The organism is Clostridium sp. AM29-11AC, assembly GCF_003480545.1.
Taxonomy (GTDB): domain Bacteria; phylum Bacillota; class Clostridia; order Lachnospirales; family Lachnospiraceae; genus Otoolea; species Otoolea saccharolyticum_A.
On sequence record NZ_QUJI01000011.1, the window covers coordinates 1 to 110,345 of the forward strand.

General features: G+C 51.4%; 84 protein-coding genes, 3 pseudogenes and 1 riboswitch. Of the genes and pseudogenes, 28 read left to right on the forward strand and 59 right to left on the reverse strand.

Annotated elements, in window-relative coordinates; all coding sequences use genetic code 11:
- Positions 1 to 216: 216 nt before the first annotated feature.
- A complete protein-coding gene (locus DW757_RS09450; RefSeq protein ID WP_008397568.1) occupies positions 217 to 423 on the reverse strand; it encodes a helix-turn-helix transcriptional regulator in 207 nt (68 codons plus the stop codon).
- Between the two features lie 365 nt (positions 424 to 788).
- A complete protein-coding gene (locus DW757_RS09455; protein ID WP_118751618.1) occupies positions 789 to 2,411 on the reverse strand; it encodes a glucan-binding protein in 1,623 nt (540 codons plus the stop codon).
- A gap of 402 nt (positions 2,412 to 2,813) precedes the next feature.
- On the opposite strand from DW757_RS09455, the gene DW757_RS09460 reads away from it, so the two are divergent.
- Together DW757_RS09460 and DW757_RS09465 are read left to right on the forward strand one after the other, a co-directional pair.
- On the forward strand, positions 2,814 to 4,601 hold the full coding sequence (locus DW757_RS09460; RefSeq protein WP_118751577.1) for a phosphotransferase: 1,788 nt from the start codon (positions 2,814 to 2,816) through the stop codon (positions 4,599 to 4,601).
- A gap of 94 nt (positions 4,602 to 4,695) precedes the next feature.
- Positions 4,696 to 6,876, forward strand: a complete 2,181-nt coding sequence (locus tag DW757_RS09465; RefSeq protein ID WP_118751578.1) for a GH25 family lysozyme — start codon at positions 4,696 to 4,698, stop codon at positions 6,874 to 6,876.
- A gap of 128 nt (positions 6,877 to 7,004) precedes the next feature.
- Here DW757_RS09465 and DW757_RS09470 read toward each other — a convergent pair whose 3' ends face one another.
- The 3 genes from DW757_RS09470 to thrC form a co-directional block, all read right to left on the reverse strand.
- On the reverse strand, positions 7,005 to 9,122 hold the full coding sequence (locus tag DW757_RS09470; protein ID WP_008397574.1) for a glutamine synthetase III: 2,118 nt from the start codon (positions 9,120 to 9,122) through the stop codon (positions 7,005 to 7,007).
- A gap of 220 nt (positions 9,123 to 9,342) precedes the next feature.
- Positions 9,343 to 10,206: a class II fructose-1,6-bisphosphate aldolase gene (gene fba / locus DW757_RS09475; protein ID WP_015544925.1), complete on the reverse strand. Its 864-nt coding sequence runs from the start codon at positions 10,204 to 10,206 to the stop codon at positions 9,343 to 9,345.
- Positions 10,207 to 10,515: 309 nt separating this feature from the next.
- Entirely contained in the window at positions 10,516 to 12,024 is a 1,509-nt protein-coding gene (gene thrC / locus DW757_RS09480; RefSeq protein ID WP_118751579.1) for a threonine synthase, read from the reverse strand.
- A gap of 440 nt (positions 12,025 to 12,464) precedes the next feature.
- On the opposite strand from thrC, the gene sfsA reads away from it, so the two are divergent.
- The 3 genes from sfsA (at position 12,465) to DW757_RS17670 (ending at position 14,895) form a co-directional block, all read left to right on the forward strand.
- A complete protein-coding gene (sfsA, locus tag DW757_RS09485; RefSeq protein ID WP_118751580.1) occupies positions 12,465 to 13,184 on the forward strand; it encodes a DNA/RNA nuclease SfsA in 720 nt (239 codons plus the stop codon).
- An 87-nt stretch (positions 13,185 to 13,271) separates the two neighbouring features.
- Positions 13,272 to 13,547 carry a FeoA family protein gene (locus DW757_RS09490; RefSeq protein WP_118751581.1) on the forward strand — a complete coding sequence of 92 codons (276 nt, stop codon included), beginning with the start codon at positions 13,272 to 13,274 and terminating at the stop codon, positions 13,545 to 13,547.
- A complete protein-coding gene (locus DW757_RS17670) occupies positions 13,534 to 14,895 on the forward strand; it encodes a FeoB small GTPase domain-containing protein (RefSeq protein WP_118751582.1) in 1,362 nt (453 codons plus the stop codon). The genes DW757_RS09490 and DW757_RS17670 overlap by 14 nt, the downstream gene beginning before the upstream one ends.
- A 28-nt stretch (positions 14,896 to 14,923) precedes the next feature.
- On the opposite strand, the pseudogene DW757_RS09500 reads toward DW757_RS17670, so the two are convergent.
- A pseudogene (locus tag DW757_RS09500) lies at positions 14,924 to 16,831 on the reverse strand (translation factor GTPase family protein); the annotation flags it as partial.
- A 103-nt stretch (positions 16,832 to 16,934) separates the two neighbouring features.
- A complete protein-coding gene (locus DW757_RS09505; protein ID WP_118751584.1) occupies positions 16,935 to 18,437 on the reverse strand; it encodes a tetratricopeptide repeat protein in 1,503 nt (500 codons plus the stop codon).
- A gap of 347 nt (positions 18,438 to 18,784) precedes the next feature.
- On the opposite strand from DW757_RS09505, the pseudogene DW757_RS09510 reads away from it, so the two are divergent.
- Positions 18,785 to 19,666, forward strand: a pseudogene (locus tag DW757_RS09510) (recombinase family protein); the annotation flags it as partial.
- An 18-nt stretch (positions 19,667 to 19,684) separates the two neighbouring features.
- Positions 19,685 to 20,566: pseudogene (locus tag DW757_RS09515) on the forward strand (nucleoside recognition domain-containing protein); the annotation flags it as partial.
- A 133-nt stretch (positions 20,567 to 20,699) separates the two neighbouring features.
- Here the strand turns inward: DW757_RS09515 and DW757_RS09520 are convergent.
- The 4 genes from DW757_RS09520 to DW757_RS09545 all read right to left on the reverse strand — a co-directional run bounded on the left by DW757_RS09520 (position 20,700) and on the right by DW757_RS09545 (position 25,278).
- Positions 20,700 to 21,635, reverse strand: a complete 936-nt coding sequence (locus DW757_RS09520) for a hypothetical protein (RefSeq protein ID WP_147355639.1) — start codon at positions 21,633 to 21,635, stop codon at positions 20,700 to 20,702.
- A 962-nt stretch (positions 21,636 to 22,597) separates the two neighbouring features.
- Positions 22,598 to 23,026, reverse strand: coding sequence for a protease complex subunit PrcB family protein (locus tag DW757_RS09535; RefSeq protein ID WP_015544922.1), 429 nt, complete (start codon positions 23,024 to 23,026; stop codon positions 22,598 to 22,600).
- Between the two features lie 94 nt (positions 23,027 to 23,120).
- Entirely contained in the window at positions 23,121 to 23,402 is a 282-nt protein-coding gene (gene spoIIID / locus DW757_RS09540; RefSeq protein WP_008397599.1) for a sporulation transcriptional regulator SpoIIID, read from the reverse strand.
- Between the two features lie 76 nt (positions 23,403 to 23,478).
- Complete coding sequence (locus DW757_RS09545) at positions 23,479 to 25,278, reverse strand: sigma-54-dependent transcriptional regulator (RefSeq protein ID WP_015545041.1); 1,800 nt, start codon at positions 25,276 to 25,278, stop codon at positions 23,479 to 23,481.
- A gap of 213 nt (positions 25,279 to 25,491) precedes the next feature.
- Between DW757_RS09545 and DW757_RS09550 the strand changes: the two genes are divergently transcribed.
- From DW757_RS09550 to DW757_RS09585, 8 genes are all read left to right on the forward strand, one after another.
- Positions 25,492 to 26,775, forward strand: a complete 1,284-nt coding sequence (locus tag DW757_RS09550) for a four-carbon acid sugar kinase family protein (protein ID WP_118751588.1) — start codon at positions 25,492 to 25,494, stop codon at positions 26,773 to 26,775.
- Positions 26,776 to 26,804: 29 nt separating this feature from the next.
- Positions 26,805 to 27,965 (forward strand): sialidase family protein, encoded by a 1,161-nt coding sequence (locus DW757_RS09555; RefSeq protein ID WP_118751589.1) that lies wholly within the window; start codon positions 26,805 to 26,807, stop codon positions 27,963 to 27,965.
- Between the two features lie 68 nt (positions 27,966 to 28,033).
- Positions 28,034 to 29,197, forward strand: coding sequence for an iron-containing alcohol dehydrogenase (locus DW757_RS09560; RefSeq protein WP_118751590.1), 1,164 nt, complete (start codon positions 28,034 to 28,036; stop codon positions 29,195 to 29,197).
- Positions 29,198 to 29,319: 122 nt separating this feature from the next.
- Positions 29,320 to 30,228, forward strand: a complete 909-nt coding sequence (dapA, locus tag DW757_RS09565) for a 4-hydroxy-tetrahydrodipicolinate synthase (RefSeq protein WP_015545042.1) — start codon at positions 29,320 to 29,322, stop codon at positions 30,226 to 30,228.
- A 19-nt stretch (positions 30,229 to 30,247) separates the two neighbouring features.
- Positions 30,248 to 31,321 carry a 4-hydroxythreonine-4-phosphate dehydrogenase PdxA gene (pdxA, locus tag DW757_RS09570; protein WP_008397608.1) on the forward strand — a complete coding sequence of 358 codons (1,074 nt, stop codon included), beginning with the start codon at positions 30,248 to 30,250 and terminating at the stop codon, positions 31,319 to 31,321.
- A gap of 431 nt (positions 31,322 to 31,752) precedes the next feature.
- Positions 31,753 to 33,033 carry an SLC13 family permease gene (locus DW757_RS09575; RefSeq protein ID WP_118751591.1) on the forward strand — a complete coding sequence of 427 codons (1,281 nt, stop codon included), beginning with the start codon at positions 31,753 to 31,755 and terminating at the stop codon, positions 33,031 to 33,033.
- A 48-nt stretch (positions 33,034 to 33,081) separates the two neighbouring features.
- Positions 33,082 to 33,429 carry a 2-dehydro-3-deoxy-phosphogluconate aldolase gene (locus DW757_RS09580; protein WP_008397613.1) on the forward strand — a complete coding sequence of 116 codons (348 nt, stop codon included), beginning with the start codon at positions 33,082 to 33,084 and terminating at the stop codon, positions 33,427 to 33,429.
- A gap of 217 nt (positions 33,430 to 33,646) precedes the next feature.
- Entirely contained in the window at positions 33,647 to 34,069 is a 423-nt protein-coding gene (locus DW757_RS09585) for a hemerythrin family protein (RefSeq protein WP_008397614.1), read from the forward strand.
- A 137-nt stretch (positions 34,070 to 34,206) separates the two neighbouring features.
- On the opposite strand, the gene DW757_RS09590 is transcribed toward DW757_RS09585, so the two are convergent.
- Positions 34,207 to 35,631, reverse strand: a complete 1,425-nt coding sequence (locus DW757_RS09590) for an ATP-binding protein (RefSeq protein ID WP_118751592.1) — start codon at positions 35,629 to 35,631, stop codon at positions 34,207 to 34,209.
- Position 35,632: 1 nt separating this feature from the next.
- Positions 35,633 to 36,304: a response regulator transcription factor gene (locus DW757_RS09595; protein ID WP_118751593.1), complete on the reverse strand. Its 672-nt coding sequence runs from the start codon at positions 36,302 to 36,304 to the stop codon at positions 35,633 to 35,635.
- A 228-nt stretch (positions 36,305 to 36,532) separates the two neighbouring features.
- Between DW757_RS09595 and DW757_RS09600 the strand changes: the two genes are divergently transcribed.
- Positions 36,533 to 37,261: a hypothetical protein gene (locus DW757_RS09600; protein ID WP_147355640.1), complete on the forward strand. Its 729-nt coding sequence runs from the start codon at positions 36,533 to 36,535 to the stop codon at positions 37,259 to 37,261.
- Positions 37,262 to 37,268: 7 nt separating this feature from the next.
- On the opposite strand, the gene recN is transcribed toward DW757_RS09600, so the two are convergent.
- From recN to nusB, 9 genes are all read right to left on the reverse strand, one after another.
- Positions 37,269 to 38,957 carry a DNA repair protein RecN gene (gene recN / locus DW757_RS09605; RefSeq protein WP_015573511.1) on the reverse strand — a complete coding sequence of 563 codons (1,689 nt, stop codon included), beginning with the start codon at positions 38,955 to 38,957 and terminating at the stop codon, positions 37,269 to 37,271.
- Between the two features lie 42 nt (positions 38,958 to 38,999).
- Positions 39,000 to 39,452 (reverse strand): arginine repressor, encoded by a 453-nt coding sequence (locus DW757_RS09610; protein ID WP_008397621.1) that lies wholly within the window; start codon positions 39,450 to 39,452, stop codon positions 39,000 to 39,002.
- Between the two features lie 45 nt (positions 39,453 to 39,497).
- Positions 39,498 to 40,364, reverse strand: a complete 867-nt coding sequence (locus DW757_RS09615) for an NAD(+)/NADH kinase (RefSeq protein ID WP_008397623.1) — start codon at positions 40,362 to 40,364, stop codon at positions 39,498 to 39,500.
- 54 nt (positions 40,365 to 40,418) lie between these two features.
- The gene (locus tag DW757_RS09620) at positions 40,419 to 41,228 is read right to left on the reverse strand and encodes a TlyA family RNA methyltransferase (protein WP_118751595.1); all 810 of its coding nucleotides are present in this window, start codon (positions 41,226 to 41,228) and stop codon (positions 40,419 to 40,421) included.
- Positions 41,229 to 41,334: 106 nt separating this feature from the next.
- Complete coding sequence (gene dxs / locus DW757_RS09625) at positions 41,335 to 43,230, reverse strand: 1-deoxy-D-xylulose-5-phosphate synthase (protein ID WP_118751596.1); 1,896 nt, start codon at positions 43,228 to 43,230, stop codon at positions 41,335 to 41,337.
- Between the two features lie 19 nt (positions 43,231 to 43,249).
- Complete coding sequence (locus tag DW757_RS09630) at positions 43,250 to 44,146, reverse strand: polyprenyl synthetase family protein (RefSeq protein WP_021966376.1); 897 nt, start codon at positions 44,144 to 44,146, stop codon at positions 43,250 to 43,252.
- Positions 44,136 to 44,558 (reverse strand): exodeoxyribonuclease VII small subunit, encoded by a 423-nt coding sequence (xseB, locus tag DW757_RS09635; RefSeq protein WP_118751597.1) that lies wholly within the window; start codon positions 44,556 to 44,558, stop codon positions 44,136 to 44,138. The genes DW757_RS09630 and xseB overlap by 11 nt, the downstream gene beginning before the upstream one ends.
- Positions 44,558 to 45,784 carry an exodeoxyribonuclease VII large subunit gene (gene xseA / locus DW757_RS09640; protein WP_118751598.1) on the reverse strand — a complete coding sequence of 409 codons (1,227 nt, stop codon included), beginning with the start codon at positions 45,782 to 45,784 and terminating at the stop codon, positions 44,558 to 44,560. The genes xseB and xseA overlap by 1 nt, the downstream gene beginning before the upstream one ends.
- Positions 45,785 to 45,829: 45 nt before the next feature.
- The gene (gene nusB, locus DW757_RS09645) at positions 45,830 to 46,273 is read right to left on the reverse strand and encodes a transcription antitermination factor NusB (RefSeq protein WP_015573507.1); all 444 of its coding nucleotides are present in this window, start codon (positions 46,271 to 46,273) and stop codon (positions 45,830 to 45,832) included.
- 373 nt (positions 46,274 to 46,646) lie between these two features.
- Here nusB and DW757_RS09650 point away from each other — a divergent pair, with 373 nt between their 5' ends.
- From DW757_RS09650 to DW757_RS09660, 3 genes are all read left to right on the forward strand, one after another.
- Complete coding sequence (locus tag DW757_RS09650) at positions 46,647 to 48,233, forward strand: D-alanyl-D-alanine carboxypeptidase family protein (RefSeq protein ID WP_118751599.1); 1,587 nt, start codon at positions 46,647 to 46,649, stop codon at positions 48,231 to 48,233.
- Positions 48,234 to 48,630: 397 nt separating this feature from the next.
- Positions 48,631 to 48,779, forward strand: a riboswitch (FMN riboswitch).
- A 220-nt stretch (positions 48,780 to 48,999) separates the two neighbouring features.
- Positions 49,000 to 49,704 (forward strand): ECF transporter S component, encoded by a 705-nt coding sequence (locus DW757_RS09655; protein WP_008397635.1) that lies wholly within the window; start codon positions 49,000 to 49,002, stop codon positions 49,702 to 49,704.
- Between the two features lie 73 nt (positions 49,705 to 49,777).
- The gene (locus tag DW757_RS09660; RefSeq protein WP_008397636.1) at positions 49,778 to 50,317 is read left to right on the forward strand and encodes a pyridoxamine 5'-phosphate oxidase family protein; all 540 of its coding nucleotides are present in this window, start codon (positions 49,778 to 49,780) and stop codon (positions 50,315 to 50,317) included.
- Positions 50,318 to 50,478: 161 nt separating this feature from the next.
- Here DW757_RS09660 and DW757_RS17925 read toward each other — a convergent pair whose 3' ends face one another.
- The 10 genes from DW757_RS17925 to DW757_RS09710 all read right to left on the reverse strand — a co-directional run bounded on the left by DW757_RS17925 (position 50,479) and on the right by DW757_RS09710 (position 61,812).
- A complete protein-coding gene (locus DW757_RS17925; protein WP_008397637.1) occupies positions 50,479 to 50,598 on the reverse strand; it encodes an OadG-related small transporter subunit in 120 nt (39 codons plus the stop codon).
- Between the two features lie 12 nt (positions 50,599 to 50,610).
- Positions 50,611 to 51,747: a sodium ion-translocating decarboxylase subunit beta gene (locus DW757_RS09665; protein WP_008397638.1), complete on the reverse strand. Its 1,137-nt coding sequence runs from the start codon at positions 51,745 to 51,747 to the stop codon at positions 50,611 to 50,613.
- A gap of 522 nt (positions 51,748 to 52,269) precedes the next feature.
- Positions 52,270 to 52,653, reverse strand: coding sequence for an Asp23/Gls24 family envelope stress response protein (locus DW757_RS09675; protein WP_044931255.1), 384 nt, complete (start codon positions 52,651 to 52,653; stop codon positions 52,270 to 52,272).
- Between the two features lie 276 nt (positions 52,654 to 52,929).
- Positions 52,930 to 53,739, reverse strand: coding sequence for a SpoIIIAH-like family protein (locus DW757_RS09680; protein ID WP_118751601.1), 810 nt, complete (start codon positions 53,737 to 53,739; stop codon positions 52,930 to 52,932).
- A 13-nt stretch (positions 53,740 to 53,752) separates the two neighbouring features.
- Positions 53,753 to 54,472 (reverse strand): stage III sporulation protein AG, encoded by a 720-nt coding sequence (locus tag DW757_RS09685; protein WP_008397642.1) that lies wholly within the window; start codon positions 54,470 to 54,472, stop codon positions 53,753 to 53,755.
- Positions 54,414 to 55,139: a stage III sporulation protein AF gene (locus DW757_RS09690; RefSeq protein ID WP_118751602.1), complete on the reverse strand. Its 726-nt coding sequence runs from the start codon at positions 55,137 to 55,139 to the stop codon at positions 54,414 to 54,416. The genes DW757_RS09685 and DW757_RS09690 overlap by 59 nt, the downstream gene beginning before the upstream one ends.
- A 56-nt stretch (positions 55,140 to 55,195) precedes the next feature.
- Positions 55,196 to 56,467 carry a stage III sporulation protein AE gene (locus DW757_RS09695; protein ID WP_087382491.1) on the reverse strand — a complete coding sequence of 424 codons (1,272 nt, stop codon included), beginning with the start codon at positions 56,465 to 56,467 and terminating at the stop codon, positions 55,196 to 55,198.
- Positions 56,464 to 56,850 (reverse strand): SpoIIIAC/SpoIIIAD family protein, encoded by a 387-nt coding sequence (locus tag DW757_RS09700; protein ID WP_008397645.1) that lies wholly within the window; start codon positions 56,848 to 56,850, stop codon positions 56,464 to 56,466. The genes DW757_RS09695 and DW757_RS09700 overlap by 4 nt, the downstream gene beginning before the upstream one ends.
- Positions 56,851 to 57,112: 262 nt before the next feature.
- A complete protein-coding gene (hutH, locus tag DW757_RS09705; protein WP_015573500.1) occupies positions 57,113 to 58,645 on the reverse strand; it encodes a histidine ammonia-lyase in 1,533 nt (510 codons plus the stop codon).
- 92 nt (positions 58,646 to 58,737) lie between these two features.
- Positions 58,738 to 61,812, reverse strand: coding sequence for an AAA family ATPase (locus tag DW757_RS09710; RefSeq protein ID WP_118751603.1), 3,075 nt, complete (start codon positions 61,810 to 61,812; stop codon positions 58,738 to 58,740).
- A 264-nt stretch (positions 61,813 to 62,076) separates the two neighbouring features.
- Here DW757_RS09710 and DW757_RS09715 point away from each other — a divergent pair, with 264 nt between their 5' ends.
- Together DW757_RS09715 and hutI are read left to right on the forward strand one after the other, a co-directional pair.
- Entirely contained in the window at positions 62,077 to 64,101 is a 2,025-nt protein-coding gene (locus DW757_RS09715; protein ID WP_087382464.1) for a urocanate hydratase, read from the forward strand.
- Between the two features lie 83 nt (positions 64,102 to 64,184).
- A complete protein-coding gene (gene hutI, locus DW757_RS09720) occupies positions 64,185 to 65,510 on the forward strand; it encodes an imidazolonepropionase (RefSeq protein WP_021966089.1) in 1,326 nt (441 codons plus the stop codon).
- Between the two features lie 161 nt (positions 65,511 to 65,671).
- Here hutI and DW757_RS09725 read toward each other — a convergent pair whose 3' ends face one another.
- Positions 65,672 to 66,733, reverse strand: a complete 1,062-nt coding sequence (locus DW757_RS09725; protein WP_118751604.1) for a nucleoside hydrolase — start codon at positions 66,731 to 66,733, stop codon at positions 65,672 to 65,674.
- A gap of 255 nt (positions 66,734 to 66,988) precedes the next feature.
- Positions 66,989 to 70,381: a DUF5107 domain-containing protein gene (locus DW757_RS09730; RefSeq protein ID WP_347559981.1), complete on the reverse strand. Its 3,393-nt coding sequence runs from the start codon at positions 70,379 to 70,381 to the stop codon at positions 66,989 to 66,991.
- A 285-nt stretch (positions 70,382 to 70,666) separates the two neighbouring features.
- On the opposite strand from DW757_RS09730, the gene DW757_RS09735 reads away from it, so the two are divergent.
- Positions 70,667 to 71,512 carry an AraC family transcriptional regulator gene (locus tag DW757_RS09735; protein WP_118751605.1) on the forward strand — a complete coding sequence of 282 codons (846 nt, stop codon included), beginning with the start codon at positions 70,667 to 70,669 and terminating at the stop codon, positions 71,510 to 71,512.
- Positions 71,513 to 71,634: 122 nt separating this feature from the next.
- On the opposite strand, the gene DW757_RS09740 is transcribed toward DW757_RS09735, so the two are convergent.
- The 3 genes from DW757_RS09740 to DW757_RS09750 form a co-directional block, all read right to left on the reverse strand.
- Entirely contained in the window at positions 71,635 to 72,699 is a 1,065-nt protein-coding gene (locus DW757_RS09740; RefSeq protein ID WP_118751606.1) for an arabinose ABC transporter substrate-binding protein, read from the reverse strand.
- Positions 72,700 to 72,858: 159 nt separating this feature from the next.
- Positions 72,859 to 73,854 (reverse strand): ABC transporter permease, encoded by a 996-nt coding sequence (locus tag DW757_RS09745; protein WP_118751607.1) that lies wholly within the window; start codon positions 73,852 to 73,854, stop codon positions 72,859 to 72,861.
- Positions 73,838 to 75,355, reverse strand: coding sequence for a sugar ABC transporter ATP-binding protein (locus DW757_RS09750; RefSeq protein WP_118751608.1), 1,518 nt, complete (start codon positions 75,353 to 75,355; stop codon positions 73,838 to 73,840). Before DW757_RS09750 ends, DW757_RS09745 begins: the two co-directional genes overlap by 17 nt.
- A 189-nt stretch (positions 75,356 to 75,544) precedes the next feature.
- On the opposite strand from DW757_RS09750, the gene DW757_RS09755 reads away from it, so the two are divergent.
- Complete coding sequence (locus DW757_RS09755) at positions 75,545 to 76,750, forward strand: hypothetical protein (protein ID WP_243033568.1); 1,206 nt, start codon at positions 75,545 to 75,547, stop codon at positions 76,748 to 76,750.
- Positions 76,751 to 76,946: 196 nt separating this feature from the next.
- Here DW757_RS09755 and DW757_RS09760 read toward each other — a convergent pair whose 3' ends face one another.
- From DW757_RS09760 to DW757_RS09790, 7 genes are all read right to left on the reverse strand, one after another.
- Positions 76,947 to 77,741, reverse strand: coding sequence for an HAD family hydrolase (locus tag DW757_RS09760; protein WP_118751610.1), 795 nt, complete (start codon positions 77,739 to 77,741; stop codon positions 76,947 to 76,949).
- Positions 77,742 to 77,755: 14 nt separating this feature from the next.
- Positions 77,756 to 78,352 (reverse strand): xanthine phosphoribosyltransferase, encoded by a 597-nt coding sequence (locus DW757_RS09765; RefSeq protein WP_008397653.1) that lies wholly within the window; start codon positions 78,350 to 78,352, stop codon positions 77,756 to 77,758.
- Positions 78,353 to 78,389: 37 nt separating this feature from the next.
- On the reverse strand, positions 78,390 to 79,460 hold the full coding sequence (tig, locus tag DW757_RS09770) for a trigger factor (RefSeq protein WP_118751611.1): 1,071 nt from the start codon (positions 79,458 to 79,460) through the stop codon (positions 78,390 to 78,392).
- A gap of 206 nt (positions 79,461 to 79,666) precedes the next feature.
- A complete protein-coding gene (locus DW757_RS09775; RefSeq protein ID WP_347559982.1) occupies positions 79,667 to 81,055 on the reverse strand; it encodes an aminopeptidase in 1,389 nt (462 codons plus the stop codon).
- Between the two features lie 40 nt (positions 81,056 to 81,095).
- Complete coding sequence (dtd, locus tag DW757_RS09780) at positions 81,096 to 81,548, reverse strand: D-aminoacyl-tRNA deacylase (RefSeq protein WP_015573493.1); 453 nt, start codon at positions 81,546 to 81,548, stop codon at positions 81,096 to 81,098.
- A 22-nt stretch (positions 81,549 to 81,570) separates the two neighbouring features.
- Entirely contained in the window at positions 81,571 to 82,371 is an 801-nt protein-coding gene (locus DW757_RS09785) for a GTP pyrophosphokinase family protein (protein WP_118751620.1), read from the reverse strand.
- A 148-nt stretch (positions 82,372 to 82,519) separates the two neighbouring features.
- Positions 82,520 to 83,455 carry a S1 RNA-binding domain-containing protein gene (locus tag DW757_RS09790; protein ID WP_015545060.1) on the reverse strand — a complete coding sequence of 312 codons (936 nt, stop codon included), beginning with the start codon at positions 83,453 to 83,455 and terminating at the stop codon, positions 82,520 to 82,522.
- 147 nt (positions 83,456 to 83,602) lie between these two features.
- On the opposite strand from DW757_RS09790, the gene DW757_RS09795 reads away from it, so the two are divergent.
- Complete coding sequence (locus DW757_RS09795; RefSeq protein WP_015573490.1) at positions 83,603 to 84,328, forward strand: phosphatase; 726 nt, start codon at positions 83,603 to 83,605, stop codon at positions 84,326 to 84,328.
- 281 nt (positions 84,329 to 84,609) lie between these two features.
- On the opposite strand, the gene DW757_RS09800 is transcribed toward DW757_RS09795, so the two are convergent.
- The 8 genes from DW757_RS09800 to DW757_RS09835 form a co-directional block, all read right to left on the reverse strand.
- Complete coding sequence (locus tag DW757_RS09800) at positions 84,610 to 85,554, reverse strand: D-2-hydroxyacid dehydrogenase (protein ID WP_015545062.1); 945 nt, start codon at positions 85,552 to 85,554, stop codon at positions 84,610 to 84,612.
- A 215-nt stretch (positions 85,555 to 85,769) separates the two neighbouring features.
- Positions 85,770 to 87,122: an NADP-specific glutamate dehydrogenase gene (gene gdhA, locus DW757_RS09805; protein WP_118751614.1), complete on the reverse strand. Its 1,353-nt coding sequence runs from the start codon at positions 87,120 to 87,122 to the stop codon at positions 85,770 to 85,772.
- Positions 87,123 to 87,643: 521 nt separating this feature from the next.
- On the reverse strand, positions 87,644 to 88,837 hold the full coding sequence (gltS, locus tag DW757_RS09810) for a sodium/glutamate symporter (protein ID WP_008397665.1): 1,194 nt from the start codon (positions 88,835 to 88,837) through the stop codon (positions 87,644 to 87,646).
- 421 nt (positions 88,838 to 89,258) lie between these two features.
- The gene (locus DW757_RS09815) at positions 89,259 to 90,104 is read right to left on the reverse strand and encodes a DNA-binding domain-containing protein (protein ID WP_008397668.1); all 846 of its coding nucleotides are present in this window, start codon (positions 90,102 to 90,104) and stop codon (positions 89,259 to 89,261) included.
- Positions 90,105 to 90,106: 2 nt separating this feature from the next.
- The gene (locus DW757_RS09820) at positions 90,107 to 91,387 is read right to left on the reverse strand and encodes a sensor histidine kinase (protein ID WP_021966084.1); all 1,281 of its coding nucleotides are present in this window, start codon (positions 91,385 to 91,387) and stop codon (positions 90,107 to 90,109) included.
- 74 nt (positions 91,388 to 91,461) lie between these two features.
- Positions 91,462 to 92,697 (reverse strand): NAD(P)H-dependent oxidoreductase, encoded by a 1,236-nt coding sequence (locus tag DW757_RS09825; RefSeq protein WP_021966083.1) that lies wholly within the window; start codon positions 92,695 to 92,697, stop codon positions 91,462 to 91,464.
- A gap of 165 nt (positions 92,698 to 92,862) precedes the next feature.
- Positions 92,863 to 94,140 (reverse strand): lactate dehydrogenase, encoded by a 1,278-nt coding sequence (locus DW757_RS09830; RefSeq protein ID WP_118751615.1) that lies wholly within the window; start codon positions 94,138 to 94,140, stop codon positions 92,863 to 92,865.
- Positions 94,141 to 94,366: 226 nt separating this feature from the next.
- Positions 94,367 to 99,247 carry a cytidyltransferase-related domain protein gene (locus DW757_RS09835; RefSeq protein ID WP_118751616.1) on the reverse strand — a complete coding sequence of 1,627 codons (4,881 nt, stop codon included), beginning with the start codon at positions 99,245 to 99,247 and terminating at the stop codon, positions 94,367 to 94,369.
- Between the two features lie 211 nt (positions 99,248 to 99,458).
- Between DW757_RS09835 and DW757_RS09840 the strand changes: the two genes are divergently transcribed.
- On the forward strand, positions 99,459 to 99,854 hold the full coding sequence (locus DW757_RS09840) for a transcriptional repressor (protein WP_008397675.1): 396 nt from the start codon (positions 99,459 to 99,461) through the stop codon (positions 99,852 to 99,854).
- 362 nt (positions 99,855 to 100,216) lie between these two features.
- Positions 100,217 to 100,759, forward strand: coding sequence for an NADH peroxidase (locus DW757_RS09845; protein WP_008397676.1), 543 nt, complete (start codon positions 100,217 to 100,219; stop codon positions 100,757 to 100,759).
- Between the two features lie 185 nt (positions 100,760 to 100,944).
- Here the strand turns inward: DW757_RS09845 and DW757_RS09850 are convergent, their stop codons facing one another.
- The 4 genes from DW757_RS09850 to dhaK all read right to left on the reverse strand — a co-directional run bounded on the left by DW757_RS09850 (position 100,945) and on the right by dhaK (position 104,003).
- Entirely contained in the window at positions 100,945 to 101,736 is a 792-nt protein-coding gene (locus DW757_RS09850) for a DUF6612 family protein (RefSeq protein ID WP_015573485.1), read from the reverse strand.
- A 62-nt stretch (positions 101,737 to 101,798) separates the two neighbouring features.
- A complete protein-coding gene (gene dhaM, locus DW757_RS09855) occupies positions 101,799 to 102,179 on the reverse strand; it encodes a dihydroxyacetone kinase phosphoryl donor subunit DhaM (protein WP_008397679.1) in 381 nt (126 codons plus the stop codon).
- Positions 102,179 to 102,802 (reverse strand): dihydroxyacetone kinase subunit DhaL, encoded by a 624-nt coding sequence (dhaL, locus tag DW757_RS09860; protein ID WP_008397681.1) that lies wholly within the window; start codon positions 102,800 to 102,802, stop codon positions 102,179 to 102,181. The genes dhaM and dhaL overlap by 1 nt, the downstream gene beginning before the upstream one ends.
- A gap of 211 nt (positions 102,803 to 103,013) precedes the next feature.
- Entirely contained in the window at positions 103,014 to 104,003 is a 990-nt protein-coding gene (gene dhaK / locus DW757_RS09865) for a dihydroxyacetone kinase subunit DhaK (protein WP_015573484.1), read from the reverse strand.
- A 344-nt stretch (positions 104,004 to 104,347) separates the two neighbouring features.
- On the opposite strand from dhaK, the gene DW757_RS09870 reads away from it, so the two are divergent.
- Together DW757_RS09870 and DW757_RS09875 are read left to right on the forward strand one after the other, a co-directional pair.
- Positions 104,348 to 105,022, forward strand: coding sequence for a response regulator transcription factor (locus DW757_RS09870; RefSeq protein WP_008399298.1), 675 nt, complete (start codon positions 104,348 to 104,350; stop codon positions 105,020 to 105,022).
- Positions 105,019 to 106,263: a HAMP domain-containing sensor histidine kinase gene (locus DW757_RS09875; RefSeq protein WP_021965870.1), complete on the forward strand. Its 1,245-nt coding sequence runs from the start codon at positions 105,019 to 105,021 to the stop codon at positions 106,261 to 106,263. The genes DW757_RS09870 and DW757_RS09875 overlap by 4 nt, the downstream gene beginning before the upstream one ends.
- Positions 106,264 to 106,410: 147 nt before the next feature.
- On the opposite strand, the gene trpS is transcribed toward DW757_RS09875, so the two are convergent.
- From trpS to DW757_RS09890, 3 genes are all read right to left on the reverse strand, one after another.
- The gene (gene trpS / locus DW757_RS09880; protein WP_021965869.1) at positions 106,411 to 107,415 is read right to left on the reverse strand and encodes a tryptophan--tRNA ligase; all 1,005 of its coding nucleotides are present in this window, start codon (positions 107,413 to 107,415) and stop codon (positions 106,411 to 106,413) included.
- 151 nt (positions 107,416 to 107,566) lie between these two features.
- A complete protein-coding gene (locus DW757_RS09885) occupies positions 107,567 to 109,450 on the reverse strand; it encodes a hypothetical protein (RefSeq protein WP_243033563.1) in 1,884 nt (627 codons plus the stop codon).
- Between the two features lie 427 nt (positions 109,451 to 109,877).
- On the reverse strand, positions 109,878 to 110,276 hold the full coding sequence (locus DW757_RS09890; RefSeq protein ID WP_243033566.1) for a hypothetical protein: 399 nt from the start codon (positions 110,274 to 110,276) through the stop codon (positions 109,878 to 109,880).
- Positions 110,277 to 110,345 lie beyond the last annotated feature (69 nt).

The following is a 110,345-nucleotide window of genomic DNA, read 5'->3' on the forward strand; positions in this document are numbered from 1 at the left end:
ACAGCTTGCAGAACACACGACTTTCACCCGTTAGAACGTGTGCCCGCCGGGCACACCAAAAATGCCGTCTCCAGTCACTCTGAAGACGGCATTACTGCTTTCCATATTCAGTTTTGTGAGACAGAAAGAGCCAAATAGCCTCCGAAGGGCGATAGATGTTTTAGTTATTTCGGCCAGCCAGCGGTTTTTCTGTCCAGGTCTGCGGGTTATCTCCTGTTACTCTTCATCCGGAATATACTCTACGATATCCTCGATTCTGCAGTTCAAGATTTGGCAGAGGACTTCCAGCGTATGGGTCGACACATACATATTCTTTTTCAGACGTCCAATCTGGCCGGCGCTGAAGCCATAGTATCGAATTAAACGATACTGAGTCATCTGCTTTTCCTTCATGGTCTTCCACAGCTTATCATATGTTATCATCTTTTTCACCCTTTCCCTATCAATTAAATAACGAATCAAACAGGCTGTATATAACCGAAATTTGGATACTATTTTTAATTATGAGAATTTTTGTAAAAAATATACAATATATAAGAAGCTGTTCTGCCAATAAATTGTGCAAATCAACAACAAAAACCGTAAAACTGTTAAGCGCAAAACAAACTCTTGGTGAGAAGTGATTTCGGAGATCTATTTTCAGTGGCATATATGTACAGAGAAGTATAGGACAGCTGGATAAAAACTTCTTCTGATAAAGAGCCAAAAAAGGAGGTTCCCCTCCCGCGGAGTAATCCGCCGGAAGAGAAACCTCCCCAAAGTCAAATAATCTGAACGGAGATTATTGATTATTTGTTGTTAAGACTACGCCATCCTACGATAACCTTTCCGTCAGCTGCTACAGTGTATGTATACTGATCGTCATCATATAACTGGATGAATGGAATAGATACAAGAGAATCCTCGCTTGGATCATATCCCTTAGCCTGCATGATCTCCTTAGCCTGAGCAACTAACTCATCAGCTGTATAGGACTGTCCGCCTGGTACAGAGATGGATTTAACCTTCTTGCCAGTGAATGTTACATTAACATCCTCTGTCTCGATACCCTCGTTCTCGATGTCATACTTCTTGCTGTCGCTCTTTGTAGACTGAACTTTACCCTTGCTATTTACCAGGTAAATGTCGTCGTTTAAGTAGTACAGTCTGTAGTCGTCGTCAGCCTCAAGTCTCTTACCGTTGAAGTACAGGTAGTTGTCCTTCTCGCCTGTGTAACCCTGGCCGTTCTTGCCGTTCTTTGTGTTGAAGTAGAAGTCGTATGTATCGTCATCGCACTCTACGTCAGAAATCTTGCCGTCCTGCATATAGCCATTGTCATCGAAGTAGTAGAAACCGTTGTCATCAGCGATGTACTGAAGACCTGTCTGCATCTGGCCTTTCTCGTTGAATGCGAAGTACTTCTTGCCCTTGGAGCTGTCTACTTTGATCTTAGCTACGTAAACCGGCTCGCCGTCTCCATCGTATGTAGCGAGATCCTTCTTAGCTGCATCAGCATGCTTAGCCTCGCCTTTATCAAAGTAATACCAGTCTGTATCGCTGTCTGTTCCAACGTCCTCGGAACCGTCGATCTCATACCAGCCGTCGCCTCTCCAGCCTTCCTCTACGATATTGTAGTAGTACATATCACTGATGCTTGCAGTTCCTGGTGTTGCGCTTCCATCAAGTACTGCATTGGAAGGTGTTCCTGATACCTTTGTTGGTGTGTTGTTGATCCACTCGTAAAGCATCTGGCCATGCTCGTTGAACATGTAGTAACGGCCGTTTACTTTCTTCTTTCCTGTATCCTTGTACATCTTGCCGTTGGATCCGAACCAGTACCAGCCCTCATCATCACAGTCGTCCTCGTCTGCGCAGGTAAGGATCTGCTCATCGTCGTTATCCTCATCAGCATCGCCTGGCTTCTCCAGCCATAACCACTGATTCTCAGCTCTCCAGCCTTCGTCCTCGCCGCCTAAGTAGTAAACGTCGCCCTTATCCTCATGCCAGCCGTCGAGCATCTGGCCGTCTTCATCAAAGTAGTAGGTCTTGCCGTTGATCTTCTTGGAATCGTCAGTTACCTTCTTACCCTTGCTGTCGAAGTAGTACCAGTGATCGCCATCCTCATCCGGATCAGAGATATCCTCATCTGGAGTTGTCTTGATCCAGGCATTCTTTAACATAGCGCCGTCAGAACCTACATAGTACTCATCGTCTACCCAGGAATCTGTCAGCATGTTTCCATCTTCGTCAAGGTAGAACCACTTGGAGCCATCCTTTCTCCACTCGTCCTCTACCATCTCATCATCGCTGTCATAGTAGTGCCAGATACCATCCTCATCCTTCTCCCAACCTGCGAAAGATGTCATGGAAGCGCCTACAGCGAGTAAAGCTGCTGCAGAAAGAACTGCAACTAATTTAGTCTGCTTTCTCATAATGAATGCACTCTCCTTTTTTCTTCTTGAAATCATTTTTTTCGAAATTCCTAACTGCATTACGTGGCTATTATACTTCGGATAAGGGAAATTATCAATAGTTTTTTAACAAAAAAATAAATTTATTTCCATTCACTTTTTTGTAAATATGTACGATTTCCCTTTCAGAAGTGCCTCACCTCCGATACACTCATATCATAATACACCTTTACCCAAAATACAATAACATTTCTCTGTGCATTTTCTTACAGAATCATTACAGAACAAAAAAATTAATCAAAAATTGTACTAATATCAATACAATCTTAAGATTTGAGCTGTACTTTTGCTGATTTCATGCTATAATGTTCATATTTAATTCTATAAGGCTGTTTTTTGAACAGCAGCCAGAAAGCAGGTATTATGGATCGATATGGATTGATATGCAGAAATATTCTGGAGCATCCCGATATTACACAGAGGGAGCTGGCAAAGAGGCTGGATATTTCTCTCGGAACAGCTAACAGGCTGATAAACGACTGCCTGGAGCAGGGGCTGGCTGTGATAGATTCTGAGGCGAATAAATATACATTAACTGAAAAAGGAATGGCACTGCTGCTTCCTTATAAGGTAGATGGAGCGTTAATTATGGCTGCAGGCTTCGGCTCCCGCTTCGTGCCTCTCACCTTCGAAATGCCCAAGGGACTTCTTGAGGTTTTCGGAGAGCGGATGATCGAACGCCAGATCAAGCAGCTTCACTCTGTCGGAATCACCGATATCACTATTGTGGTGGGATATCTGAAAGAAAAATTCGAATATCTGATTGACAAATATCAGGTAAAGCTCCTCTATAATCCCGAGTATTCTTCTAAGAATAATCTCGCCACCATCTATCACGCCAGAGAAGTTCTTCGCGGGAGAAACATGTATATTCTCTCCTCAGACAACTGGCTCAGGGCCAATATGTTCCACGCCTATGAGTGCGGGGCCTGGTATTCCACTTCCTATATGGAGGGAAACACTTCTGAATGGTGCGTAAAAACCAATAAAAAGGGGCGAATTTCTTCTATTTCTGTAGGAGGACATGATTCCTATGCTCTGTACGGACCGGCTTTCTTCTCCCGGGAGTTTTCGATGGAGTTTCTTCCTATTATAGAAGACTATTATCACCGGCCTGGCACCGAACAGTTTTACTGGGAAAATGCCCTGATGGAACATCTCCAGGAGCTTGCGCTTTTTTCCAACCCGCAGCCGGAGAATCAGGTTTACGAATTTGAGAATCTGGAGGAGCTCCGGCAGTTTGATCCCAAGTACCAGAATCACTCTGATAATGAAGCCCTGGCTCTCGTTTCCAGAGTTTTCGAGATACAGGAGGAGGAAATCACCAATATCCGCTGTCTGAAGGCAGGAATGACAAATAAATCTTTCCTGTTTGAACTTCGGGGAAAGCATTACATCTGCCGTATTCCGGGGCCGGGGACGGAACAGCTCATCAACCGAAGGCAGGAAGAGGCTGTCTACCGTGCTGTCAATCCTCTTCATATGACAGAGGACATTGTCTATTTTGATGGGAAAACCGGATACAAAATCGCCCATTACTATGAGGGGGCGCGCAATGCAGATCCCCACAGTGAGGAGGACATGAGGCTCTTTATGAAGGAGCTTCACAGACTTCATGAATCCGGTCTTTCGGTTCCCCACTCCTTTTCTCTGCGGGAACGGATCGATTTTTATGAGGGTCTGTGCCGCGGACGGGAAAAAATGCTGTTTGAGGATTATTCGGAAGTGCGCGGTCACATGAACCGGCTTCTGGAGCTCCTGGAACTGATGGACAGACCTCAGTGTCTCTCCCATATTGACTGCGTCCCTGACAATTTTCTGATTCTCCCGGACGGCTCCGGTAAAATCATTGACTGGGAATATGCAGGCATGCATGACCCTCTCATCGATATTGCCATGTGCGGTATTTACTCCTATTACAATGAGGAAGAAATGGATCATCTGATTGAGCTCTATCTGAAGCGTTCCCCAGATGAAGAGGAACGCTTTGTCATCTATGCCTGTGCAGCTCTGGGAGGTTTTCTCTGGTGCCTGTGGGCAGTTTTCAAGAGCAGCCTGGGCGAGGAATTCGGCGAGTATACCTTAATCATGTACCGCTATGCAAAGCTCTATTATAAAAAGCTGCAGCAGCTCGGCGCCCTTACTGATTAAACAGTTTCGGCACATCTATGCACACGGTATGTTTTTATGATACAATGGGATAAAATGGATTTTTGATCGACACGATTACACAGGAGGAGTTTTTATGATACAAAGGAAACGTCTGCAAATAGTCGGTCTTGCCTGCCTGCTGGGGGCGCTCTCACTGCACCCGGCCATGAGCGCATTTGCGGCCTGGACAAAGGTGAACGGTATCTATACAGACAGCTCGGGAACTGCGATTGCCGGAGTGGCAGCCAGAGGGATTGATGTGTCTCACTGGCAGCAGAGCATCAACTGGGATGCGGTAGCTGCCGACGACATCCAGTTTGTCATGCTTGGAACCAGATACAATAATGCCGTCGATCCTTTTTTTCAGTCCAACGCATCCAAGGCCGCTGAAGCAGGGCTGAAGGTCGGCGCCTATATTTACTCCTATGCCACAACCACGCAGATGGCTGAACAGGAGGCTGATTTCGTGCTGAATCTGATTAAGGACTATCCTATCTCCTATCCCGTTGTCTTTGATGTGGAGTCCTCGGAGATGAGCGCCCTCTCTCCTTCTGAGCTAAGCGCCGTGATCAATGCTTTCTGCAAAAAGATCAGAGCTGCAGGCTATTATCCCATGGTCTATGCCAACGACTACTGGCTCACCAACAAAATTGATATGAGTTCCGTGAACTACGATGTCTGGGTTGCCCGGTACGATGTGCGCCACTCCTATTCCAACGCTGCCATGTGGCAGGCTACCAACAGCGGAAGCGTTTCCGGAATCTCCGGCAATGTGGACATCAACTTTGCCTACAAAGATTTTTCTTCCCTGATTCCTGCTAACCAGTGGAGAAATATCGGAGGAAACTGGTATTACTATAAAGACTACGAAATGCAGAAGGGCTGGATCAATGACGGAAACGGCTGGTACTACATGGGGGAGGATGGAACTCCCCGAAGAGGCTGGATGCAGCTGGGAGGAAAATATTTCCATCTCGACGAATCCTCCGGCAAAATGACAGTGGGATGGTTTCGCGATTCCTCCAGCTCTAAATGGTATTACCTGAAGGATGACGGAGCTCTGGCCTATGGCTGGCAGCAGGTTGACGGGAAATGGTTCTATCTCGGAACAGACGGAGCCATGATGACCGGATGGCTGAAATCCGGCGATACCTATTATTACATGAAAAGCGACGGTTCCATGGCCACAGGATGGCTGACTATAGACGGCGCCTGGTATTATTTCAATCCGAACGGGGAACTGCTCCGGGGATGGGCCGACATCGGAGGCTCCCGCTATTTTATTGGAACAGATGGAAAGATGACTACCGGATGGAAAGAAATAGACGGGTACTGGTACTACTTCGGCACAGACGGAAAGATGGCTGTAGGGTGGAGACTGGTTGACGGGCGCTACTACTACCTTGACAATGAGGGAAAGATGAAAACCGGATGGCAGCAGATTGACGGAGGCTGGTATTTCTTAAGTCCCGAGGGAAAGCTGCGCGTGGGATGGCAGCAGATTGACGGAAGCTGGTACTACCTGGGCGAAGACGGAAAAATGCGCACCGGATGGCAGCAGGTGAAAGGACTCTGGTATTATCTGGGCCAGGACGGGAAAATGCTGACCGGATGGCAGAAAATCGACAATGAGTACTACTATCTGTATACTGACGGCCGTATGCTCACCGGATGGCTCAATGACAATACTGGAAACCGTTATTATATGAGCACGAGTTCCGGCCGCATGATCCGGGGTTGGCGCCAGATTGATAACAGCTGGTACTATTTCAACAGCAGCGGCCATATGGTAAAGGGATGGCTGAGGGAAAACGGAAAGTATTATTATCTGGATCCCTCCACGGGCGTGATGGCCTCTGACTGCTCCCGGGTGATTGACAACGTCACCTACACCTTTGATCAAAACGGCGTCTGCCAGAATGAGACCAACTCTATGAGCGGCGTGACAGCCGCAGAACCAGGAACAGCATCGTCCGGTTCAGGGATGGGAACTCCCGGCAGCGGAAATTCAGAAGCTGGAAGCGGACCTTCCGGAAGCAGCGGACAGACTTCCCCTGGGAATTCGGAAAGTTCAGGCAGCGCCGGGAATTCCGGCGCTCCGGGCAGTTCCACAGGAGGCAGCGCTCCTGGCAGCTCCGGAACTTCCAATGCTCCGGGCAGTTCCTCCGGCAGCAGTTCCTCCGGTACCGGTACTGCACGTCCAGGTTCAGGAAGCTCTGATTCTGCAGATCACTATACGATCGAACCTGGCCTCACAGGCGGACCGGGAAGGTAATATCTTTGATACTCAAAACCGGACAGGAGGGATTTTAATTGCAGAGAGGGCCGAAGGGCATCAGAAAATGATTCATGATGCCCTTCGGCCCTCTCTGTGCAGTTTCCTCTCTGATTTATGGCCTGAACTTATACCTCAAAGATCAGGTCTCCATAGCTTGGCAGCGGCCAAAGCTCCTTATCTACGATCATTTCCAGCTTGTCGGCAGGGCGGCGCAGCTCCTCCATCGCCGCAGTTACAATGTCGTGATATGCGTAAGCCCTCTCCTTGTTGCCTTCTACCTTTGCAGCCTTTTCTGTTTCCTCTGTCAGCCTGGCAAGGGCAGTTTTCATATCAGACAGCAGATCGGATGCTTCCAGGAGAAGCTCCTTCTGCACACTTGTGTCCGCTTCAGGACAGGCTGTCTGTACAGCAGTCAGGGATTCTGCCAGATTTGCCGTATAGCGGATCACCGCCGGAATAATCTGCTTTCCTGCCATGTCGATCATGGTTTTGGCCTCAATATTCACAGTCTTTGCGTAGGATTCGTATTCAATCTCAGCTCTGGACTCCAGCTCTGCTCTTGTATATACGCCAAAGCTCTCAAACAGGCGGATAGCCTTATCTGTGATCAGCGAATCCACGGAGTCGATTCCGCACTTGAGGTTAGGAAGACCCCGGCGCTCTGCCTCTTCTACCCACTCTTCTGAATAGCCGTTTCCGCTGAAAATGATTCTCTTGTGCTCTGACATGGTGCGTTTGATAAAATCGTGGAGAGCCATGTCAAAATCATCAGCCTTCTCCAGCTCGTCGGCAGCCTCCTTAAAAGCCTCTGCCACAATCGTGTTGAGAACCACATTCGGTGAGGAAACAGAGTCAGAGGATCCCACCATTCGGAACTCAAACTTGTTTCCCGTAAATGCAAACGGGGAGGTTCTGTTTCTGTCTGTCGCATCCTTCACGAAATTAGGCAGCGTGGCAACTCCGGTGCTCAGGCGGTCGCCCTGTTTTGTATGGGTGGCCTCTCCGGTGCTGCAGAGCTGTTCTACCACATCCTCTAACTGCTCTCCGAGGAAAATAGAGATAATCGCTGGCGGAGCTTCTGCCGCCCCCAGACGGTGATCATTTCCAGGCACTGCCGTAGACTCTCTGAGCAGATCTGCATGCACATCCACAGCCTTCATAATACATGCCAGCACAAGCAGAAACTGCATGTTGTCATGAGGCGTATCTCCAGGATTTAACAGATTAATTCCGTCATCTGTGGACAGTGACCAGTTATTGTGCTTTCCTGAACCATTCACCCCTGCAAACGGCTTCTCATGAAGCAGGCAGGTCAGCCCGTGATGGCCGGCAATCCTCTTCAATGCCTCCATCATCATCTGGTTATGGTCAACGGCTACGTTCACCTGTGTGTAGATTGGGGCCAGCTCGTGCTGCGCCGGAGCAGCCTCATTGTGCTGGGTCTTGGCTGTCACGCCGAGCCTCCACATTTCCTCATTGACTTCTTTCATAAAGGCTCCGACTCTGGGGCGGATACTTCCAAAGTAATGATCATCCATCTCCTGTCCCTTTGGCGGCATAGCTCCAAACAGGGTGCGCCCCGCGTAAATCAGATCCTTCCTCTGGAGGTATTTCTCCTTATCCACAAGAAAATACTCCTGCTCCGGACCTACATAGGGGATGACTCGTTTGGAGGTCGTATTTCCAAACAGGCGCAGGACTCTCAGGGACTGCTCGTTGATCGCCTGCATGGAGCGCAGCAGAGGTGTTTTCTTGTCAAGAGCCTCTCCCCGGTAGGAACAGAAGGCTGTGGGTATGTAGAGTGTCACTCCCCAGGTGTCCTCCCTCAGGAATGCGGGAGACGTACAGTCCCAGGTAGTGTAGCCTCTCGCCTCAAAGGTAGAGCGCAGACCGCCGGACGGGAAAGAGGATGCGTCCGGCTCTCCCTTGATCAGCTCTTTTCCTGAAAACTCCATAATAACCCGCCCATCGCTTCCGGGAACAGAGATAAAGGAATCATGTTTCTCAGCTGTAACGCCTGTCAGCGGCTGGAACCAGTGTGAAAAATGGGTAGCTCCCCGCTCAATAGCCCACTCCTTCATGGCATGGGCAACCACATCCGCAATGGATGGATCCAGTTCCGTTCCGTCTTCAATAGTCTTTTTCAGCTTTAAATAGACATTCTTCGGAAGGCGCTCTCTCATCACGGAATCATTGAATACATTCTTTCCGAAAATCTCGGATACATTTGTGATGCTGCTCATCTGAATATTCCTCCAATTTAATATTTGTCAAATCCTCAGGACTGTCCCTTGACAGCCGTCCCGGGGATCACCTTTCTTTTCCCTATGTCAGTTCCCTGTACAAACATTCCCAAAACGGACGCGCCGGCACTTGGAAAGAAAATAAGCCCGCCTGCCCGGAAATTCTGCTCCTTGCGCGCAGAAATCCGGGCAGGCTGGCTTATCTCATCTGAGGGACAGCTTAAGCCTTTCCAACGGAACCAAATAACTCCATCTTCTCTTTTACTGTCGCCTTGATTGCCTCTGTACCAGGAGCGAGGAGCTTGCGCGGATCGAATCCCTTGCCCTCAAGGTCTTTGCCTGCTTCAATATATTTGCGTGTTGCATCAGCGAATGCTAACTGGCACTCTGTATTTACGTTGATCTTTGCAACGCCTAAAGAAATGGCTTTCTTGATCATGTCTGCCGGAATTCCTGTACCGCCGTGAAGAACGAGAGGCATATCGCCTACCTTCTCCTTGATGGACTCGAGAACGTCAAATCTTAATCCCGGCCAGTTTTCCGGATACTTTCCGTGAATGTTTCCGATTCCTGCTGCCAGCATATCGATGCCGAGGTCTGCCACAGCCTTGCACTCGTTCGGATCTGCGCACTCGCCCATACCTACAACGCCGTCTTCCTCGCCGCCGATGGATCCGACCTCTGCCTCAAGAGAAATGCCTTTTTCATGACAGATTTTCACTAATTCCGTTGTCTTCTCCACATTCTCGGCAATCGGATAGTGGGAGCCGTCGAACATGATGGATGAAAATCCTGCCTCGATACACTTCTTAGCGCCCTCGTAGGAGCCGTGATCCAGATGCAGGGCAACCGGAACAGTGATGTTTAACTCCTCTACCATAGCTGCAACCATAGCCGCAACTGTCTTGAAGCCTGTCATGTATTTTCCTGCACCCTCAGATACACCGAGGATAACCGGGGATTTTAACTCTTCTGCTGTCAGAAGAATTGCCTTTGTCCACTCAAGATTGTTAATGTTGAACTGGCCAACTGCGTACTTGCCCTCTCTTGCTTTATTGAGCATTTCTTTCGCTGATACTAACATATCGCTGAACCTCCTTCGCATTTCTCTACTTACCTGCGCTTATTATATACCATTTTTTGTTTTTTGAAAAGCTGTTCCTCATTTTAATATGCGGATTCCCCGGCTCTGTTTTTCCAGATCCGGCCTGGACAGAACAGGTGAAAATTATAGTTTTTGTACACTATTCAGGCTGTATTTCAAAAATTTCTGTATATTCTGTCCAGACAGGTTTCCCTGCCTCTCTGCTGCTTCCCTGTGTGCCCGCTGTAATGTGCAGGACTTCTGCCGAAATACCGTTTAATTCCAGCATTGTGAACAAAATAACAATCCCTATCTCTCCTGCCAGAGAATCTGTCTCACCATATCCTCCATTTCCTCCGGCCTGCACGTGCGATTGTGGCGGATCTCGGCATTTCTTATCTCTTTTACAGCCATGGGAACAGGAATTCCTGATTTTTCCGCCATTTTGTCACACAGCTCAAATTCATCCTCAGGAAGTGCTTCCCTCTCCTCTGTGCAGTCACAGATGGCCTCCATCACGCTTCTGGAAAATTTGTAAGGACTTGCCGTGGAGGCAATGACTGTCTTTGTCTGATCGCCGGTTTCCTCCCTGTATCTTCTGTATACGGAGGAGGCGACACCTGTGTGGGTGTCCATCAGATAGCCGGTATCCCTGAATACCTTGCGGATCTCCCCGGCATTTTCTTCCTGGTCTGCAAAGCCGCCTGTAAAGTCAGCTATTTTTTCTTTCATGGCAGAATCAATCTCGTAAAAACCGTCTTCGGCAAGCTGCCTCATCAGCTCTCCCGTTGCCTTTGCATCGCAGTCGGAGGCCAGGTAGAGGAGACGTTCCAGGTTGCTTGAGATGAGAATGTCCATGGACGGAGAGGTTGTGAGAATAAACTCTCTGCGCCTGTCATAAACACCTGTTTGGAAGAAATCATAAAGCACTTTATTGTCATTGGAGGCGCAGATCAGGCGGCTGACCGGAAGTCCCATTCTCTTGGCAAAATAGGCTGCCAGGATATTTCCGAAGTTTCCGGTGGGAACTGTGATGTTGATTTTCTCTCCCTCCTCAATCTCACCGTTTTCCAGGAGTTTTCCGTACGCATACACATAATACACGATCTGAGGCACAAGACGTCCGATATTGATGGAGTTGGCGGAGGAGAGGACAAAGCCCCTGTCTGCCAGTTCAGCGGCAAACTCCCTGTCTCCAAAAATCTTTTTCACTCCGCTCTGGGCATCGTCAAAGTTTCCGGCGATAGATGCCACTGCCGTATTCTCTCCCCTCTGCGTCACCATCTGAAGCTCCTGCACCCGGCTCACTCCGCCCTTGGGATAGAATACGATAATCTTCGTCCCCGGCACATCCGCAAAGCCGGCCATAGCTGCCTTTCCCGTATCCCCAGAAGTAGCCGTCAGGATTACAATGGTCTTATCTGCCCTGTTTTTTCTGGCTGCCGTCGTCATCAGATGGGGCAGAATCGACAGCGCCATATCCTTAAATGCAATCGTACTTCCGTGAAACAGTTCCAGATAATAGGCGCCGTCTGCCTTTGCAAGCGGAGCAATCTCCTCTGTGTCAAATTTGGAGTCGTAGGCACGGCTGATGCAGTCTCTCAGCTCCTGCTCAGTAAAATCCGTAAAAAAGAGCTTCATCACCTCATATGCCGTTTCCTGATAGCTCATGCCTGACAGTTCCCTGAGAGAACAGTCAAGAGCAGGGATTTTCTCCGGCATAAAAAGTCCTCCGTCATCTGCCAGCCCCTTTAATATCGCCCGGGAAGCTGTCGCATGGTTCTCGCCGCCTCTGGTACTGTTGTAGTAAATTTCCATTCTTCTCATCCTCTTTTCTGCCTAATCCGGCCCCTTTCTTATCTTGGGCCTCTCTGGCTTCTGACTGGTCTTTCGCCATGATCCGGCTTCATTTTTTCTGTGGTTTCCGGAAATATCAAACACATTTCTATACTATGCCTGAATCTTCTCTTTCCCTGAATCAGAATATTTGTATGGTTCAAAATTTTATCATATTTTATCTGGAAGCGCAACTTGAAAAGGGCAGAGCAGCACCCCCCCCCCCAAAAAAAAGCCATCAGCGGCGCGGGCAGACAGCAGACGGGCAGCTTTCACAGTCTGCGGTTGACCTTTTTGCCTTTCTCGTGCAAAATAAATAGCATACTGGAAATAGAATAATTTCGCACAGGCGCTTGAACGGGTACTGTTCTCTGAAACAGACAGGAGACAGCCGCCCGGCGCGCCCTTATAAAGGAGATTTTATGAATTACGACCATATCTTAAGCGCTGTTTTTCTGGAACGTCCAAACCGCTTTACCGCCCTGGTTTCCCTCCCCTCCTCATCCTCCGGCAAAACGGCTGTCTGCCATGTTAAAAACACAGGGCGCTGCCGGGAGCTTCTGATCCCAGGCACCTCTGTCCTGATCGAGCACCACCCTGATGCGCTTCAGAAGGGCAGGAAAACAGAGTACTCACTCATCGGCGTCTATAAAGAGCGCGCCGGCAGGTACGGGGAGACGCTTCTCATCAACATGGACTCACAGGCTCCTAATCAGGCAGCCTTTGAATGGCTGTGCCAGGGCGGCCTGGGCCCCGTTTCCGATGTCAAACGGGAGGTTGGGTTCGGCGGCTCACGGTTTGATCTCTCTTTTCGTAAGGATGGTTCCTTCTGTTTTATGGAAGTCAAGGGAGTGACTCTTGAAACAAACGGAACTGCCAGCTTTCCAGATGCCCCCACAGAGCGCGGGCTGAAGCACCTTCTGGAACTTGAGAAGGCTGTGAAAAGCGGATTTCAGGCCTATGTACTCTTTGTCATCCAGATGAAAGGAATCTGTGCTTTTACGCCCAACCGAGGGACCCATCCCGCTTTTGCCGATGCGCTGAAACGTATCAGCCAGAATGGTGTACAGATTCTGGCAAAGGACTGTCTTGTGACAGAGCACTCCATGAAGATTGATGGGGATGTTCCTGTATTTCTGTAGCAGATTTTCTGCACATAAGTCTGTTCTGTCACTCTTTTTCCAGCTCTGGCATATTCAATAGTAACGTCCTTTTTATGATGTGAGAGTATGCTTAGACCTCTTAGTTTGCTGAAACCAGGCCAGTCAGCTGTCATCCGCTGGCTGTCAGATGATAGATCGATTACCGCTCGTCTTTTAGATCTGGGCTTTACCCCCGGCACTGCTGTTACCTGCACTCTCAGCCGCAGTCATGGGGCTATCTCTGCTTTTCTTGTCCGCAATGCCGTCATTGCGCTGCGGCGGGAGGACTCTCAGCTCATTCTGGCTGAGGAGCCTGACATGCAGGAAGACCTGAAGGAGGTGGACTCGATTGAAAACTATTAAAGCAGCCCTTGTGGGAAATCCGAATGTGGGAAAGAGCACTGTTTTTAACGGCCTTACAGGGCTCAGGCAGCATACGGGAAACTGGATCGGAAAAACAGTAGCCTGTGCCACCGGCGTTTTTTCCCTGGGAGACTCCGTCTGTGAGCTGACGGATCTGCCGGGAATCTACTCCCTTCGCACCCATTCAGAGGAGGAGGAAATTGCCAGAGATTTTATCTGTTCCGGCCAGGCAGACGTGCTGATCGTGATCGGAGACGCCACCTGTCTGGAAAGAAGCCTCCATCTCTTAAAGCAGCTTTCTGAACTCCCCCTGTCTGCCGGCACCGCCTTCCTCTTCTGCATCAACCTCTGCGATGAAGCGGAAAAAAAGGGAATTGTCATTGATTTTTCTCTGCTGGAACGGGAGCTGGGCATTCCGGTTACTCCCTGTACAGCCAGAGACAAAAGACAAATCAATTTTCTGAAAGAAAAAATTTTTGAGGTTTCCTCCGAAACAGAACCCGGGAGTGTCAATTCGGACAGCCTGCCTTCCCATTGTCCATTTCGTGAAGACACAGAAAAGCCTTGCGCTGAGTGCTGCGGCTGTCACGGCTGTATGTTAAGGGGAGTTTCCATGGAATCCGTATCCCCAAATCAGCGCACTGGACAGAATCTCTGTAAAATTAATGACTTCTCTCCTGAAGCTCTGGCTGCGCAGGCTGTACGGTACACAAAACCTGATTACAGAAAGCGCCAGGAAGCCATCGACCGTTTTCTAACGGGCCGTCTAACCGGAAGCCTTGTGATGATTTTGCTTCTGCTCCTCATCTTCTGGATTACCATTACCGGGGCAAACTACCCGTCGTCATTCCTCTGGGAGCAGTTTTACAGGCTCGAGACATGGATGGCCTCTGCCCTGAGCGCTGCCGGAGCTCCAAAGCCGTTTACAGATGCCCTGGTATTCGGAGTGTTCCGGTCGGCGGCATGGATTGTCTCCGTCATGCTTCCTCCCATGGCCATTTTTTTCCCTCTGTTTACCCTTCTTGAGGATTTAGGCTACCTGCCCAGAGCTGCGTTCAATATGGACTGTGCATTTAAAAAATGCCGCGCCTGCGGAAAGCAGTGCCTAACCATGTGTGTAGTCACTGCCCCGGTTCCCCAGTCCTTTGCCGCCCCTTCTCCCGGCCTCCTTCTTATTTTTTCAGACAGTGCATGTATCTTTCCGCCTGATCCCAGGCAACGAGAAATCCGGCCCCATGGGCGCAGAATACTGAAGCTGATGTGTTTTCCTTGTCTGCCCCCTTATCATAAGCAATTTCTTCTATCACTTTCGAGGCGTCATGGCAGGCATCGTACCCGTCGCTTATAAGTGAAATGCTCCCCCCTCCGCGGCTGAAGGCAGCCAGCTCAGCCGGATAATCCGCAAACTCTGACACCGGCCCTCTTCCGGCTATGACTGTCATACTTCCCTGGCTCACCGGCGGTTCAAATGTTCCTGAGCGCTTTTGAATATCCGCCATCACCCGGCCAGTCAGGCTGTTTTCCACTGCAATTTCAAAACGATAAAAGGGCTCCAGCAGGATATTTTCCGCCTTTTCAAGCCCCTGCCTGACAGCCCGGTATACTGCCTCGCGAAAATCGCCTCCCTCGGTATGTTTCTGATGAGCTCTGCCTGCTGTCAGAACAACCGTCACATCCGTCAGAGGAGCGCCTGTGAGGATTCCCCTGTGTACCCGCTCAAACACGTGGGTTCGTATCAGATTCTGATAGTTTTGTGCCAGCTCGTCCAAAGGGCACTCGCTCCGAAACTGAATTCCGCTCCCTCTCTCCCCCGGCTCAAGCCTGAACGCCACCTCCGCATAATGCCTGAGCGGCTCGTAGTGACCGTAGCCCATAACCGGCTTCCCGATCGTTTCCTTATAAATTACCTTGGGCGGAAGAAAGGCGATGTCAATTCCCCACCGCTCTCTGAACATCTGTTTTATAATCTCAAGCTGTATTTCACCCATAACCGACACAGTGAGGGGAGAAAGCGAAAGGCTGAGCTGAGGCTCCTCCGCTTCCAGAAGCCGCATATACCTGATGATTCTCTGCATCAGCTCTGTACGTTCGTCTGTAAGACTCTGAAACTCCTCAGCGGAGGCGGCTGCCTGTGCTTCCTCTGGTATCACCCTGGCTGCCAGAGACGGAACCAGAAAGAAGTCAGCTTTATCCATTTCCCTGCCGCCCGTTCCGATCAGTGAACCGCAGCGGGGGATGGACAAGCCAGTAACTGCACAGAGTGCCCCTGCAGACGCTTCTTTCATGGAGCTGAATTTTTTTCCACAATAGCTCCGTATTTCATGGATTTTTTCCGCCGCTGCCTCTTCCAGGCCTTTTTCAGCTCCGTTTGTCTCCTCCCCGTCTCTTCCAGAGCTGCCGGTATACTCCGCTTGTTGGCAAAAGCGTATCTCATCCCTGACTCTCAGTTTTCCCTGCAGAATTTTTATAAAGGTGAGACGGTTCTGTCTGTCATCATGACGAATCTTATAGACAAGTCCCCGAAAGGGCAGCTCCTCTCTTTCCTTTTCGTCCCCCTCCTCCAGCATGCAGTTAAACAGGCGGAAGAATTCGACTATTCCCTGATCTCTGAGCGCAGACCCGCACATGCAAAGAAACAGCTTTCTTTCCCGGATCAGCGCCTGCGCCCCGCTTTTCAGCTCATCCCCTGTCAGGCTGTCCGAAAGGTACCGCTCCAATAGCCTGTCTTCTCTCTCGCAGATAAATTCTGTCAGCCTGCGGGACGGTTCTGTCTCTCCTTCCTGGAGCGTTCCTGATTCCAGACTCTGGGCCTCCGGCTCTGCCACAAAAACAGCATCTGTGCTCAGCCGCTCCCTCACCTGAAAAAGCAGCTTTTCCCTGTCAGCTCCCTCCAGATCCATCTTGTTGAAAAACAGAAAGGCAGGTACCTTATATTTTTCCAGGATACGCCAGAGTGTCACAGTATGAGCCGTCACTCCGGAACCGGCCGCCACCAGAAGGATGGCTGCATCCAGGGCCATCACAGCCCGCTCCATCTCCGCTGAAAAATCCACATGCCCCGGTGTGTCCATCAGATAATAAGTATTACCTTCAAAGACAAAGGGACTCTGATCCGTAAATATGGTAATACCTCTGGAACGCTCCACCGGATCACTGTCCAAAAGCGTATTTCCCTGATCTACCCTTCCGGGCGTCTTTAAAATTCCCGCATGATACAGAAGCTGTTCTGAAAAAGTTGTTTTTCCTCCGTCCACATGGGCCAGAATACCTATTGTCTTTTTCATCTCCGTCAATTTCCCGCTTTCATCCAGTCTTCTTTTCCGTTTATCTGTCTGCTGGCCGGTGTTCCAGACTTGCCGCACCGTTTAGAGACTCCCATTCCTTCTGTCAGTTGACATACTTCCACTTTCCAAAAATGTTGCGCTTAAAGTGTGTAAGCCTCCTTCTGGCGCTGTCATTTCCCAAAAGAGCTGCCTGTCTGTAGTAATCGACCGCCTGCTCCAGATCCCGCTCAATCTGTGTTCCTTTTTCATATAAGCTGCCCAACTCATAGTAGGCATCCGCGTTTTTCTCAGTCTCTGCAGCCTTCCTGTACAGCTCTGCAGCCCGCTTCTCATCTTTTTCACATCCATAGCCATTCCGGCACAGATAGGCAAGCTGGCACAGTTCCCTAAGCGTCCCCTTTTCCCAGGAGCTGTTTAGCAGTTCATAGGCCCTGGCATAGTTCTGGGGAAGCTCCTCTCCCTCAAAGTAGAGATGCCCGAGAATCTGAATACACTCATCATTTCCCATGGATGCGCCCTGCTCGAAATACGCCGCCGCTTTTTCTGCACCGGAGCCTGGAATCAGGCCCTCATGGTAAAGATGAGCCAGCAGACAGCAGGCCTGTCCATCCTCTTCCCCCTGGGCATACTCAGCTAAAAGCCTTTCGGCCTTCTGGAAATCCTGGTACTCTCCCGGCATACAGTACAGTCTTCCCAGATCAAGGCCAACCTGATGATCTCCGGCGGCATAGGCCCTGCTGTACCAGTAGCAGGCTCTCTCATAATTTTCATACTCTCCTTCTGAGTAGATCTGCCCCAGCCTGACAAAGCTTTCCCTGTTATCGTGCCTGGCGGCTTCCTCAAAGAAGGCAATCGCCTGCTCGGTATCCTGTTCGGTTCCCGCCCCGTTCAGACACATCTCCCCCAGATAGAAGGGGGCCTCCTCATCTCCCTGGCGGGCGGCTGCATACAAATAGGCAAACGCGGCCTCATAATCCTGCTGTTCCAGGGTAAACAGCCCCATCTTCAGCAGCCCCCAGGCGCTCCCGGCTGCTGCGGCTTTCTCTGCCCAATAGAGTCCCGCCGACACATCCTTGCGGGTATAGGTCCCGGAAAAGCAACATTTTCCTGCTCTCTCCATGGCATTTACAATTCCGCCTTCTCCCGCCTTTTCATACCATTTGAAACAGTTTCCGGCAGCCCGCTCGCTCTTGGGAAGAATGTCATAAAAATCGTCATAGTAAAATCCATCTGCCAGCTGATAAGCGGCATAGGGCTCCCCTCCTGCAGCCGCTTCCATCACAATCTGAAGGCTTTCTGCCAGAGAATACCGGGCCTGCGCCTGCAGCCGCTCATCGTACTGCCCCGCCCGCAGCGCTCCCAGCACACAGCGGGCGCTTCCGGCTTCCGCACCGGCCAGATAACACTCATATGCTTTTTTATCATTAAAGCCTACCGCCGCATCTCCCCAGCTGTAGCAGTGTCCCAGAAAGAAGAGAGCATCCGCATCCCCGTCCTCTGCTGCTCTCTCTAAATATTCAAGTCCCTGCGCAAACAGCTCCTCGTTGCACTGCTTCCAGATTAAATCTGCTCCCTGGCTGCACAGCTCTGACATTAATACCGCCATATTTCACTTTCCTCATTTTCTCAAATCATTTCTATGGCTATCATACTATTTTTAAAGATCCAGCACAACCGTTTTATGGAAATTTATGATTTGGCAGTTTCTTCCCCTGCTTTTCATACAGGGCTCCAGCTGCCGGCAGATTCATAACTTCTCCTGTTCTCACAGACATCCGGGAAAGGAGACTGGCTGTTTTTCATATATTTTATAGAACGCATAGCGGCTGCCTCTTAAACAGCCGCCGCCAAACGAGGTGAGCACAGTTGCAGTATGAGCACGACACGTACGACAGGCATTTGAAAAGAGGAAACGCCGCAGGCAGGCATCCTCAGAACCGTGAAGGCAGTCATTTGCGGGGAGCTATCTATCTGCGGCTCTCAAAAGACGATGACGGACGAAAGGAAAGTTCCAGTATCGGAAGCCAGCGCAGGCTTCTGCTGCGGTATGCACAGGAGAAGGGCTTTCCCATCGTCCGCGAGTATTCGGACGACGGATGGTCTGGAACCACCTTTGACCGGCCTGCATTTCAGGAAATGATCCGGGATATTAAGCGGGGAGAGATTAATCTTGTGATGACAAAGGATCTGTCCCGGCTCGGCAGAGATTATATTTTGTCCGGGCAGTACACAGAACTTTTTTTCCCCTCGATGAATGTCCGCTTTATTGCAGTCAACGACGGCTATGATTCAGCTGTTTCCGACATGGATCTCATTCCCTTCAGAAATATTATCAACGAAATGTATGCCAGAGATATTTCCAGAAAGATCCGCTCTTCCCTGCGGACGAGGATGGAGGACGGAAGCTATATAGGAAATTTTGCGCCTTACGGCTATATCAAGCAGCCCGGCCCTCCTGTGCAGCTGATTCCCGATCCGGAGACCGCCTCCATCGTTAAAGAAATATTCTCCATGGGAGCTGAGGGCAGAACACCTGCTGAGATCGCAGACAGTTTAAATCAGAGAAAAATCCCCTCCCCCGCTGTCTACCGCTGCCTGAAGCATCCATGGCTCTGTGAAAACAATTACACAGTTAAACGTATCTGGACAGCGAACTCCGTCTTAAAAATGCTCCACAATCCCGTTTACCTGGGCCGTATGATTCAGGGAAAAAGCCGCAAACTCTCCTTCAAAAGCAGGCTGACGGTGGCAAACCCTGCGGAGCTGTGGGTGGATGCCGGAAGAACCCACGAGCCTCTTGTGAGCGAAGCTGTGTTTGAAGCATGTAAAGAGGAAATTCAAAAGCGGCGCTGCCGGCGATGACTACGCATGGCTATGGGCTTTGGCTGCAATGCAGCCGGAGTTGTGGGATGCCGGATTATCGACTCTCCCAGAGAGCGCCTGATCGCCATTCTCACAAACTCCCTGGTTCCCTGCAACGGGAGATTTCCTACGCTCATTATGCTGATCTCCCTGTTTTTTATGGGAGGATTCGGACTGTTTAAAGAAGCGGGAAGCGGCTCGCCCTTCCTCTGCTCTCTCATAACGGCCGCCTTCCTGACCGGATTGATTCTGCTGGGAATTGCCGCAACTTTACTGTCCTCCTTTCTTCTGTCCAAGACGCTGCTTCGCGGGATTCCTTCTGCTTTCACCCTGGAGCTTCCGCCCTACAGAAAGCCGCAGATCGGCAAGGTACTGATCCGCTCTGTCTTTGACCGGACTATCTTCGTTCTGGGGCGCGCTCTCATGGCGGCCGCACCTGCAGGGCTTGTTATCTGGCTGTTAGCCAATATTAACGTCGGAAATCTGAGCCTGCTCTCCCGGCTCTCCGGCCTTCTTGAACCACTTGGACAGTTTCTGGGTATGGACGGCGTGATCCTGACCGGATTTATACTGGGCTTTCCCGCCAACGAGATTGTAATTCCCATTATCCTGATGGCCTATCTGCAGACCGGCCAGCTGGTTGAAATGTCCGATCAGGCTCAGCTTTTTTCTCTTCTGTCTGCCCACGGGTGGACTGTGAAAACTGCCCTCTGTATGGCAGTTTTCTCCCTCTTTCACTGGCCCTGCTCAACTACCTGCCTGACCATCAGGAAGGAAACAGGAAGCTGGCTGTGGACGGCCGTTGCCTTTCTGCTCCCAACCCTTATCGGGTCCCTTCTGTGCGTCCTGCTTAATACCATGCTCCCTGGCTGACCACAATGGCAGATGCTGAAACTGAGTCAGAGAGACGCCGGCCATGCTGCTCCCTGGCTGGCGTCCTGAGAGCAGCGGGAAGCCAGCTCCCACGCTCAATTAACTCTCATTTCACAATAGTCAGTACAGCTAACTAATGGGAGTCAAAAAACTGTTCCAGAATCCTCCTCCCTGTCCGCCAGACAAAACGCAGAATCACCAGAAAAATAAGGATGGTGCCGATGCCCACTGTAACTGCTACTGTGACTGTGACCACCTTCACAAGCTTTTCTTTCAATGAATCATCCAAAGAATCCCTATCCGGCTCCCTCTGCCCTTCCATACTCTCTGCTTTCTCCTCTCCGCCAGCCGTCTCGGGGACCATTTTCCGCTCCAGAACATAAACCGCTTTTGTTCTGTAGGAAGGCGGCGGCTCCATGTCAGTCATTCCCCCGTACACAGCACGGCAGTCCCGCACCAGCCGTTCTCCGGATGCCCTGGCCTTTCTGCACAGAATCCCGGTCTCATCCTCATACGGCTCCCCGGCCCACTGATACTCCAGGATCCGGTATCTCTCTCCTGACAGACCCAAAAGGCCAAGAATTTCTTCCTCAAATTGCCCGAGAGCCGGCTTTTCTGCTCTGTGATCTGCGTAAATTTCAGTCTCTCCAAGCTCATACACATCTGACTCACAGCTGTGGAAGGTAAGGATACATTCAAAATCCGGCTCCCACCTCTCATTATAAAATTCAGTGCGCAGGAGGGGCATTTTTACTTTTTCCGTGAGCCCCTCCACCGTTATCTCAGCCTCGTCCGGGATTTCTGCCTCCGCGCCAACCAACTCATATACAACGGAGGCTTCCCTATACTGCCTGTCCTTGTCTTTTTCCTCCTTCACCGTCTCCCACGAAGAGAGTCTGTATGTCTTTCCTCCCCTCTCTATCAGCTGCTGAGGTTCCTGAAGTTTTTCCCTGGAATTTTCCGGCGCAGAATACTCTAAAATCTCTTCCGGAAACGGCCCCTCCTGCGGTGTTACGCCCTCTTCTTTTTCCTTCTCAGCCTCCTTTCTGTACGTTCCCTCTCCCGGCATATCTTGTCCCGGTAAATCTCTTCCAGATATTTCCTCCTGATGCATCCTTCTGTCCGGCATTTCCGCATCGGATATTTCTTTCTCAAACAGCTCTCTCCCGGGTATCTCTCCCCGGCGGTCTTCCTGATAAATTTCTGCATCCAGTGTCTCAGCGCGGACGCAGACAGGACAGAACGATGCTAAAAGTATACCAGAAGCGAGGAATGACAAAGGGAGTCTGCTCCGAACACCCCGTCGGCTCCCTTTCCTCTGCGCTCCTCTGCCCTGACTGTCTCTTATTTCTCTCTCTGTTTTTCTCTGCCTGCCTCTGTCCACAGCTATTCCTCCTGAAAATATGCTGGTTTTATCTCTGCCTGTAAGGAGAAAAGATTTACGGTCTCATTCCGCATGGCTCCTCTTCTTTTCCGCTTACTCTATTTTTCCATACCTGGAAATACAGGCTGCCCTCTGCCTTCTGTCTGATTTTGGCTGTCTGGTTTTCTCTGTCTGATTTTCGCTGTTTGCTTTTCGCTGTCTGGTTTTCTCTGTTTGCTTTTCGCTGCCTGCTTTTCACAATTTGTATTTCTCTGTCCCGTTTATGGGTACCCTATTCTTTTTGTATCTTACTTCTCTCTATATTTTTCTCCTTATACCTTATCCTCTTTACATCTCATTCTTTTCGTAATTTTTACTCTCTGGGACACGGCAGGATGGCTGCCACAGCTGTTTTTGGATGCGTCTGCCAGAATTGGACTGCTCCCTGCCCTGAGAGCAGGGGGATTTGGAAGATAGCCTCAGTGTAACAATTCTTTCTGTAAAGTCAAGTACCATTTTCTTGATTTTCATTGTGATCTTTCACAAATTTCTATATCATTTTTTGTCTGATTTTCAGACATCTAAAAATTTATGTTATGCTGCTGCAGGAAAGCGACGGCTCTTTGCAGCAGCCATGTCCTTCGCTTATCTTCTCATACATAATAAAACTACTGGAAAACCACCGGTTCCTCCATAAACGGAGTTTTTATCACAATATAGGGGAAAGAGGGTGAATTTCCTGCCTGTTCCGTGCTCTCAGGCCCCTGCAGCTCCGTTTTGATGACAATAGAGTTTTCAGTCAGGTAGAATTCCGGAACCGTGATGCTGTATCCGCCGGTAGGCTGCTCTCCATACCCCACTGCTATGTAAAGATCCGCACCGTCTGTATAGGTCAATTTGAATTCCTCATTCTTTTTCTGTCCAATCATATCGGCCAGCTCCTGCGGAATTTCATTCTGTCCTATCACGGTAAACTCCAAATCTCTTACCTTGGCCGCCTCCTCTTTTCCGGTACAGCCGCCCAGCAGGCATGCTGCGAGAATCAGGACGCCGGCCGCGAGAATGGCGGCACCTCTGGTTCTAAGAATATGTTTCATGAAAAAAGCTCCCTGTCGATTGATTATTACCATTCTATTAGGGAGCTTTTCTCTTTATTCAATGAATTTATTCAACTGTTGCCAGACGCCTGAGCTACATAAGTTTCTCATCTGTGCTGCAGGCCTGAAGCTGATGCTGGTACTTCTCCTTCGTGGCAAGTCCGCCGCGGATATGGCGTTCTGCCTTATTAATGTCCAAAACCACTCTGGCCTGGGCGGCCAAGGACGGATTAATGCCTTCCAGGCGGTCTGTTACGTCCTTATGTACCGTCGACTTACTGATCCCAAACTTCTTCGCCGTCTGTCGCACTGTCGCATTATGGTCTATGATGTAATTGGCAATGGTTACGGCCCGTTCCTCAATATATTCCTTCATAGGGCTACCCCTGAGAACGTTTTTTACATCATATTAAAGTTTTCAGGCTTTTATACCTCATTTTGCGTCCGCGGTTTTATTCCTGCGAAAGATCACCATTCTTGCTCAGATAGCGCCAGAGGGTTGTCCGGCTGATGCCCAGCTGGCGGGCAGCGGCTGCGCGGTTTCCGTTGTTGGCCGTCACGGCCTGCTCCACCACCTCCCTGATGATTTCCTCAAGGGTTCTCCCGGTGCTCACAAGGGAAGACGCCTGAACCAGCCCCCGCCGTACAGAGCGCTCCTTGGCCAGAAGCTCTGCCACCATACTGCTGCGGATATAGGTGGAGGTTGTCATCATCGCAAGTGATTCCAAAATGTGCTTAAACTGTGTGTAATTGTTTGGCCAGTCATACTGGCGCAGCATCTCTATGGCCTTTGGCTCAAAGCCAGAGATCTGTTTTCCCAGCTCCATCTTCATACTCGCCAGATACAGACTTGCCAGGGAGGGAATCTCATCGGAACGGCTTCTGAGAGAGGGCAGGTTCAGTGTCTGGCAGCCCAGCCTGGCCATGAAGCGTCGGGCCATCTCAGGAACCGGCTCGCTGTCCCGGCAGTCAAAGGAAAAGAGAAGCCTCACGCGCCTGGCAAGCCCTGTTTCCTGTATGGCTGCCAAGAGCTCTGATGCCCTCTGTTCCGGAATTGCCTCAAAATTTTGAAAATAGATCGTATTGCCGGTAGCATTTAACGGCGAATTATAGTGGCCCAGGAGAAAGTCCCAGCTCTTGTCGTTCATCTGCTCACAGTTTACCGCCACAAAGGGTTTATTCACCTGCGGGCTGTGTAGATAGAGAAACCATGCAATCTGCTCCTTTCCGGTGCCGGACTCTCCGCGGATCATGACAGGGTGATGTACAGCGGCAAGTGCCCGGATCTCCGCGTCCTGAGTGCCCATAGCTCCGCTGATGCTGTAAAAGCTGTTTGTAAACAGATATTCACACTCCCCCTTATTCATGGTACGGATTCCCGTCCAATGGGAGTGAAGCGGAATGCGTGAGGGCACGCAGTAAAACAGGCAGTATCTCTCCGTATTCATCAAGAGGGTCTGAGCTGTGATGCTGTAGAGCTGGCTGCGATCCGTATAATAAAATTTCATAGAACCGTTCCCGGGCACCTCCCCGAGATGGGAGCGCAGAGCCTCTGCCAGCCCGTCTGGCGGCTCTGTAGGGCTGCTGTAAAAGACGGCGCCGTCGGCATCGAGGACAACTGCCCGCCCGTTCTGTCCCTGGGTAATGCTTCGCAGAAACGTATTCTCCTGGCGGATCCTTCCAAACCAGAGGCTGATATTGATGGCCTGGTCAATGGCCGCATGCAGGCTCTCCACGCCTGAGGTGATCAGAAATGCGTCCAGCTCCATTTTTCTTGCGATAGTATGGGTCACCATGTCGCAGACTACCATGCGGTAGCCGTCTTTTTTCAGCCGCTCCAGCGTTTCCGTAGCCTCATCTGCCCCGTGTACGGTCAGTATATCAAGCTGGTAGCCCAGCAGATCGCACAATGTATGGGCCGGCTCCGTAATGCTGGGAAAACCGACGATGGCATAGCGGTTAGAATAATTCTCAGCCAGCTTCATGGTGCTCAGCACATCATATACGGAAAGCTGAATCTCCACTACCGGCAGATCTGTCACCTGGCGGATCAGCTCTGCCGTGCCGCCGCGGGAAATAATACAGTCATAGGAATTCGGGGACATACTCTGTACAATGGCAACTCCCACGTCCAGATCCCCGGTAAAAACGTCAAGCTGTACATTCGGATACGCGGCAGCTGCCCGATCCATGGCAGTATGCATCCCCTCGTAGGGGGCAATCCCTAAAATTCGGGTACGTGTTTCAACCATTGCAAATCCCTCCGTTTATTTTTGATACTATTATAGCAGAAACCCACAAAAAAATCACGCAATATAAGTTTCATTACGAAACATTTTACAAATGTAATTCTAAAAAAAATTTAATATGTTTAAAAATGTAACGCTTTTGTTACTTTTTTTCGATGCGAAGTTTCCTCAAATACGGCATAATAGTAGCATAATCTAAAAAGAGAGGGCAAACACATGATCCTTCTTTTCATTATTGCAGACGACTTCACCGGCGCTCTCGATACCGGCGTCCAGTTCGCCGCCCGAGGCATTCCCACGCAGGTAACGGTTGACCCTGAGGTGGATTTCGCTGCCCACGATACCGCTGTGCTGGTAGTCGACACAGAGACCCGCCATCTTCCGGCGTCTGAGGCCTATGAAAAAGTCTTTCACCTGAGCAGGAGGGCTCTGGCTTACGGTATCAGAAACATTTACAAAAAGACAGACTCGGCGCTGCGCGGGAATATCGGTGCGGAGCTTACGGCTCTCCTTCAGGCATCCGGGAGGAAGAATCTTCCATTTCTGCCTGCCTTCCCGCAGGCGGGGCGGATAACCAGACAGGGCTTTCACTACATAGACGGCATCCCGGTAACGGAAAGTCCCTTTGGGCTCGATCCCTTTGAGCCTGTGAGACATGCCTATGTGACGGAGCTGATTGCAGAGCAGTGCGGTACTCCGGCAAAGAGCTGTCCGGCTCCCACGCCGGACAGCTCCCTTCCCGATGAGCCGGGCATCCTTGTCTTTGACGCTGAGAGCACAGATGACCTGCTGTCAACCGGCCGGAGGCTTTCAGAAGCCGGCATGCTTTCCATATCTGCCGGCTGCGCAGGCTTCGGCGCCATTCTTCCGGACCTTCTGGATATTTTTGAAGGAAAGCCCCGGCCCCTTCCAAGCCTGGATCCCAGATTTCTGGTGGTGTGCGGCAGCGTCAATCCCATCACCCTCGCTCAGCTTGATCGGGCGGAGCGCGCAGGCTTTGCACGGATACGCCTGACTCCCAGGCAGAAGCTGGAGCCGGGCTACTGGTCCGGCAGCCATGGACAGAAAGAGCTCTTGCAGATAGAAGAAATTCTGGCTCAAAACCCACGCTGCATCATTGAAACCAATGATCCGGGAGGCAATCAGCCCACTGCCGATTATGCGGCAAAACTTTGCATTGACCGGGAAACCCTTCGCGTGCGTATTGCCGGAAGCCTCGGATATCTGGTAGGAGAGCTGTTCACCAGTCCTTTTCTGGGCACTCTTCTGCTGACCGGCGGAGACACACTTTTACAGTGCATGAACTGTGTAGGCGTCACGGAGCTGGAGCCCCTCTGCGAGCTGGAGCAGGGCGTGGTGCTGGCCCGCTTTTCCTGCAATGGATGCACGCGCCATGTCATCACAAAATCCGGCGGCTTCGGCAAAGAAGACCTGCTGACCGAACTGGCCTCGCGCATTGCCTCCGGTTCCGGCGGGCAAAATGAAACATCGAAACCATAAAAATTGCAAATACAATGGAGGTACACGATATGACATATCCAAAGCTCCCGGGACTTACCTGGGATGGAACCGTTTATGAAAATGAAGAGATGGGCACCATCGAGGCCCTGATTCCAAGCGGCGGCTACCCGACTGCTCACGCGCCGGCCATGGTGGAACTGCCAAACGGCGACCTGCTGTGCTGCTGGTTTGCCGGAACCTACGAGGGAAGCGCTGACGTTCACATTGTATGTTCCCGCCTTCTCAAGGACGGACAGGCATGGCTTCCGCCTGTGGATATCTCCAGCGACCCGACCCGCAGCGAACAGAATCCCTCCCTGTTCTACGGCCCTGACAGCGCAGTGTGGGCCATGTACACAGCCCAGCTGGACCGCCAGGAGGGCAAGGATAATATGCAGTTTACCTCTGTTGTGCGCTGTCAGAAGAGCACAGACGGAGGCCTCACCTGGGGACCGTATGAAACCATATTCCCGGAGGAGGGAACCTTCTGCCGCCAGCCCATTCAGATCCTCTCCAACGGACGCTGGATTTTCTCCAACTGGATCTGCACCGATTCTGCAGACGGTCTGTCCGGCGATCCGACAGCCTTCCGCATCTCCGATGATCAGGGAAAAACGTGGAAAAAGGTTATGATGCCGGAGAGCAACGGCCACGTACATGCCAATGTGGTGGAGCTGGAGCCAGGTCACCTGGCTGCCTTCATGAGAAACCGCGAGGCCTACCGCATTCACCGCAGCGAGTCCTTCGACTGGGGCGAAACCTGGAGTAAGCCTGAGCCGACTCCCCTTCCGAACAATAACTCCAGCATCAGCGCAGTCAAGCTGCAGAGCGGCCGCATCGCCATCGCCTACAATCCTACCTGCACGCCGGATCCACAGCCTGGAAAGGCAGCATGGCCGGGACTTCGCTGCCCGGTGGCAGTGGCCCTGTCTGAGGACGGCGGTCTGACCTTCCCCATCATCCGCTGGATGGAGCGCGGCGAGGGATTCATCGGCGATGAAAACAAGACCAACAACAAGCAGTACGAATACCCCTATATCATGCAGGGAAAAGACGGCATGATTCATCTGGCCTATGCCGCCCGCACCCGCCAGGGAGTCAAGTACGTGCGCTTCACCGAGCAGGATATTCTCGGCGAAAAGCGGGAGCGCGTGGGACTCTACAATCCGACTGCTGCTCAGAGCCGCTAAGCCGGTTCTTCAAGGGCAGAACAGATAAAGATAAAACAGAAGCAAACAGAACAAGGAGGTTATCAACCATGCTTACCACCTACAATCTTAAAATGCCCCATGCCGTATACGGCGGGGAAAACGCTATGGACAACATTACCGCCATCCTCAAATTAAACGGGGTAAAGCGCGTGGCAATGTTCACTGACAAGGGAATAGAGGCAGCCGGTCTGTTCTCTCTGCCGGAGGAGGCAGTGAAGGCAGCAGGAGCTGACTACTATGTATTAGATGAGCTGCCGGCAGAGCCTAGCTACATGGCTGTTCAGAAGCTGGTAGACGAGTTCAAGGCAAGCGGCGCTGACATGATCGTTGCCTGCGGCGGCGGAAGCGTTATGGACGCTGCAAAGCTGGCCAGCATTCTGGTTACCGATGAGTACGGTGTTAAGGAGCTCTTGGACGATCCCGGCCGCGCGAAAAAATGCGTTCCGATCATCCTGATCCCAACCACTGCCGGCACAGGCGCAGAGGTTACCCCGAACGCCATTGTGGCGGTTCCCGAGAAGGAGTTAAAGGTGGGAATCGTCAATGAGAACATGATCGCCGACTATGTGATCCTCGATGCGCGCATGATCAAGAATCTGCCGCGCAAGATCGCCGCTGCCACAGGAGTGGACGCTCTGGCCCACTGCATTGAGTGCTTCACCAGCAACAAGGCCAACCCCTTCAGCGATCTCTATGCCCTGGAGGGACTGGACCTGATCCTCAACAACATCGAGAAGGCCTGCGACGATCCGGAGGCCATGACAGAGAAAAACCGCATGCAGATTGCAGCCTACTACGGCGGTCTGGCTATCACAGCCAGCGGCACCACAGCCGTACACGCTTTAAGCTACCCGCTGGGCGGCAAATACCATATTGCCCACGGCGTTTCAAACGCCATTCTGCTGGCACCGGTTATGCGCTTTAATGAGCCGGCCTGCCGTGAGCGCTTCGCCATCGCCTACGACCGCTGCTGCCACGACCAGGTAAAGACCTGCAAAACCGCCGCTGAGAAGTCTGCATGGATCATCAGCCGGCTGGAGGAGATTGTAAAACATCTCGACATCCCCACAAGCCTCAAGGAATTCGGCGTGCCGGAGAGTGATCTGGACAGCCTTGTAGAGGCAGGCATGCAGGTACAGCGCCTGTTAGTCAATAATCCGCGCACCGTAACGCCTGAGGACGCCCGGGCCCTTTATATGGAAATTTTATAGAGGAACCATGTTTCCCGGCAGCAGGGGCCAAAGAGCTTTTCCCTGCCGCCGTCCGGAACTGTTTTGCCTCTGCAGAATCAGTCATACAGACTATAAGAATAAATGAACAGGAGGATTTTTTTATGAAAGCAGTTGAAATCAAAGGTATCATCCCGCCAATTCTCACACCTATGAACGACGATGAGAGCATCAACGTAGCTGAGCTTCGCAACCAGGTAGACCGCATGATCGAGGGCGGCGTTCACGCTCTCTTCCCATTCGGAACAAACGGCGAGGGCTACATCCTGAATGCCAAGGAAAAGCAGCTGGTACTGGAAACTGTAATCGAGCAGTGCAACGGCCGTGTTCCGGTATACGCAGGCACAGGCTGCATCTCCACAAAGGAAACCATCGAGCAGAGCAGGATGGCACAGGCTGCCGGCGCAGACGTGCTCTCCATCATCACTCCCAGCTTTGCAGCTGCCAGCCAGGATGAGCTCTACGAGCACTACAGGGCTGTGGCCAAGGCCGTTGACATGCCCATCGTTCTCTACAACATTCCGGCCCGCACAGGAAACGCCTTGGCTCCCGCCACAGTAGGCCGCCTGGCACAGATCGAGAATATCGTGGGAGCAAAGGATTCCAGCGGAAACTTCACAAACATCCTGGGCTACATTGACGCAGGAAAGAAGAAAACAAACGGCAAGTTCTGCACCCTGTCCGGCAACGACCAGTTAATTATCTGGACCCTGCTTGCAGGCGGCACAGGCGGAATCGCAGGCTGCGCAAATGTTTACCCGCACACCATGGCATCCATCTACAACCTCTTCATGGAGGGCAAAATTGAGGAGGCCAAGGCTGCCAACGAGAGCATCCAGAGCTTCCGCGCCTGCTTCAAATACGGCAACCCGAACACCATTGTCAAGACTGCCACACGCCTGTTAGGCTACAACGTAGGACCGTGCCGCGCGCCGTTCAACCAGGTTCCTGAGGAGGGCATCAAGGCACTGAAGAAAGTTCTGGCAGAAAACGAAGCCAAGGGCATGCACTAACCTGGGAGGAGGTACGACCATGAACGAAAAGCCGATTGTCGGTATTACCATGGGTGATCCTGCAGGCAATGGCCCGGAGATCACCGTCAAAGCGCTGGCTCACGCCGATGTCTATGACCGCTGCCGCCCCATCGTGGTCGGCGATGCCAAGATGATCGAACAGGCGGCCCGTTTCGTTGGCCGTCCCGACATCAATATTCACCGCTGTGAAAAGGTAAGCGACGCCTTATTTGAGTCCGGCACCATTGACGTGCTGCACCTGGAATTAATCCAGGATGTGAGCGCATTCCCCATCGGTCAGGTGAGCATCGAGGGAGGAAACGCTGCCTTCCAGTGCGTCAGAAAGGTCATCGAGCTGGCTCTGGCAGGAGAGGTGGACGCAACCTGCACGAACGCTCTGAACAAGGAAGCCATGAATAAGGCTCTGGAGTTCTATCACGGCGAGAAATCTGACGGATACACACATTTTGACGGCCACACAGAGATCTATGCAGCCTACACCAATACAAAGAAATACACGATGATGCTGGCCCACCACGACCTGCGGGTGGTGCACGTTTCCACCCACGTCTCCCTGCGGGAAGCCTGCGACCGGGTAAAGAAGGACCGCGTTCTGGAGGTAATCGAGATTGCAGATAAGGCCTGCAGGGATATGGGAATCGAAAACCCGAAGGTTGCCGTTGCCGGCCTGAATCCCCACTGCGGTGAGAACGGCCTGTTCGGCACGGAAGAGAGGGAAGAGATAAGCCCCGCCATCGAGGCGGCTAAGGCTGAGGGAATCAACGCCATGGGCCCCATCCCTCCGGACAGTGTATTTTCAGAGGCTCTCGGCGGCTGGTACGACATCGTCGTATGCATGTACCACGATCAGGGACATATCCCTCTGAAAACCGTAGGCTTTGTCTATGACCGTGAGCTGAAATCCTGGAAAGCCGTGGAAGGCGTCAATATTACCCTGGGTCTTCCGATCATCCGCACCAGTGTGGATCACGGCACAGGCTTCGCCCTGGCAGGAAAGGGAACCAGCAACGAGCTCAGCCTTGTGAACGCCATCGACTATGCCATCCGCATGGCAAAGGGACGCCGGGCGTAGACCGGGGCATATCTTTAGGAGCCGGCTTTTATTTGGCAGTCATTGTCCAAATAGGAGCCGGCTCCTTTCAAATGGCGAAACCGGAAACCAGTGCAGCTCTCCCATTTCACACCCACTGATAAAAACAGCAATTTTTTTGCTTCCTTTTTCAATTTTTCGTGCAATCTGTCTTTTTCCAGTCCGTTCGAATGTTCTAATATGAAACTTTTCATTGACTTTTAATTTATATCGTTTCATTTTTTAACGTTTTTTACGTTGAGTTTATATATTTTTTATATTTGTTTCTAAATGCAACACATTAATCTGTTTATTTTCTTGTCATAAATTCGGGCATCTTATATAATGAGCATCAGATAAAGCCATACAGAATTGTGCAAATTGCAGCTACATACCTGTATGAATACAGCAAAAACACAAGGAGGGAATTTCACATGACCACCCAGATGATTATTGCTTTAGCAATCACAGCGTTCATGGTCGTCCTGATCATGATGGACAAGCTGCCTTTCGGCGCGCCGCCGCTGCTCGCCTGTCTTTTGCTTGTCATCTTCGGCATCGCCGACATTAAGGCTGCTTTCGGCGGATTTTCCAACGCTACTATCGTAATGCTTGCCGAGTTCATGGCAATCATTGCAGCGCTTCAGAAAACCAGCTTCATCGCTGCCTTTAAGAGAACCATGTTCAACATAGCCAACAAGGGAGGACTCAAAGCCTACCTGCTCATGACTCTCATTGTTATGCTGGGCTGCAGCCTGTTCGGTACAGGTTCTACAGCATACTATGTTATGGTTATCGGACTTCTGTCCACGCTTCCTTACAGCAAAAAGCTGCCCCCGTCCAAGGTCGTTATGACTGCCGGATTCGCAGCCAACCACCCGTTAATCCCATTCAATACTGCATTGCAGTACGGTATTGTTATCGCTGTTTTAAACAGTGCAGGCGTAATGGCACAGGTTTCTGTTGCAAAGTTTGCAGTCGTAAACTTTTTCCTGTCCGTTGGTTTCCTGTTAAACTGCGTCATCCAGTACAAGTTTCTGCCGGATCATCCCATCTCCGCAGCTTCTGAGGACGCAGCCAAGGTTCAGGAGGCCGCAGCTGTCTCTCTTCCCAAGTGGAAAGAGAATGTTACCTATATCGTATTCGTAGTAGCCGTAATCGGCATGCTCCTCCAGAGCACGATCGGTGACGCCGGCTATGCCATTGCCGGTCTTTCTGTCGCCGTCATCCTGGTTACAGGCGTAATGGATTTCAAAGAGATCCGCGATGCGATCAGCGCTCCGATTATCCTTATGTCAGCCGGCGTTATCGGTGTTGCCGACGCTCTCGGAAGCACAGGACTGACCGATCTGGTTGGTTCCACTGTTGCAAATATGCTCGGAACAAACGTAAATCCATTTGTCATGATTTTTGTATTCTGTATCCTGACCAGCGTTCTGGCAACTCTGACAGGCTCTACAATCGGTACCGTTTATGTATTTGCTCCTCTGGCAATTGCCACCTGTACAAGCCTGGGATTGGATCCGACGGCCGCTGCATGTGCCATCGTTATCTCCGGTTGGTGCGGACACTTCCTCCCCATCGACGGTATGCCGGCCATGGTTATGGGCGTCGGAAATTACAGCAGCAAGGAGTTCTGTAAGTTTACAATTCCCCAGTACTTTATCCGACTGCTGTTCCTGACAGCCGGTGCCCTGATTGTATTCCCAATGTAACTGCAGAAATGCTGAAAACAGAGTGTTCAAGAAAAGAGGTACGTGATTATGAAAAATAAATTTGAACTGGAGCATATCGGCATCAACACCGCGAATCCTGAGGAGGCTGAAAAGCTGGCGCAGCTTCTGAGCCTGATGTTTAACTTAGAGCCCCGCCACGGACAGAAATCAGAATTCGGCGGCCCATACTTCGAGTGCATGAAATCTCCCTTCCTCGGCACAAACGGTCATATTGCCATGCGCACACCGGATCTGACAGCTGCCGTGGAGGAGTTAAAAGAGAAGGGCTTTTCCTTCCGGATGGATACCGCTGCCTACAATGAAGACGGAACGATCAAGAATGTCTATCTGGACGGAGAGTTCGGCGGATTTGCTATCCATATTATGCAGAAATAAGCTGCCTTTGATGTCTGAAAACTGACAGGAGCGGCCAAATGGGATCTGACTCATTTGGCCGCTCTTTTTCTGTTTCAGTCTTTTTTTCTTTCCGCAATCATGGTATACTTAGTTAAGAAAATCCCTTTCAGGGTTTTCACCTGCGGCAGAGAATACCGGGCAGCAGTTCATGACTGTTCAGATATACCGCCGCAAGAAAAAATAAGGAGGAACTTATATGTACGCAGAATTCACAGACGACCTGATTACAAAAAACGAGATGATCGATTCCCAGCACAGGGAGCTGATTTCCAAAATCAACGACCTGCTTATCAGCTGTGAAAATAAAAGCGACAAGGAAGGCGCAGTGAAAATGCTCGGCTATCTGTCCGACTACACAGACTTCCACTTCGGCGCTGAGGAAAAGCTGCAGCTTTCCATCGGCTATCCTGGCTATGAGGAGCACAAGGCCAAGCACGCAGAGCTGAAAAAGTCTGTCCAGGAATTAAAGGACATGCTGGCAGCTTCCAACGGCCCTACAGCCGAGTTTGAGGAGAAGGTAAAGACCGAGGTTCTCGAATGGCTGCTCTACCACATCAAGGGCTTTGACCGCTCTGTGGCAGAGTACAAGTTTATGCGCGATAACCCTGATATGCTGTAGCCCCTGAAACGGCTTGACCTCTTCCACCAGATACAGGTTTTCTGCAATATCATAAAAGGCTGCTGACTGAAGCTTAAATATGCTTCCTGCAGCAGCCTTTGTATTTTCCTGTTTTTTGAATTTTTCTGTTCTTTGTTTTACTCTCCCCTGTCTGCTCCGTCCGACTGCCTGCCGCCGTCCGGAAGCTCCACCGTAAATGCACTTCCGACTCCGTACACGCTCTCCGCTCTGACGCTGCCTCCGTGGATACCCGCGATCCATTTAACCATGGAGAGCCCAAGCCCTGTCCCCTCTGTGCTTCTTGAAGCATCTGCTCTGTAAAAACGGTTGAAAATCTTTTCCAAATCCTCTTTCTTAATTCCGATGCCTGTATCCTGTACCGTCAGAAAAACGCTTCCATTCTTCCGCTCAGTGACCACGCGGACACGTCCTCCCTCTCTGTTGTACCGGATGGCATTTGTCACAAGATTTGTAACCATTCGGATCAGAAGCGTCTCATCTCCCACCACCTGAGCCTCCCCTGTCTCCCAGGTAAGTGAAACATGATTTTCTCCAGCCGATGCCTCCAGATCCTCACAGATAAAGCTGCAGAGTGTGCCAAAGTCCACCGGCTCCCTTTTGGGAATAAACTTTCCGTTCTCCGCCCGGCTTAAGAGCAGAAGCTGAGAGACGATAGCATTCATCCGCTCAGACTGGGTGAGAATTGCATGGAAGGCCTCTTCTTTGTCTCCTTCCTCTGCCTGCCCTGACAGGGCGAACTCGCACTGAGATCGAATCACCGCGATCGGCGTCCTGAGCTCATGGGACACGTCAGATGAGAACTGGCGCTCCGCCTCGAAGGATGCCTGCAGTCTGGCCAGCATTCCGTTCATAGTGCCTCCCAGGCGATCCAGCTCATCTCCGGAACCGTCTGTCTCAATTCTCTGGCTCAGATCGCTCCCAGAGCCGATGGCCTCCGCCGTCTCTGCAATCTGACGGACTGGGAGGAAGGCTCCCTTCGTAATTCTGTAGCCTCCAAGGGCTGCCACGGCCACAAAGCCAGGCAGCATTCCGAAAAACAGGAGAGGCAGATTTCCCAAAGCCTGTCCAAACTCTGTCATGGAGATCATTCCCCGTACCCAGAATCCATTTCCTGCCTTCTCCGAATATACATCGTAGAGCATCCAACGCTCTCCTCTTTTGCTGGCTGTCTTGATGGTCTGATCTTCCAGAAGAGAGTCCACCTGAAGCCCCAGGTTCACATTAGGCGCCAGAAGCCTGCCCTCTGTATCATAGATAAAAACAGAGACTCCGTTCTTATAAAAGTCCATCTCTTCTGTCTGCAGCTTTCCATACCGGAAGCTGGCCTGCTGCACGCTGTCTGTCACTGTGTCCATCAGCTGCTGCTTCATCTGGCTTCCGGACATCCTGCGTGAGGAAGAAAACATAAAAACAGCCGCCATGGCCAAGAGCAGAACCATGAAGAAGGTATACCACAGCGTCACTCTGGCCTTGATAGACAGATGCCTGCCTGCCGCAGCCAGTTTTGTCCTGGTCTTTCTGGTCCTTTTTCCCACTGCCATGTCACTCCTCCCTCAGTGTATAGCCGGCTCCCCGCACTGTGTGGATCAGCTTCTTCTCAAAGGGATCGTCAATCTTTTTTCTGAGATAACGGATATAGACATCCACAATGTTGCTTCCCCCCTCAAAGCCAAAATCCCAGACCTGGTTTTCCAGCTGTGTGCGTGAGAGTATGGCTCCCTTATGGCGGATCAGGGATTCCAGCAGGGCAAATTCCCGGGAAGAAAGGCTGATCTCCACCCCTCCCCTCGTCACTTTCCTGGTGGAAAACTCCACTGTCAGATCTGCCACAGAGGCCGTATCCGTCTTATTGTCAGAATTTCTTCTAAGCAGAGCGCGGATGCGGGCAGTCAGCTCCGCAAATTCGAAGGGCTTCGTCAGGTAGTCATCTGCCCCGGCGTCCAGCCCTCCCACCCGGTCAGCGACGGCGTCCCTGGCTGTCAGAAGCATGACAGGCGCCGTATTTCCCCGGCTTCTGAGTGTTCGAAGCACGGTCAGCCCGTCGATTCCAGGCATCATAATATCCAGAATCACCACGTCGTAGTCTGTGCTGTCCAGGTAATCGAGAGCCTCCTTGCCGTCCCTGCATCCGTCTACGCCAAACCCTTCCGCCTTAAGCCGCTTTACCGTCACTTCCCTGAGGGCCGGCTCATCCTCTGCAAATAAAATTCTCATGCTGAAACCTCCTTGCTGTTCTCTTTTTTATCCAGAAATTTCTTTTATTTTTTGTATTTTAATTTACTTTTAATCTTACACTAGTACCATAGACTTATCAACCAGAACAGCCGTACCGGCATGCTGGGGCAGCTTCCTTCCTCCCTGACAGGAGAATGGGAAACGCACGGAACATTTTGTAAGATACTTTTTATCTGGAAAGGAATGGAAATTATGAGAAAATCGTTTATGAGAAACTTAGGTTTGACAGGTCTTACTGCCGCCCTTCTTCTGACCGGGTGTGCAGGCACCTCCTCCGGAAATAAAACCCAGGAAATTACCGACACCACCATCACCGCTTCTGAAGCTCAGTCTCAGGAGGGTTCCCAGAGCGCTCTTAATACCTCGGATGACGCCTCAGGCACAGACGGGGCACTCTCCTCTGACACTTCCTCAGAGGGACAGAATGCAGCCGCTTCACAGGCAGCCAGCCAGACTTCCCTCTCCGATATCGTGACAGGAGATCAGGCAAAGGACGAAGAGACCTACTATCAGGTCAAGGCTGAAAAAGATGCTGTAGAAATCGACATTGAAAATCTGGAGGCCTCCTTCCGCATCGGAACTATCTCTCAGGAGGATTTTACCAGCCAGAAAGCTGATCTGAAAACCCAGGAGGACTATCTGGATGCCCAGGAGGAGATCCTTGAGGACAGCCTGGATCTCGCCTACCGCAAGAGCAACCCTGCTCTCCCGGAGGGAACCGCCGAGGAGCTCTTCTCCCAGAAACAGAATCTGGAGGCCAAAGGCGATGAGCTGGAGCGTTCCGAGGATGAGCTGGAATTAAGCTACCGTTCCGGCGACATCACCCGCGAGGACTTTATCTCTAAGCAGACTGAGCTGATCCGCCAGAAGGAAGAACTGGATCGGGAGGAAGAGCTGGTGGAAAGAGCCCTGGAGAAAATGGGCTATGACGACTAAATCGCCGTCATTTCCCGGCTTTTTCGGAAGCTCTCCTCCCCTTTTTCTCACCTGCAAGCGCCCGCATCTCGCGGGCGTTTTGTCTTACCGCCTCTGTAATCTCAGCTCCCCCTAAAAGCCTTGCCAGCTCGTCGATGCTCTGCTCCTCTGAAAGGCGCTGTATCTGCGTGGCTGTACGGCCGTCCCTTGCTGTCTTTCTTATCTCATAGTGGCTGTCCGCCATGGCTGCAATCTGGGGCAGATGGGTAATGCAGATCACCTGATGACTCTCTGCAATCAGGCTCAGCTTCTCCGACACCATCTGAGCCGTACGGCCGCTGATTCCGGTGTCTATCTCATCAAAGATCAGCGTCGGGATATCGTCCGTCTCCGCCAGAACCGCCTTGAGAGCCAGCATAATTCTGGACAGCTCACCTCCGGAGGCCACCATTCCAAGGGGTCTGGCCGGCTCGCCCGGATTGGTCGAGATGAGAAACTCCGCCTCATCAAATCCGCCGGCAGTGTAGTGAGGAAGCCGCCGGAATTCCATGGTAAAGTCCACATTCATAAAGTTCAGATCGGAAAGCCCCTCCCTCATGCGCTCTGTAAGCTTCACAGCCGTCTGGCGGCGGATTTCTGAAAGCTCCCCGCACAGTTCTTCCAGCCGCGCTGTAAGCTCTGACAGGCGCTTTTCCGTCTCCATCCTGAGCAGATCAAAGTTTTCCAGCTCTTCCAGCTTTTCCTGCTTTTTCTCAAGGCTTTCAAGTACCTTTTCAATGGTATTGCCGTACTTGTTTTCCAGGCTTCTGATCAGGTCCAGCCTTTCCTCGGTCTGCCTGAATGCCTCCTCGTCAAAGGTCATGCTGTCCATGTAGGAGGAAATCTCACGGTTCAGATCACTCATAAGAGAGTCTACATCATAGAGCTGATCCCTGATTTCTGACAGCCCTTCATCGAACTGAGAGGCCGTTTCCACCGCTTTCAGGGCTCTCGCTATCTGATCTCCGCTTACTGCCCGATAAGCCTCGGAAAGGCTCTCGGCGATTCTCCGGCTGTTGGAAAAGCGGCGGTACCGGCTTTCCAGCTCCTCCTCCTCCCCGGCCCTCAGCCCGGCATTCTCAATCTCCTCGATCTCAAAGCGCAGAAAATCTGCTTCCCTGAGAAGCTGTTCCTTCCCGCTCTGGTAATATTCCATCTTCTTTTTCACAGCCACATATTCCTGATAGGCCTCTGCCGTCTTTTTCTTTAAGGGCTCAATCCGGGATTTTCCATATTCATCGAGAATTTCGAGATGTTTAGAATGGTATAAAAGCGACTGGTGCTCATGCTGCCCGTGGATGTCTATGAGAATCCCTGTAATCTCACGGAGCCTTGCCGCTGTCACCGTCTCGTCGTTGATCCGGCTGATGCTTCTGGCCGGCATGATCTTTTTAGATATGATTAAATTTCCGTCTGTATCCGGGAAGACCTCTTTCTTTCTCAGCTCCTCCCTCTTTTTTTCATCCGTTACAGAGAAAACCAGCTCCACGTAGGCGTAGTCGCAGCCCTGGCGGATCAGCTCCTTTGACGCCTTACCGCCCAGGGCCACATTGACAGAGCCAATGATGACCGATTTTCCCGCTCCTGTCTCTCCTGTCAGGATGTTGAGCCCCTCCTCGAACTCTACCTCCGCAGAGTCAATCAAAGCCAGGTTTCTGACGCTCAGATGAAACAACATGGTACCACCTCTTTCCTGCATCCTGCTCACTGCCCGGGATGCCTATCCGTTAATCATTTTTTTCAGCTTGTCCATCAGAAGAATGGTGTCATCTGCGCTTCTGACTGCGCACATAATCGTATCGTCCCCTGCAATACACCCTACAATCTCACTGAAATGGATGGCATCCAGAGCCGCCGCCACTGCCATGGCCATCCCCGACACGGTTTTAATCACCAGAATGTTCTGGGCCATATCCATGGAGAGGAAGCCGTCATGAAGGATTCTGATGTACTTGTCGTTAAAGGTGCTCTGCTGGGGATGAAAGACAGCGTACTTCTGGCGCCCGTTCTCCCCCTGGATCTTTGAGAGCTTCAGTTCCCTGATATCTCTCGATACAGTAGCCTGAGTGACATTGTACCCCTCCTTATTCAGGTACTCAGCCAGCTCCTCCTGTGTCTCAATGTCATATTTTCCAATCAGCTCTACAATTTTGCTGTGACGTTCCAGTTTCATGAGTCTTCCCCTCTCTCCTGTGTCTGTTTTTCTGTCTGTTTGTCTTTATATCTGCCTCATCCTGTCTCTGAGATTTTCCAGGAAGGACACCTTTTTAAGCCTGATGAGCATTGTGACTGTCTCCGATTTCTCAATTCTTACCCGGTCCCCCGTCTTTAAGCGCACCTGGGTGTCCCCGTCAAAGCTCAGGAATTTTCCCGGCTCCTCCCTTCCGGTAATCTCCAGCTCGATGACCCGGTCCGGAGCCAGAACCACACTTCTGGAATTCAGCGTGTGGGGACAGATGGGGGTCAGCAGGATCATCTCCGAATCAGGGACGGCTATGGGGCCTCCTGCCGAAAGGTTGTAGGCCGTGGAGCCCGTAGGCGTGGCTGCTATGAGCCCGTCCGCCGAGTAATCCGTCAGAAATTCCCCGTCGATATAGAGGTTGAACCGAAGCATGCCAAGTCCGAACCTGGACAGGACAATGTCATTGAGGGCAATGTCCTTTGCCGCCGTACTTCCACCGGAGCTTACCGTCCCCTTCAGCATGATTCTCTTCTCCAGACCGTAGTGATCCGCGATCAGCTCGTCTAAAGCCGGAAAAATGTCCTTCTCACGCCCAATCTGGGCCAGATAGCCCAGCGTCCCCATATTGACGCCGAGAAGGGGAATATTGCTGCCTGCCAGATCCCTGGCCGCCTGGATCAGCGTCCCGTCTCCCCCCAGGCAGATGACGCACTCTGTCCTTGCAGGCACAGTGCTGCTGTCTGTATAGCGGAACGCATGGCGGCAGGAGGTTCTTTTTTCCGTGTCGCTGGCATCCCACACCACGCACTCGCAGTCCCTGTCCCTCAGGTATCTGCTGATCAGCTCTGCCCCATACTCCGCCTTTTTCTTAGAATGGTTTACAATCATATAGAAATACTTCATCTCATCAGCTCCGATTTGCCGCTTCCTGCTCTGCTGTTTTTGTCTGTCTGACGCCTACTTGTCCAGCTCCCCGTGGGCCGCCTCCACGACAGCGGACGGATTTACCGGCACATTCTCAAAATGCTCTCCGGCCCTGTGATTCTGAAGGTGAAGGAGATACTCGATATTGCCCTCCGGCCCCTTGATGGGCGAGTATTCGAGATTCATCACCTCAAAGCCGATGCTCACAGCAAAGGAAATCACCATCTCAATCACTTCCAGATGGGTGCTCTTTTCTCTGACCACGCCCTTCTTTCCCACCTTCTCACGGCCTGCCTCGAACTGAGGCTTAATCAGGCATACGATCTGCCCGTTTTCCGTCAGAAGCTCCTTGACCGGCCCCAGAACCTTCGTCAGAGAAATAAAGGAGACATCGATGGAGGCAAACTCCACCGGCTCCTCAATGTCCTCCGGCGTCACGTAGCGGATATTCGTCTTTTCCATGCACACGACTCTCGGGTCGTTTCTCAGCTTCCAGGCCAGCTGCCCATGTCCCACGTCCACTGCGTAAACTTTCACGGCTCCGTTCTGAAGCATACAGTCCGTAAAGCCTCCCGTGGAAGCGCCCACATCCATACAGACTTTGCCGGACAGCTCCACACCGAAATGCGTCATGGCCTTCTCTAACTTCAGCCCCCCGCGGCTGACATACCTGAGAGTCGCTCCCCTCACCTCCAGCTTCGCCGTTTCCTCAAAGGTGGTTCCGGCCTTGTCCTCCTTCTGCCCGTCCACATAGACGATGCCGGACATAATAATGGCCTTCGCCTTCTCCCTCGACTCTGCCAGCCCGTTTTTCACCAGCAGGACGTCCAGACGTTCCTTCATCTCTTACCTCCATCTAATCGCTTTTGCGCAGGCCAGGACTTTTCGCGCCCTGCGCCGCGCAGGTTTCTGCCTCAAACGCCATCTTCCCGGACCTGGCAGCTTCGTCTCATTCAGAGCAGCTGCCGGCCTGCGGCTCCCTGTCTTTAAGAAAGCGCTCCGTTATTTTTTTCAGGACGGAATCACTGTCAATTCCCAGATCGCTTCGCAGAAGAGAAACATTTCCATGCTCCACATAGGCGTCCGGCAGAGCAATGTTTAATACCTCTATCTCTTTATAGCGCTTCTGCACGTAATCGGTAATCTGCTCACCGTAGCCGCCTCTCAGCACATTCTCCTCCAGGGTGACAATGACCCTGTGGTTTTCTGCCAGATAGTCCACAATATCTGTGTCCACAGGCTTCACAAACCGGCCGTTTATCAGGGAGCAGGAAACACCCATTTTTTTCAGCTTGAGCCTCACATGCTCTGCCGTGCTCACCATGCTCCCCACTGCCAGAAGGGCAAACTCTGATTCCTCATAGATCATCTCGCTCTTTCCGTACTCCACAGGAGCCAAAAATTCCTTGAGCCCCCGGTAGGCCTGTCCTCTCGGATACCGGATTGCCAGAGGTCCCTCATACTCCACGCCGAACCGGAGCATCTCCCTGAGTTCCCACAGATTCTTCGGGGCCATCACGCTCATATTCGGTATGGAGGAGAGGAAGGACAGGTCAAAAATTCCCTGATGGGTTTCCCCGTCGCTTCCCACCAGGCCCGCCCGATCCACGCAGAACAGCACCGGCAGGTTCTGGATACAGACATCGTGGAGAATCTGATCATAGGCTCTCTGCAGAAAGGACGAATAGACTGCCACAACCGGCTTGAGCCCCGCCGCAGCCATTCCCGCGGCTGAGGTGACGGCGTGCTCCTCCGCAATGCCTACGTCAAAGAAGCGATCCGGATAGAGCTTTTCAAACCTGGAAAGCCCCGTGCCTCCAGGCATGGCCGCCGTGACGGCAGCCACCCGGCTGTCCTCTGCCGCTATCTGGCAGATGGTCTTTGAAAATACGTCCGTGTAGGTGGGATAGATCTTGGTGGCCAGCGGCTTTCCTGTATCCGGGTTAAAGGGCTCCACACCGTGAAAGGCAGAAGGATTTTTCTCTGCCGGCTGGTAACCCTTCCCCTTTTTCGTCAGCACATGGATCAGGACGGCGCGGTCCATTTTTTTGGCCTCCCGGAAGATCTTGACAAGCTGCCTCACATCATGGCCGTCTACCGGGCCGATATAGGTAACTCCCATATTTTCGAACCACATGCCGGGAATGAAGAGCTGCTTGATTCCATTTTTTGTCCTGGTGAGCGTCTGAACCATCCCGTTTCCCACCATCGGAATGCTTCTCAGGGCTGCCACCACTGATTTTTTCAGCTCATTATAGCCCTCATCGGCTCTGAGATTGCTCAGATACCGGGAGATTCCTCCTACATTTTTCGAGATGGACATGTTATTGTCGTTCAGCACAATAATAAAGTTTTTTTTGATCTGAGCCGCATTATTCAGAGCCTCGTAGGCCATGCCGCCGGTCAGGGCTCCGTCCCCGATCACGGAGATGACGGAATAGTTCTCCCCCCTCACATCTCTTCCCAGAGCCATCCCAAGGCCCGCCGAGATGGAAGTGGAACTGTGGCCTGTATCGAAGGCGTCAAAAGGACTCTCCTTGCGCTTCGGAAAGCCGCTCAGGCCGCCGTACTGGCGCAGGCCGTCAAAGTTGTCCTTTCTGCCGCTCAGAATCTTGTGGGTGTAAGACTGATGCCCTACATCCCAGATCACCTTGTCCCTGGGCAGATCAAAGGCCAGAAAAAGGGCCATAGTCAGCTCCACCACGCCGAGATTTGAGGCCAGGTGACCGCCTGTATGGCTGATTTTTTCGATCAGGAACCGGCGTATCTCCTCTGCCAGCGCCTTAAGCTCTGTTTCATTAAGTGTTTTAATGTCATCAGGCCCGTTAATTCTCTCCAAAATCACAGCTGCACCCTCTTTCCTGTTATTTTTCTCTGTAAATCAGAAGGCGGATCAGGCCTTCCAGGAATTCGTTTTTCCCCGGAAGGGAGTGAAGCAGGCGGACAGCCTCATCGGACAGCCTCTCTGACTTGGCCCTGGCATTTTCAAGGCCCTCGAGGGTCACATAGGTTGTCTTATGATTCTTCTCGTCGCTTCCCACCGGCTTTCCGATCACTTCCTCATTTCCCGTCACGTCCAGAATATCGTCCTGGATCTGGAAGGCCATGCCCACATTGGCAGCAATCTTTTCCACCGTGTCAAGCTCCTCTTTTGACGCACCGGCAAGCACTGCGCCGATCATCATGGACGCCTCCAGGAGCGCTCCTGTTTTCAGCCTGTAGATAAAGTCCAGCTTCTCCCTGGGAACCGGTTTGTTGGTCAGCTCCACATCCACCGTCTGGCCGCCGATCATTCCGTAAATTCCTGTCTTTTCAGACAAAATGTGGATGCAGCGCCCGATTCTCCCTGCCATGACAGCGTCCGCTCCTGAAAGAAAGGCTCTGCTGGCAGTTTCCACCGCATAGATCAGAAGGGCGTCGCCGGCAAGAACTGCCATGTCGTATCCGTATGCCACCCAGGTGGTTTTCTTGCCCCTGCGGTACTCGTCATTGTCCATACAGGGCAGATCATCGTGGATCAGGGACGAGGTGTGAATCATCTCGATGGCTGCCATAAAGGGCTCCACCTCTTTTCCCTGCCCTCCGAAAAGCCGGTAGACCTCCCTCATCAGCAGAGGGCGCAGCCGCTTCCCGCCTGCCCTCACGCTGTAATTCATGGCCTCGAAAATCGTTTTCTGATGTCCCGTTTCCTGGGGAAGATAGGAGAAAACAATCTCCTCTGTCTCCCTTGTATACTGTAAAAGCTGTTCCTTAAGCTCCATATTCTCCTCCCGTATCATTGACCGCCACAATCTGCTTTTCCACCCGGTCAATTTTTCCTGCGCAGGCCTTCACAAGCTTCATTCCCTCCTCGTAGTACCGGAAGGAATCCTCCAGAGAGCTGCTGCCGTCCTCCAGCTTCCTGATCATGAGATCCAGCTCCTCAAACATCTCCTCAATGGAGCGGGGATCCTCAGACGCTCCGCCGGCGCCTGGGGCTTTTTCCTGTCCCCGGGTATCTTCCTGCCCGTCGCTTCCGCGCTTTCCCGTCCTCTTCCTGGCCGCCGTCTTTTTCTTCACCGGTACAGACTGTCCCTCTTCTTCCATGCCTTCCTGCATGCCGGCCTTCTCCTGGGACTTATCAAAAATCCTGCTGTACTCGCTGTCCTGCGCTCTTTCTTCTCTGTCTTCCATTAACTCTCCTCCTGGACTTCCAGTCTCTCATAAAGCTCTGTCTGCTCCGCTCTGGCCTCAATCTGCCCGTCCGCCAGACGGATGCTCAGGCGGTCGCCGGGCCTTACAGAGGCGGCATGGTCCACCCTGCGCCCCTCCTCATCGGTGATAAAGCCAAAGCCACGGCTCAGTTTCTCCAGGGGAGACTGTCCGTGGAGTCTTCCGCTCATGAGAGCCAGCCTGTGCCTGCAGTCTGACAGCCGCCTTTCCATCAGACGCTTCAGTTCATCCTCCGCCGACACAAGGCGCTGCCGTTTTTCATTGATCTGGCGCTGAGGATCGTGGAGACGAAGCTTCAGGCGGTACTGCTCCGTCTGATAGCGCACGCCGTCTATCTTCCTTTTAAGCCCTCTGGCAAGAAGCTCCTTGGCTCCCCGAAGCTGCGCCTCAAACTGGCCAAAGTCAAACACTGCCAGCTCAGCCGCTGCCGAGGGAGTGGGCGCCCTCAAATCGGCCACGCAATCAGCTATGGTCACATCCGTCTCGTGTCCCACAGCAGAAATCACAGGGGTACTGCAGCGGAAGATAGCCCGCGCCACAATCTCCTCATTAAAGGCCCACAGATCCTCGATGGAGCCGCCTCCGCGGCCTGCAATGATCACGTCAAGCCCCATCCTGTCAAGGACCTCAATTCCCCTTGCAATGCTCTCTGCCGCTCCCTCTCCCTGCACCCTGGCCGGGTACAGCACAAGCTGCACATAGGGGTTTCTCCTTGAGGAGATGTTGATAATATCCCGGATGGCCGCCCCGGTGCTGGCTGTCACCACCCCAACCGTCCTGGCAAATTTCGGGATCGGCCTCTTGTACTCGGGGGCGAACATCCCCATCTCCTCCAGCTCATTTCTGAGCTTTTCAAACCGCCGGAACAGATCCCCTGCCCCGTCCAGGGCAATCTGGGATGCATAGAGCTGATATCGGCCGTCTCTCTCATAGACTTCCACGCTTCCCTTCACCACCACCTGCTGCCCGTCCCTCAGCTCAAAGTCCAGTCCGCCTCTGCGGCTCGCAAACATGACGGCCTGGATTGCCGCCAGCCCGTCTTTCAGCGTAAAATAGATATGGCCCGAGGTGTGGTACTTGCAGTTAGACACCTCTCCCTTAATGGAAATGCGGCTCAGGGCAAAGTCCTGAGCAAACATGTTTTTAATGTAGGCGTTTACCTGGGAAACTGAATAGACACCTGCCACCTGCGCTCCCTCCGTCGTTTCAAAAGCTCTCTGCCCAGCTGCCGCCTATACCAGCTTTGCCAGAATTCCGTTTACAAAGGCCGGAGACTCGTCGCCGCCGAACTTCTTTGCCAGCTCTACGGCCTCGTTAATGGCCACCTTGTCCGGCACCTCCTCGTCATAACGGATCTCAAACAGGGCCAGACGCAGAATCGTAAGCTCTACCTTTCCCATGCGCCTGGTAGTCCAGCCCTTGGCCGTCTCATTGATCGCGGTATCCAGCTCTGTAAGCTTTTCCAGAACCTTTTCTACCTTGTTTTTCACATAGCCGCTGTCGTAAACGTCCAGCTCCGGGCAGTGAATCAGTTCATAGACGCCGTCAGAGGTGTAATCGTCCTCTCTTGGCTCTGTAAAATACTGCTCTATCTGCTCCTTTGTCTCCCCCTCCGGGTAAAAATCAGCGCAGAACAGCAGCTTAAAGCAGTGCTCACGCAGTTCTCTTCTGGTCATAAAATGTATCCTCCTGATTTCTTCTGTCTTGGTCAGCCATTCACAGTCGACTATTACTCTAATTTATCATTATAACTGAATGAGAGAAATTCTACAATACTTACATGAAACATTAAACAAAACAATGCATAAAACATTCCTGTTCCATCCCCTGAATTGCTGTTCCTAAAACTTTTCTTCTTTCGGTTTACAGGTGAAAAGTTTCACGTTATACTTAATAAGATAGAAATAGGATAGAAATTTTGCCTGTAAGCACATGTCTGACTCGGCGGCAGCGCCGTACTCAGCCGGCAGGCAAAATATTTGCATTACTTTTTGTATTACATGATGATCATATTTGAAATTATATTTCATACAACGGAGGAATTTGAAAATGAATTTAAGACGGATCCTCAGGCCGGGCCTGGCCCTGCTGCTCTCTCTGCAGCTTATGCTGTCATCTTCCCTCACAGCTCTGGCCGCTCCTGAATGGCCAAGCGATACAGGAATTATGGCTGACATCGGAATTGTGATTGACGCTGATTCCGGGGCAGTGCTGTTTGGTCAGGGCATCCATAACCAGTCGCCGCCGGCCAGTATCACAAAGCTTCTGACAGCACTGGTAGTGGTAGAAAACAGCAGTCTTGACGATATGGTCACCTTCTCCCATGACGCCGTGTACAATGTGGAGTCGGGAAGCGGAAACAAGAAAAATATCGAGGAGGGCGATGTCCTGTCCGTGCGCGACTGTCTCTATCTGCTGCTTCTGCAGTCCAGCAACCAGGCAGCCAACGCTCTGGCCGAACATGTGGCTGGAAGCCGAGATGCCTTTGTGGAGATGATGAATGAAAAGGTCAGTGAACTGGGCTGCGTGGACGACACCCACTTTGCAAATCCTTCCGGCCTTAACGATGACACCCAGCACGTTTCTGCCTATGACATGGCACTGATCGCAAAGGCAGCCTTTGACAACCAGCAGGTTTATGAAATTGCCAGCACAAAGTCCTACAAGCTGCCTGCTACCATCAACAACCCAAACGGCGTCACCTGCACCAATGAGCACCGGCTGATCCTCACGGAGGACGAGACAAGCGAGCTTTACTATCCGGCCGCCAAGGCGGGAAAGACGGGCTACACCTCCCTGGCCGGGAACACCCTTGTCACCTGTGCAGAAGAGGACGGCAGATGTCTGATCTCTGTCATCCTGAAGGGCCAGCCGTCCCCCAACTATTTCCTGGACGGAAAGAACCTGCTCCAGTTCGGATTTGAACGGTTTCAGAACCTTTCCGTGCCGGACAATGAAACCCGGTATGTCACAGGGGAGGAGTCCGTGGCTGTAAACGGAACCGAATACAGCCCGTCTGATCTGGAAATCGAGGCAGGAACTGTCATCACTATCCCAAAGGACGCTTCCTTCCAGGATGCCGCCCTGGAGCTTGTGACTGTTCTTCCTGACAGCCATCCCGACCGCGCTGTCGCCCTTCTCCAGTACACCTACAACGACCGAAAAATCGGACAGGCCTACCTGCTTTTAAAAGAAAGTGCAGTGCCTGCTTCCAGTGAGAGCACAGGAACCGGCGAAGCAGAATCCTCTTCCCCTGATTCCGGCGGCTCTGAGGCTCCCGGCGAATCCGGCGCGGGCTTCTCTCTCCCCGCCCCAACCCTTCCGGCTGTCGCAGTTTCTCTTCTCGTTCTGGCAGCGGCTCTGATCGGAGCCTACACTGTATACTCGAGAAAGAAAGAGGCCGAGGACTTGAGACGCCGCCGTGAACGCCGTATGCAGAGGCTCCGGGAGGAAAACTACACGGAGGAAGAGTTCTTCCAGCTGCTCAATGAGAGAAAGCGCCTGGCCTCCGAACACGGGCAGAGCCTTTCATCTGCCGGCCGTTCCGGCCGCAGGAAGAAAAAAGCTTCCTCTGAGAAACACATCGAAGATGGCAGCAAAGACTTTGACTCTGAGGAAGAGCAGGGACCTTTATAAGAGGTGTGCCTTCCTCTGCCTCAGAGATTCCCTGTCAGTGAGGATGCCTTCTTCTGCAGAAGGCATCCTCTTTTGTCTCTCCGTTCCCACGTTCCGAAAGTTCTGCAGCTCCGACTCTTCCCTTCCTGTTTCCTGCATCCGCCTCCCCCAGCCGCTGAGCAGCCGTTTCAATGAATTTCTGTACAGGGAAATAGTTATAAAATTAGTAACAGTTCAGCCATATATCTTCTTGCCCGCTTAAAGCGGACAAGAAGCGTCTGGCGTCGGAATCTTCGCATGGCTGAACTGTAACTAAAATATTTGAAATTTTGAAATTTTCTCTTTACATTTTCCCTTTCAGGGTATATACTTCACATTATAGATGACGTCGAAAGACACATTGATACAATTCCATATCTGAAGTCTTTGTGGCAGGGTGGAAGTCCCTACCGATGGTTACAGTCCATGACCTGACGGCGTAAAGCGCGTAAAACGCGTATAAGGCCTGATGCTGATCTGGTGAAATTCCAGAACCGACGGTTACAGTCCGGATGAGAAAAGACGTTTTCTGTAACTCTACCTGAAGACCGTTGTGTTTTCAGGCTTTTTTGCTGTATGGCGGCTTTTTCAGGCTGCACGGCAAAAGCCTGCGGGCAGAAGCACAGAAGGATGCCCGGTAAGGCGAAACAGACCGTGATAAACCCCTGCAGAACACAGGACTGTCACGGCAGCGCACAGGGCGGACTTTTCCCTCTGTGTTATCATCAAATTTCAGGAGGACAGAAAAATGAACCAGAAACTGAACACAAAACAGCTGACACTCTGCGGACTTATGGGGGGACTCTCGGCAGCCCTGATGTTTTTTCGATTTCCCCTGCCGTTTATGCCGCCGTTCATGGACTTTGACTTTTCCGGCCTGGTGGAGATCATCGGCGGATTTACCATGGGGCCCTTCGCCGCTCTGGCAATTATTACCCTGAAAATTATCCTGAAAATACTCTGGCAGGGCAGCTCCTCTGCCTGGACCGGAGAACTTCAAAACTTTATGTTAAGCTGCGCTTACGTGCTTCCGGCTGTCTTCATCTACAGCACCCGCAAGACAAAGCTGAGGGCAGTCATCGGCATGTCTGCCGGCACCGTCATCTGTGCGGTGACTGCCGTATTTACAAATCTCTATATCATTATCCCCTTTTATACCTCCTTTATGGGGATTGGGATGGATGATATTCTGTCCATGTGCCGGGCAGTCAACCCTCTTCTCTCCACAGAATTATCTCTGGCTCTCCTGGGGATCATCCCCTTCAACCTCATAAAAAACGGAGTGCTGTCCGTTCTGGCCTTTGCCGTCTACAAGAAGATAAGCCGCCATATCAAACAGTTTGTCTCCTGCCAGGGCGGGCAGAGCCAGCCCTCCCGACAGCCGGCAGCTGTCAGGATCAAAAATTCGGATGAAGGCAGCCAGAAGGGCAGCACGGAACATCCGAACAGCTAGGACTCAGACAGCCTGAGTCAGGTCTCTTTGAAACAGCGCAGATGACAGACTTAACAGGAAAGGAAACCGAATTATGAAATTCAGCAGAGAAAAAAATCTCACCTTTGAGCAGGCCACGGCCCTGATGTTTGAACAGCTGGGTCAGTGGAAAATCATGGCTCTGGCCTCCAGCGTAAACGACTATGTGATGGTGCGCAATGTGAGCTGCCTTTTTTACGACAAAAAAATCTACTTTAAGACGGACAAAAATTTCCGGAAGACGAAACAGCTTTTTGAAAATCCCCGGGTGGCCATGTGCTGGAGCGGCGTCCAGGTGGAGGGGACTGCCAGAAACCTGGGACTTGTGACACAGGAGCCAGGAAGGCGTTTTGAGAAAGGCTATAGGAAATATCTCTGGAAAAGCTATAACGCCTACAGCCATGAGGATACTGAAATTCTGATTGAGGTGACGCCGAAATTCGTGGAAATCTGGGATACCAGCGGCGAGGATGAGTACGCCTATCAGATTTTTATTGATTTTGAGAAGCAGAGTGTGTCAGTAAAGCCCTATGATGTAGAAAGGCAGGAGCCTGGAAAGACAGGAGCTCCGAAGGGCAGGAACTCCGAAGGATAGAAACTCCGAAGAACAGGAACTCCAAAGCACAGAAGCAGAAGGAAGAACGGCAGAAAATGAAGAAAGGGGAGCTTTAGTCCGCCTGAGCAGAACTAGAGCTCCCCTTTTTAGCCTTAAGGCATAACGCCCTGGGCCTTTTTCACTGTTGTCAGTGTTTTCAGTTATTTTTTATTCATCTTTCCCATCAGCATTACAACCAGGGTAATCAGGATAACGACTACGAAAATACCGCTCATTCCCTGCGCCATAATTTCCAGGGCGATTATAAGATTGTCCATCATAATTTTTTCCTCCTACAGGAACTGTGTCACCAGCTTGATAACAAGGCCGCCTGCGATTACGGATGCGATCTGGCCGGATACGTTAGCACCTACAGCATGCATCAGGATGATGTTGCCCTTCTCTTCCTCCTGAGCCATCTTCTGAACAACTCGGGAAGACATTGGGAACGCGGAAATTCCGGCACCGCCGATCATCGGGTTAATCTTCTCCTTGCGGAACAGGTTGATAATCTTCGCAAAGACAACACCGCCGATTGTATCGAATATGAATGCCACAAGACCGATGCACATGATCAGAACTGTGTCAATACGGACGAAAGCATCAGCTCTCATGCTGAAAGAGATTGTGATACCTAACAGCAGTGTAATCAGGTTTGCAAGCTCATTCTGTGCTGTGTCGGACATGGACTGCAGCACACCGCACTCGCGGATCAGGTTTCCGAACATCAGGAAGCCTACCAGGGCAACAGATGCCGGAGAAATCAGACCTACGATAATTGTAACGATAATCGGGAAGGCAATCTTTGTAGTTTTAGAAACTGCCTTCGGGCTGTATGTCATATGGATGCGGCGCTCCTTCTTGGTCGTCACAAGGCGGATAGCAAATGGCTGGATAATCGGAACCAGAGCCATATAGGAATAAGCCGCTACCGCAATCGCTCCCACATAGTCAGAATGAAGCACCTGAGATACGAGAATGGATGTAGGACCGTCGGCTGCACCGATGATACCGATGGATGCCGCATCCTTCAGGTCGAATCCCAGCAGAGTTGCTACAATAATAGCAAAGAAAATACCGAACTGTGCCGCTGCACCGAACAGGAACATGATCGGCTGTGAAAGCAGAGGCCCAAAGTCAATCATGGCGCCAATACCGATGAATAAGAGGATTGGAAGCGCCTCAGAAGCCTCAATTGTAGTTTCAAAGAGCCACTGAATAATACCTGGCGTTTCACCCACGCCTTCCATAACCTGGTTGATTACGCCTGATAATGGCAGGTTTACCAAGATTGCTCCAAACCCCATAGGCAGAAGCAGAGCCGGCTCATACCCCTTCTTGATTGCGAGCCAGATAAGGAGAACTCCTACAACATACATGACCAGCTGCTGTGGTGTGATAGCCATGATGCCTTCCAGTAAAAAGTCCATTTCTTTCCCTCCTAATTTCTTTTCTCTTCCCTTGTTTTTCGTTTTGGGAGTTTATGCCTCTTTTAAGTTTCGCCTGCTCTCAGCATTTTATGCTTTCCAGAACAGAAAAGCCCGGCTTTTCCGCTGGCCTTTCACTTTATGCCTGTCCTGGAGCGGTCCGGCATTCCCTCACCGCAGAATTCCCTCCTATGACGTCCCGTCTCTGTCTTGCAGCGGTATCGGACAGCCGTCAGAAATTCAGGCAACCTGCAGCATATAGGGCAGCGAAGGCAGTGGTTATCATGGCACAAAAAAAGACTTTCAGCATATAAGCATATGCTAAAAGTCTTGTTCTTCTGTATCGTATCTTCCATACAAAAGACATGCAACCACGGGTTCCTCGCCCGGCGTATGTTGACTGCATGTTGGCAACTACTCCCTTTTAACGTGAAAAATCTTAACACAGATTTCCACTTGAGTCAAGAAAGAAAGTGTTTGTTGTCGAATTCTTAACATTTTCTTACCATATTTGTCCTGCCGTCTCTATTTCAGTCCGCTCATACTGACGCCGGCAATTTTGATATTTACCTCCAGAACAGTCAGCCCCGTCATGGTTTCAATGGCCGTCCTGACCCTCTCCTGAACCTTCTCACTTACATCAGGAATGCTGTAGCCATATTTCATGTTCAGTGAAAGCTCCACCGAGACATGGTCGTCGTCTACACTTATCTTCACGCCTCTGTTCAGATTTTTCATGCCGAGCTTGCCCACCAGTTCATTGGTAATATTTCCGGCCATGGAATCTACGCCTTCCACCTCCGTGGCAGCCAGACCTGCAATCATGGCGACTACCTCATCCGCAATCTTTACTTCTCCCAGCTTTTCCTTCCGGCTCAGCTCCTGTGTGTCCTTCTTCTCAGTTTCCATCTGCATTCCCGCTACCTCCTGTCCTGTTTTTACGGCGCTGCCGCCTCTCTCCTGGGAGAGCACTTCAAAGTTTCCATATCATAGGCTCAGCCAGAAATCAGGGGCTTTCCCTTTTTGAAATATATTCCGGCATTTCTGTATTTCCGGCAGCAGCAGCCATAGCTTCATTATAGCAGATAGGCAGAGGTTTGCAAGAATAAACCTCTGGGCAGGAGCCCTAAAAAGCTGTGTGGACCGGTCTCTTCAGCCGGCCTCTGGGGTCAGTTGAAACACTCTCTATTCCTGAAGCTGCATGAGGGTGATTACGATGTTGTCAGCCGTCACCTCTGTCTTCCTCTTTACAATATCCTCAATCTGCGCCCGCTCTGGATCCGTCAGGGTTGTGGCATTGATGACCACATCTACTTTTCCGTCTGTGATGCTTACCACCGGATCGGCAAATCCCTTTGCCATGAGGAGGGTTTCCGCCGCATTTTCCTTTTCCGCGATGGCAGTCATGTCGATCATATCCTGTACCGCCGTTTCCTTGGACACGCTGTCAATATTCTCGTTGTTGATAATCTCCATCAGAGTTTCCTTGTTCTTTGCCCGGATCTGCTCTCTGTTTAACTGTACATTCGCTATGTAGTCGGTAACACTTGTTCCTCCTGTGAGGACAGCTTCCCCGGGATTATCGATGCCGGAATCGGAATCTGCTTCTGATGAGCCGGCTTCCATCCCCGTCTCTCCTGCATCTGCCGCTCCTGACCCAGCAGCTTCTGCGTCCTGGCCCTCTGCCTGGGCGCCGGCTGCTTCTGCATTTTCAGCATCGGCTGCCTCTGCATCCGGTTCATTGTCAAGGCTTGCAATTTCCTGATACTCCTTCGCCTCACCGCTGTCCACATTCACGCTGTCCTGCTGTCCGCTCTGAGCCGCCTTGTTTTCCGCCAGAATGTCCTCATCTGAGATTTCCATAACCCCCGCTTCATAGACAGATCCCCCCACCTCCTCCTGCCCTGAATAATTCAGGTATCCGGCAGCAGCTATCATGATGGCCAGCGTGGTGATAATAATCTGGTTGCGTCTAAAAATTCGTTTCATTTTCATAATCTTCGCTCCTTTAATCCACCCTCTTTAATACTTTTATTTTATGTGCCGGTATATTAAATAATGCTTCCATGGCTTCTGAAATTTCAGCTCTGACTGCGGCATTTCCTCCCCCCTGGGCGCTCACCACAATCCCTTCTATCTCCGGCCGGAGCTCTTTCTCGATCACAGGGACTTTTTCTGAGCCGTTTTCTGAAAAAACGGACGTCCCCGATACCTCCTCGCTCATGGCTTTTCTCTTTCCCCCTGCGCTGTCCTCCTCCTCTGTAGATGTGCGGCTTTTCGTCTGGTCTACATGAAGAACCTTTTCCTCCGAGGATTTCAATACAATCATCACGTCCACTTCCCCCACTCCCTCTGTATTTTTAAGGATCTCTTTCACCCGTTCCTCCATCTGCTTTTCATAGGCAAGCTGGCTGTCAATGAAATCATCCCCGGTCTGGGCAGTCAGAGAGCCGGAACCTTTTTTTCCGGAATTTTCTCTTCCCGTAAACAGCCCCTCGACGGCATCCTCCCCTTCTCCTGACGCAGCCCCTGTTCCCGCTTCTTCTGTTCCCGCTGCCGCTGCTTCGGCAGTCTGGGCCGCGCTCTGCTTTCTCCCCGCAGGAATGGCGAGCAGCAGCAGGAGAATTCCGCATACCAGAAGTACTGCCCACTTCTCAGGGCCCAGCTTGTCACGGTTCGTCCCGCCCTTTCCCCATCTGAACTTTGATATGGCTTTCTTCCAGTCCATAGAACTCTGCAATCTCCTTTCTTATTTTTATGGCCTCCCTGCTGCCTGCAATGCCCGGAGCCGATACCTGGCTGGCAGATTCCCCTGGCTTTCCCTCTCTCTGGGCACTGTCCAGGTTCTCCTGACCGCCCCTGCCGGAATCCTCCCAGTTCCAGGCGCTCTCATCCTCTCCCAGAGTAACCCGGAAGGGCTCTGCTTCCTGTCCAAAACCTTCAGATTCACTTCCCGGCGCTGCCTTCATCTCTTCTATCCAGACCTCCACTGTCTCCACCGTTCCGAAATCGCTGCTCTCCCTGTCCCGGCTGATCCTCACCTGAGCCCTCACCCCCCGGCATCCGGCATCAGAAAGACGCCGCTCCAGGTCCTCTGCCGCCGCCGCCTCATACTGTCCAATCAGCTGTTCCAGACGTTTTCTGTCCATCTCCTCAATCTGCCCCCTGTATTCCCCGGCTTCGCTCTGAAAGGAGATAGACTCAAAATAGTAGGCCAGCCGCTCATCCAGGTTCAGACTCCCGGTCAGGGGGCTGAGCACTAAAAGGATTAAAACCATTCCTGTGAACAGCCTGAAATATCTGTCATAGGCCTTTCCCGGCAGCAGATTTGTCACAAAGGTCATGAAAATCAGATAAAAGACAATATTTCTCACCCATGTGTCGAGCGCTTCCATCCACACTCCTCCCTTCCTGGCCCTCCGGCCCTTCGCTCTTTGCTGCCCTTCACAGCTTATCCGGCATAGTAGGCCGTATTGGATGTCATGCAGATGACTCCAATGGAGATAATAAAGAGAAAGGCAGATGTAAGCACCAGCCTTATCAGAATCTGATGAGCCTTTCCCATATCGGAAATGCACGCTGCAATCCTTTTATCGCAGACTGGCTCTGTCACTGCGGCCAGTCCGTGGTAAAGGGCCATAAGAATCAGCAGTTTTAAAAGAGGAACAGCCGTAAGCAGGATGAGGACCACCGCTGCCGCTGCACCCACCGTATTTTTTATGAGAATCCCCGACCCCAGCACCATCTGCGATATGGCAGAGGCCCCCTGCCCAATGCCCGGAATCACGGAAATCAGCCTCTGGATAGAAACATTCTTGATGGCATCTGCATAGGGCAGCACCATCCCCTGCAGCAGCTGAAATCCCAGGACAATTCCGGTGACCGTCTTAAGGCTCCACTCAATAATATTTTTTATAAGAACTGTCATTCTGGAAAACAGTTCCTCCTTCGTCAGATGGCCCGCTAAAACGAGGAGAATGTAAACCTTGGTCAGAGGCAGAAGGAAGGTGGAGAGAAGCCATTCCACCGCTGTGATGGAAAGGAGCATCCATTCACAGCCGGCAGCGGCGCTCAGCCCTCCTCCGGTAAAGGACACTGCCATAAAGTAGGCGGGCGCCAGGGTCTTCATAAAGCCCAGAACTGTGGAGATGGCCTCCCCTGCTATGGAAAGGCTCCCGTAAAAACTGGCTGCCAGCAGGGAAAACAGCAGAAGGAAGGTGACATAAAAGGCGGTCTCCGAAATCTGCCCTCCGGAAAAAATATCCGAAAAGCAGGAGAATACCGCCCCCGCCATGCTGATTAGAAGCACCTGGGTCATCAGCCTTGTCCCGGAAGACAGCTCCGAAAAGAGAGCCGCCTTAAGCCCTGAAAGTGCCTGGGAAAATGCCCCGGCAAAATCCCCCTTCAGAAGCGTTAGCAGAAGCTCCTCAAAGGAAAATCCGGACTCCCCCCACTGACTCTGTTCCAGAAACCTCTCCACCTGCGAAAAATCCAGCTCCGACAGCCCGTCCAATACTTCCTCCTGAACGGACGGCCCTCCCTCTCCCTGGCTGCTCCCTGAGTCGGCCTCTGTCTCCTCTGCCGCCGCGGACCCCTGTGCCCCATAGGCGGGAGAGACTCCATGGACAAAGAGCAGCATAACGGAACCTGCGGCAGCGGCGAGAAAAAACGCTGTTCTCTTCAGAAAAGGCCTGACCTTCACCGCTTTCACCTCCCTCCTCATTCCAGAAAATGCTCCAGTGTCTCAAACAGAGCCAGAATCACCGGGGTGCTTACCGCCAGAATCGACAGCTTTCCGAACATCTCTATCTGTGTCCCTATGGAGGAATAGCCTGCATCCCGGCAGATCCCCGATGCCAGCTCAGCAATATAGGTGATCCCGATCATTTTGAGGAGGGCTGTCATATAGACGCTGTCTATCTGGATATAGTCCTGAAGTTTTCTGACTGCCTCAAGGATTGCCCTGAGTTTTCCCGTGCTGTAAAAGAAGATCACCAGGCCCCCTGCCATGATAATGTAGATGCCGAATTCTGCGCCTTTGCTTTTAAACTGAACTGCTGTCAGAACCGCGATGATTCCCACTGCCGCAGCTGTCTCTATTCCCACTCCATCCCCTCCCTTCCCGATGCTTGTACAGTATATTCCGGGGAGCGGCAGGTGAGAACCTGTGAAAAGAATCTGAGCGTTCTGTCATGCTCTCCAAACGGATTTTTCTGCAGACAAAAATATCACAGGCAGTTCCTCCGATTCTTTCCATCGGACCAAACTGCCTGTGATACCTTTCTTATTTGTATTCTTATTTCTATTCTTATTTTATTCTGCCACACCCTGCTGCTCTCTGCAGGGCCGGCAGATAAACCGCCTTTTTTTATACCTCAATCTCTTTCCCGATGGCCGCCTCAACTGCCCTGATCAGGCTTCCGTTCCTGATAATCTCCTCACAGTAGTTAATATCGCCGTAAAGCTCCCGGTCTTCCTCCAGTCTGGCCACCTCTTTGCGCACCAGGTCATAGGCTGCCTGGGTTCCTTTTCCAAGCCCCTTATTGCCCCTCATATCGATTCCCTGGCAGGCTACCATCAGCTCCATAGCGAGGACTCTGCGCACATTGGCACCGATCTCCCCTGCCTTTCTGGCAGCGATGGTTCCCATGCTCACGTGATCCTCCTGCCCTGCTGAGGACGGGATGCTGTCCACGCTGGCCGGATGGGCCAGAACCTTGTTCTCTGACACCAGCGCCGCCGCCGAGTACTGCACAATCATAAATCCGGAGCAGACGCCTCCGTTTGGCGTCAGGAAGGCCGGAAGGCCGCTGTAGGCCGGATTCACCAGACGCTCGATTCTCCGCTCAGACACATCGGCCAGCTCTGACTCGGCGATTCCCAGAAAGTCGAAGCTCAAAGCCATGGGCTGTCCGTGGAAGTTGCCGCCGGAAATCCCCGCATGGTCGTCCTGAAAGATGAGCGGGTTGTCTGTCACCGAGTTAATCTCAATATCCACCTTGTCTCTCACATAGTTTACCGCATCCTTGCTGGCGCCGTGAATCTGCGGACAGCAGCGCAGGGAATAGGCATCCTGCACGCGGATCTGCCCCTGTCTTGTGGTATTTTTGCTTCCCTCCAAAAGAGTGAGAAGATTTCTCGCCGTAGCCATCTGACCTTTGTGAGGGCGGACCTTGTGAACTCTCGGATCCAGCGCGTCCACCACCCCATTCTGAGCCTCAAAGCTGAGAGCTGCCGCGATGTCCGCCACCTTCAACAGGCAAATGGCATCGTAGAGAGCCAGGGAACCTGCGCTCGTCATGGCCTGCGTCCCGTTGTTGAGGGCAAGCCCCTCCTTGGCGGAAAGCTCAATCACCGGGATGCCTGCCCGATCCATGGCCTCCTTTCCGGGAAGCACCTCTCCCTGGTACTCTGCCAGCCCCAGACCGATCATTGGCAGCACCATGTGAGAGAGGGGTGCCAGATCGCCGGAAGCGCCCAGAGAGCCCTTCTCAGGGATCACCGGAGTCACACCCTTATTCAGCATGTCCACCATAGTCTGAAGCGTTTCCAGGCGGATGCCGGAAAATCCCTTGGAAAGGTTGTTGATGCGAAGCAGCATGATCCCTCTCGCAATATCCCTGGAAAACGGCTCTCCTGCGCCGACTGCGTGGGTGATAATCAGATTTTTCTGCAGCTCCTTGCACTGATCCTGTGAAATTACCACGTCGCTGAATTTTCCAAATCCTGTGGTGATCCCGTAGACCACCTTCTCCTCGGCAATCAAATCGTCCACAATCTTTCTGGACGCTCTCACATTCTCCTTGGCCTCATCGGAAAGCTCTACCAGAGCCTCCTGACGGCAGACTGCCACTATCTCCTCAACTGTCAAATCCTCTCCTGTAATCAGAACTTTACTCATAATACAAGCCCACTCCTTTTATGTATTTCCCTATTTCTGTTATGATTATAATAAACGAAACGTCCAAAAACCGTCTATGTAAGGGACCCCCCTTACAGTGCAGTCTTTTTTCCTTCCTTTCCCTCGGTCTTTTTCTCTTCCTCCTTCAGGCGCAGTCCGACGGTTTCCAGAATTTTCCGGGTCTGAGGGTTTCTGATTTTGTCGGAGAGCTCCCGCCCTGTCCGGTAATGTTCCTTTGCCCTCTCAGGATCTCCCTGTTCCAGAAACAGGAGCGCCAGGCAGGCCTCTACCCGTTCAAGCCCCCAGATACAGCCATTCTTTCTCAGATAGCTGGCGGCCATTTTCAGGTATTGTTCCGCCCCTTCCTTATCTCCTGACTGGTAAAGGGCCTGGCCCGTATTTGCGTAGAACTGTCCCAGCCCGATGATCACAGGCTCCTTTTCTACCAGGCCTATGGCTTCTTTGTAGAAGGAGACCGCCCTATCCGGCTGCCCTCTCAGGCGGTACACGTCTCCAATGTAATTCAGGCAGGCGGCCTGACCGGCTCCGTACTCATTCCCGAGTCCCTCAAACACTGCGCCGGCCAGGCGAAGCGCCCGCTCCGCTCTCCCGTACTGACCTGTGTGAAGATTATACCAGCCCCTCAGACGGAGAAAGGTTCCGAATTCCTCCAGGCATTCTCTCCTCCTCTTCTCCTCTGTCCCTGTGCCTTTGGCCCATCCCGGCATCCCGCCCTTTCCAGGAGAAATATCCTCCGGACTCTGTCCGGTGTCTGAAGGGCCCTGCTCAATCCACTGCTCTGCCGAAAGCCTCTCCTCACGGTCCAGTCCCTCTGCTGCCAGAGAAAGGCCAATCTCTGTATAGGTTTCCACCCGCTCCAGATCCTCCACCTGGATTCCGTAAAATATCTGCTGCTTGTAGCAGGACAGAAGCATCCTCTGATCCGAAAGCTCCCTGGACAGGCGGATCCCCTCCTCAATATGGGATAACCCCTGGCTGTAGTTTCCATGGGCAATGTCATACCGCCCCCTGATATAGTTCATTTCCAGCTTCATCCGCCGGATCTCCTCCGTATTTCCCTCAAGCCCCACAAGCTCCCCGGCCAGACGGATCATCTCGTCAGCCGGCGGCGTCACCCGGAGGCTTTCATCCAGATCAGAGAGTGACCAGTGAAGCACCGGAAAATTTTCGTTGATCAGAGTGTAATATTCCTTCAGCCACTCGATCCTGTACTGGCAGGCCTTGATCTGGTTGTGGCAGTGCTCATAGTGGTAGATAACAAGGGGAAGGAGGGCTGCCCGCCTGTTCTGAGCCGCAGCCTCCTCATAGCAGGCTGCCAGCATCTGGTGGTACAGCATGCGCTTTCCATTGCTCTGGCGCTCACAGACGTACTCCTGAAACACCCGGTGCACAAACTGATAGTGGACATTCCATCCCACCAGTACCTCCCGGATCAGGAACCTCTCCTGAAGGCTTTCCAGAACCCGAAGGAGGGACAGCCTGTCTGTATCCGGCAAAAGCAGCTCCAGCTCCTCCACTCCCGCCTTCTCCGGAAACACAGACATGGCTCCCAGCACGTCCCTCTCCCGGGCCGAAAGTCCGGAAAGCCGGGCCTGAATCACATAATTGGTTCTTCTGGATTTTTCCAGGGTATAGCCCTTTTCCCGAATCAGGTTCAGAAGCTCCTTCAGGAAAAAGGCGTTTCCGTCTGTGGCCCGGTAGATTTCCGCCTTTTTTTCCTCCTCGCCGGAAAGTTCGGGAAGGTATTTTCGGATCAGCTCGTCGGTCTCCTCCCTGGTGAACGGGCTGAGCCTTAGGATCTCCACGCCGTCCCGCAGAAGAACCGGCTCCAGAGCCCCCATTGCCCTGGCCTCCTCCTCCCTGCTCATGCTGCACAGAAGAAGCAGCTTCTCTCTTCCCAGAAGGTGCAGCAGACGGTTGAGAAGCTGGCAGCTCATAGAATCCATCCACTGAATATCATCGAAAACCAGAAGGATTCTGCTCTTTTCTGTCAGAAATTCCAGAAGGTCAAGGGCCAGCTTCTCGACCATAGGGTACGTCATCCTCGACACTTCCTCACCGCCGGAGCCGTTCAGGAAGCAGGAGAGGTTCTTTTTAAGCTCCTCCCGCCGGCTCTCCCCTCCGGCTTTTCCCTCTTCCTTTGCCTCCCCGTCCTTTGCCACCAGCTGGTACAGCTCCTGGAATATATCGTTCCATGGGCTCAGATAAAATTCCTCCCCCTGCTTATAGCAGGAGGATTTCAGAACAAGCATTCCGTTTCCTGCCGCCAGGCGGGCTCCCTGCTCCAGAAAGGCTGTTTTCCCTGAGCCGTTTTCGCCGCTCACTGCCATGCAGCCCACAGACTTCGCCGATTCTGTTTCCACGCCCTCTTCAGCCAGGAAACAATTCACCCTGTACAGCTCCCGCTTCCTTCCCACAAAGGGAAGCTCTGCCATGGCCCCCTCACAGCTCACAGCCTCCTTCATGGTGTAAATGCGGTGAAACAGCTCTGTCAGCCTTCTCGACGGCTTCTCGTCCAGCTCCTCCAAAAGCAGTTTCTGAAGATCACTGTAGAGGCGGATTGCCATAGTATAGCTTCCATTCTGAGCGTACAGATTCATCAGTTCAAAGTAGAGCTCCTCATTATAGGGATCCCCTGACAGGAGAATATTTCCGTATTTCTGAAGCATGGCAGCATCATTCCTGCCGGCTGCCTCCTTAAGTCTCTCCCTTGCAAGCTGAGCCTGCTTCTCCGAGAGCCGCCGCCGCACCTCCTGGGTCCACTCCTCAAACTCATAACAGTTTTTAATATAGAAATGTTCCAGAAACCCGGCGCCCCACAGGCCCTCTCCGTTTTCGGAAGCTTCATCCCAGTCCGTTTTCAGGGGGAACTCCGGGTTCAGGGCAATTTCCGTATGGCCCCAGGTGAAAAGTACCTCCTTTCCCAGGATCCGCTTCACCTGATAGACTGCATCCCTCAGTTTTTTCTTTCCCGTTGTCTCGTCCTCATCCCCCCACAGAAGGCAGATCACTTCCTCCCTGCTCACCTTCTTCTTCACACACAGATAATAGAAAAAAGCCTCCGCCTTTTTATAGGGAAAGCTGATCTTTTCTCCTCCGGCCCAAATCTCCGGATTCCCCAACAGATGTACTGAAATTTCCTTCATTTTCCTCTCCCGGCTGCCCTCTGCAGGGGCCCCTGCCCTTCTCTCCAGGCTCCTTCTCCCCTGTCCATACTATTTACTAAGTATAACCCACCTGCTTCTGCTATGTCAACGAGACTGAGCCCTGGCGTCATTCCCGTTTTCTTTCTCATTCACCTTGTGGTGCAGCAGAAAAAATTTCTGATCGGATTTTCCACTTCGACGTTTTTTTGACCATCTGAGGCTATAATAAAATCAGAATATTATTTTCAAGGAAGGGATGAGGATATGAACAACAAAGAGATCGGTGCAGCCATGACAGTCAAACTGGATCCAGTCCTCCCGGAATATCCGGTTTTCAAGGAGGGAATCCGCCGCGCCCCCATGCGGGAGCTTACTTTAAATGAACGTGAAATCAAACTGGCCGTGAAAAATGCCCTGCGCTATGTGCCGGAGGAGCTCCACGAGGCCCTCGCTCCGGAATTTATGGAAGAGCTTCTGACCAGAGGCCGCATCTACGGCTACCGCTTTATGCCCAAGGAGAGAATCTACGGAAAGCCCATTGACGAGTACAGGGGAAACTGCGTACAGGGCAAAGCCTTTCAGGTAATGATTGACAACAACCTGGATCACGAGGTTGCCCTCTATCCTTATGAGCTGGTCACATACGGTGAAACGGGACAGGTATGCCAGAACTGGATGCAGTACCAGCTGATCAAAAAATATCTGGAGCTGCTCACCGACGAGCAGACTCTGGTGGTCATGTCCGGCCATCCCCTGGGCCTTTTTAAATCCCACAAATCCAGCCCCAGAGTCATTATCACCAACGGCCTCATGGTCGGTGAGGGCGACAACCCGGAGGCCTGGGCCAAGGCCACAGCCATGGGCTGCTCCTCCTACGGCCAGATGACAGCCGGAGGCTGGATGTACATCGGCCCCCAGGGCATCGTACACGGAACCTTTAATACGATTTTAAATGCAGGGCGCAAGTTCCTGGGCGTCCCCCACGACGGAGATCTGGCGGGCCATCTGTTTGTCACAAGCGGCCTGGGCGGCATGAGCGGCGCTCAGCCAAAGGCCATTGAGATCGCCAGAGGCGTAGGAATCATCGCCGAGGTAGACTACTCACGGATCGAGACAAGGCACAGCCAGGGCTGGGTGAGCCTGATTACGGACAGCGCCGAGGAGGCCTACCGGCTGGCCGCCGACTATATGGCAAGGAAGGAGACCATCTCCATCGCCTACCACGGAAATATTGTGGATCTTCTCCAGTATGCCGTGGATCACAATATTAAAATCGAGCTGCTCTCCGACCAGACCAGCTGCCATGTGCCCTACGACGGCGGCTACTGCCCCCAGGGACTGAGCTTCGAGGAGAGAACCGAGATGCTGGCCCACGACAAGGAGCATTTCGCTGAGCTTGTCAATGCCTCCCTGGTTAAGCATTTTCATCTGATCAAAATTCTGGTAGAGCGGGGCGCCTACTTCTTCGACTACGGCAATTCCTTCATGAAAGCCGTATTCGACGCCGGCGCAAAGGATATAGCCAAAAACGGCACAGACACCAGCGAGGGCTTTATCTTCCCGTCCTATGTGGAGGACATTATGGGACCGGAGCTGTTTGACTACGGGTACGGCCCGTTCCGCTGGTGCTGTCTGTCCGGCAGGCATGAGGATCTGGTAAAGACAGACCACGCAGCTATGGAAATCATCAACCCCAACAGAAGGCCTCAGGACAAGGATAACTGGATCTGGATACGGGATGCCGAGAAAAACAGGCTGGTTGTGGGAACCCAGTGCCGCATCCTCTACCAGGATGCCTTCGGCAGAAGAGATATTGCCCTCAAATTCAACGAGATGGTCAGAAACGGGGAAATCGGCCCTGTCATGCTGGGCCGTGACCACCACGACACCGGAGGAACAGACTCCCCCTACCGTGAGACTTCAAACATTTATGACGGCTCCAACTTAACGGCTGACATGGCAGTTCAGTGCTATGCGGGAAACGCAGCCAGAGGCATGAGCCTGGTGGCTCTCCACAACGGAGGCGGAACGGGAATCGGAAAGGCTATAAACGGCGGCTTCGGCCTGGTTCTCGACGGCACACCGGAAACGGATGCCATTATCCGGGAGGCGATCCCGTGGGATACCATGGTGGGCGTTTCCAGGAGAAGCTGGGCGAGAAATGAGCACTCCATCGAGACCGTTGCAGAATACAACACCCTGAGAAAGGGAAGCGACGTGATCACCATGCCTTACATCGCCGACGACGGGCTGATCGAGAGGGCTTATGAGAACGCGGTAAAGAAATAGCGGTATGGCTTTTAAGCGGTGCAGAGTCCATGCGCCGCTTGAAAGCTGCTTCAGACAGTACAGACAGGATGGGATAGAAAGATATGAACAGACTTTACATTCGCCGCGCCTCAGAGCTGGCCTCCTGCAGCGGCAGGACTCAAAAGCGCGGAAAGGAAATGGCCGACATCGGCCTGATTCACGACGGGGCAGTTCTCGTGGAGGACGGCCGGATCACCGCTGTGGGAGAGACAGGGCAGTTAGACCGGATGCTGGGACTTTCCGAGGAGGAGAGCCATGCCCTTGACCGGAAGGAGACAGAAGAGACAGCCTGGGGGGGCCGCCCTCTTTCCGTTATCAATGCCTTCCGGAAAACTCTCCTCCCCGGCTTTGTGGACTCCCACACCCACTTTATTTTCGGCGGATACCGTGCCGATGAATTTTCCTGGCGCTTAAAGGGCGACAGCTACATGTCGATCATGGAGCGGGGAGGCGGCATCAACGCCACCATCGAGCCTACCAGGACTGCCTCCGAGGAGGAGCTCATCACTGCCGGCATGGATCGGCTGAACCGGATGGCAGAATTCGGCGTCACCACCGTTGAGGGCAAGAGCGGCTATGGAATGGATTTCGACACAGAGCTCAAGCAGCTTCGTGTCATGGGGGAACTGGACAGGCGCCATCCGGTGGACATTGTATCCACCTTTTTGGGTCCTCACAGTGTGCTTCCCGAATATAAGGGAAAGGAGAGGGAATTTCTCGACCGGATGCTTCAGGATGTCATGCCTGCTGTGCGCAGGGAAAATCTGGCAGAATTTGCAGATATTTTCTGCGAGAAGGGCGTGTTCTCCCTGGAGGATTCCGAGTATTATCTGACCCGGGCAAAAGACATGGGCTTTAAACTTAAGATCCACGCCGATGAGATGTACCCCCTGGGCGGGGCGGAGCTGGCCGCGCGGGTGGGAGCCGTTTCTGCGGATCATCTCCTCAAGGCATCCGATGCGGGCATCCGCCAGATGGCAGAGCGCGGCGTCATCAGCACCCTTCTGCCTGCCACTGCATTCTGCCTGAAGGAGGAGTACGCCCCGGCACGAAAAATGATCGACAGCGGCTGCGCAGTGGCTCTGGCCTCTGACCTGAACCCTGGAAGCTGCTTTACCAACTCCATTCCCCTTCTGATCGCCCTCGGCTGCATCTATATGGATATGTCCATCGAGGAAGTGATCACCGCCCTCACCATCAACGGCGCGGCGGCTCTGGGACGGGCGGAAACCATCGGTAGTATTGAGGCGGGAAAGCAGGCCGACCTGCTGATTATGAAATACCCCTCCATCACCTATCTGCCTTACCACACCGCCATCAATCAGGTGGAAACCGTAATAAAAAAGGGCAGAATCATTCTCTCGAAAAACTGGCTGAAGAACTTGTAAACGAACTGGCTGAAAAACGATAACGAACCGGAAGAAAAACAGCAAAGAACCAGAATCGAAAGAAAACAGGAAGAGAGCAGGGGGCAGACTGCACACAAAGCAGGCTGCCCCCTTTGCAGATCCTTCCTGCCACAGATACGCTTTCAGAAGTCTGCGGCCTTCTAATCACACTTAGGGAAGGCTCCCAGACACACCTCAGCAAATTCGTTCAGGAACTGCTCCTCATCCACATCTACGCACACGCGGGCTGTTTTTACCCTGTCCCGCAGACGTTTCAGGTCGCCGATTGTCCGCCCCCTCGACGGCCCTTCTGTCTCCACAGTCAGATTCATCTCCAGAATATGGAAGAGCTGGCTTCTGAACACAGCGGCAACTGCCATGGGGTCGTGAATGGCCCCCTCCTTTTTTCCATTCGAAGGCGCCTCATTGGTGCAGTAGTAGCTCAGCATATCGGCAAAGACCTTTCCGCAGGCACCTCCCTCCTCTCTCCACCTGCCTGTCTTCTCCTCCATCTGGTCTGCCCTTCTGTTTGTCTTAAGAGTCACGTCAAGCCCTGTCATCGTAAAGGAAAGCCCGCTCTCAAACAGGAATTTTGCCGCCTCCGGGTCTGCCAGGATATTGGCCTCGGCAAAGGGATTCACATTTCCCGGAACCGTCAGGGCTCCCCCCATGACGGCGATGGTCCCCGTCCTGAGAGCTGCCTCTCTGTGGGCCTGTATCCACTCGGCCATGTTGGTCATGGATGCTGTGGCGATCACCGTCAGCCTCTCCCCGTAAAGCTCCGCCATCTCCGTGAGAAAGCGGACCGCTTCGGATTCCCCGCAGCCTGCTTCATAGTCTAACGCTCTTTTATAATCTGAAGCTCCTTTATCCCCTTTCTCTTTCACATTTTCATCTTTATCCACCGTTTTCTCCTGGGGCATGGGGATATCCACATTTCCAAGGCCGTTTTCCCCGTGGACAATCCTGCAGATAGGCCGCTGTACGAACTCCTCGCCGCTTCCGAACAGCCGGTTATTCCCCCCGAATACGGGAATATCCCTGCGCCCCAGAAAATCAAGGACAGCGCGGCTGTTTTTCACCGCTGTCTCCACCTCCACATTTCCAAAGGTGCAGGTCACTCCAACCAGCCTGCACACTCCCCTGGCCTCAAGTCCCAGAGCGTAGAGGATGGCAAGGGCGTCATCCACTCCTGTGTCTGTATCAAGAATCAGGTATCTCATGTATGTTCCTCCCAGTCTGTTCTGCTGTCTGACGAAATGCGCTAAAATCCCGCGGGTCTTCGTCTGTTTCCGTCTTTGTCTCAAAGGCCCTGTGCCGTTTCCGGACTCTGAACCTGTTTTATGGTCCTATTTTACTATGCCTTCTTCCTCGAAACAACTGTCGTTTCAGGTCCTCGCCCTGATTCTCTGACGCCAAAGAGGCCGGGTACCCTCATGGGATACCCGGCCCCTGTCAGCCTGTTTCAGCCGCTTATCTTATGATTGAAGTCCGTTTAATAAAAGACGGCAGTTTAAGTGGAAGCCGTCCAGAGAGAGGGCCTTCTCAAAGCACTCCCTGGCCTTTTGGCTGTTTCCAAGTCCCAGATTTCCAAGTCCGATCAGGAAATAGCAGTGAGCCTTGTTTCTCCTGGTCCAGTCCTCATTAAAGATCAGGAAATCCGGAAGGGATACTGCAAAATATCCCACCTTCACCTCGTCTCTCATATGCTGCTCGCCGTAGTCAATCAGGCGGTATAACCGCGCATTTCCTGCTGCTTTCTTTCCCAGCTTGTAGAGGGCAAGTCCCTGATAGAGGATCATATCCGCCGGCTGATCATTATAGTACATCATTCCCGCCGGTTCATCTGTTCCTGTGACTGCCTTCTCAAAGCACTCTGTGGCCTTTTCCTTCTCCCCCATCGCTTCATAGGAAAGTCCCAGATAGTACCAGATATGGTTGTCCTTCGTTCCCTCCAGCTTTCCTTCTCCCAGGTTTTCCGGATATACCATAGCCTTTTTCAGGTAATCTGCAGCCTCCTCAGGCTGATTCTTTCTGAGGGCCTCCTTGCCCAGCTCCAGAAGGGCTGTGGCGTACTGGGTCGTGGCCTTGCCTTCGCCGCCCTCCCACGGGTGGAGATGTCTTTCCAGAAGAAGCTGGTATGCCTCCTGATGGCATCCGGTAAAGTTTTTAAGGGTCACATATTCAATGTACAGGTCATCCCTCTGCATAAAGGTGCTGCGGTACTTCTCATATTCTGCCAGACGCTCCTGGGCTGTCCAGCCCAGCTTCTTGTGAAGCTGATCAAGCTCCAGGAATACTCTGGAATCGCTGGTATCAAGCTCGAATGCCTTCTCCAGGGCCTCTCTGGCCTTCTCCTTCTCTCCCATCTTATTGTAGTAGACGAAGGAAAGGTTTCTCCACACAGTGGGGAATGAGCTGTCTGCCTCTGCCGACCGCTCGAAGCAGGCTCTGGCAGCCTCATACTGCTTTTTGTCATACCACAGGCAGCCCAGATAGTAGGGAGCCTTCGCACAGCCATTATCCAGTTCCTGAGCCTTTATAAGAACCGGGATATCCTCCAGCTTATTCGGGAAACAGCAGTAGGGATCCGCTTTTTCTGCCTCCCTGACCGCTTTCCTGGCCTCCTCTGTCTCTCCCATTCGATCCAGGTAGCTGGCCTCATAGTATTTCAGCATCGGCTTTGACTCCCGGCATCTCCTCAGCACGAAAACTGCCTCCTCCAGAAATCCACCTTCTGCATAGTCCCTTGCAGTCTGGAGATAATTTTCGTGGAATCCTCTCATCAGCTGCTCCGTCTGGCTCAGAAGCAGCTCTGAAGCTTTGCTCTCTTCTTCCTGTTCTGCCTCCCCTCCACACTTTTCCAGGGAGATAAAGTATCCCTCGAACCGGGACACATAGTCAAAGGGATCGATCGAGAGGTTCTCCTCCACCTGCTTTTCAGCTGCCGAAAGCTGTCCCAGCTTTCTGAGGACGGCTGCCTTCAGCCCTCTGGCCTTTACATTATGCCAGTTCTTTACAAGGCCCTTGTCCACAAATTCCAGGGCCTGGGCATAGTCGCCCCGGCCCGCTGCGATAGCTGCCAGGAAGTAGAAGCTCATCTCCTGCTGCTCATTGGACCAGGTTGCCTTGTAGAATGCGTCAAAGGCCTCTTCCTTTCTGTCCTGGTAGAAGAGGGAAAGTCCCAGCTTATAGTAGGCCTCGCTCTCGTAAGGATTCGGATTCTTCCAGGTCATCCTCTTTAAGGCTTTTCTGAAATACTTCTCGCTCTCCTCAAAGCAGCCTCTTGAAAGGAGAAGGGAGCCGTAGGCAGTGTTCAGGCGGATATCGCCGGGATCTCTCTTAAGTCCCTCCAGATAGTAGGGATCCGGCAGATAGGTGGCATGGCGGTACTGCTCAATGTGAAGTCCTGTCAGGTAGAGCTCCTCGCAGGTCTGGATCTCCTCCGGATCCTTTGCGGCCTCAGCAGGCTTTGGAAGCTCCGGGATCTCCTCTGCAAGAGGCGTATAGGAAAGAAGCAGGCGTCCTCTTCCCTCCGGCTCCCCGCTGTGCAGCTCCAGAGTAAAGTCCGTATCTTCTCCCATTCCGGCCTCTACTGTATTTCTGTAAATATCCACCGGAGAAATCCGGGCCGTCTCCTCAAAGATAATCTCTCCCTTCCTGCGAAGCACCACATGGGCATGCTCTCTCAGGGAGGTGGCATAGATGCAGATGTGAGCCGTCTTTCCTGAGCCCTCTCTTACATTTCCTGCCTCAGCGCCTGCCTCGCAGGAAAGCTCCAGGTTCATGGCAGCGTCAACGGAAGCGTTCTTTACTGCTCCCACTGCCTTGTAGGGCATGAAATACTGTTTAAAGGTCTTTTCCTCAAAAGGCTTCAGCCAGGTAAAATCCGGCTGGTTGTCTGTGAACACACCTGTCATCAGCTCCACATAAGGGCCGTCCTCGTCTGTCAGATTTCGATCCCAGGCCTTTCCAAAGTCTCCGCAGCCCCAGGTCCACTGTTTCTTTCCCGGAGAGATATGGTGATCGGCCACATGAAGGATTCCCGCTTCTACGCCGTAGTCATATCCCCCCACAAAGTCAAAGTCTGACTTTTCTGCCATATAGGAGGTGGGAACCGGAATATTTTTATATCTGGAAATATCCACGCCCTCGCTGTAATCCTGCTTATAGTATACGCCTGTGGCAATAGGGAAACGGGAAACGTCTCTCTTGCCGTGATCCATGACAGCGTGAACGTCCGGCGGGAAAATCGACTGGGTGTTGTCATTCACCGGGACAGCCGGATTTGCCCACCATAAGAAGGTCTGGGGCATCGGCGTCCGGTTGTAAAGCTGACCCCGGATTTCTATGTAGGCCCTGTCCGGATAAAGCGTAAAGGATGCGATTCCCTTTGTCCCATACATCTGATCCACGTCATTGACCATGACGGTTTTGCTTCCGTCCTCATTTTCGCTAAGCAGGTAGTCTACGGGAAGGAAGGTTGTGGGCCTGTGGTGCTGGGGCCAGTTAAACTCAATTCCTCCTGAAATCCATGGACCGGTAAGTCCTACCAGAGCCGGCTTGATTACGTGATTGTAGTAGACAAAGTCATATCCGTTCGTCTTGTCGTAGGCTCTCTGGATACGGCCTCCCAGCTCCGGCAGAATCATAACTTTCAGATACTGATTTTCCAGAAAGACTGCCTTATATTCTTTATCCTTCTTTTCATCGTAAATTTTTTCCACTACAGGATAAGGATAAACCTTTCCTGAACTTCCCTGATAAACACGTTTTTCCGAAAAAATCGGATTTTTATTGGGAGCTCCGATTCCGTAGGTAGGAATGACTACTGTCTCCTCCCAGACTCTTACCGCTTCCATCTTCTCCATCTTGAATCCCTCCTTATTGCCTGATGCCGGTTCCCAGCCCTCCCCATTTCCTGAGATTCCTTCCCTGGACTGTCCGGCCTGTTTCTTTCCTCTATTTTAGCTGTTCTCCCCCTGTTTATCATTGCTTTCCTTTGCTCTGTTATTTATAAATCTTGCTGTAATATTTTTCAGAAAGGCTTATCAGTATTTTTAATTAAATCCCTGATATTTATTGACTTTATTTATAATTATCACTATAATTTTTTTCATGTGCAATTTAAGTTTTTTGTGGAGGAGGACTGTTACATGAAGCCATTTGACAACGGGTGCCTGCCCGAATCCAATGTCTATTTCTACACTGCCACCGGCCAGGCCAGAGAGGCATTCTTCTATCCTCTCTGTGCAGGCCATTATTACTGCACGCCCGGATACTATGTCTCCCGCACCAATTACGACAGCTATCTGCTCATCTATGTGAAAAAGGGCTCTGGCTGCCTGGAGGCAGACGGCGCATCCTTCCCCTTCCATGACGGCCAGGCTGTGCTGGTAGACTGCTATAAGCCCCATGTCTACTATGCCACAGGAGACCTTGAGATTTTCTGGGTGCATTTCGATGGGGCTACCAGCAGGCAGTATATTTCCCTGATCCACCAGAGCCTCGGCCATGTGGCAGATGTAAAAAATCTGCTGTCCTTTGAAAAGCTCCTGGACAAGCTGATCTCCATGCTGTCCTCCTCCAACGTAAACGAGGCCCTGTGCTCCAAATATCTGGTTCAGCTTCTCACAGAAATCCTGGTTTCCCAGGATTTTACCTGCGGCGACCGGTACTCAGGCATCATCGAGGACACCATCTCCTATATCAGCAACAATATTACCGGACAGCTGAGCCTGGAGGAGCTGGCAGGCCGCGTGGGGCTGAGCCCCTACTACTTCACCCGCCTGTTTAAGCAGGAAACCGGGTACACTCCCCATGAGTACGTCATCCACGCCCGCATTAATATCGCCAAATTTTACCTCAAAAGCAGCAGCTTCCCCATCAAGGAGATCTGCTACAACAGCGGCTTTTCCAGCGAGAGCAGCTTCTGCTCCACCTTTAAGCGAATCTGCAAAGTGACCCCCACCAGATACCGGTACAACCAGAATGAAAAATAATGCTGAACCTATCTATCCATCAAATAAAACAGGAGAAGAGCCTTGGTATCCGCCGCTCTTCTCCTGTTCTTATCTGATATCTGCCGTCACATTATGTCAACAAAGATATTTTTCTCTGTTTCCTAGTTTGCGGCCTCTCCCATTACTTCCTTGTAGTTGTCCGGTGTGCAGACAGTTGCCGGAACGGCTGTTTCCATCTCCATCTCTGTTCCGTTCTTTACATAGTCGTACAGAAGCTCTACAGAGGTTCCGCCGATAGCTGTCTCAGAGAAGTAGCAGGAAGCCTTCATGCATACGTCCTTGCCTGCATTCCACTCGTCCTTGGCCAGGTATGCGCCAAGACCGATTACGCAGGAATCCTTGTCCAGTCCGGCTGTCTCAAGAGCACGTACGGCTCCCATAGCGCTCTCCTCGTTTGCGGACATTACAAGCCATTTCTTAATCTGCGGATTTGCTGTGATAACGGCTGTAGCTGCCTGATTTCCCTTATCAGTCGTACCGTCATTGTCAGCGTAGAATACGCGGCTCTCATCAAAGCCTGTCACCTCAAAGAACTTGTCCTTCTCGCCCTCAGTTCTCGGAACGCAGCTGGAAACTGTATCCATGGTTAAGAACATTACTCCGCACTCCTCATCGTCGATCAGGTTGTTTTCCTTAGCGTAATTTCCCATCCACTCGCCGTTGGCAGCACCGATATTGTATCCATCGATGCCTACCCATGGAGCAATCTTCTCGCCGTTTACTTCCAGGGCATCGTCGGCTGCCACTACAGGAATTCCGGCCTCGCTGCACTTGTCCACTACAGCCTGGGACATAGTCTGGTCCGGAACGCAGATGACAATTCCGTCTGCTCCCTCTGCAATAGCTGTATCCACATATTTTAAACATGTCTCCGGATTCATCTGTGCATCGCAGTACACGAACTGTCCGCCTAATTCCTCAACTTTTGCCTTCGCTGCATTTCCCTCATTGATGAACCAGGACTGATCGCCTGCCTTGTAGATTCCGTATACCAGGAAATCGTTGTCTGCTGCTGCCTCTTTTCCCTCCTCAGAAGCTGCCTCTGCTGCTCCTGACTCCTCTGCTGCCTTTGTTGTCTCTGCCGGAGCAGATGTCTCTCCGCCTGAGCATGCTGTCAGGGAAAGTCCCATGCATACCGCCAGTGTCGCTGCCAATACTTTTTTCATTTCTACTTCCTCCTTCTCTCTTTCCGGTCCTCCAGCAAAAGAGGACCGGACTCTTTGATTTCTTTTATTTTACATCTCCCCTGTCAGGGAGCGTAAATTTCCTTTGACGATGCTGTCTGCATCCCGTTCTGAGTCGTCTCTTCTCCTTCGAGCCCAAACCTATAAATTCTTCATGCTGTCTGCCAGGAGCTTCTTCTCTCTGTTTCTCTTTCTGATAAAGTCAATGGTCAGGGCGATTAAGAGCAGGGAGCCTCTTGCCACGTACTGCCAGAAGGTGGGCACGCCTACCATGGTAAGACCTGTATTAAAGGCCTGAAGCAGAATCACACCGAGGAGAGTTCCTCCCATGTTTCCCACGCCTCCGGAGAAGCTGACACCGCCCAGGATAACGGCTGTGATGGCGTCAAACTCCAGGTTGATGCAGGCTGCCGGCTGTCCCGAATTCATACGGGCTGCCAGGATAATACCGCCTACTGCACAGAGACATGCCATCATCAGATAGCTGATAAAAATAATCTTTCTCGGCTTAAGACCTGCCAGTCTTGCAGCATCCCTGTTTCCGCCAATGGCATAGATGCTTCGTCCGAAGGTGGTCTTGGCAAGAATGAAGCCGAAGATAATAAAAGCCAGCACCAGGATAATAACGGTCAGCGGGATTCCCTGGCTTCCTCCGATTCTCATTTTTCCGAGCTCAATAAAGGCCGGATCGGAAACAGCTACAGGCTTTCCGTCACAGAGTATGTAGGCAAAGCCTCTGAAAATTGCCTGCGTTACCAGTGTGGCGATGAACGGCTCCAGCTTGATGTAGCTGACCATCCATGCGTTGAACAGACCTGCCGACATGGCCACTATCAGGGTAAGTACCACAGCTGCCGGGAACGGAAGCATCATTTTCGATACCAGAAGCGCTGCCAGAACGCCGGAAAAGGCTGCCACGGAACCAGGAGACAAATCGTTCAGTCCCGCAATAATCAGATACGTTTCTCCGATGGCTACCAGGCCTACAAGACTTGCAGCCACCAGAATATTAATCATGTTTGCGTAGCTTAAAAAGTTTGGATTTAAGGATGTGAAAATTACAACTACCAGTACCAGGGCACACAGCAGAACGAGAATACTTCCGTTAATCCTAAGCCCCTTATTCTTCTTTTCCATCTGTTTTTCCTCCTATCATCGCAAGGCTCAGAAGATTCTCCTCTGTCGCGTCCTCCCGCCTGATCTCGCCTGAGATCTTTCTTCCCTTCATTACGATAATCCGGTCAGAAAGTCCCATTACCTCCGGAAGCTCAGAGGAGATCAGGATCACGCCCAGCCCCTGTTTCGCAAACTCACAGATCATATTATAGAACTCTGATTTTGCTCCGATGTCGATTCCCTTCGTAGGCTCGTCCAGAATCAGAACCTTGGGATTTGTAGCCATCCAGCGGGCTACGATGGCCTTCTGCTGGTTTCCTCCTGACAGCTCTACAATCTTTTTCTCCGCGTTGGGCGTCTTGATCTTGAAATCAGCAATTCCCTTCTGCTCCATCTCCTGCTCTTTTTTGCGGTTCAGGATGCCGAATCTGGAGGCGTTGTGCTTCAGAGAGCCGATGGTAATATTTTCCCCAACTCCCAGGTTGGCCAGGATTCCCTGGGTCTTTCTGTCCTCCGGAACCAGGACGATTCCGTTTTCCATGGCATCGCTGGGGGAATGATTCACTATCTTTTTCCCTTCCAGGAAAATCTCCCCGCCGGTCATCCGGTCGGCTCCAATGATTCCCCGCATCGTCTCCGTACGGCCTGCCCCTACAAGTCCGGAAAATCCGAGAACCTCGCCTTTGTGAAGGGTAAAGGAAACTCCTTTCACGTAGTCTGTCTTTAAGTCCTTTACCTCCAGCAGTACGTCCCCTATCTCCTTATTTCTGTCCAGGCTGTTGTATACGTCTCCTAGGTTGCGGCCTACCATCTTCCGGATCAGCTCCTCCTCGGTAATCTCATGGGTTCCGTAGGTTCCCATGTAGCGCCCGTCCTTAAAAATCGCAATTTTGTCTGTGATTTCCTGAATCTCCTTCATTCGGTGGGACACGTAGATAATCATTTTTCCTTCTGATTTCAGCTTTCTGATAATCCGGAACAAGCTCTCGATCTCCGAATCACTCAGACTCGCCGTGGGCTCGTCAAAGGCAATCAGCTTCAGATTCTCACGGCTGTAGGCCTTCATGATCTCCACCATCTGCTGATAGGCAATGCTCAAATCCTTTACCATATCCGTGGGCTTCATATTGAGTCCGAAATCGTCGATGATTTCCTGGGTGCGCCGGTATGCCTCCTTCATGTTTATGTAACCAAACCGGCCCGCCGGAAGCCTTCCCAGAAAAATATTTTCAGCCACCGACAGATCCATCAGAATCTGTCTTTCCTGGTAAATTACACTGATTCCTGCTTCAATCGCCTCGCTGGGCTGCGAAAAATGCTTTTCCTCTCCATTGATCAGATATTTTCCTGACGTGGCCTGGTAATCGCCGTTCAGAATTTTTAAGAGCGTGGACTTGCCAGCCCCGTTCTCACCCATAAAGGCCAGCACCTCGCCGCTCTCAACCTTAAAGCAGATATCCTCAAGCGCCTTAACTCCCGGAAAGTATTTCGTGATACTTACAAATTCTACTGAATCTCTCATAAATACCCTCCTCTTTTTTCGTCAACTTTCATGAACCCATTATACAAAAACAGGTATACATTTTCATTCTCATAAATTGCTGATTAGTTGTTAAAAATTGCTGTATTCCATAATTATATTGTGAAATACGGGATTTTATTATACATTATAGATACTTCTTTTAGATGGGAGATGAACAAATTGATAAATATGTATCAATCAGACAAGGCAAAAGACAAAAAACCTGTATATTTTCAACAACCAGCGACAATTTTCCCTCACCTGTACACACTTGAAAACAGCAAGGTAAAGGCTGTATTCACAGATGCCGGAGCTGCTGTCTGCGGTATTTATATAAACAAAACCGGTGAATCATTTCAAAATATTGCCCTGGGATTTCTGTCTGCAGGCGACTATCCGGGCAATCCGCTTCACGCCGGGGCAGTTCTCGGACCGGCTGCCGGAAGGATTCAGGAAGGCCGTCTTCCCATCCGGGGCACCTGCTTCAGCCTGACCAGAAACGACGGAGGGCGGCACCACCTCCACGGAGGAGAGCACGGCCTGTCCCGGCTGCTGTGGAATACAGAAGCCTGTCAGAAAACGACGGACGGAGGAATCCTTGTTTTCTCTGTATCTCTTCCCGATCAGACAGACGGCTATCCCGGCAGCCGCCAGTTCCGGGCAGTCTACACCCTGAGAGGGAAAATCCTCTCTCTCTGCCTCACCGCCGTCTCTGACAGAGATACGTTTTTTAACCTGTCCGGCCATACTTACTTTAATCTGAACTGGGCCTGCAGTAAGAAGGCCTCTGACGGCTCCCCGGGCGCCGGCGCCTCTTCCCTTGCCGGCCGTCTCTGTCCCGGCGGACTCCTTCAGCGTCTGACCATTCCGGCTTCCCGGGTGGCCTTCAACACAAAGGAGCATATTCCGGAATCCATACACTGTGTGGACCAGACTGCCTTCGACTTCAGACAGCCTGCGCTGGTGGCCGATATGCTGAAACGCCACTGCGGCGATCCTCAGCTTCAGTGGGCAAAGGGATATAACCACGCCTTCATTCTGGACAGGCCCTCGCCGCTCCCCTCCTGCGGCTGCCGCGAACTTTCCCAGGCAGCGATTCTGGAATCAGAGGACGGCAGCATCCGGCTGCGCCTTCTGACTGACGCCCCCTGCCTTGTGGTGTACACCGGAGGCTTTATAGACAGCTCCTTCCCTCTTTCCCATGCCTGCAAAGGCACAGGAGAAGACAGCGCTACCTGCGGCTTACAGCTGCCGGACCGCACCTTCCCCGGATGCGCCATCGCCCTGGAGGCCCAGGATATCCCGGATGCCCCAAACCAGAACTTTTTCCCTGTGCGGTTCACGGAGAAAGGGGAGATTTTCTCCAGGCTGATTGAATACCGCCTGGAATTCTGAGCCGTCCCCCGTCTTCCCTCCTCTTTGCATCTTCCTTCTCTGTGGTGTGCAGAGGCAGAAATACCCCCGCCAGCAGAAAAAGAGCCTGGCAGAAGCTGCTCAGGCTCTTCTTTCTCACTTATCTGTTTTATCTGTTTTCCAGGCACATATTTCCATTTCCGTCATTTCCTGTTCTGTCATACTTCTGCCTGAACTGCTAAATCAGTCCCAGAGTTTCCATGGCGTAGGCAATTCCGTCCTCCTCCACGGTCTTTGTGACAAAGGCCGCATAGGGCTCCAGCCCTCTGTCATGCTTTCCCATCAGAACCTTGTTGAGGGCATACTGGAACATGGGCAGGTCATTCATGCTGTCGCCGAATACCCAGGCATCCTCCCTCTCAAGGCCGAAGCGCTTTAAGATCATCTCGATGGCCGTGGCCTTGGAATGGCCCTTTGGAACAATCTCAAAAAAGTCATCTCCCCGGTCAATGATCTCCATATCCCGGCCGATCTCCTTTTTCAGCTCGTCCATCCGGCTGTTCTCGTCTGTCATGAGACAGAATTTCGAAAAGTCATAGCAGGTATCATCCCAGGTATAGTCGGAAATAATCCCCATAGCCATGAACCCTTTCCTGCAGTCCTCCACTTTCTTCATGGGGGAAGGCGCCTTCTGCATGTAGCAGGCCTCCACCCCCTCGAGAACTCCGTCAAGGCCGCACCGGATCACGGCGGCCTTGATCTCCTCGCCTCTCTCCTTCGGGATCCTTCTGTCATAGAGCACGGAACCCTCGGCCACAATGTAGGTTCCGCAGCCGCAGAGCCAGCCGTCCACATCCACAAGCGTTCTTATCTGCTCCGTCTCACACCAGGTTCTCCCGGTGTTCACAAAGACCAGATGGCCCCTGCTTCTAGCTTTCTCAAGCGCTCTGGACGCGCTCTCAGGCACGTTCCTGTCCGTCTCACTGAACAGGGTTCCGTCAATGTCAAAAAAGAGTGCTTTTCTGTTTCCCATTCTCTGTGTTTCCTCTATTCTGCGTTTTTCTTCTCGCCCCGGAACACAATTTCACCCGTCTTTTCATCCATGCTGTCCACAATGGCCAGCGATTCCAGACGAATCCCCTTCTTCCTGATAATATCTCCTCCGCACTGGAAGCCCTTTTCGATCACAATTCCGGCTCCCACCAGCTCTGCCCCTGAGTTCTGGATAAGGGTGGTCAGCCCGTCAAGGGCCTTGCCCTTTGCCAGAAAGTCGTCGATGACAAGCACCTTATCTCCCTTTCCCAGAAACTCCTTGGACACGATAATGTCGTACACGGTTCCGTGGGTAAAGGACTCCACTTTCGTCGTATAGACGTCCCCGGCAATATTCTTCGTCTTTGTCTTCTTGGCAAAAACCACCGGCACATTGAAATACTGTGCCACAATGCAGGCAATTCCTATACCGGAGGCCTCAATGGTCAGGATTTTGTTCACCTCCACATCGGCAAAGCGGCGCTTGAACTCCTTTCCGATCTCCTTAAACAGCTCAATATCCATCTGATGATTCAGGAAGCGGTCCACCTTCAGAACATTTCCTGCTCTCACCACTCCATCCCTGCGGATTCTATCGTATAAAATCTGCATTTCCTAAATCCTCCCGTCGTCTTTGGTAATTTCTCTCCTACTCTGCTACGTCGATTCCGTCCACTGTTGTGATGTCCGCATTGTCCACAATCACCTGCAGCGCCTTCTCAGAGAGAATGGCCCTGTCCACATTTTCTGCTCCGGCCTGCTCGATCATATCGTCAACGCTCTCGTATACGTCCTTGTACTCCTCAGCGAGGGCCTGGCGGTCTGCATCCTCGACCTTCAATCCCTCCTTCTTTGCCACCTCGTCGAGAACCATATTCTGCTTTACTGTAAGCTCTGCAATATTTCTCACCTCTGTGCGGAAGGTATCCTCGTCCATCCCCATGACAGAGGCATAATCTGCAAGCTCCAGTCCGTAGAGGGAAGCCATGGTAGTATAGTAGTTGATCTGCTGATCATAGATCTCGTCTACATCCTCTGTGGCGCATGTGATCTCGGAGTCCTCCACAATCGCAGAGAGCAGCTCCGCATTTCTCTGCTGGTCGCTCTGCTGCTGCTTGCTGTCCAGCATCTGCTGTCTCAAATCCTCTTTATACGCATCCACAGTGCCGAGATCCGGGAAATTTTCCGCCACAAACGCTTCCGTCAGCTCCGGCGTATGCTTCTCAGCCACCTCATTTACCGTAACCTCAAACACAACATCCTGGCCTGCCAGCTCCTCTGACTGGTAGTTCTCCGGGAAGGTCAGGTTCAGATTCCTCTGCTCCCCTGCCGCTGCCCCAATGAGCCCGTCCTCAAAGCCGTCGATAAAGCTGCCGGAGCCCAGCACCAGGTTATATCCTTCTGCCGTGCCGCCCTCAAAGGCCACGCCGTCCTTCAGCCCCTTATAGTCAATATTTACCCTGTCCCCTTCTTCTGCTGCCCGATCTACGGCATCCCAGGTGGCATATCCGCCCAGAACCGTCTCAATTCTCGCATCCAGCTCCTCGTCGGAAACAGACGGTTTCACAACTGTCACCGACACATTCTTGTACTCTCCCAGCACGATGCCGGCTTTCGCGTCTGACTTTGTAGCGGTTTTTGCTTCATCCTTTGCCCCGCAGCCGGTCATAATCATCACTGCTGCCATTCCTGCGAGTCCTGCTGTTAATAATTTTCTCATTTACTGTCCCTCTTACTCTTTTATTCTGCCTTCACCGGAAGGTATAAAAAATATAATATCACAAAAGCCTCTGAATAAAAAGAGTTTTGAGGAAAAAAGATACGGTCCCGCCGCCCGTTAAAGCATACGTCAGAAAGGGCCGGTGCGCTGCACACGGCTCTTTCTGACGTATGGCTTTCGCACCGGCCCTTTCTGCCGCGCTCTCTTTATTTGTAGAAGGCCTTGAATGCCTTATACGTGTTGTAAATATCCAGCTTTGAAGCCAGCTCAAACGGAGAATGCATAGCCAGGATCGGCACGCCCAGATCCACGACGTCCACATTCATCTTAGCCACATAGCAGGCAACGGTTCCGCCGCCTCCCACGTCCACGGCTCCCAGCTCTCCTGTCTGCCAGTAAACGCCCTCTGCGTCCATGATCTCCACGATTTTAGCCATGGTCTCAGCGCTGGCATCATTGCTTCCAGATTTTCCTCTGGCCCCCGTGTACTTGGTCAGCACACAGCCCTTGTTGATGTAGCAGGAATTTCTCTCCTCATACACACTCGCAAAGGTCGGATCATAGGCAGCGTTCACATCGGAGGACAGGCAGATGGAATTTCTGAGGACAGTCTTTACATTCACTCCCTCAGCCTCTGCCAGATACTCGATATAGTGAAGGCTGAAGTCAGAGTCAAGACCTGTATTTCCCACAGAACCGATCTCTTCCTTGTCTGCCAGCACCGTCACCGTCGTGTAGGTCGGAAGCTTTGTGGCAATCTCTGCTGTCAAGGCCGTGTAGCCGCATACCTTGTCATCCTGTCCGTAGGCGCCCACCAGGCTTCTGTCAAGTCCCACATCCACTGCCTTGACTGCCGGAACAAGCTCGATTTCCGCGCGGATAAAATCCTTCTCTGTCATACCGTACCTGTCATTCAGAAGCTTTAAGACAAGCAGCTTCACCGGCTCTTTGATCTCCTCATCCGCATAGGGCACAGAACCGATAATCACATTCAGCTCCTCTCCCTTGATTCCGTCCTTTAATTTTCTCTCATTCTGCTCGGCAGCCAGATGAGGCAGAAGATCCGTCACACAGAATACGGGATCTCCCTCCTCCTCGCCGATGCAGATATTGACTGCCTCTCCGTCCTTTTTGATCACCACGCCGTGCATGGAAAGGGGAATGGTAGCCCACTGATACTTGCGGATTCCGCCGTAATAGTGTGTCTTTAAATAGGCAATATCTGTCTTCTCAAACAGCGGATTCGGCTTTAAGTCAAGCCTTGGGGAGTCGATATGGGCAATATTCAGTCTGATTCCTTCCTCCAGGGATTTCTCGCCGAAGGTCGTCATGATCAGAGCCTTCTTTCTGTTTACCAGGTAAACCTTATCCCCTGCCTGATATTTTTTTCCGATTTCATAGGGTGTGTAGCCGTTCTCAGTGAGGATTTTCACAGCCTCTGTCACAAACTCCCTCTCTGTCTTCGCCTTATTTAAAAATGCCTTGTAGCCCTCGCAGTATTCTGCTGCCTCCTCTGTCTGAGCCGGCGCCTCCTTTGCAATATGCGGAAACTCCCAGGTCAGGCTCTTCTGTAATTCTTTTGCTGTATCTGCCATCTGTCTTTTCTCCTTTTTCTTTTTCTTCATGCATGGTTTTTTATCTGCAAATCTCCTCGCTGTCCAGAACCAGGGTAAAGGGTCCGTCATTTAAAAGCTCCACCTTCATGTCGGCTCCAAATTCACCGTGCTCTACCTTGTCCACATAGGTCCTGCAGCGCTCTACCACATACTCATACAGGCGGTTTGCAAGCTCCGGCGCCCCGGCCTTGATGAAGCTTGGCCGGTTGCCCTTTCTGCAGTCTGCGTAGAGAGTAAACTGGCTCACCACCAGAAGCTCTCCCCCCACATCTGCCAGAGAAAGGTTCGTCTTTCCCTGATCATCCTGAAAGATCCGGAGCTTGCAAAGCTTATCCACCATTTTGTCGGCAATCTCTTCCGTGTCTGTGTCTGAAACGCCAAGGAGCACCAGAAATCCCTGCCCAATGGCTCCGATCACCTTTTCGTCTACTGTCACGCTGGCATGTGACACTCTCTGAAGTACAATTTTCATGTCTGTCCTCTCTGTCCGTCTGTTAAATTCTGCTGTCCGAAGCCCAGTTTTCTCTGTCCCCGGCCTTTCTCTCCTCTTCTTCTCTCTCCCAGACCTCTTTTCCCGCTTCTCTCTCCCGGTTCCCGGCCTCCCGGGCTGCCATCTCCTCCCGGATCCTGCGCTCCTCGGCCTCCGCCTCTTTTCGCCTTTCCTCGGCGCTGTGCTGCATGATCGCCTCGTTGAGAGAAAACATCTTTGCATCCAGCATATCTACCATATCTGCGCAGTCTTTCAGCTCCTTTTCCAAAAAGTCCGGAGCATTTCCCTCAAACTTATAGTAAATCTTATGTTCCAGGCTGGCCCAGAAGTCCATGGCCACCGTGCGGATCTGGATCTCCACCTTCGTGTCCACCGGCCCCTCGCTCAGGTAAATGGGAATTGTGACCACCATGTGATAGCTCTTATAACCGTTTGGTTTCGGGTTTTTAATATAGTCCTTCACATACAGGACCGTCACATCGGACTGCTTCGCGATCATGTCCGCAATCAGATATATATCCGAGGTGAAGGAACAGATAATCCGGATCCCGGCAATGTCGCTGAGATAGTCGATCATGTTGGCGATCGTCACCTCCCGCCCGTCATGCTTCAGCTTCTTGACTATGCTCTCCGGTGTCTTCAGCCTCGATTTAATATGCTCGATAGGAGTGTAGGAATATATATGGATGAACTCATTGTTCAGAATTTCTATCTTTGTATTGATCTCCTTCAGCGCGGAGTTATACAAAAACATAACGGCCTTCCACTGATCCATCTGGTCAAATGTCTTGGGAATATTGGTCATGAACGGCCCCCCTTTCACTGAAGTTTCACATTCTTCTCTCCATTTCCCGGTTTCATTCCGCCTTCCGCCCGCAGCCGGGGTTCCACAGAGTTTCCCCTGTGTCTCAGCCTCCTCCCCCGGTAAGGGCATGGAGGCAAGGTGATACCCCCTATAATTTCAGTCCCTTTAACAGAGCGCCGAGGCCGGTAGTCGCCTGGCCGTTCTCATGGTAGTCAAATACCTCCTCTGTTTCCTCAGGCTCTGCATCCTTCATGCTCAGGCTGATTTTACCATCCTTGATGCCGATGATCTTCACCTTCACGGTCTGTCCCTCTTTTAAGACCACGCCGGGGTGCTTGATCCTCTGACTGCTGATGCGGGAAATGTGTACGAGACCGGAAAGTCCGTTTTCAAGAGTCACGAAGGCACCGTAATCCTTCAGCGTATCCACGGTTCCCTCCATGACGGCTCCAACCTCGCATTTTTCAATTTTCTTTCTCTTCTCTGCCCTCTCTTTCTCCCTGGCAACCTCACGGCCGGAGAGAACCAGCTTCTTTCTGTCCTTCTCCACGGTGATGACAGTGACCTCCACTGTCTTTCCTACCCACTCATCCAGGTTCTCCACATAGGAAGCGGCCAGCTTGGATGCCGGTATAAAGCCTCTTACACCCTCCAGGTAAGCGGTAACTCCTCCGTTTACCACCTCTGCCACCTTGACAGGGACAACGGTGCGCTCTTCCAGCATCCGCTCAAACTTCTCCCAGACCAGGGTGTCATTTGCGCTCTTTCTGGAGAGCAGAATATTTCCCTCTCCGTCATCTGTCTTAATCACTGTACCGGAAATTTCATCCCCCACATGGATTTCTTCCTGCATATTGTAGTCAGGATCGTCCGTAATATCCTCCCGGCGGATAATCCCCTCCGCATAATACTTGAGATCTACGATCACCTGGCTGTCCGTCACACCGATCACGGTTCCCGTCAGAATATCGCCCTCCTTTACTTTCTTGAAGGACGCCTCCAGTTCTTTCTCATAATCAGCCATTGTCTCTGCATTCTCCATATTTTCATTTAATTTTTCTTCTGTCAATCTTTCTTCTGACATAAACTTCTCCTCCTGAACAAAAATTCTATACTATATTTAACCATATCCTATCTGATATTTCTATAGTTTTCTTCTGAAAAATATGTTATTCTTTTTTCATCGGACGGTACTTTGATCCCTTCAATGAAAATTTCAGGAGGCAAATCCATGAAAATGAAAAACCTTTGCGATCTCCACACACATACGACTGCCAGCGGCCACGCCTACAACACCCTCTACGAAATGGCCCGGGCCGGAGCAGAGGCAGGCCTGTCCATTTTCGGCTCCTCTGACCACGCGCCGGCCATGCCCGGCACCTGCAGCGAAATGTACTTCTGCAACTTTTCCGTTATCCCCAGAGAGCTGTTCGGCGTCCGCCTGCTCATGGGCTGTGAGCTGAACATCATCGACTTCCAGGGCACGGTGGATCTGGCTCCCTGGCTTTTAGAGCGCCTGGACTACGGCATTGCCAGCATCCACGATCTCTGCTTTCCCATCGGAACCAGAGAGGAGAACACCGCCGCTGCCATCGGGGCCATGAAAAATCCTTTCGTGCAGATCATCGGCCACCCTGACAGCGCCTCCATCCCCCTTGACTACGAGGCTGTCGTCCGCGCAGCCAAAGAAAACCACGTTCTCCTTGAAGTCAACAACAGCTCCTTAAAGCCAGGCTCGCCGCGTCCGGGGGCCCGGGAAAACTACCTCACCATGCTGGAGCTCTGCCGCCGCTGCGGCACACCCGTTATCGTAAACAGCGATGCCCACTGCGCCGCTGACGCCGGCAATCAGCGCTTTGCCTTTGAGCTGCTTCAGGAAACAGACTTTCCTCCGGAGCTTGTAGCAAATTATTCGAGAAAGCTGCTTCAGGATTACCTGGAGAGAGCTGAACTGTAGCGGGACTCTCCCGCCAGGCAGGATCCTCACTTTGAGGCAGAGTCTGCTGGCAGAGTCTCTTGCTTCAGGGCAGATTCCATTAAATTCCATCTGATTTCTTCTGAAAAAGAGCAGTTCCCCGGAATATTCCGGAGTACTGCTCTTTCCTGTTTTATCTGATAGAATTTTATTGGCTGTCTTTTATGCGACAGCTTCTCTTATCCGCCGGTTCTGCTTCCTGCTCCAGGCAGGCAGCCGCGGACTTGCGGGAGGAGAGTTTTCTCTCCCTGCCCCGGTACCTTCTACAGTCCCAGTGCCTCTTTTACCTTAGCAATGATGTGGATTCCGATGTCCTTGGAAGCGTCCACAGACTGTGCTCCGATGTGTGGGGAAACGATGAAATTGTCGCACTCAAACAGCGGGCTTGCGAATGTATCATTTCCTGTCAGTCCGCTTCCTGCCAGCTCGTTCTCCATAACGTCTGTAGCATAGCCGCCGATCTTGCCGGCCTTTAATGCCTCATACATATCCTTCTCGTTTACGATTCCGCCGCGGCTCATGTTCAGAACTACTGCGTCATCCTTCATCTCAGCGATGGATTTTGCATTGAACAGATCCTTTGTCTCTGGTGTCAGCGGAACATGGATGGAAACGAAGTCGGAAACCTTTAACAGCTCGTCGATTCCCATTCCTGTTGCGTGCTCCTTCTCGAAGTCCTCTGGCTTTAAGAATGGATCGTAAGCAACTACAGTCATGCCGAAGGCACGTCCCAGCTCGCCGACACGGCGTCCGATACGGCCGAAGCCCATAACGCCCAGAGTCTTTCCGCGAAGCTCGCGGCCTACGAATTTGTACTTATCCCACTCGTGCTTTACCTTAACATCGTAATTTGCTGTCATGGTTCCGCGGGAGATGTCCAGCATCTTGGAGATGGTAAGCTCTGCAACTGCATTGGCATTTAAGCCAGGTGCGTTGAAGATCTGGATTCCCTTCTCCTTTGCGTACTCCATATCGATGTGGTTTAATCCAACGGAGCAAACGCCGATGATCTTTAAGTTCTTGGCAGCGTCCAGGATATCCTTGTCGATCTTCGGATCCACGCGCATGATCAGCACGTCCACATCACCGATCTCAGCCAGAACCTGCTCCTTGGAGGATGGCAGATGCTCTGCTGTCTTAACTTCCATGAATTTTCCAAGCTCTTCTGCAATGCCTGCGTATACCTTGTCAATAATAAGACACTTCATTGTAAATCTAGCTCCTTTCAAATTCTCCTATCAGCAAGGGGCCGCTGCCTTAAGCCGCATGCCTGATGTCAGGCATCACCCACTTAATGCAGCAGCCCCCTTACCTAGATAACCGCTTTATGTAATTATCTCTGTATCTCACAGCCTGTCCGGCTGTCACGCCTTCATACCCAAGCTGATAAGGCTTCGGCAGTCCGGCCTTCACTCACTACTGATTACCAGCAGATACCCTGTGCCATCATAGCGTCAGCTACCTTCTGGAAACCAACGATGTTAGCACCTGCTACCAGGTTGTAGCCTAAGCCGTACTTCTCAGCTGCTGCTGCGGAGCCGTCATGGATACCTGTCATGATCTGATGTAACTTTGTATCAACTTCCTCTGCTGTCCAGGAGTATCTCTCGCTGTTCTGGCTCATCTCAAGACCGGATACAAGAACACCACCTGCGTTTACAGCCTTGGAAGGAGCTACTACCATGTTCGGCTGCTCCATTAAGAACTTAAGAGCCTCGTTTGTAGTTGGCATGTTAGCAACCTCAATGTAGTACTTGATGTTGTTAGCAACGATTCTCTTAGCCTGCTCAAGGTCAACGTCGTTCTGTGTAGCACATGGCATAACGATATCAACCTTCTGGCCCCATGGCTTCTCGCCTGGGAAGAACTGTACGCCGAACTTGTCTGCGTAATCCTGAACTTTGTTGCGTCCGGATGCTCTCATCTCAAGCATGTAGTTGATCTTCTCCTCTGTTACAACACCGTCTGGATCGTAGATGTATCCGTCTGGTCCGGAAAGTGTAACAGCCTTAGCGCCTAACTCAGCTAACTTCTTAGCAGCGCCCCAAGCTACGTTACCGAAGCCTGCCAGAGCAACTGTCTTGCCTTCCAGAGTATCATTCTCATGCTTCATAACTGCCTCTACATAGTAAACAGCGCCGTAGCCTGTAGCCTCTGGACGAATTAAGGAACCACCGAAGGACATTCCCTTACCTGTGATTGTGCCGTTCTCGAAAGCTCCTCTGATCTTTCTGTACTGTCCGTACATATAGCCGATCTCGCGAGCACCTACACCAAGGTCACCAGCTGGGATATCTACGTCTGGTCCGATGTGACGGTATAACTCTGTCATGAAGGACTGGCAGAATCTCATAACCTCTGCGTCGCTCTTGCCGTTCGGATCGAAGTCGGAACCACCCTTAGCACCGCCCATAGGAAGTGTTGTTAAGCTGTTCTTGAATGTCTGCTCGAATCCTAAGAACTTCATGATGGAAAGGTTTACAGAAGGAGCGAAACGTAAGCCGCCCTTGTACGGTCCAATAGCTCCGTTGAACTGTACACGGTATCCACGGTTTACATGTACCTGGCCGTTGTCATCTACCCACGGAACGCGGAACTCGATTGTTCTCTCCGGCTCAACCATTCTCTCAAGAAGAGCAGCCTTCTCATACTCTGGATGAGCATCTACAACTGGTCCTAAGGAAGATAATACTTCCTCAGCTGTCTGAAGGAACTCTGGCTCGTTTGCATTCTTCTCTTTGAGTTCAGCAAGAACTCTGTCAACATACTGGCTCATTTCTTGATACCTCCTGCTTTCGCATAAATATTGTGAGTGATTTCACTCAACTGCAGCTGCATTTGCATGCCTATATTTTACCAAAAAGTAATAAAAAAATCTACAGTTTTTTGTGAAATTCTTACGTTCTGGTTAAATTATACCCTATCTTGTCCTTATAATCAAATTAATATCACATTATAGCTGTTATTATGGTTTGTTTATATTGTCCAACTGTCTGCTGTCATGCATTTTTGCCGCTTCCGGACGGCTTCCCCATCCCGGCTTCCGTCCCCGGCTGTATCCGGCTTTCAGAGCCAGTCTGAGCGGTCTGAGAATGAATATATATGAAAAAGATATAATTGAATGAGATATAATATTAAAGATTAGAATCAGAATAAAAATCGCCGCAGCCCTCAGCCTTCCTCACCAAAGGTATCCCCTGCTCCTCTGCAGGAAACACCCTTATGGGGAAGGCCGGTCTGCGGCGTTTCAATTCTGTTTCCGGACTGTCAGACTGCGCCCGAGTGCGCTCAGCCTGATTAACCTAAGAAGTTGATAAAGCCTGTCAGGATCGAAGCATTGAAGAAGTCAATAAACAGAGATCCTACTAACGGCACTACCATGAATGCTGTAGGAGCCGGTCCGTACTGTCCAACTACTGCCTGCATGTTTGCCATAGCATTCGGTGTTGCGCCCATACCGAAACCGCAGAAACCTGTTGTCATAACGGCTGCATCGTATGTACGTCCTAATACATTGAATACCACAAAGTATGCGTATACGAACATGAGAACCGTCTGTGCTGCCAGCATAACTACTAACGGAAGAGCCAGCTCTGCAAGCTGCCATAACTTCATGTCGATCATAGCGAGTCCGAGGAATACGGATAAGCAGAAACCGCCTACTACGCCGATCTCCTCCATCGGAAGCTCCTTGCTCATACCATCAGCCACATTACGGATAACGGCACCTACTAACATGGCCCCGATATAGAATGGGAAGGTCATAAGCTTTCCAAGGAACATGGAAACAATTGTACCAAAACCGATTGCGATAATCAGACAGAGAACTGCATCAAGGAATCTCTTGGAATCGATCTTTCCAGCCTCTTCAGAATCATCTGAACCTGCTGCCGCTGCATCAGAATCTACTGAATGCAGTTTGAACTTCTTGATCTTTGCAGTTGCGATAGGTCCGCCGATAGCGCATCCTGCTACCAGACCGAAGGTTGCGGAAGCGATAGCAACTACGTTTGCGTTTGCAACGCCCAGACCCTCGAGAAGAGGTCCGAAGGAACCTGCTGTTCCGTGTCCGCCGACCATAGGAATGGAACCTGTTGCAAGTCCCAGTCTCGGGTCAAGTCCGAAGGCTACTGCAAGTCCTGCTCCCAGACAGTTCTGAAGAACTACCATTACAATGGCAAGAACCAGGAAGATAATTGTCTGGATTCCACCCTTTTTCAGCATTCTGAAAGATGCGGTAAATCCAACGCTACAGAAGAAGCCTACCATGAAAACATCCTTTAATGTCATGTCTGCGGCAATCTCCACAATTCCTGCACTTCTCACGATTAAATGAAGAATTGCGTAAACAAAGCCTCCTACTACAGGCGCCGGAATACAATACCGATCCAGAATCGGAATCTTCTTTACCAGGAAACGTCCTAATAACAGCACAAGAGCTGCTACAGCGGTTGCCTGGTACATGTCAAGACTTAATACTGGTGCTGTCATACATATACCTCCAATTTTTTATGATGAAGGAATTATAAGATCTCCCTTACAAAAAACTACAAAATAATTCAAGAAAATGTTAAAAACTCGATAAGATTTTTTTAGAAACTTTATAATATCTTTATTTTTATGCCAAAAAATCGGCTAAAATCCGTCAATATTGCCATATATCCCGGATTTACTATGGCAACTCCGTTTAAAAACATCTGTTAAACGGGCTGACGCATCGAATTTCAAATACTACAAAAAAATACAGGCACTTTTCATCCATTTTTTGGCATGTTTTCTGCTGTAAAGTTCTAATAGATCCAGAACCCACTTATCCGATGTTTTTCCGGGTTTCCCCCTTTCTGCCTGGCATCTGCCAAAAACAGAAGAGAGCATTCCAAACGGACAAAAAGCGAAGGGAGAGCTCATTCTGTCAGCTCTCCCTGTCAGCAGTCAGCATCAGACTGTCAATAAATTTTTTAATACTGACCTTTCCGCCATATTTTCGTTTTCCGCGGATGCAGTCCATCTCAGCCCGTATTTCCTCAAAGGGAAACAGGGTTCCTGAGTATGCGGTGAAGGTGTCATTCATGAAATCCTCAATCCCCATATGTGCCAGGTTTGCCATCCCCACTGCAATTGCCCGCCTTACCCTCTGTTCCATGTTTTTAGGCGCATTGCTCAGCAGTTCGCAGAGCTGTCCGATGCTCACCTGAGAGATGGGCTTTTTGTTGGCGTGAAGATACTGGCAGATTTTGATTATATCATCACATCCTTTTTCCCCCGACATGCCGATGCGGTTTAAGATCAGCTGCAGCTTCTTCACATAGGCGTCATTCTTCTGCTTCTCCTTGGGCATCTCATTCATCTCGGCCATAAACATCTTCCTGATATTGGAAAGAGTTCTCTCATTCTGAATCTGGCGCTCTACATTCTCAATCACTGACTTTACTTCTATAATATTAATTGGCTTGCTGATAAAAAAATCGATTCCCGCGCTGTAGGCCTTTCCAATCAGATCCTTTGCAGACACCTGGGAGATCATAATACATCTCGCTGTGCTTCCGGCTGCCTTAAGCTCTCTGACAAACTGGATTCCGTCTTTCTCAGGCATGAGAAAATCCACTAAAACCACATCCGGATTCAGCCTGGCCACCTCTGCCGGATCTGCAGGACGTCCTCCGGAATTTCCGCATACCGTCCCCAGCCCATTGCTCTCTATAATATCTTCCAGGACGTTGATCACTGAAATGTCATCTTCTACTATGTAAATTTCCATATTTATGACTCCTCCAATATCTCTGCAGGGATTCCTACCAGAAACCTCGTTCCCTGGCCCGGGTTGGAAACCACCTCTATCGTTCCTTTAAATTGTTCTTCCACCGTATTTTTGACACCCCAGAGTCCCACGCCACGGTAGATATTGCCTGTCTTGTAATCGAACTTTGTTGAATATCCCATCTGAAAAATATTCGGCAGGTGGCGGGCTGAGATGCCCGGCCCGTCGTCCGCTACCTCGAACAGATACCTGTCGCCTGACTTTCTTTCCAGAATTTTCACTTCTCCCGACCTGCTTCCGCTCTCGATGGCCTCAATCGCATTGTTGACCAGATTTTTAAGAACTGCCATGAGAGCATAATGTTCCCGCGTGATAAAGTTATCGCGGCAGTCGAAAATCAGGCGGATATTCAGCCTCTTATCCCTGATGGCGTGATAGGTAGAGGCCTCCAGAATCTGGAGCAAATCGTGAAAACTCATCTTTTCTTCGTCGTACTCGTCCCCGATCTCCTGCTCGATTCCCTGTATAATGCGGAAGTAATCCTTTTTGATCTCATGTACATCTCTGGCAATCGCCAGCGACATCTGTTTCATCTCCTCGGGAAGTCCCTGTTCTGACAGCTTTTCATACAGGCGGTACGCATTGGCCATCACAGACTCTATCTCCTCTGAATTTTTTCTCATGAAATAGATCTCATTTTTCAGTCCTGTTGTCATGAGAAACAGTCTCTGATAGCGCTGCTCGTGCTCTGTCCGCTTAAGCAGAGCCCGGTACTGCTGTTCTCCCAGAAGTATCAGCCCAGCGATTACCGTCCTGATAAACGCGATTGCAGCCAGGTATTTGATAATATCTGCATTCAGCCTTCCAAACTGCAGAAACTCCTGTACTTCAGCCTCTATTATATTGGCGCCCAAGTCAGCCAGAAAGATTGCGGTAACCACCTTTTTCAATGTGGCAATCCGCCGGTTTCCGAGGGCCAGCTTAAAGATAATCCCGTAGCTTATATAGAACAGGGCATTGGGAAGGAGCAGGAGCACGGTCTCTCCTGCCAGGTTGCCATACCACATCTGAATCAGAAAGCGGACAGCAAAGATGATGGCTGAGGTGACAAAACAGGTTGTCAGCGTGTGAAGCTCCATGCCCACTGTCATCAGAAGAACAGGAAGCAGAATGACAGAAGTGGAGATACGGAAATAGTCGAGAAACACATCCCAGTACAGCTGGGACGTAAGTGCGATCACTGCGCCGATAATCAGCGTTTTCTTCCATTGTCTTGCGGTCATATACCAGGCTCCCTGAATTTGATAAATAAATGTCATTCCTTAGTATACTTCTTTTTTGCACATCTGTAAAGTTATTAACTTTGCCATCTGCTCTTTTCAGACAGCAGGCTGTCCCGTATCACCTGTGCAAATTTCTTCATCCGCTCCTCTATGCCCGGCAGAGCCATAGCTTCCCCCGCCTGGTTCGCCGTTTCCATCATGGCAAAATGACCGGGAAGATAAAAGGTTTTGTTCATGTTGAGGGCAGCTATCATCTGTTCTGCAATGAGATCACTTCCCGAATATCCCGAGACCACGATTCCAAACAGCTGTTTGTCATAAAATCTGGTTGTGCGAAACAGAGCAGTCAGGCGGTTAATAAAGGCGGTCAGATTAGCGGAAAGGGCATCATTGTAATTGGGGGCAAGAAGCAAAATGGCGTCAGCCTCCCTGACGGCCGGATAGACATCCTCCACCATGACTCCTCCATAGAAGCAGCTTCCCTGCTCCCCAAAGTGCAGGCACATTTTGTAGGGGCAGCCGGAACAGTCTGAGAGCGTTCCGTTCCTGAGCCCAAGCTCCCTGACGGAAATGCCTGGAAGCTGGCTCTTCACGCCGTTCCACACCGCATAGGTGTTGGAGTTTTTGTGGCTGGATGCATGGAGTACAAGAAGCCTGGGCCGGCCGGGCTCTCCCTCCTCCTTCCGGCTGCGCCCACGTTTGTTCTCTGCGCTGTCCATAAGCTGCTCTGCAAGGATTCTCACACTTTTTACATAGGCGTCGTCCAGATTGGTTCCCATGTTGGAGGCGACAATGGAAAAGTTAGACAGGGTCCTCGTACCCTCCACCAGAGGACGCCCTACGAAGGCGCAGCCGGAACAGTTGGCCGTAAACACCAGCTCCCTGGCTGCCGATTTCGTGTACAGATCGCTGTCTGCATCTGCCACCACGCCCCCAACCCAGCCGTCAAGACCGGCTGGATGGAGGCGCAGCCAGCCCAGCAGCCGGATGTATTCCAGATTAATCCCATCCCGGCCCAGATCCAGGGCAAAGAGCACAAGCCCAGGGCCTGAGCGCAGAATCTGCGTCTCTTCCAGTTCAGAAACCTGTGTGACTTCCCTGTATGCAATTCCCTCAAGGGCCGTTTCAAGCACCCCTGTCAATCTTCTGTTTTCCTCTCTCCCCGGCTCACAGGGCCGGATGACAAGAATCTGCCGAACACCCTCTGCGCCCTCCCGGCTCTTTCGTTCCCCTATTTTCTTTTCTTCTGCCGTTATCTTTTCCTCTGCCGTTTTTTCGTCTTCTTCTGCTCTGCCCAAAACCTGCTTCACAGCCTGCGCCTTCCTTTCTGCTCTCTACAGCGTGAATCTGCAGCCATATTCGTCTGGCTCACAGCCCGCGTAAATCAAGACACCGGGAGCATGCCCGGTGTCCGTTCATCGTATTATTTTTCTGTCTCACCCTTCTGTATTGCGTTTTTCCTTTTTCCTGTTTTCCTATATGACTGCTTTCAGATTATTCTGCGCAGTTACAATTCTTTCATACAGGGCATCCGGCAGAGGCAGGATTTCCGTTTCCAGTCCGTGGGCTGTATAGCGGTTTTTAACCCCCATAAAGATTCCTCCCAGGAACACCGAGCCGCAGTGCCACTCTCCCCGCAGGGTCAGAATCAGAGAGATGGCGCCGGAAGAATAGGCCGGAGCCACAAACGGCTTGTACCCGATGGCGCGCATATGGAGATTCGCCGTCACTGTCAGGTTTGTCAGCTCCTTTGACAGCTCGTCATTATAGTTTTCGATAGAATCGGCTACCACCAGATCCTGTCCGTGGGGACCGAAGCTGCGGCCTTCTGTGAGAAACTGTTTGAACCGCTCATCTCTCTTTGCATAGTAGGCGGCTCTCGCGTTCATGACGCCGAGCCCAAAGCCCTGAATCTGTTCCGGACGCAGCCCCTTCTGGTCAAAATTCCCGTTTTCATCGGTGTTGCTTGCCAGATAAGCCGCCTTCGCCAGCGGATCCACCGGGTCGGACACAACGGCAAACAGCCCCTTAAACTGCTCCTTCCTGGCCTGGCGGGCATACTGGGAGACAATCTTTGAGTTGTTCTCAAACTGGTACATTCTCACGTCTTTAACACCGGAGCCTACCGGCGGTATTCCCTTGGAGGCCACAAATACGAACACATCGCACTTAAACAGATCCTCCTGCTTTACGATATCCACCTCCGGCAGCGCATCATAGTCCCACGGATAGGCTATCTGGTTTTCCTCAAACTCCCAGCGGGCTGTCACCTGATCGGAAATGTCGCAGATGCCGATGGAGCTTATCACGTCCCCTCCCAGCAGGTGGAGTCCCGTAAGCAGCGTACTCCCCACGTCTCCGATAGCCAGCACATGCACTCTCTTCTTGCCCGCTTTCGGCTTTTCTGCCAGGATCTCCTCAAATGCAGGGTGCTGCAGATTGACAGCTCTCATCTTTCCGGCCTGGATGAAGGAGTCCATAATCTCGTCGCACATCCCGTCTCCCAGAGCATTTTTATTGAGCCAGGACACATCCTCCCTCTCCTGATAGATAAGAGCCGGATCTGTCACCTTGAAAGAAGCCCTGCAGTTTTTCGGAGAGCGTTCAAACAGGAATACAAGCTCTTCCTCCTGTACAGCCTTCTCCCTGGCTGCCTTCCCGTCTGTTCCCCTTCCATAAAGCTCCTCCCTGGGAAAGTCAAGCTCCCCGTTCAGACTGCAGCAGAGTGTTCCATTGACGCGATAGTAATACATACCTTTTCCTCCTCTTTTTCTTCCTGACGATTTTTCCTGTCTGACAACTCTCTTCTATTCTGATAATCTCTCTTGTCTCCTGTTGCTTCCAGCCGACGCCACTTATGCCGTTTTCGCTGCTGCCTGTCCGGCTGTATGATCTGCGGTCTCTTCTATCTGTATATTTCTGTATATTGCTGCATATTTGTGTACACTCCTGTCTCTTTCGCCCAAGGTCTGACATGCCCTAAAGCTTTTTCAGCTTGCTGATCCGGTAAAGCATTTCCAGGTCATTGTCCAGGTAAACAGACGCTGCCAGGTTTGGATCATAATTTACGCATTCGCCCTTGTCAGGACACAGCGGCAGGATTACCGCCTCGGAAAGCCTGGAAAGCGTCAGATTTCTTCCAAATAAAGTCCTGTACTCGGATTCCAGAGCCAAAAGGATGTCCCTGGAGTTTCTGATGCAGCAGGCAGAGAATTCAAAAAGCGACTCCTCGCTGCATCCCTTTAACGGAGGCACCATGTAGGGCAGCACAATGTTCACCGACGGCATCAGGCCTGCCACCTTCATTGTATCGCGCCGCACCGTATCGCCTCCGATGAACGGATAGAGAGTGGACTCCACAAACCAGAATTTCAAATTCGGTATAAAATAAATGCTGTCCGCCTCAAAGCCCTTTGTAGCAATGGCGTCCCGTCCGTAGCCGGAGATCATGCCGAGAAGCACCTTCTTTACCTCTACCCCTTCTTCTTTGAGAAGAGGCTCCAGGGCCTCAAATCTGCCGCCTTTGTGAAGCAGGTCGTCTACGAGAATGACCGGCCGATTAAAGGATTTAATGGCCCTCACCTGGCTTCTGAGCGGTGAATAGTAGGGGAAGGCCTCGATGGAGTAGCTGTCCAGATCCGGCTCGTAAACCTTGTCGGTGTGGATCGTCTTTGTCACCGTATTCGGCACTACCTTTCCCCTCAGAATCTTTCCAAAGGGCGCGCACATACACTTTCCCAGCACCCGCGGCTCTGTGGGCTCTCCCGGCACCTCATTAATCTGAGTAATTTTATCCACCAGACGGTGGTAAATCACACTGGCAGACAGGGAGAGAACCAGCTCGCCGGGATAAAACTTTGTCATGGCCTCCTGAAGCTCTCTGTGGGCCTTATAGATGGCATTTAAGATCCGGGGATTGCTGGAAAACGGTTCCTTCACAGTAGTTTCCAGGTTCTGAACCAGTACAAGGGGGGCATGCATATCTACGATCCAGAGCCTCCTGTCCCCCTCGAAGCCATCGGCCTTTACAAAGCCCTGGCGGGTCACAGCGCCGAGAGCTGCCTGACTCGGCTCTGATGCCGGCAGGAACATAGCATAGCTGCACCTCTTTTCCAGAGAGTGGGCCAGGGCTTCCGTCAGAAGAAGCTGCTCCGGATCATGGATGGAGCTGTCAGGCTCCGCATAAATCCCGGTGATCAGGAGTATGCTTCCCAGGGTATGGTTTCTGACCATATCGGCCATTTTCACGCTTCCCAGCACGCGGAGCAGTTCCTCCGGCACTACATAGCGCATTTTCAGAAGGCCCACCAGGCGGTTGTCCTCCACCGTATTTCTGAGGAGGAGAAAGCTGCCGTCCTCTTCCTTCAGCCTGTCGAAAACCGTTCTCCTGTCCTGCTCTTCTGTCAGAATACGCTCCCATACCGCATCCTCGTCCTCCGGCTGAAGCTCCTTCGTCTCCTCAAACCCGATGGCTCTGGCCCTCAGGATCGGCTTATACTCCGGTTCTCTCAGATAAAGGCTGTTGAAATAAATATACTCCTGCACAACCGGATCGATAAGGTTTGAAATATCCCGGTTCAGATCGATGTTCTCCCTGATTCTGGTGGAACTGATGTCTTCCAGATATTCCGGAAGCTCCAGCTCGATCAGTTCCCCTGTGATCAGGTCCATCATCTCTCTGTTGAATTTGTTGTCGATTCTCCTGTCGCCCACCCGGCGGAAGGCAATATGGTTCATGGAGTGGATGGAATCCTTCTCCGGCGGCTTCCGGTAAGAGGAGGCGTTGGCGATCACATCGCTTCCCACCACCACATAGACCTTGCGCCCTGCAAATACCTCCTTCAGCCTTCTCAGGTCAGAGGGGTTTGCAATATTCACCGGAATGTCATCGGGGAACAGGTTGACATGGAACTCGTCAGCCACAGACATATTGACAATCTGACGGCGGATCAGGTGGGGCTGCGTCTTTTTGGACCAGGAGAACTCGTCTACAGCCAGATAGACCTCATAACCCAGATCCCGGATCTCCCTCACAATTCCCTTGTGGGAGAGGGTGAACGGGTCAAAGGTTCCCGGGAAAAAGGCTACCTTTTCTCTCTCCTCAATCTGCATCTCGCCGATTGTCAGGCGGTAGGCCGTGATGAACCGGCAGATGTTGGAGAGCGCTGATGCCCTGTAGAAGGCGGTCAGCTCCCCGCCCCGGTTTTCATTGATAAGGAAGAGCAGTTTTTTGTGGCTGAGGGCAAAAATCTTCATTTTTTCATGGTCGCTCAGCCTTTTGGAGCCAAAAATATACTGTCCCGTCACAAGGAGAGCCTCCTGGCGCACCGTCTCCCTGTGGTTGGCAAGTCCGCCAAGCACCATTCCCAGCAGCCGTCCCAGACGGCTTTCCCTCTCTTTTTCTTCCTCCTCAAACCGCTCCTGATAGCAGGGATAATACTCTGTCAGCACGCCTACCGTGTCGAGAGCCACGGAAACCACACGGTCATTGGCATTTGCCATCAGGCCGCGGAGGTAGCTTAACACCTCCTCCAGCTGCTCAGGCGGAAGCCAGAGAGAGAGCTGGCCCAGATATTCGGGGATATATTTGGAAAACTCATACTCTCCCACCTCCAGGCCCTTCAGGAGCTCTACGGCAATCTCGTTTCTCTGATCCGGTGTCAGAAGAGGCGCAAGCCGCAGCAGGGCTCTTCCCGCATCATGGCGAACCACCACGAACTCGCTGACCTTAATCAGGTTGGACAGATGAGCTGCAATGTGCAGAATGTGCTCGGATTTCCCGTGGTCCACCTGATCTGCCAGCAGCTTGATATTCACAGCCTTTAACACCCACGGCGTAGCCATCTTCAGGTTGTCCAGGAAAATATCGGAGACTACATCCCTCCCGTAGATCACCGCCTCCTGGCGTGACGTATCCCGTCCCAGATTGGAGAGCACCCGGTACTGCAGGAAAATCCGGCTGATGTTGTCTCCGGAGGAAAGGTCGCACTCCCCGGAAAATACACGCTCAGCTTCCTCCTCCACAATCTGCCCGATTTCCTGACAGCAGGGGGCATCGGGGATCTCTGCAGTAATCAGCTTAAAGGCTCTCCAGGCCGCAATGACAAGTCCCTCAAAGCTGTTCTCCCTGGGAACCGCATAGTAACATGCAAAGCCTGCCAGCCGTTCCATATCCTCCGGGCTTAACAGGTGAAAGGGCATGTTGTGAAGGGCGTCAAGAAGCACAAAGGCCTCCCCGCTCTCCCTCTCCTCAGGGTTTTTATACCACCTGAGAAATGCGCTCAAAAATCCTCCTATATCAGAGGCCGTGGCATGCTCTGTCATAGAGGACAGAACCTCCTTCAGATTATAGCCAATCCTGCGCTTGTGCTGAACGGTCAGCTTGTGATCCGGACAGATAATCATGGACAGATAGGTGTTCCACAGCTCCATTGCCTTCTGATCCGCTATGTCCGGCATATTTGCCGGGCGTTCCTTGCGGTATCCTGCATTGAACTGGGCAATCACATTTCCCATAAGCCGGGCTGCCTGAGTGCGGATATCTCCCTCCTTGTGCATGAGAAGCTCATAGAGGAAGCTTAAGGTCTGCTCCTTCTGAATGTCATTTGTGTAGGGGAAATATTCCTCGAAGATATTCAGGTAGGCCCGCACATTCTTCCAGCTCTTCTCGCTTCTGGCTGCCTCCAGAAGGTTTCCGAACTGCCGCTCTGCCCCCATCCGGTGCATGACGTCAATGTTGTGCTCCACGCCCATGAATACCAGGGAATCGACGATCTGCTCTGTATTCCTCAGGGAAATATCCGGCATGGGAGGGGTCTTCTCCGGCTTTCCGTCCAGGTTCACATCCACTCCCAGCGATCTCATGTAATCCTCAAAGTCGTGAAGTCTCGCATAGACGAAACGGTAGCGGTTTAATTTCTTCTCATCCACATTGTCCAGCTTTGAGAGGATAATCTCGAAGGCCTCATCAAGGCTTGAAATATAGGTAATCTCCCGCCCGTCCTCGCCCCGGCTCTGCTTTACGCGGAAATCAGAATAGATCAGCACCAGGGATTCCACAGAAAGATTTTCCGGCTCCAGATCCCAGGTAGAGTGGTTGGCGGCAATGTGGCCGATGTACTCCATATGGTGATTGTTGAACCACTGGTTCGTATAATAATAGTGAAGATACGGCACCCGCTCATTGGGCTTGCAGCCAAATTTTCCCAGATCATGGCCTGCCGCCGCGCCGCTTGTGAGGGTCAGGTCGATGGGAACGCCTGCAGCGTAAAGCCCTCTGGCCATGGTCATGGCCACATGGTGGACACCTGCGATGTGCTCAAGGGTGCGAAATGGGGTAACCTCTGCATTGAGCCTCATCATCTCATACACGTATTCCCTGCTAAACGCTTCCCTGAATTTCTTATATTCTCTGCTGGACTCGTATTTTTCCGCCTCCTCCGGGGGGAGAAAATCAAAGTCCACCATCGGCTCAAAGGGGAGAGCCTCCCGCTCCTTATCAAAAATAAACTGAAGCACAGCCAGATAGAACAGGGCCCCCGCAGAGTAATTTTCCGCTTTCTCTGTAAACTCCTCATCGGGATACAGGATATGGCACACATACTGATAGGTAAACTTCATCCACCCTTCTCTCGGCTCCCGGCCAATCAGGCTCATGGGTTCCCGGCAGATCTCGTAGATCTCCTGACACTGAATTCTTCTTTTAATAGGAAAAATGCGGCCAAACTGCCCTTCCCAGTATTCCCTGTTCATCAGCATCTGAACGCTCTCCCTGCTGAGGTTTGACGCTGCCAGAAATTCCCGCGCACACAGCTTCAAAGTCAGCTCTTCAATCATCTGACGCACCTGTTTTTTACTCATCCCGTACCTCCCGTAAATATCATATGGTCTATTATACCACTAACGTGTTTTATGTCCAACTAATCACAAGAAAAAACAACCTGAAAAACACGTAAAAAAATAATTGACAAATGCTTTTTTATGGTGCAAAATGAAATAGTAACTATTATCACTATCTTTTGTAACTGGAGCTGCGCCAGATCAGCGATGAGCTTGAAGGAAGGAGCTGCTTATGAAAACTCTTAAGTATAGCCGCCAGCGGGAATCCATCAAGGCCTGTCTTATGGGCCGCAGGGATCATCCTACAGCCGATGCCCTGTACACCAGCATCCGTGAACAGTTTCCAAATATCAGTCTCGGAACTGTCTACCGCAATCTGAACCTTCTAGTGGAGCTGGGCGAGATCCGCAAGTTCTCCTGTGGAGACGGAACAGACCACTTTGATTATGATACCTCGCCCCACTATCACTATGTCTGCAGGAAATGCGGACGGATACTGGATCTTCCCATGGCCGCAGAGCCTGCCCTGGAAGACAAGGCCAGAGCCTGCCTTGACGGTACAGTAGAAGAGCACACGGTCTTCTTTTACGGGACCTGCGGAGAGTGTCTGAGAAACGACACCCATTGACACAGGATTCCGCCCTTTGTAAACTGCGCCCCGGCCGCCGGGAAAGGAAAGATTACTGACAGAATTTTGCCTGGGCGTCTGTTTTGCAGGGAGTGGGGTCCTGTTTTTTATTCCTCAGATTTTTATTTTTCAGCGCCTGCTGTGTTCTTTCTCTGACGCCCTGGCAGCGGGACAAATATCTGAGCAATACCTAAAATTTATATAAACTTTAAAACAAGTGTTGACAAAATCTCTTTCTTGTGATAACTTAATATCAGTAATCATTACTGTTTTATTTGGCGGACGCACAGTCCGGCATGCAGAAACAGCTTGATGAGAGAACCCAATAAACATTTTTATATATGAAAAGGAGAGTATAATCTATGAAAAAATTTGTCTGTACAGTATGCGGCTATGTTCACGAGGGAGATGCAGCTCCGGAGAAGTGTCCGGTTTGCGGCGCTCCGGCTTCCAAATTCCAGGAGCAGGCTGCTGACATGGCATGGGCTGCTGAGCATGTAGTAGGCGTTGCCCAGGGCGCAAGTGAGGACATCATGGAGGACTTAAGAGCTAACTACGAGGGCGAGTGCAAGGAAGTCGGCATGTACCTGGCTATGGCAAGAGTTGCTCACAGAGAGGGCTATCCGGAGATCGGTTTATACTGGGAGAAGGCTGCCTACGAGGAGGCAGAGCACGCTGCAAAGTTTGCTGAGCTTCTTGGTGAGGTATTAACAGACAGCACAAAGAAGAACCTTGAGATGAGAGTTGAGGCTGAGAACGGCGCTACAGCAGGAAAGTTTGACCTGGCAAAGCGTGCAAAGGCTGCAAATCTTGACGCAATCCATGACACAGTTCATGAGATGGCACGCGACGAGGCAAGACACGGCAAGGCATTCAAGGGACTGCTTGAGAGATACTTTGGCTAATAAAAACTGCCTCATACCGTCAGGAAAGACGGCAGACAGATATCATGGTTTATGACAGTGCGCTGCCTGCGCGCTGATAAAAATAAAGCCGGACGGGGAATCATTCTTTCTCCTGTTCGGCTTTATTTTTATCTCTCTTTCCTTCCCGTGCCTGTAAAACAGAAAGGACCTGCCTGAGCCGCTGACTACTGCCCCGCGCCCATCAGAGCCGGATCGATCTCCGTATATCCCTCCGTGTCAGGTATGGTCACCTCTACCGCCTGTCCCGGATTGTTGTATGAGCCTGTCATTCCGATCGTCATGTTCATGGTACTGCCTGCAGCCTCCATGGTGATGGCCATGTCCATCTTCATATCTGTGTAATATCCGTCCTTATTGATCGTATACTCACCGGACGCAGAGTCTATGGTCATATTTACATCACCCAGCGCGCCCATGTCTCCCAGAGAGCCCATCACTTCGTCCAGGTAACCGCTCATCTTTTCCGGATCTGCGGTAAATGTGAGAATCCTGTTATCGCCATCCTCTTTCAGCTCAATGGATTCCATGCTGTCAGAGGTCATCTCTGCAGTTCCCACACTGTCCTCAATGGTCTTTATCATCTCTTCCACATCCATAGGATATTTGAGCTTCTGCCCGGCTGCATCCATATAGTAGTAGCCGTCTGTATAGAAGGCTGTGGTTTCAATGCTCTGACCCTGAAGCGTCGTGGAAGCAGTAGTCAGGTACTTTAAGTGCTCCTTATCCGACTGATCTGCCTTAATATTGGTAGCTACTTCCACCTCCATGTTTTCCTCTCCCATAGTAAGGCCAATTTTCATATCTGCATCCACATCCACACTCTCAAGAGCTGCATTTTTGGCAACTGCCGCATCATAAACTTCTTTTGGGTCCTGCTTTCCCGCACAGCCTGTAACGGCCGCCGCAAGCATGGCCCCAGCCATAACTGCCGCTGCCATCTGTCTTATCTTTTTCATCATTCCCCTCCTCATACCAGCAGACTTCTGCCTTCCTAAGCCAGTGTACACTCTGGGCGCCATCAAAATTTCGGGGTGGAACCCACAGCTTTCAGCGCCTCCGTGATCTCCTCCAGCTTCATGCCGCTGACAGCGTCGATGGTTGCAACCACCGCACCTTCCACCAGGGGACAGTCTGCCATCTTAACCTTCTCCGGATCAAACATTTCGATGACCATCTCTGTCGTCATGACGGCGCTTCCCATATCCATAAGGATGATTACCCCATCCTCCGAGTAAACGCTCTCAACAGCCTTCTGGATCTTCTCAAAACTGGTTCCGAAACTGCCGTCCTCCATGCCTCCTGCTGCCGCAATTTTAGCGTCCGCTGCCATCAGCCCGGTAAACTCCACCACGCTGTCGGCCAGGTTCCTGCTGTGTGAAACAATGACAATTCCTACCATTACAAAGCCTCCTCCACGGTTTCCATCATAAAGGTAAAGGACGTAGCACCCGGATCCTGGTGGCCGATGCTTCTCTCGCCTACATAGCTGGCTCTTCCCTTGGTGGCGATGATCGTCTTTGTGTATTCTACTCCGTCTTCTGCCGCCCTTGTCCCTGCCTTCCATGCGCTCTGCGCATCCTTCGTTTCCCCGTAGGTCTGCCGGATAGCCTCAAGAGCCGGAATCATGGCATCCAGCATGGTCTTTTCACCCTTATCTGATTTTCCCCTCTGCTTAACGCCCTCCACAGCCGCCTCAAAGGCTGCGATAAACTCGTCAAAGCTCATCTCCTTTTTTCCGTTTAAAACCATGCCCATTTTCATGAAGGCTGTTCCATAGAGGGGGCCTGCAGAGCCTCCCACCGTAGATACGAGAGTCATCCCCGCTGTCTTGAAAATGGTTCCCAGATCGCTGTCTGCCATGGTTTCCAGCTTTTTCTTCACCTCTGTGAATCCTCTGGCCATGTTGATCCCGTGATCGCAGTCTCCGATGGGCTTGTCGAGCTCTGTCAGAAACTCTTTTTCCTCTATAATTTTATCCCCGATTTTTTCGAGCAGTTCTATTACCTTTTTGCTGTCTGTCATTTTGTTTTCAACTCCTGTCTTTCTGTTTTCAGGGATGCCGGAATGTGCGCTCCTGTCCCTGTTTTTTGCACTGACCCTGGTGGGTTTTGGGGCGTGATAGTTTCTTCTCTGCCTTATTTATTATTTATTGCTGAAAAGCAGGAGAAGCCTTCTGCCGCTTCTCCTGCCCTGCCATCCTCGCTCTATCTGCCTTAGTCCCGACAGACTGCCCTTATGCCTTGAAAGCCGGCGTGTCTGCCTTGGCGTCCAGCAGTTCCTTTAACTCGTCATCCAGCCTTAACAGGGAAATGGAAAAGCCCTCCATCTCGATGGATGTCATATACTCGCCTACCAGTGTCTTATACACCTTAATACCTTTTTCTGCCAGAACGTCTGAGAGATGGTTATTTACAATGAACAGCTCCATCAGCGGGGTTGCTCCTGCGCCGTTAATCATCACAGCTACCTCTTTCCCGCTGTAGTCCAGATCTGCCAGAATCTTGTCGAGAAGCAGATCCACGATCTCATCTGCCTTCTTCAATGGCTCTCTGTGGGTTCCCGGCTCACCGTGGATGCCGATTCCCACCTCCATCTCGTCATCTCTCAGTTCGAAGCCCGGCTGGCCTGCTGCCGGAACCGTGCAGGGACGGATTGCCATGCCCATGGTTCTCACATTGTCGATCACCTTCTGAGCCACTGCCTGCACTTCCTCAAGGGAAGCCCCAGTCTCAGCCTTGGCACCTGCGATCTTATGCACAAACACAGTGCCGGCCACGCCTCTTCGTCCCACTGTATAGAGGCTGTCCTTTACTGCCACGTCATCATTTACAACAACCTGGGCTACCTTGATTCCCTCCATCTGAGCCATCTCTCCGGCCATCTCGAAATTCATCACATCTCCGGTGTAATTCTTGATTACCATAAGCACGCCCTTGTCCGTAGCGACAGCCTTGATTCCCTCAAAAATCTGGTCTGGCGTCGGTGAAGTGAAAACAGCGCCGGAGACAGCCGCATCCAGCATTCCCTCTCCCACATATCCGCCGTGAGCCGGCTCATGGCCGCTGCCGCCGCCGCTGATCAGGGCTACCTTGCCCTCCTTCTTGTGAGCGCGCACCACCACATTGCCGCAGTCCAGCTTTCTCACGTACTGCGGGTAAGCCTTAGCCATGCCAAGGACCATCTCATTCTCCACCTGCTCCACACTGTTGATAATTTTCTTCATAGCCATTTCCTCCAATCTTCTGAAGAATTTTTATAAGGCAGCCTTTATGCCCGGAGTCCCCCGCTCTCTCGCTTTCGCTCGGGACTATCCCTTTCCCCGGACTATGCTACTGTCTATTATAGAAAAGCACCGAGATCTGTTCAATAGTCAATTTGCCTGATATGTAAAATTTTCTCAGTTATTTCACAAAATATATTGTTTCATTCTGGATTTTTTACAAGTTTAACGAAAGAATCGCGCTCCGGTAAGACGATTTTAATTCTATTTAAAGTACAAGGCCTATGATATAATTATTTTACAATAAATGTTTAACTTCAGAACTGCTTTTTCAAAGGAGGGACATCATGAGACTGCTTCTGGCGGAAGATGAGGCTGCGCTTTCAAAAGCGCTCACAGCCATATTGGAACGGAATAATTATTCGGTGGACTCTGTCTGTGACGGCCAGGCTGCGCTGGAATATCTGGAATCAGATAATTACGACGGGGTCATCCTCGATATTATGATGCCTAAAATAGACGGAATCACCGTGCTCAGGAAGCTGCGCCAAAAGGGAAGCCTGGTCCCGGTGCTGCTGCTGACTGCCAAATCAGAGGTCGATGACAAGGTGCTGGGACTGGATGCCGGAGCCAATGACTACCTGACAAAGCCGTTCCACTCAAGGGAACTGCTGGCCCGGATCCGTGCCATGACGCGGACGCAGACAGCACATCCCGATTCACAGCTTCAAATGGGAAATGTAGTGTTAAACAGGGCAAGCTTCGAACTTTCCACACCGAGCGGCAGCTATCGGCTGGCCAATAAAGAATTTCAGATGATGGAAATGCTGATGAGCAATCCCAAATGCCTGATCTCTTCTGAGCGGTTTATGGAGAAAATCTGGGGCTATGACAGCGAGGCTGAAATCAATGTGGTATGGGTATATATCTCCTACCTGCGCAAAAAACTGGCTGCTCTCCACGCCACTATCCACATTAAGGCTTCCAGAAATGCCGGGTATTCACTGGAGGAAACCGTATGATAGGGAAACTGCGCATAAAACTGATTATCGCCTCCATGTGTTCCCTGCTGATTGTCCTGGCCGTGATCCTGAGCGTTTCAGGCATCCTGAGTTACAGGAAGCTGACCTCTGATGCCGACAGTCTGCTGGCAATCCTGGCTGAAAACGGCGGCAATTTTCCGAAGCGGGAACATCCCGCAGAAGAGCCCCCTCCCCCGTCCGACAGGTACAGAGGAGATCGCCGTTTTTCTCCTGAGCTGCCCTATGAGCTGAGGTTTTTCTCAGTCTCCCTGGCGCAGGACGGCACCGTCCTCTCTGTAAACACGGGAAAAATAGCGGCCGTGGACTCCACAGACGCCGTGAATTTCGCGCAGTCTGTCATGGATTCCGGCAGATCCCGGGGCTTTGTAAACGACTACCGGTATACCGTCAGCAGCTCCGAATCAGGGACACATATCATCTTTTTGGACAGGGGACGTGAGCTGGATTCCTTCCGCACCTTTATCTTAACCAGCGCAGGCGTGTCCCTGGCCGGATTGCTGGCAGTTCTGCTTCTGCTGTTCGTTCTGTCCGGCAGAATCGTCAAGCCCTTTTCAGAAACTTACGAAAAGCAGAAGCGCTTCATCACAGATGCCGGCCATGAGCTGAAAACCCCGCTGACCATTATCGATGCAGATACGGAAATCCTGGAGATGGATTACGGAGCCAATGAGTGGCTGAGCGATATTCAGAACCAGACCAGAAGGCTGACAGAGCTGACGAACAGTCTGATTATGCTGGCCCGCATGGAGGAGCAGCCGGCGGCGGAAAAAATCGACTTTCCCCTGTCGGACATTGCTCAGGAAGCTGCCGAGAGCTTTCTGGCCCTGGCGAAAACGCAGAACAAAACTCTTGAATGCAGGATTCAGCCCATGATATCCATGTGTGGAGACGAGAAGGCGCTTCGCCAGCTTATCACCATTCTCCTGGACAATGCGGTAAAGTACTCCCAGGAGGGAGGAAGCATTTCTCTGACACTGGAGAAACAGAAAAACAGCATCCGGCTGAGTGTATTCAATACAACACCGTTTCTCTCAAGAAAAAGCCTGGAACATCTGTTTGATCGCTTTTACCGCGCGGATCAGTCCAGAAATTCCCAGACCGGCGGCTATGGCCTCGGCCTTTCCATCGCACTGGCTATTGTAAACGCCCACCGGGGGAAAATATCGGCAGCTACCCAGGATGAAAAATCTCTGCTGATCACGGTCACATTTCCAGCCTGACAGGAAGGGGAGACCGGCTCTTTTGAAGCATCCGCTTCCCGAAACAAACGCGGAAATCTTTGATGGGACCACGAAAAGGCGGTACGCCCTGCAGAAGGGTATACCGCCTTTTATCTGTCCTGGCAAGCGAATGCCTTTTCTTTCCTATTATCTGATTCTCTCAGGGAAGCCGACCTTTTTCTGAACCTTTCTCAGTGTCTTGCTGGAAAAATACTGAGCCTTTTCGGCATTGGTCTTAATCACGCTGTCGATGTAGGCCTTATCCTTGGAGAGCTCTGCATATTTCTCCTGAAGAGGACGAAGAACTCCCACAACTGCCTCGCCCACAGCCATCTTAAAGTCTCCGTATCCCTTTCCGTCAAACTCGCGCTCAACATCCTCCGGAGTCTTTCCTGTGCAGGCCCTGTAAATATCGATCAGGTTCTTGATGCCAGGCTGCTCGTCACAGTAGCGCACGCAGGCCTCAGAGTCTGTCACCGCCCGCTTGAATTTGCGGATGATCGTATCCGGATCGTCCATCAGATAGATGCTTCCGTTTGGATTTTCGTCTGATTTACTCATCTTCTTAGCCGGATCCTGAAGGCTCATGATCTTTGCTCCGGCCTTGCCGATATAGGCCTCCGGCACGGTAAATACATCGCCGTAAATATTGTTGAACCGGATGGCGATGTCCCTTGTAAGCTCCAGGTGCTGCATCTGGTCAATACCCACCGGAACCACATCTGCCTGATAGAGCAGAATGTCTGCCGCCATCAGAACCGGGTAGGTGAAAAGTCCCGCGTTGATATTGTCCGCGTGCTTGGCTGCCTTGTCCTTAAACTGCGTCATACGGTTTAACTCGCCCATGTAGGTGAAGCAGTTTAAAATCCAGGCCAGTTCCGCATGTCCGCTCACATGGGACTGGTAATAAATGCAGTTCTTCTCCGGATCCAGTCCTGCCGCAATATACAGTGTCAGAAGATTTCTGGCTCTCTTTCTGAGCTCCGCCGGATCCTGGCGGACGGTAATGGAGTGCATATCAACCACACTGAAAAAAGTCTGGTACTCATCGCTTATGGTAACCCAGTTCTTCAGCGCTCCCAGATAATTTCCAAGAGTCAGGTTTCCGGTAGCCTGCATACCGCTGAAGAGTGTTTTCTTTCCGTCTAACATATGTTTTCTCCTTACTTTTTGTCTGGTTTGGCCGGACTTCCGGCTTTGTTCTTCATTATAGTACAGACCGGGGATGGTTTCAAGACGGAAAGCGCGGATGGGAAATCTTTGTTTCTCTTCCTTTTCCGGCATAAATGCCCTTCTGATTCCTCTATTCTGCAGGGATAAGCTGCAGGTTCACTACCGCCTCTATTACTGTCTCCGGCTCTGTCCTCACACTTAGTTCTACCTGCTCCTCCATTCCTGACAGGTCCATAGGAGCCTCTATTTTCCTGTACTGCTTTCCCTCCATTGGAATTCTCACAGTCTGCTCATTTCCTGCGCTGTCCCTGGCCTCAATAATCAGAGTAAATTCCTGCCCCTCTCCTGTATAGACCGGATTGCCTGCCAGAGCTTTCACCGTGCATCGGTCTGCCGGCCGCCGTACGGTCGCGGAATTTTCCTCCCGCCCTGCTGTGATGATCTGATTCTCCCTTCCATCGGCCATGGTCAGTCTGGCTATGGCCATTGTTCTGTAGCCCACCAGGGAATTATCCAGATACTCCATATCTTCCACGTAATATCCAAGTCCGTTCAGCCCATCCAGATAAGTGTGCAGGTTTTCCTCCCCTTCCAGAAGCATGTCCCAGACCTGTTTTCCCTCTCTCATCCAGGAATGAACTTTCTCATAAAATTCTTCTTTATCCTGAAGCTCAAACTGAATTGCCTGAAGATTTACTATGGGTTTTCCCTCTGCCAGCATTTCTGCCCATCCGCCCCAGTTATTCTGTGTCAGATATACAGCATCGATTTTCTGCCTGGTCTCCTGATCGGCCAGCTCTCTGTCCCGGAAAAACCAGGAAATGTTGGCCTTTTTTTCCGGCTGCGATATACTCCTGAAGCCCCACTCTGAGCCATGTAAGGTTCCCCAGCCGCTGCTGCAGACCTGTCCTGCGAAAAACAGAAGCAGAAAAACACCGGCAGCGCAGCGGACAGGCTTCATGGATGAAACCGTTCTGATATACCAGAAGCCAAAAATTAAGGCGTTCAGTATGCTTCCTATCATCAGATATCTGCTGTGTCCTGTAGTCGCAGCCCACCCGTAGAGAGAGAATACATAGACAATCAGCAAAATCCCCTCTCTCCAGTATTTTTTCCAGCCCCTAAGGAATCCGCTGATTACAAGAATTCCTATGGCTATATACCCGGCCCACATATCCAGTACATATCTGGTCGGCAGCTCTGACGTCCTGTAATCCGGATAGAGAAGCATATAAAAAGGCCACAGCAGAAGTTCTTTCATCCCTCTTGGTCCCCAGCGTCCATCCTTAAAATCGGCATCCGGAAACCATGGAGAGTGAAAAATTGTATTATAGTAAGGATAGACAATGTTCCCGGTGGTGAGACCGTTATAAATCAGATAGACAGACACAGGAATGGCCCCTGAAATCAGGCAGCCTAAAAAAAGTCTGACTGTAACGATTTTTCTGATTTTGATAATATATAAGACCAGTACTGGTATCAGGTACACAATATTAGTCATTTTCGTGCAGAAAAAAAAGCCTCCCAGGATGCAAAAGAGGACAGCCTTCTCTTCGCTCTCCTCTTCCTGAAGAAGAAAAGACAGAAGCTCAATAAAAAACGGAAGACACAGAATTTCCACCATGTAAGTTCCCAGCTGCATGAGAACCTCATTTTTCAGAAGAAACAGCAGCGAAAGGAAGGGCACACAGGCCAGAAGTCCCACTGCCGCCCTGCCTGTCTTCGTCTGGGGCCTGTCCATCTGCTCCAGAAAACTGTTCAAAAGGGAGCAGATCTGGGCATACGATACTGTCAAAGCAAGTCCGGTAAAGAGCATTCCCAGCCTCAGACCCAGCACTGCTCTGAACAGATAAAACATACGGTCCGGCAGACGGAAGCCAAAAAGCTGGAATCTCCCCGGCAGCACACTCTCGTGAATATTATCCGTAAATCCCGGAACCTGCACATAAAGATGGTAATTTCCTGTATCGTAGCTGAAATCCGGAAAAATACATTTCACCAGACAAAAGCCCATAATGAACAGGCATCCTGCCGCAAACAGTATTTTTTGATTTTTCGAGGCACTGCTGAAGGAAACCCGTTTTCCCCAGTAAAGGTGGAAAGCTGCGGCGGCTGCAAGCGCAAACACTCTCGACAGAATACTTGTCTGAGGCAGACCTGTCAGATAACAGAATAAGTCTGCAGCCTCACAGAACCATATAAATACTGTGTACAGTAAAAAAACATAAAATAATTTTGAGGTAAGACGGATACTTTTTGATGAAATTTTTGCGCCCGCGCCATCTCCCTTTGCCCCGCGCCTGCTATTTTTGACATCACTAAGGCCATTCCGGCCTGATAAATAACTTTCTCCCATTCTCTTTCTCCTGCAAAAGATCTTGTCACAATACACAAATTATGCCCCGTCTGTGTCTATCGCAAAGCGGGGCGTCAGAAAAGCTTTATTGATCGGATTCTCGTTTTCTGTCTGGCCTGAGGTTCAGATACAGCTCAAAGAGCTGTCTGTGCTTCTTGGCAATCACGTCCAGGAGCAGACCGCACATCCACAGCAGGAAGGAAATCACATAGAACCCTGAAATCACAATCAGAGTAGGGAACCTGAGCACCTGTCCTGTGTGCAGGAATCCAAAAAAGATCGGAATAAAGCAGGCTGTAGCAATCAGAAAAAGGAACAGTCCCAGCCATCCAAAAAATTCAAAGGGGCGGTATTCCCGAAAAAGTCTCGCAATCGTCCTCAGGACCTTTAGCCCGTCCCTGTAGGTATTCAGCTTCGACACGCTTCCGGCTGGCCTGTCCCTGTAGGAGACAGGAATCTCCACCAGATTAAAATTTTTGTCCAAAGCATGAATACGAGGCTGTAAAATATTCTGTGTCTATGGGAATGAAACCTTCCAGATAAGAATTCGATA

Coding starts and splice junctions, on each gene's coding strand:
- DW757_RS09450 (WP_008397568.1), bottom strand. CDS start 423: ATGATAACATATGATAAGCTGTGGAAGACCATGAAGGAAAAGCAGATG.
- DW757_RS09455 (WP_118751618.1), bottom strand. CDS start 2,411: ATGAGAAAGCAGACTAAATTAGTTGCAGTTCTTTCTGCAGCAGCTTTA.
- DW757_RS09460 (WP_118751577.1), top strand. CDS start 2,814: ATGGATCGATATGGATTGATATGCAGAAATATTCTGGAGCATCCCGAT.
- DW757_RS09465 (WP_118751578.1), top strand. CDS start 4,696: ATGATACAAAGGAAACGTCTGCAAATAGTCGGTCTTGCCTGCCTGCTG.
- DW757_RS09470 (WP_008397574.1), bottom strand. CDS start 9,122: ATGAGCAGCATCACAAATGTATCCGAGATTTTCGGAAAGAATGTATTC.
- fba (WP_015544925.1), bottom strand. CDS start 10,206: ATGTTAGTATCAGCGAAAGAAATGCTCAATAAAGCAAGAGAGGGCAAG.
- thrC (WP_118751579.1), bottom strand. CDS start 12,024: ATGGAAATTTACTACAACAGTACCAGAGGCGGCGAGAACCATGCGACA.
- sfsA (WP_118751580.1), top strand. CDS start 12,465: ATGAATTACGACCATATCTTAAGCGCTGTTTTTCTGGAACGTCCAAAC.
- DW757_RS09490 (WP_118751581.1), top strand. CDS start 13,272: ATGCTTAGACCTCTTAGTTTGCTGAAACCAGGCCAGTCAGCTGTCATC.
- DW757_RS09505 (WP_118751584.1), bottom strand. CDS start 18,437: ATGGCGGTATTAATGTCAGAGCTGTGCAGCCAGGGAGCAGATTTAATC.
- DW757_RS09520 (WP_147355639.1), bottom strand. CDS start 21,635: ATGCCGGGAGAGGGAACGTACAGAAAGGAGGCTGAGAAGGAAAAAGAA.
- DW757_RS09535 (WP_015544922.1), bottom strand. CDS start 23,026: ATGAAACATATTCTTAGAACCAGAGGTGCCGCCATTCTCGCGGCCGGC.
- spoIIID (WP_008397599.1), bottom strand. CDS start 23,402: ATGAAGGAATATATTGAGGAACGGGCCGTAACCATTGCCAATTACATC.
- DW757_RS09545 (WP_015545041.1), bottom strand. CDS start 25,278: ATGGTTGAAACACGTACCCGAATTTTAGGGATTGCCCCCTACGAGGGG.
- DW757_RS09550 (WP_118751588.1), top strand. CDS start 25,492: ATGATCCTTCTTTTCATTATTGCAGACGACTTCACCGGCGCTCTCGAT.
- DW757_RS09555 (WP_118751589.1), top strand. CDS start 26,805: ATGACATATCCAAAGCTCCCGGGACTTACCTGGGATGGAACCGTTTAT.
- DW757_RS09560 (WP_118751590.1), top strand. CDS start 28,034: ATGCTTACCACCTACAATCTTAAAATGCCCCATGCCGTATACGGCGGG.
- dapA (WP_015545042.1), top strand. CDS start 29,320: ATGAAAGCAGTTGAAATCAAAGGTATCATCCCGCCAATTCTCACACCT.
- pdxA (WP_008397608.1), top strand. CDS start 30,248: ATGAACGAAAAGCCGATTGTCGGTATTACCATGGGTGATCCTGCAGGC.
- DW757_RS09575 (WP_118751591.1), top strand. CDS start 31,753: ATGACCACCCAGATGATTATTGCTTTAGCAATCACAGCGTTCATGGTC.
- DW757_RS09580 (WP_008397613.1), top strand. CDS start 33,082: ATGAAAAATAAATTTGAACTGGAGCATATCGGCATCAACACCGCGAAT.
- DW757_RS09585 (WP_008397614.1), top strand. CDS start 33,647: ATGTACGCAGAATTCACAGACGACCTGATTACAAAAAACGAGATGATC.
- DW757_RS09590 (WP_118751592.1), bottom strand. CDS start 35,631: ATGGCAGTGGGAAAAAGGACCAGAAAGACCAGGACAAAACTGGCTGCG.
- DW757_RS09595 (WP_118751593.1), bottom strand. CDS start 36,304: ATGAGAATTTTATTTGCAGAGGATGAGCCGGCCCTCAGGGAAGTGACG.
- DW757_RS09600 (WP_147355640.1), top strand. CDS start 36,533: ATGAGAAACTTAGGTTTGACAGGTCTTACTGCCGCCCTTCTTCTGACC.
- recN (WP_015573511.1), bottom strand. CDS start 38,957: ATGTTGTTTCATCTGAGCGTCAGAAACCTGGCTTTGATTGACTCTGCG.
- DW757_RS09610 (WP_008397621.1), bottom strand. CDS start 39,452: ATGAAACTGGAACGTCACAGCAAAATTGTAGAGCTGATTGGAAAATAT.
- DW757_RS09615 (WP_008397623.1), bottom strand. CDS start 40,364: ATGAAGTATTTCTATATGATTGTAAACCATTCTAAGAAAAAGGCGGAG.
- DW757_RS09620 (WP_118751595.1), bottom strand. CDS start 41,228: ATGAAGGAACGTCTGGACGTCCTGCTGGTGAAAAACGGGCTGGCAGAG.
- DW757_RS09630 (WP_021966376.1), bottom strand. CDS start 44,146: ATGGAGCTTAAGGAACAGCTTTTACAGTATACAAGGGAGACAGAGGAG.
- xseB (WP_118751597.1), bottom strand. CDS start 44,558: ATGGAAGACAGAGAAGAAAGAGCGCAGGACAGCGAGTACAGCAGGATT.
- nusB (WP_015573507.1), bottom strand. CDS start 46,273: ATGACCAGAAGAGAACTGCGTGAGCACTGCTTTAAGCTGCTGTTCTGC.
- DW757_RS09650 (WP_118751599.1), top strand. CDS start 46,647: ATGAATTTAAGACGGATCCTCAGGCCGGGCCTGGCCCTGCTGCTCTCT.
- DW757_RS09655 (WP_008397635.1), top strand. CDS start 49,000: ATGAACCAGAAACTGAACACAAAACAGCTGACACTCTGCGGACTTATG.
- DW757_RS09660 (WP_008397636.1), top strand. CDS start 49,778: ATGAAATTCAGCAGAGAAAAAAATCTCACCTTTGAGCAGGCCACGGCC.
- DW757_RS17925 (WP_008397637.1), bottom strand. CDS start 50,598: ATGATGGACAATCTTATAATCGCCCTGGAAATTATGGCGCAGGGAATG.
- DW757_RS09665 (WP_008397638.1), bottom strand. CDS start 51,747: ATGGACTTTTTACTGGAAGGCATCATGGCTATCACACCACAGCAGCTG.
- DW757_RS09675 (WP_044931255.1), bottom strand. CDS start 52,653: ATGGAAACTGAGAAGAAGGACACACAGGAGCTGAGCCGGAAGGAAAAG.
- DW757_RS09680 (WP_118751601.1), bottom strand. CDS start 53,739: ATGAAAATGAAACGAATTTTTAGACGCAACCAGATTATTATCACCACG.
- DW757_RS09685 (WP_008397642.1), bottom strand. CDS start 54,472: ATGGACTGGAAGAAAGCCATATCAAAGTTCAGATGGGGAAAGGGCGGG.
- DW757_RS09690 (WP_118751602.1), bottom strand. CDS start 55,139: ATGGAAGCGCTCGACACATGGGTGAGAAATATTGTCTTTTATCTGATT.
- DW757_RS09695 (WP_087382491.1), bottom strand. CDS start 56,467: ATGAGGAGGGAGGTGAAAGCGGTGAAGGTCAGGCCTTTTCTGAAGAGA.
- hutH (WP_015573500.1), bottom strand. CDS start 58,645: ATGAGTAAAGTTCTGATTACAGGAGAGGATTTGACAGTTGAGGAGATA.
- DW757_RS09710 (WP_118751603.1), bottom strand. CDS start 61,812: ATGAAGGAAATTTCAGTACATCTGTTGGGGAATCCGGAGATTTGGGCC.
- DW757_RS09715 (WP_087382464.1), top strand. CDS start 62,077: ATGAACAACAAAGAGATCGGTGCAGCCATGACAGTCAAACTGGATCCA.
- hutI (WP_021966089.1), top strand. CDS start 64,185: ATGAACAGACTTTACATTCGCCGCGCCTCAGAGCTGGCCTCCTGCAGC.
- DW757_RS09725 (WP_118751604.1), bottom strand. CDS start 66,733: ATGAGATACCTGATTCTTGATACAGACACAGGAGTGGATGACGCCCTT.
- DW757_RS09730 (WP_347559981.1), bottom strand. CDS start 70,381: ATGGAGAAGATGGAAGCGGTAAGAGTCTGGGAGGAGACAGTAGTCATT.
- DW757_RS09735 (WP_118751605.1), top strand. CDS start 70,667: ATGAAGCCATTTGACAACGGGTGCCTGCCCGAATCCAATGTCTATTTC.
- DW757_RS09740 (WP_118751606.1), bottom strand. CDS start 72,699: ATGAAAAAAGTATTGGCAGCGACACTGGCGGTATGCATGGGACTTTCC.
- DW757_RS09745 (WP_118751607.1), bottom strand. CDS start 73,854: ATGGAAAAGAAGAATAAGGGGCTTAGGATTAACGGAAGTATTCTCGTT.
- DW757_RS09750 (WP_118751608.1), bottom strand. CDS start 75,355: ATGAGAGATTCAGTAGAATTTGTAAGTATCACGAAATACTTTCCGGGA.
- DW757_RS09755 (WP_243033568.1), top strand. CDS start 75,545: ATGTATCAATCAGACAAGGCAAAAGACAAAAAACCTGTATATTTTCAA.
- DW757_RS09760 (WP_118751610.1), bottom strand. CDS start 77,741: ATGGGAAACAGAAAAGCACTCTTTTTTGACATTGACGGAACCCTGTTC.
- DW757_RS09765 (WP_008397653.1), bottom strand. CDS start 78,352: ATGCAGATTTTATACGATAGAATCCGCAGGGATGGAGTGGTGAGAGCA.
- tig (WP_118751611.1), bottom strand. CDS start 79,460: ATGAGAAAATTATTAACAGCAGGACTCGCAGGAATGGCAGCAGTGATG.
- DW757_RS09775 (WP_347559982.1), bottom strand. CDS start 81,055: ATGGCAGATACAGCAAAAGAATTACAGAAGAGCCTGACCTGGGAGTTT.
- dtd (WP_015573493.1), bottom strand. CDS start 81,548: ATGAAAATTGTACTTCAGAGAGTGTCACATGCCAGCGTGACAGTAGAC.
- DW757_RS09785 (WP_118751620.1), bottom strand. CDS start 82,371: ATGACCAATATTCCCAAGACATTTGACCAGATGGATCAGTGGAAGGCC.
- DW757_RS09790 (WP_015545060.1), bottom strand. CDS start 83,455: ATGTCAGAAGAAAGATTGACAGAAGAAAAATTAAATGAAAATATGGAG.
- DW757_RS09795 (WP_015573490.1), top strand. CDS start 83,603: ATGAAAATGAAAAACCTTTGCGATCTCCACACACATACGACTGCCAGC.
- DW757_RS09800 (WP_015545062.1), bottom strand. CDS start 85,554: ATGAAGTGTCTTATTATTGACAAGGTATACGCAGGCATTGCAGAAGAG.
- gdhA (WP_118751614.1), bottom strand. CDS start 87,122: ATGAGCCAGTATGTTGACAGAGTTCTTGCTGAACTCAAAGAGAAGAAT.
- gltS (WP_008397665.1), bottom strand. CDS start 88,837: ATGACAGCACCAGTATTAAGTCTTGACATGTACCAGGCAACCGCTGTA.
- DW757_RS09815 (WP_008397668.1), bottom strand. CDS start 90,104: ATGGAAATTTACATAGTAGAAGATGACATTTCAGTGATCAACGTCCTG.
- DW757_RS09820 (WP_021966084.1), bottom strand. CDS start 91,387: ATGACCGCAAGACAATGGAAGAAAACGCTGATTATCGGCGCAGTGATC.
- DW757_RS09830 (WP_118751615.1), bottom strand. CDS start 94,140: ATGTATTACTATCGCGTCAATGGAACACTCTGCTGCAGTCTGAACGGG.
- DW757_RS09835 (WP_118751616.1), bottom strand. CDS start 99,247: ATGAGTAAAAAACAGGTGCGTCAGATGATTGAAGAGCTGACTTTGAAG.
- DW757_RS09840 (WP_008397675.1), top strand. CDS start 99,459: ATGAAAACTCTTAAGTATAGCCGCCAGCGGGAATCCATCAAGGCCTGT.
- DW757_RS09845 (WP_008397676.1), top strand. CDS start 100,217: ATGAAAAAATTTGTCTGTACAGTATGCGGCTATGTTCACGAGGGAGAT.
- DW757_RS09850 (WP_015573485.1), bottom strand. CDS start 101,736: ATGAAAAAGATAAGACAGATGGCAGCGGCAGTTATGGCTGGGGCCATG.
- dhaM (WP_008397679.1), bottom strand. CDS start 102,179: ATGGTAGGAATTGTCATTGTTTCACACAGCAGGAACCTGGCCGACAGC.
- dhaL (WP_008397681.1), bottom strand. CDS start 102,802: ATGACAGACAGCAAAAAGGTAATAGAACTGCTCGAAAAAATCGGGGAT.
- dhaK (WP_015573484.1), bottom strand. CDS start 104,003: ATGAAGAAAATTATCAACAGTGTGGAGCAGGTGGAGAATGAGATGGTC.
- DW757_RS09870 (WP_008399298.1), top strand. CDS start 104,348: ATGAGACTGCTTCTGGCGGAAGATGAGGCTGCGCTTTCAAAAGCGCTC.
- DW757_RS09875 (WP_021965870.1), top strand. CDS start 105,019: ATGATAGGGAAACTGCGCATAAAACTGATTATCGCCTCCATGTGTTCC.
- trpS (WP_021965869.1), bottom strand. CDS start 107,415: ATGTTAGACGGAAAGAAAACACTCTTCAGCGGTATGCAGGCTACCGGA.
- DW757_RS09885 (WP_243033563.1), bottom strand. CDS start 109,450: ATGGGCTTTTGTCTGGTGAAATGTATTTTTCCGGATTTCAGCTACGAT.